Below are 113528 nucleotides of genomic sequence, written 5' to 3'. Positions count from 1 at the left end.
AGGGCAGGGGCGGGACCGGAGGGCGCCGGACGGAGCGGCGTCAGGGGATGGGGGTGTCGGGGGGTGGGGGTGTCAGGGGGTGGGGGCGCGGAGCGCTTCCCGGGCGGCGCGGAAGCCGGGCGGTGCCACGTCGACGGCGCGCTCGTCGGGTTCGGTGAGGCGTTCGGCCGAGGCATAGGCGGCCCGTTCCTCGGCCGTCGGGGAGAGCGCCACGAAGGCGGAGGTGATGAAGAGGTAGGAGCCGAGGCCGACGGCGAGCGGGAAGATGAACTGCATGACCGTGGCGCCGGGGAGCTCCGCCGAGGAGGGAGTGACCTCGACGCCCACCGCGAGCATCCCCGTGTAGTGCATGCTGCTGACGGCCGCGCCCATGACGAGGGAGGCGAGCGCGACCGCGACCGGGGCGTGGATGTGGAGGGCCGCCCAGAGGGCCGCGGTGGCGGCGACGACGGCGATGAGGACGGAGAGGGCGACGAGCAGCGGGTCGTAGTGCACGGTGCCGTGGAGGCGGAGGGCCGCCATCCCCATGTAGTGCATGCTGGCGACGCCGACCCCGGTGGTCAGTCCGCCGATCAGAAGTGATCGCATGCGGTCGCGTCCGTAGCCGACGGCGAAGACGCCGACGCCGACGACGCCCATCGCGATGACGAGGCTGAGGAGGGTGAGCGGCACGTCGTAGCGGATGTCGGTGCCGGTGACGCCGAAGCCGAGCATGGCCACGAAGTGCATGGTCCAGATGCCGGTGCCGATCGCGGAGGCGGCGGTGAGCAGCCAGTTCCGCCGCGAACGGCCGGTCGCGTCGAGCGCGCGTACGGTGCAGCGCAGCCCGAGGGCGGCGCCGATGCAGGCCATCGCGTACGACAGCACAGGTATCAGCCAGCCGAAGGTGGCGTGGTCCAGGTGTCCCATGACTCGGGGACGGTAGGCGCACGTGGGGGCGCACCGGGGGCGCATTTCGAAAGCTGCTGGAATATGACGGAGAGAAGTACCGGATCGATCGGACGACGCTCGAACGTGCCCACAGAACGCTCACCCCCACGAGTGGGCGATCATGAGCGCATGAGCGATGACCCCACAGATGTCCGAGCGTTCTTCGCCACCCGCGCGGCCGACTGGGACAGCCGTTTCCCCGACGACGGGCCCGCCTACGCCGCCGCCGTCGCCGAGCTGGGCCTGCGCCCCGGCGACGCCGTGCTCGACGCCGGCTGCGGCACCGGCCGGGCACTGCCCCCGCTGCGTACCGCCGTCGGACCCGAGGGGACCGTGATCGGCGCCGACCTCACCCCCGAGATGCTGGCCGAGGCGGTGCGGGCCGGACGCAGCGGCCCCCGGGGCGCCGGGGTCCTGCTCCTCGCCGACGTCGGCCGGCTGCCGCTGCGGGACGGCGGACTCGACGCGGTCTTCGGCGCGGGACTCGTCTCCCACCTCGCCGATCCCGTCGCCGGCCTGCGCGAACTGGCCCGGGTGGTCCGTCCGGGCGGCCGGCTCGCGCTCTTCCACCCCCTCGGACGCGCCGCGCTCGCCGCCCGGCACGGCCGGCGGATCACCCCGGACGACCTGCGGGCCGAGCCCCGGCTGCGTCCGGTCCTCGCCGAGGCGGGCTGGCGGCTCGACGCGTACGTGGACGAGGACGCCCGCTTCCTCGCCCTGGCCGTACGGGAGGGCTGACGGGCGCGCCGGCGTCCCGGGAGGCGGAGGCGGAGAGCGCGTCGGCGGCACCGGCGGCCGGCCCCGGCGAACGGCCTCCGCCCCTGCTCCGTCCCGGCCCCCAACGCCCTCTTCTGTCACGGCACTTCGCCTTCTACCGTGGAAGTGCCGGGCCGTCGCGCCCGGGGAAAGGCGGCCTGCTGTGACACGGATAGCGGAACGCATGCGCAAACTCCTCCCCTCCGCCCGACGCGCGTCCGGAAGCGGGTCCGCCCCGCCCCCGGCCCCTGTCGGCCGGCAGGGCCACAACCTCTTCGAGGCGGCCGCGGTCTACGTGGCCGCCTGCGCGGAGGACGACCAGGAGCGGATGGAGGAGGCCTCCACCTGGGTCTCCCCCGGCCAGCTCAGCTTCGGCGTCAACGAACTCGCCTCCCGCGCCCTGCTCACCCTCGCCCGGGAACGGAACCAGACACCCGAGACCGTCGCCCGCTCCCTGCTCGGGGTGCGAGCCCGCTGAGACCCGCACCGGCGGCCGCTGACGTCCCTCCCGGCGGTCGCCGGGATTCCGGCCCCGGCGGCCCGCGTCCGGGCCGCCCCGCGGGTCTCGGGGCGGCCGCCGCGCTCCGGACCGTGCCCGGCCCGCGGCGGGCCCGGCACGGTCCGGCACGGGCCGGAGGGCACGGCCTACAGGGCGGCGTCCGCGCGCGGCTCCCCGTCGCGGGGGCTCGCGCCCGCCCCGGCCCTCCCCCGCTCGGGGCCGCCCGCGGGGAGGCGTACCGTCGCGACGACCAGCAGGGAGGCCACCGCTCCCAGCGCGGCCGCCACCAGCAGCACGGCGTTCAGGCCGGAGGCGAACGCCTCGCGCACCAGGTCCGTCATGCCGGCGCGGTCGCCCTCCGGCAGGCCGGCGACGATCGACCGGGCCTGTCCGCCGCTCAGGGCGGCGGCCGTGCCGTGCGGGTCCGGGACGCCGCCGTCGGCCGTGAGCGCCCGCTCGACGCGCGACTGGAAGATCAGGCCGAAGACCGCGACCCCCAGGGCGAAGCCCAGCTGGCGGAAGGTGTTGACCGCGCCGCCCACCATGCCTGCGCGCTCCGGCGGCACCGTGGCCAGGGCCGCCGCCGCGAGGCTCGGCGTCACGAGCCCCACCCCCACCCCGGAGACGACGAGTCCCGCCACGAGGCTCCCGCCCGTGGAGCCCGCGTCGAGGCCGGCCTGCATGACGGAGCCCAGGGCGACGAGCGCCAGCCCGCCCCCGACGGACACCCGGGGAGGCCAGGGGCCGAAGCGGCCCGCGAGCGCCGAGGCGGCGAACGCGGAGGCGCACAGGGGCAGGAGGTACAGGCCCGCCTCGACGGGTTCGTACCCCAGCACGGACTGCATCCAGAGCGACTCGTACAGCAGGTGGGCGAAGGCGGCGCCCTGCAGGCACAGGGCGCCGGTCATGATGCCGGTGAACGAGGGGCTGCGGAACAGCGACAGGTCGAGCACGGGCTCCCGGTGCCGCGTCTCGGCCAGGACGAAGAGGACGAGGGCGATGCCCGCCACCGCGAAGAGGCCGAGGGTGAGCGGGGTCGCCCACCCGTCCGAGTGGGCCCGGACCAGTCCGAAGGTGAGGGATCCGCTCGCCACCGTGAAGGCCACGACGCCGAGGACGTCCGCCCGCCGCCCGTCCCGGCGCGGGACCTCGGTCTCGCGGACCGAGCGCAGGGTCGTCACGACGGCGGCCAGGCAGACCGGCAGGTTGACGAAGAAGATCCAGCGCCAGTCCAGGTACTGGGTGAGGAGTCCGCCGGCCATCGGTCCGGCCGCCGCGGCGACCGAGTTGGTGGCGCCCCACACGGCGAAGGCGATCCCCCGCTCCCGGCCCCGGTAGTGCGTGCCGAGCAGCGCGATCGTCGTGCCGAACATGCCGGCGGCGCCCGCCCCCTGCACCGCCCTGGCGCCGATCAGCACGCCCGCGTCCGGCGCCAGCCCGCAGACCGCCGACGCCGCGGTGAAGACCGCCAGTCCGGCGAGGTACACCTTCCTGCGGCCGATCCGGTCGGCGCGGGATCCGACCCCGAGCAGCAGGGACGCCAGGGCCAGCGCGTAGACGTCGACGACCCACTCCACGTCGGAGAGGTCGGTGCCGAGGTCCGCGGCCACGGCGGGCAGCGCCACGGTCACGATCGTGACGTCGAGCAGGAGCATGAAGGTGCCGAGGCAGATCGCCGTCAGAGGCCACCACCGACGCATCCGAACCCCTTCGCCGACCACCGCGCCGGGTGACGCCCCCGGCGGCCCCATGATCCACGCAGGAGCGGCGTCCTCCCCCGGCATCCGCGCGCCACGCCGGGCGCGTGGGTCGCAGGGGCGTATGCCTAGGTCCGCCTGGAGGATCAGCGGTGGCGGGCCCGATGACCCGCTCATAGCTTCGCCGTATGACGAAACGGCAGATCGCCTACCTGGCATGCACCGTGACCCTCGTGGTCTCGGGAATGGGGGCCGCCGCCCCGACGGCCGACCATCGGACGGTGCACCGGGTGAAGCCAGGCGAATCGATCCAGAAAGCGGTGGACGCCGCGAGACCCGGGGACACGGTCGTCCTCGCCCCGGGCACCTACCGCGAGAGCGTCCGCATCACCACGTCGAACCTGACCCTGCGCGGCTCGACCGTCCTCCCCACCGTCCTCGTCCCCGGCACGGCCGCAGCCGGGGACACCTGCGCCCTGGCCGGTCACGGCCTCTGCGTGACCGGCACGGCCGACCGTCCCGTGGAGGGCGTCACGGTGCGCTCCCTGAAGCTCCGGGGCTTCGCCAAGAACGGCCTGTGGGCCTCCCGGACCGACCGGCTGAGGATCCACCGCGTCACCGCCGAGGAGAACGGCAACTGGGGCATCGCCCTGGAGCGGTCCGTCCGCAGCGTCCTGACGCACAACGTCGCCCGGGACAACGCCGACGCCGGGCTGTTCGTCTCCAACACCACCGACACCGAGTCGGGTGCCGTCGACGCCGAGGGGACGGTCATCAGCCACAACCACGTGTCCGGCAACCGCATCGGCCTGACCGTGCGACGCCTGCGCAACCTGACCGTCGAGCGCAACGAGGCCACCGGGAACTGCGCCGCGGTCTTCGTGGTGGGCGACGAGTCCACCCCGCGCGCCGGGGCGATGACCCTGCGCGCGAACCACGTCCACGCCAACAACAAGCACTGCCCCAAGACGCCCCGACTGCCCTTCCTCCAGGGCTCGGGCATCGTCCTGACCGGCGCCGAGGAGACGCTGGTCGCGGAGAACAGGATCGTGGACAACGTCGGCGCCTCGCCGCTGTCGGGCGGCATCGTGCTCTTCAAGAGCTTCGTGGGCGCCCTCAACGAGCGCAACGAGATCCGCGACAACGTCGTCCTCCGCAACGGCTCGGCCGACCTCGCCAACCGGGACACCGGCAAGGGCAACACCTTCCGCGGCAACACCTGCGAGGTCTCGGAGCCCGCGGGCATGTGCTGACGCCCCGCTCCTGGCCCGTGTCCCCCCCACCCTCCCCCGGCCCCTCCCCTCCCCGCACTCTCCCCCCTCGCGCCTCGGCGAAGAGGACCTCAGCGAAGAGAAGGCGACAGATGACGACTGTTGATCCGGTTCCCCCCACCGTCGACCCCGCCCCTCCGCCGTCCATGCGGCTGCGGGAGCTCGTGTTCGGGGCGGCCTGCGCCGCCGCCGTCCGCGCCGCCGTCCGCCTCGGCGTGGCGGACGCCCTGGGCGACACGCCCGCGACCGCGGAGGACCTGGCCGCCGCGGCACGGACCGAGCCGCGGACGCTGCGCCGGCTGCTCCGCGCGCTGTCCTGCCAGGGCGTCTTCACGGAGAACCCCGACGGCACGTTCTCCCACACGGAGATGTCCCGGCTGCTGCGCGAGGACGACCCGCACAGCCTGCGGTACATCGCCCTGTGGTGCACGGAGCCCTGGACCTGGAACGTGTGGCCGAAGCTCGACGAGGCGGTGCGCTCCGGGCGCAACGTCTTCGAGGACGTGTACGAGGAGGAGTTCTTCACGTACCTCAACGAGCAGGCGCCCGAGTCCGCGTACGTGTTCAACCGCGCCATGACCACGTCGAGCCGGCAGTCCGCCCAGGACGTCGCCGCGCTGCTCGACCTGACGGGCGCCTCCTCGGTCGCCGACATCGGGGGCGGTCAGGGGCACGTCCTGGCGAGCCTGCTGGAGCGGCACCCCGCCCTGCACGGCACGCTGCTCGACCTGCCCGGCGTGGTGGAGAACGCCGACCCGCGCCTGCGGGACGGCGGCGCGCTCGCCTCCCGGGTCCGCGTCGTCGCCGGCGACTGCCGCGAGTCCCTCCCGGTCCGGGCCGACGTGTACGTCATCAAGAACATCCTGGAGTGGGACGACGACAGCACCCGCAGGACGCTCGCCAACGTCCGCGCGGCGGCGCGTCCCGGCGCCCGGGTCGTCGTGATCGAGAACCTCGTCGACGACACGCCGTCGATGAAGTTCACGACCGCGATGGACCTCCTGCTGCTCCTCAACGTCGGCGGCGCCAAGCACACCCGGCGGAGCATGGTCGACCGGCTGACGGACGCCGGCCTCGTCATCGGCGAGATCCGCCCCGTCAACGCGTACCTCCACGCCTTCGAGTGCACCGTTCCCGCCTGACGGGACAACCGGCGGAAACCCGAGGCCGCCCGCCCCGCATCGTGCGGGGCGGGCGGCCTCGGGTTTCCGCCGGCGTGCGGCGCCTCGGGGGTCAGGACCCCCCGTCGCGCTCCCAGCGGTAGAAGCACTGCGCCATGGCGTCCTTCGGGCTCCGCCACGTCTCCGGGTCGTACGCGCTGACGTACGCCGACAGCTTCTCGCTGGCGCTCCGGAACTCCGGGTGGCCGGTCAGGCGCGCGATGGCCGGCCCCGGGTCCTGTTCCGACTCGATGAGGTGCAGGTACACGTCGCCGAACTGGAACAGGCGACGCCGGGCGACGCCGACCAGATGAGGCAGTTCGCCGCGGTCGGAGGCGGCGAACACGTCGGCGATCGCGGGAGCCGAGTCCGGCGCCATGCGGGCGACGATCAGAGCGTGGTGCATCGAGCGTCCTTCCTGGGGTGCGGGATGCTGCCGGGCCCGGTCAGGCGGGCAGGACCGGGGCGCTGCGGCGGTCGCGGGCGACCTGCTCGATGCGGTCCCGGATGAGGGCCATCTGCGTGCGGGAGTTGCGGTTGATGTTGTCGGTCATCCAGGCGTCGTCGACCGGGGCCTCGGGCTTCATCGCGAAGTCCTGCACCCACCGCATGCGGACGCCGGCCGGGGTGTCCTCGTACTCCCACCGGATGTCCATGTGGTCGAAGGGACCGGTCTCGACGCGGTGGGCGCGGACGGTCAGCCCGGCGCGGTCGACGGTGCGCTCGGACACCCAGCTCCAGACCTTCCCGTTGTCGTCCGGGTGCATGGTCAGGCGGAAGGTGGTCGAGTCGCCCTCCCTGGAGAGCACCTCGAGGGAGGCGTACTCGCTGAAGAGGGCGGGCCAGTTCTCGATGTCGTTGGTGATGTCCCAGACGAGGTCGAGCGGCGCCTCGATGGTGATGCTGTTGTCGGTGTGACCGGACACGTCACGCCCCCTTCTGGAGAACGCCGTTGACGAGACCGAGGAATTCGGCCGGCGACTTGCTGCGCTCGGCGTCGGTGGGCAGCGCCACGCCGTACCGGTTCTCCAGCTCGCCGACGATGCCCAGCAGGCCGAGGGAGTCGACGCCGAGGGTGCCGAACGGCGCGTCCGGGGCCTTCTCCAGCTCCCGGGGGTCGACGGTGACTCCGGCCGCCTGCTTCATCAGCGCGGCGAGTTCGTCGAAGGTCAGTGCCGTGGTGATCATCTGTGCTCTCCTTCCCGCCCGGTCCTACCGGGCGGAGTCGTCGCCGCGGCGCACTACCAGCGCCGCGTTGGATCCCATGAGCCCCCGGCTGAGGACCAGGGCCGTGCGCAGCTCGGCGGGGCGAGCGCGGGACACCACCAGATCGAGGTCGTGGCGGATGTCGAACACGTAGGGGGTGGGGGGCACCACGCCGTGCTCCATCGCGAGCACCGCCGCGGCGGTGTCCAGGACGGGCGCGCCGCAGTAGGCGCGGCCGATGCCCGTCTTGGGCGCCGTGACGGGCACGCGGGCGGCGTGCGCCCCGAGGGCGTCGGCGATCGCCAGCGCCTCGGCGCGGTCCGCCTCCGGCACGCCCAGGGCGTCGGCGAAGACGACGTCGATCTCCTCGGGGGCGCACCCGGCGTCGTCCAGGGCGACGCGGACGGCGCGGGCGAGTCCCTCCCGGGACTCCCGCCACCGGGACGCGCCGGTGAACGTGGCGCCGTGGCCGGCGACGAAGGCCCGGACGGCCGCTCCCCGGTCCCGGGCGCGCTGCTCGTCCTCCACGACGAGCATGGCGCCGCCCTCGGCGGGGACGAAGCCGCAGGCCGCGTCGGTGAAGGGACGGTAGGCGCGGTCGGGGTCCTCGACGGTGCTGAGCTCCGGGTATCCGAGCTGGCACACCACCGAGTAGGGGGCGAGGGGGGCCTCCGCCGCCCCGACGACCACGGCGCCGGTCCCGCGCCGGACGGCGCGGGCGGCGTGGGCGATGCCGTCGAGGCCGCCCGCCTCGTCGCTCGCGACCACCCCGCAGGGTCCCTTGAAGCCGCTGCGGATGGAGATCTGGCCGGTGCTCGCGGCGTAGAACCAGGCGATGGACTGGTAGGGGCCCACGAACCTGGACCCCTGGCCCCACAGCTTCTGGAGCTCGCGCTGGCCGAACTCGCCGCCGCCGGATCCGGCCGCCGTGACGACCCCGATCGAGAACGGGTCCTCCGGGACGTCGCGGGCGATGCCCGCGTCGTCGAGGGCGTGCTGGGCGGCGGCCATCGCGTAGTGGCTGAACCGGTCCGTCTGGACGAGGAAGCGCTCCTCGATCAGGTCGGAGGCCTCGAAGCCGCGCACCTCGCCCGCGACCTTGAGCGGCAGCTCCTCGCACCCCTCGCGGGTGACGCGGTCCAGGACGCCGAGTCCTTCCCGCACGGACTTCCAGTACGCGTCGGCGGACAGTCCGTTGGGGGCGACCACCCCGATGCCGGTGACGGCCACCCGTCCCGGGCGCTCAGTGCTCATCGTGTCCTCCCGGTCGGCCCCGTCAGGAGGACCGCGGACTGGAAGCCGCCGAATCCGCTGCCCACGGAGAGCACGTTCCCGAGCTTCCGGGAGCGGGCGGTGCGCGGCACGTAGTCCAGGTCGCACTCGGGGTCGGGGGTCTCGTAGTTCGCCGTCGGCGGCACGACCTGGTGCTTCAGCGCGAGCACGCAGGCCGCCACCTCGATGGCGCCGATGGCGCCCAGGGAGTGCCCCACCATGGACTTGATGGAGCTCATGGGCGTGTCGTAGGCGTGGGCGCCCAGCGACCGCTTCACCGCGGCGGTCTCGTGCCGGTCGTTCTGCCGGGTGCCGGATCCGTGCGCGTTGACGTAGTCGACGTCCGTGGGGTCGATCCGGGCCTGGTCGAGCGTGGAGTCGATCGCCCGGGACATCTCGATGCCCTCACCGGTCAGACCGGTCATGTGGTAGGCGTTGCCGAAGGTGGCGTAGCCGCCGATCTCGCAGTACACGTGCGCGCCGCGGGCCTTCGCGTGCTCGTACTCCTCCAGCACGAGGACGGCCGCGCCCTCGCCCATGACGAAGCCCTTGCGGTCGTTGTCGAAGGGCCTGGAGGCGTGCTCCGGGTCGTCGTTGTCGGGCGACGTGGCCTTGATGGCGTCGAAGCAGGCCATGGTGATCGGGGAGATCGGCGAGTCCGACGCGCCGGCGATGCAGACGTCCGCCCGGCCTTCCTGGATGGTGTGGAAGGCGTAGCCGACCGCGTCGAGGCCGGAGGTGCAGCCGGTGGAGACCGTCTGCACCGGGCCGCGGGCGCCGAAGCGCTCGGCCACGAGGGAGGCGAGGGTGCTGGGCGAGAACGCCAGGTGCAGCCGCGGCTCGGCCGCCCTGTGGTCCACGTCCCAGCGCTGTCCGCCCGCGCTGACCAGCACGTAGTCGTGTTCGAGCCGGGTGGTGCCGCCGACGGCGCTGCCGAGGGAGACGGCGATGCGCCAGGGGTCCTCCGCGGCGGTGTCGAGCCCGGCGTCCTGGACGGCCTCGTCCGCGGCGACGGCGGCGAACTGGATGTACCGGTCGGCGTGGCGGCTCAGCTCCGGCTCCAGCCCGTGGGCCGCCGGGTCGAAGTCGCACTCGGCGGCGATGCGGGAGCGCAGCCCGGCCGGGTCGAAGAGGGTGATGCCGCGGGTCGCGGTACGGCCGGCGGTGAGGAGGTCCCAGAACGCCTTCGCCCCGGTCCCGCCCGGAGCGACCACACCGATACCGGTGACGGCCACTCGCCGGGTCACTCGATTGCCCCGCTTCGCTCGGCCGCCGGTCCCGGCTCGTGGACGGTCAGGTGGGGTCCCACGGCTGCCGGTTCACCGTCCTCGGTGACTTCCGTGTCCACGTGGCCGAGGCTCGGCCGGGGCGCGAGCGGGCCGAGGTGGAAGACCATGCGGGCCTCCACGTCGCCGACGTTGCGGAAGCGGTGGCGCACGTCGATCGGGATCAGGAGCCCCTGGTCGGACCGGAGGGCGTACGTGTCGCCGTCCAGGTCCACCTCCAGCGCGCCGGAGACCACGTACACGAACTCCTCGGAGTACGGGTGGTAGTGCTCGCCGATGCGCTCGCCCGGCTGCACGATGGCCAGGCCCATGAAGCCGCTGGTGGACCCGACCGTGGCCGGGGTGAGCATGGCCCGGAGGTCGCCTCCCCGCCTGCGGTTGGGCTCGGTCTCGCTCAGGTTCACGATGTGCGGACGCTGCTTGAGCATGGTTGATACCTCCAGATGTGGCTGTGACGTGCGGGGAAGCGACCGTGGGGGGAGGCCGCGACCGGCGGTCAGGAAGTCGCCGAGCGGTCGGTGACCGGCAGCATGTCGGCGTGCGACAGGAGGCGGTTGACGTTGCGCTCCGTGTCCAGGGAGCCCTCGACGCCGATCGCGGCGCCGTCGAGCAGGTGCTCCAGCTCCGCGGGCTTGCCCTCGCCCTTCAGCCCGAGGGAGGCGAGGGCGTCGAGGTCCGGTTCGCCGACGAGGTCGATCAGGCGCACCACGATGTCGTCGCGCTGGAAGACGGTGCTGCCGTACACGGGGTTGTCCGGGTCGCTCGCCGCGTCCCTGTCCTGGTGCGCGAGCAGCCGGGCGAGCTCCGTGCCGCGGCCTTCCCTGGCCGGGTAGTAGAGCGCGTGCCGCCGCAGTCCGGCCGGGGCCGGCCGGTCCGCCACCACGTGCTGGACGGCCGGGAGCGCGGCCCGGGTGAAGAAGACGCGCGCGGAGTCCGGGTCCGTGAGGTCGCGGTCCTGCTCCAGGTAGGGGTTGATGGCCTCCTCGACCGCCCGCACCTCGGGCTGGCGGGCGACGTGCCGCAGCGCCGCGAGCAGGTCGCCCTCGACCTCCACGGCCCGCACGACGCGGTTGCCGTGCATGAAGAGCGAGGTGCGGCGGAGCCGGGTGTTCTCGTCGACCTGCGCCGAGGGGGACTCGTACCCGGAGAGGATCTCGGCGACCTTCGACTCCGAGCCCGGCTTGACGGTGAAGGTCAGGGCGTGGCGTGCCACGCCGTCGCCGACGCGGGCCTCCACCTGCGTGTCCGCGGGCGCCGTCCGCTGCGACTGGGCGGGGCTCGTCTCGCGGAGGACGCTGTAGCGCATCGACCGGGTGTCCCGGACACAGCTGTGCATGGGCTTGACGGTCTCGACGTGCTCCTCGCTGTTGACCCACGCGAGGAACGGCGGCGCGCTCTCCCACTCGCTGGTGATGAGCCACTGCGAGGGGTTCTCGATGGACTGGCACAGCTGGTCGCTGATGTGGCCGGGCACCGAGGCGACCTGCCGGCGCATGAGCTCGTACGCGTCGAGGAACTGCTGCTGCGCGCCCTCGTACAGGTCGAGCAGGAGGATCACCCGCAGCCGTGAGCCGTCGAACACCGACTGGGAGATGCGTCCCGAGGGGGCCATCCGGCACACCTCTTTCTCTTCAGTGGGAGGGGGGTGGGAACGACCCGCGTGTCCGACACGCCGTGATCGTCACGTGTCGATGGTTGACAGGAGCGCCGAGAGCGCGCGAGTCCCGTGGAGCAGGCGAGTGAACCGCGTGTCATCCGGGTGCCCCGGCACGCGGGTTCGCTCCCGAAGGACTTGAATCTGCATTCCATCCACGACTCGCGTCGCAGGTGACGCAGGAGGCGCACCATGAACGGATTCGAAGTGGCCGGCGAGGCGATCGGTCACCACACGCCCGTGCTCATCGTCGGCGGCTCGCTGGTGGGCCTCTCCACCTCGCTGTTCCTGGGGCGGCTCGGCGTGCCGCACACCCTGGTGGAGCGCCACTCGGGCACGTCGATCCACCCGCGCGGCAGGGGCAACAACGTCCGGACCATGGAGCTCTTCCGCGGTGCCGGGATCGCGGAGCCCATCCAGCGGGCCGCATCGGTCCTCGCGCACAACAACGGCATCCTGCAGGCGCCGGCCCTGGTGGGCGAGGAGGGCGAGTGGCTGTTCAAGGAGATCGACCCCGGCGGCGGGCTCGCCCGCTTCAGTCCCACCGGGTGGTGCCTGTGCAGTCAGAACGACCTCGAACCGGTGCTGCGCGCACGCGCCGGGGAGCTCGGCGGCGACCTGCGGTACTCGACGGAGCTGATGTCCTTCGAGCAGGACGCCGACGGGGTGACCGCCCGGGTCAAGAGCCGTGAGACCGGCGAGCACACCGCCATCCGGGCGCGGTACCTCGTCGCGGCGGACGGGCCGCGCAGCCCGGTCCGCGAGCTGCTCGGCATCGGCCAGAGCGGGCAGGGCGACCTGTTCCACAACGTGAGCGTCACCTTCACCTCCCGCGGGCTCGCGGGCATCGTCGGCGACCGGCGCTTCATCGTCGGCTACCTCACCAACCCGGAGGCCGAGGGCGCCCTCCTGCCGATCGACAACCAGGAGCGCTGGGTCTTCCACGCCCCCTGGCACCCCGAACGCGGCGAGACGCTGGAGGAGTTCACCGACGAGCGGTGCCGGGACCACATCCGGCGCGCCGTGGGCGCCCCCGACCTCGACGTGGAGGTCACCGGCCGGGCGCCGTGGCACGCCGCGGAGCGGATCGCCGAGCGGTACGCGGACGGCCGGGTGTTCCTCGCCGGTGACTCCGCCCACGAGATGCCGCCCACCGGGGCCTTCGGCTCCAACACCGGCATCCAGGACGCGCACAACCTCGCCTGGAAGCTCGCCGCCGTCCTGGGCGGCTGGGCGGGACCGGAGCTGCTCGCCTCCTACGACGCGGAGCGGCGGCCGGTGGCCGTGACGACGAGCGCCCGGGCCGCGGCGCGGTCCGTGGAGCACAGCCACCCCGGGTACGCCCCCGCGCCCGGCTTCGGCGCGCCCAAGGGGGGCAAGGGCGGCATCCTCAACGAGGTGCTCGGCTACCGCTATCCGCGGGGCGCCGTCCTGGGCGTCGACCCGGCGCTGCCGGTCGTGTCCGAGGGACTGCGCCTCACGGGCGAACCCGGGAGCCGGGCGCCCCACCTGTGGCTGGACCGGGCCGGCGTCCGGATCTCCACCCTCGACCTGTACGAGCGGTCCCTGGTCCTGCTGAGCTCCGAGGACGGCGCCGGCGGCTGGCACGCGGCGGCGGAGCGCGTCGCCCGGCAGCTCGCGGTGCCGCTCGACGCCCACCGGATCGGCGGCGGCCCCGACGCCGAGCTCGCGCCCGCGAGCGACGCGGACTGGGCGGAGGCCCACGGCGTCACCGCGGACGGCGCGGTGCTGGTCCGGCCGGACGGTTTCGTCGCCTGGCGGTCCGAAGGGGCGTCGGCGGATCCCGAGGCGACGCTGCGGGAGGTCCTCACGGCGCTCCTGGGCCGGGACTGACCTCCTCGGGCACACCCCACGAGGGGCGGGAACCCGGACGGTTCCCGCCCCTCGCCCGTTCGCGCGCAGCCAAGCCGCCGTTCTCCGGACCCGAAGGCACGGCTATGACCTGCGGCGATGTCAGCGGGCGCGGACGATCAAGCGCCCGAACGCGGGACATCGCGGGCGCATCTCCCGTTGCGGTGCCCACCGGGCGGGGGTCTTCTCGTGCACGGAGCACAGCACAGGTGCCGCGCGGTCCAGCCGGCCGAGAAGGCTCCGCCGAACGAGAGAAGGAAGCATGCGTCTCGCCCGTACGGGTTCCCAGCTCGCCCTGGTCCTGTCCGCCCTCGTCCTGTCCGCCCCCTCCGCCGCGGCGGCGCCCTCCGGTGACGTCCGCGTCAACCCGGGCCTCGCGGCCCCCGGCACCACCGTCACGGTCACCACCACCGCCTGCGGCACGGAGACCTACGGCAAGGGCGAATCGGTGGCGGCCGGGAAGTTCCACCTCTTCGCCGGGGACCGGCCCGGCGTCCTGGTGGGCACCTTCACGCTCCCCCTGGACGCGGCCTCCGGCACGGACACCCTGACCCTCAAGTGCCCGCCCCGCATCCAGCAGACCGTCACCTACCGGATCTCCGGGGCGCCGAACGGCGCCGTGGAGGCGGGCCTCGGCTGGGCGGCCGGCGCGGACGGAGGCGCGGACGGGGGCGGCGGCCTCCCGTACGGCCTCGGCGCGCTGCTCCTCGGCGGCGCCGCCGCGGGCGTCCTGATCGGCCGGCGCCGTCGCGCCGTCGCCGCCCGCGGCACCGCCTGAGCCGCACCCCCGCACGCCCGGCCCCGGCCCTCTCCCCCGAGGAGGTCCGGGGCCGGGGCACGTCGCCGGGCGGGGCGGGTATCGCGGTGCCGGAGACCCGCTACCGCGCTGCTCCCAGGACCGGGGCCAGGGCGGCCAGCAGACGGGCCGTGAGGTCGCGCCGCGCGGTCCCGGTGTCCGGGTGGGCGTCGTCGAAGCCCTCCCAGTCGGCCGCGAGGGCGGCCTCCTCGAACACGGCGGGGCTCAGCGGCTCGTCCGGAGGGCCCGGCCACTCGTCGGCCTCGCGCAGCACGGTCTCCAGGAGGGCGCGCGGCAGGGTGCAGCTCTCGGCGAGGAGGACCGCGTCGTACAGGTCCTTGGCCTGCGGGTACATGTCGCAGCCCAGCCACAGGAGTTTCCAGGCCAGGGACAGTTCGCGGTCCGCCGCCCGCAGGCGGACGCCCGCGACCTCGACCGGGCGGGGCGGCGTCGGGAGGCGTTCGTGGAAGACGAAGTCGAGCTGGACCTGGCCGCCGGGGAGTCCGGGGGCGGTCCACGGCAGGACCAGCCGGTGGCCGGGCACCCGCTCGTAGGTCCAGATGTACTCGGACACCGCTCCGGCCGCCGGGATCGACAGGCCCGTGCCGCGCTCCACCGCGAGGTCCTCGGCCGCGGCGGCGATGCCGTCGAGCATCGCGCGGGTCCGGGGCTCCTCGATGCGCCAGGTCTCGGGGACGACGACGAAGTCGATGTCCTTCGGGGCGCGGGCCGCCTCGCCGAACCAGGCCCCCATCAGCATGCTGCCGCGCAGCACGAGGGAACCGGCCCACGGCGACCCGGCGACGGCGGCGAGGACGAGCTCCAGCGCCGCGCGCCGGGCCGTCTGCCAGCGGGCGCGCAGCTCCGGGTCCTCGACGACCCCGTCACCGGGCCGGAAGGCCTCGTCGAAGTGCTTGAGCGCGGGGTCGAAGACCCGGTGCCGTGCCGCCACCCCGCCGACCCCCGCGGTGAGGGTGTACGGCAGCTCGTGCTTGCGGTGCACCCACGCGGCGGCGGGTTCGGTGGTGCTGTCCGGCCCGTCCGGGATGGACGGCTTGCCCTGCCTCTCGCTCATGCGGCCTCCTCCAGCCAGCCCTCGTCCCACGACAGGTCGCTGTCGGAGACCACGAACTCCCGCTCCTGCGCCACCGGTTCGTGCCCGGCGGCGACCAGGGCGGCGACGAGCGCGTCGCAGGCGCGCCCCGCCGCGTCCGCGGGTCCCGGGTGCCGCTGGGTGACGAAACGCTCGTGCCGCCCGTCCGGCCCCGGCAGCACCCGGCGCGCGTTCCAGGACACGTGCGCCCCGTGCGGCACGACGAGGTCCTCCAGCGCCGCCCGGTCGTAGCCGGCGGGCAGCGCCAGCTTCACGTGGTGCTCGTGGTAGCCCCCGCCGGGCCCCGGGGGTTCGGCGCTCCACGGCACCGTCTCCACCTTGACCCGCGCCGGCTCGAAACCGGCCTCCAGCAGCCCGGTCACCACGGCCGGGTGGGCCGCCCGGCCGCGCAGCGTCAGCATCGGCTGGACCGGTGTGCGGCCGCGCGCGAGGACGATGGTGGTGACCTTCAGCTCCCGGCCCGCCGCCCACGCGCCGAGGCGGGCCAGCTCCCCCTCGGTCCGGCACCGCACCGTCACGTGCGTCTCGAAGACGTCGTCGACCTCGTTCATCCCCGCCCCTGGAACCCCTCGTGCCTCGCCGCGAGTCTGGCAGACGAGGGGCCGGGGGCACCTCCGGGTTTCCGCCGCGGGAGCCGTAGGCTCGCAGCCGACGACGACGGGAGACCGGCATGTGGAAGCGGGCACTCGACCGGGCCGCCGCCGACCTCGCGGCGGCCGCGCCCCTCCCGGCCCTCGTGGTCCCGCCGTACCGCCCCTTCGTCCGCGCCCTCGTCGGCGTCCAGCGCCTCCGCCTCGACGCCGTGCGCCGCGCGGGCGCCTCCCTGGCGACCCGCCCCTCGGGCCCTTCGGCACCGGCGGCCGCCCTCCTGCTGCTGAGGGAGGCCGCGCGGCGGCCCCGGCGGTAGGCACGTCACGGCCGGAAGGTCCTGCCGGACCGTCCTCGAAGGCGGTCGGTCAGGGGGAGGGCCAGGCGTATTCGCTGTAGGGCGTGCCGTCGGCGATGTGCCGGAGGGCTTCGCGGAGGTAGGGGGCGGTCGGCTCGGGGACGTCCGCACGCCACGACCAGCCCTCGCACTTGTCGGGCTCGGTGTTCGTGACCCCGGTGCCCGGGTCGTCCGCCTCGAAGAAGAAGGCGACGCGGCGGCTGCCGGAGTGGGTGGAGACGTGGTGCATGAGGTGCACGAAGCGCAGCCGCTCCGGCGGGACGTCGAGTCCGGTCTCCTCGCGGAGTTCGCGGGCCGCGGCCGCGCTGGCGGGCTCGTGGTCCTCCATGAGACCGGCGGGGACCTGGTGGAGACCGGGGAACACGCGTACGGTCCCGGCGCGTCGTCCGACGAGGAGCTCGTCGCCGCGGCGGACGAGGACGTGGACGTCGGCGTAGTGGGCGGCGTCGGTGCGACCGGACTCGGCGGCCTTCTCGGGCATGGGGGTCCTCTCGGTGGCCACGGGTGGGTGGCGGACGGTGCCTGCGGGAACGTGCCGGGTGGCCCGGCGGGCGCGCGGACAGCGGGCGCCCGCCGGAGGATCCCGCGGGCCGGGCGCGGAGCGCACCTGTTTTCTTCCGGCCACACGGCCGGGTCCGTACGCCGCCGGCGCCGCGCGCGGACGGGCTCCCCGGGTGCGGCCGGCCGCGCCCGGGCGCGGGTCGCCCCCGCCCACCGGGGTCCCGCGGACCGCGAACCCGGTCGTTTCCTCAAGCCTCCCTGCTGGGCGTCATCAGGCCGGTCCACGGGCCGCTTCCGGCTCCTGGGCTCGCGGTCGGTCAGGACGTTCACTCCGGCCCCGCTCGGGCCCCGCCGCCTCCAGGCCCCGGAGAGCCCACCGGCACAAGGGGTTGATCCGCCACGGCCGCACACCGGCGCAGACGGCGCGCCGCAGGCATCCAAGGCCTCTTCCGTCTCTCCGCCGTCCCCCTCGCGGTCGCGGCCGCCGCCGTCGCCACGGCGCACGGCGGCCCGGGGGACGAGGCGGTGGACCTGTCCTCCACGACCGCGGTCCCGGACTCGCCCCCGGACCGGGGCACCGCCGCCGCACCGGCCGCGACCGGCTCCCCCGCCTCCGCCGCGAGGCCGCCCCCGCCGGGCGCCGGCGCGGCCTCGTCCACGGCGGTCCGGCGACGCCCGCCCCTCTCCCCGCCCCCGACGCCCCGGACGGCACCCCGCCCCCCGGCACCGGAAGGACGCCGGACGACGACATGAACCCGCACCTCGCGTCCCCGTACCCGGCCGCCTCCCTCTTCCCCCGCGCCGCCCGCACGCGCCTCCCCGCGCCACGGCCGCGCTCCTGGCGGCCGTGACCCTGCGCACCGACGAGGACGGCCTGGCCTTCGACGACCCCGGGAAGCCCGTCCTGACGGCGCACGCGGCCGGTCCCCGGCACGGGTGGCCGGACCGGTCGCGGGCCCGGTGCCGGTCCGCCCCGTCGCACGGGCGGACCGGCACCGGGCCCGTCCGCGCGCGAACCGTCGCACGAACCGACGTGCGACAGAACACCACTCCGGCCCGCGCATTCATCCGAACGTTCGAAATCGGACCCGCGCGAATTCGGCGGGGCCGTTCGCGCCGGCGCGAATGCGCCCCGTCGTATGTGACGGATCCGCAACAGAGCCTCCGAACGGGGGCGTCGGCCGGATCCCTCGCGGGTACCTTGACCCGGCAGGAAGAACGACACGCCTTTCCTCGGGGAGATGTGATGGACAGACGGGTCGCGGGAGGGTTAGTCGCGCTGTGCGCGCCGCTCTTCGCTTTGGCCGGTAATGTGGTGACGGCAAAAATAGACCCGCCACCTGTCGTGTGGTATTCACTCATCGGCGTGTGCGTCCTGGCTGCCGCTCCGATCGCCTTCCAGGTCTACCGGGACATGGTCCCGGGCGGCACGCCCGCCCCGCCGGTCCCGGGCGGGGCGGTGTCGCCGACAGGCGTCCGGCCGGGAGACTTCGTGGTCTTCGACGGCGGCCGCACCGGGGATTCGGGATCCGCCGTCGGATGGCTCGTGGGCTGCGGATTCGTCGGGCTGCTCTTCGGCGGGATGTTGTTCGTCAAGCGCTCCGAGAAGATCTTCGGTCCGGCGGACCAACCGAGCGTGTTCGACGAGAATCCCGCGCCCGTACTGATCGGAATCGCGCTTTACGCCATCGGGTCCCTGATCGCCGCGCTGGCCATCTGGCGCGGAAAATGGCGGGGCTCCCTCTCCGTATCCCCCTCGCAGATCGTCCTGACGTCACCCCGGAACCAGACCGTTCTGAATCGGAGCGATTTCCTCTCCGTGGAGGTCCAGAAATTCTTCATGAAGGGCTACTTCCTGGTCGCGAAGGTGCAGCCCGACTCGCCTCTCCTGACGGTCCCTCCGACCCGGTCCATGTACGACCCGAAGCGCCAGGTCATGGTCATCTGCCGGCTCACCCCCATGAACGCCGCGCCCCACGCGGTGCGCGCCGCCCTGGCGCAATGAGGAGGCACCCGCGACCGGTCGGACGACGACCGGCGTGACGCGGGAGACGGAGCCGCCTCCGCCGACGAGCACGGCGGCTCCGGCGGAGGGCGGGGCGCGGCGGACTCCGGGCGGCCCCGGGTCCCCGCCGGCGCCCACCACCGCGCACGGAGAGGGGCGACGCGAGGCGGCCGGGCCTCGCGGACGCCGGAGACGACGCCCGGAGGGGGTGCCGCGCACCTCGCCGCACGGGTCCCCCACCCGGTGCGCCCCCGCGGCCCGCACCGTGCGCGAGCGGCCCGCGTGCGCGGTCCGGACCACCGTGATCAGGCGCTTCCCGGGGCCGCGCAGGTCACTCCCCCTCCCTCTCGACGGCGAAGCTACTCACTGGTTAAGGTGCGCCGACGATCCGATGGGCAGCGATTCGAGGAGGATGCCGTGGCGGCGGAGGAACCGATGTCCGACGACGCGCGGGCGGCGTCCCCGGCCGACGCCGACGCGCTGTTCGTGCTGACCGCGTGCCTGCTGACGCCCGCGCGCTTCCCGAGCGTGCTGGGCGACGACTACCCGGCGGCCTGCGCCGCCCTCGGCCTCGAACCGTACGAGGAGGGGTACGGGCTCGTCTTCGGCCAGGACGGCCTCGGCGCCCGCTGGACGGTCGTCATCGACGACGTGTCGCTGGTCGCGGTGGCCATCGCCTCCTGGGACTGCGGGATGGCCTACGACCTCTCGCCCGACGAGGAGTCGGTGGTCGCCGGGCTGCCCGGCTGGCCGCTCGCCGTCGCCACCCGGGCCCCCGGGGTGCCCGAACCGCACGACCCCGAGCCCGAGGAGGGCGATCCCGCCCCGCTGGCGCCTCCCGCCGAGGACGCGTGGGGCGCCGCCCACCGCCGGCTCGGCGCCGACGAGGTGGCCCTGCACTGGGCCGAATGGCGGGCGCAGGTCGCGGCGGACACCGCTCCGGAACCGGCCTCCGCAGCGCCCGCTGCGGAGCAGGCCGGGGCGGGTGCGGCCGGGTCGCCGGAGCCGGCCGCGGGTGGGACGTCCGCCCTGGACGCCGTCGTGCGGCGGGCCCTGGAGGAGCTGCGCGGCTATCTGGAGACGCCGCCGCCGGTGGGCCGGATCCGGTCCGACTTCGCCGGTGAGGACGCGCGGATGATCCGCGCGGACGGTCCCGGCTGGTCGGTCGTGGCCCGCACCGACGACATGGCCTTCCTCCTGCTCGACGACCTCCCCCACGAGGTGCTGCCGGTGAACCGGAGCCCCCGGCTGCCCGCCCTCCTCGAAGGGCTCGACGCGCTGGCGGTCCGCCCCTCCTGAGACCCGGACGGCCCGGGGAACGGGCGGGGGGTCCGGGGAGCGGGCGGGGGAACCGGGGTCAGACCCGCTCCAGCGGGCGGTGCGGGCCGGCCGGCAGCTCGACGCGGATCGGGTCCCCGGGGCGCACCTCGCCGCCGGTGAGGACGACGCCCATGATCCCCGCCTTGCGGACGACCCCGCCGTCGGCGTCCCGGCCGACGACCTGCTTGAGCAGTCCGTGGCGGAAGCCGTCGATCTGGGCGCAGGGGTTGCGCAGTCCGGTGATCTCGACGACGGCCTCCGCGCCGAGGTGGAGGCGGGCACCGGTGGGCAGCGCGAGCAGGTCGACGCCGCGGGTGGTGACGTTCTCGCCGAGGTCGCCGGGGGCCACCTCGAAGCCGGCCCCGGCCACCTCGTCGAAGAGCTCGCCGTGGATGAGGTGCACCTGCCGGAGGTTGGGCTGGGTCGGGTCCTGGGCGACGCGGGACCGGTGCTTGACCGTGACGCCCGCGTGGACGTCGCCCTCCACGCCGAGGCCGGCGAGGAGCGTGATGGAGTCGCGATTGGGCTTGGTGAAGGAGTAGACGCCGTTGCTGCTGACGGTGGTGACGGTTCCGTCGCTCATGCGGGAGGCCCCCTGGCCGCTCTGTCGTGATCGGATGCGCGTGCGACCCTACTCCGGCCGTCCGGCGCGCTCCTCACGGAGGGGGGCGCCCACCTCGTGGAGGTGGCCGAGCGCCTGCCGGTAGGAGTCGACGAAGCCGGTCTCGGTGTACGGGATGCCCAGGGCGCGGCAGTGGGCGCGGACGGCGGGCTGGGCGAGCCGCAGGTGGGGACGGGGCATGGAGGGGAAGAGGTGGTGCTCGACCTGGTAGTTGAGGCCGCCGAGGAACCAGTCGGTGAGGACGCCGCCCCGGATGTTGCGGGAGGTGAGGACCTGGCGGCGCAGATGCCCCCAGCTGTCGCCGTCCTCGTGCTGGTCGGGCCGCTCCATCCCCTTGTGGTTGGGGGCGAAGGCCAGGCCGAGGTGGACGCCGAACAGCATCTGGTGGACGAGCGCGAAGACGAGGGCCTGGGCGGGCGCGAGGGCGGTGAGGAGCAGCGCCGCGTACCCGGCGAAGTGGAGCAGGAGCAGGGCGCCCTCGGTGAGGCGTTCGCGGCGGGTGCGGTAGGGGCCGTCCTTCGCCAGCAGGGCCTGGACGCCGTACAGCTTGAGCGCGAGGCCCTCCAGGGTGGTCAGCGGGAAGAAGAGCAGGGCCTGGTGGCGGGTGAGGAAGCCGCGCAGGCCGGTGCGGCCGGCGGTCTGGTGCTCGGCGAAGACGAGGACGTCGGCGGCGACGTCCGGGTCCTTGTCGAGGTGGTTGGGGTGGGCGTGGTGGCGGTTGTGCTTGTCGTTCCACCACTCACGGCTCATGCCGAGGAGGAGGTTGGCGTGGACGAGCTGGATCGCGCGTCCGGCACGGCGGTCGGCGGTGACCTGGGCGTGGCCCGCGTCGTGGGCGACGAAGGCGGCGCGGGCGGAGAGCAGCGCGAGGGGGACGGCGAGCGGCAGTGCCCACCAGGTCGGGCCCGCGAGGAGGAGGCCGGCGGCGACGGCGGCGAAGCCGAGGAGGGTGAGGGCGATGTCCCTGGCGTACCAGCCGGGACGGTGGTCGAGGAGGCCCTGGCCCTTCACCGTGCGCAGGAGCGGGGAGAACTCGCTGCCGCCGCCCCGCGTCCGGGCGGCGGGCGCCGGGGCGGGGGCGAGGGCGGTGGCCTGGGGCATGGGAGGGCTCCGGCTTCTGTGAGGCGGGCGGTGGCGGTCCGCGGGAAGGCGCGGCGGCGGTACCCACCGTAGGAATGCGCGACCCCCCGGAACCATGGCGTCACCACCCGGCCGGGGGCGGGGGCCGTCCGGGGCCGGGGGGTGGGGCCTTCCCCACCCCGAGGCACCCGGGCGGCGCACATGTGTCGGGGGTCACGCCCGGATGTGCGGGTTCCGCGGCGGAGTTGGGGTAGGGTCGGCCACTCCTTCGCAGTAGTCAAATTTGAGGAATGCGTTGACGCCGTCGCTCGGATCCTCTCGCCCCGCCCCCGAACCCTCCTCCGCGGCCGCTCCCGCGGCGGTCTTCCTGCCCGCCGATCCGCCGCGCGCCGGCCGGATCCTCCTCTGGTCGCCCGAGGACGAGCCCCTCCCCGAGCCGGAGCCGGCCGGCGCGGTGCCGGACGAACTCACGGTGGTGGACGGGACCGACCTGCGGGCCGTGTCCGTCCCCGCGCTCTCCCTGTCCGTACGGGACGCCCTGCCCTTCCTCGCCCGCGCCCGGCTCTCCGGGGACGCCGACCCCGCCGCCGCGTTCTGGGGCGGCGCCGCCCTCCTCGCGCTGGACTTCACGGCGCGCGGGCTGCTGCTGCCCGGCGTGACCGCCGAGGGCCACGACGCCTGGCGGGCCGGGCCGCTGGGACCCGAGGAGCTGGACCGGCTGCGGACCCTGGCCGCCTCGATGCCGCCCACCGCCCACGCGGCCCCCCTGGACGCGGGCACGGGCACGGACGGGAACGGGGACGCGGAGGGCGACCCGCTGCTGCCGGAGCCGGAGGCGCTGCTGCGGGCGTTCCTGGACGCCGTCGCCGACTCCCTCCCGCGCACCCCGGCCGCGGTGCTCGCCGCCGGCGGGCCCGCCTTCGCCGCCGAGGAGCCGCAGACCGTCCCCGAACAGCGCCCGTGGGCCGCCGATCTGGCGGCCGGTCACGACGCCGGGGTGCGGCTCTCCCTCCGCCTCGAACTGACGGGACCCGGCTCCGCCGACGCCGGGGCCGGGACCGGGGCGCCGGGTTTTCGCGCGGTGCTCCAGCTGCACTCCGCCGCCGACCCGGCGCTCGTCGTGGACGCGGCCGAGGCCTGGTCGGGCACCGGGCAGGCGGCGGCGTCGCTCGGACCGCGCGCCCGGATGGACGCCCTGCTCGCGCTGCGACGGGCCGCGCGGGCCTGGCCGCCCCTCGCCCCGCTGCTGACGGCCGCCGTGCCGGACACGGTGGAGCTCGCCGACGAGGAGGTCGTCGAGCTGCTGGGACCGGCGGCCCGCGCGCTCGCCGCGACCGGGATGCGGGTGCACTGGCCGCGCGAGCTGGCGGACCGGCTGACCGCCCGCGCGGTGATCGGGCCGGTGGAGGCGCCGGCCGGGAGCGGAGCCCTCGGGACCGGCGCGTCCGAGGCCGGTCCCGTCGGGGGCGGGACCGCCGACGACGGCGGGTCCGGCGCCGAGGGGAGCGGGGGCGGCCTGCCGTCGTTCCTCTCCGCCGACGCGCTGCTCGCCTTCAACTGGCGCTTCTCGCTGGGCGACCAGGAGCTGACGCGGGCCGAGCTGGACCGGCTCGCCGAGGCCGGGCGCCCCCTCGTCCGGCTGCGCGACCGGTGGGTCCTGGTCGATCCGGCGGAGTTGCTGCGCGCCCGGGAGCGCCAGGACCGCAAGGTGACGCCGGTCGACGCGCTCGCGGCCGTCCTCACCGGCACGACCGAGGTCGACGGACGCCCGGTGGAGGTGGTCGCGACCGGCGCGCTGGAACGGCTGCGCGCGCGGCTCGCCGATCCCGAGGGCGGCGTCCGCGAGGTCCCGCAGCCCGCCGCGCTCGCCGCCACCCTGCGCGACTACCAGCTGCGCGGGCTGAACTGGCTGCACCGGATGACCTCGCTCGGCCTCGGCGGCTGCCTCGCCGACGACATGGGCCTCGGCAAGACCATCACCGTCATCGCGCTCCATCTGCACCGGCAGACCGAACCGGTCACGGCGGGCCCCACCCTCGTGGTCTGCCCGACCTCCCTGATGGGCAACTGGCAGCGGGAGTTCGAGCGGTTCGCGCCCGGCACCCGGGTGCGCCGCTTCCACGGCCCCGCGCGCGACCTGGACGGCCTGGGCGACGGGGACGTCGTCCTCACCACGTACGGCACGATGCGGCTCGACGCCGGGCGGCTGGCCGCCGCGGGGTGGGGACTGCTCGTGGCGGACGAGGCCCAGCACGTGAAGAACCCGTACTCGGAGACCGCCCGGCGGCTGCGGACGGTGGGGGCACGCGCGCGCGTGGCACTGTCCGGCACCCCGGTGGAGAACAACCTCTCCGAGCTGTGGGCGATCCTCGACTGGACGACCCCCGGGCTGCTCGGCGGGCTCGGCGCCTTCCGGCGGCGGTACGCGACGGCCGTCGAGGGCGGCACCGACGCGGCCGCCGCGGAGCGGCTCGGCGCGCTGGTGCGCCCGTTCCTGCTGCGCCGCCGCAAGTCCGACCCGGGGATCGCGCCGGAGCTCCCGCCGAAGACCGAGACCGACCGGGCCGTCTCCCTGACGCCCGAACAGGCCGGTCTGTACGAGGCGGTGGTGCGCGAGAACCTGCTGGCCATCTCCGAGGCCGAGGGCATGGCGCGGCGCGGCCTGGTGGTGAAGCTGCTGACCTCGCTCAAGCAGGTCTGCAACCACCCCGCGCAGTACCTGAAGGAGGAGCGGCCCCGGATCGCCGGCCGCTCGGGGAAGCTCGAACTCCTCGACGAGCTGCTCGACACGATCCTCGCCGAGGGGGCGAGCACCCTGGTCTTCACCCAGTACGTGGGAATGGCCAGGCTGCTCGAGGCGCACCTGGCGGAACGCGGGGTGCGGACGCAGTTCCTGCACGGCGGCACGCCGGTCGCCGAGCGGGAGGCGATGGTCGCCCGCTTCCAGGACGGCGAGGTGCCGGTCTTCCTGCTGTCGCTGAAGGCGGCCGGGACGGGCCTCAACCTGACCCGGGCCGAGCACGTGGTGCACTACGACCGCTGGTGGAACCCGGCCGTGGAGGCGCAGGCCACCGACCGGGCCTACCGGATCGGGCAGACCCGGCCGGTGCAGGTGCACCGGTTCGTCGCCGAGGGGACCGTGGAGGACCGGATCTCCGCCATGCTCGACCGCAAGCGCGAGCTGGCCGACGCGGTGCTCGGCACCTCGGGCGACGCACCGGCGGAACTGACCGAACTGACCGACGCGGAGCTGGCGGAGCTGGTCTCCCTGCGCGGGGACGGGGACGGACGATGAGCGACTACGGGACGGGCCGGGAGCCCGAGGAGCTGACCTTCGCGGCGGCGCCGCCGGTACGGGGCGGGGCGTTCACCCGCACCTGGTGGGGCCGGGCGTGGCTGCAGGCGCTGGAGGACACGGCGCTCGACGGCCAGCAGGTCAAGGCGGGCCGGCGGCACGCGCGGGCCGGCGCGGTCGGCGCGGTGTCGGTGCGGCCCGGCCGGATCACCGCCGTCGTCCAGGACCCCGACGGCACCGCCTACCGCGCCGACGTGCTGGTGCGCACCCTGACCGAGGAGGAGTGGGACCGGCTGCTCGACCTCGCCGTCGACAGCGCGGGGCACATCGCCGCGCTGCTCGACCACGAGATGCCGCCGCACCTGGTGGAGGACGCGACGGCGGTCGGCATCGACCTGATGCCGGGCATCGGCGACCTGGAGCCGGAGTGCGGCTGCGAGGCGTGGGACCACTGTCCGCACACGGCGGCGCTCTGCCACCAGATGGCGCGGATCCTGGACGAGGACCCGTTCGCCCTGCTGCTCATGCGCGGGCGCGGTCAGCGGCCGGTCGTGGACGCGCTCCAGGTCCGCAGCGCCGCCCGGGCGGGCGGCGGGACCGCGGCCGGCGCCCCGGCCGGTGCCGGGGACGCGCCGGCCGGGGTGTCGGCCGCGGAGGCGTACGCGCTGCGGGACATCCTGCCGCCGCTGCCGGAGGTGCCGGTCGTGGCGCAGGGCCCCGGGGAGCCGCCGTCCCTGGACACCGAGACGGACCCGGAGCCGGGCGTGGAGCCGGCCGCCCTGGAGTTCCTGGCGGCGGACACGGCGGCCCGCGCCCACCGGCTGCTCGCCGAGCTGCTCGCCGGCCGGGAGGTCGCGCCGGCGGGTCTCACGGTGGCCCAGGACGCGGTGCGGCTCGCGGCCGGGCGTCCGCCCGGGTGGGTCGCGGGGCGCCTCGCGTCCGGCACCGGGCGGTCGCGGGCGGAGCTGGACGCCGCCACGCGCGCGTGGCGGTGGGGCGGGGCCGCGGCCCTCGCCGTGCTGGAGGGGTCCTGGACGCCCGACGAGGAGGCGCTGGCGCGGGCGGCGGCGCGGCTCGCCGAGGCCTGGGAGGAGGGCGAGGCGCCGGAGCTGAGCCGTTCGGGGGCGCACTGGACGGCGGCGGGTGCGCGGGCGCAGCTGCGGCTCGGCGAGGACGGGCGGTGGTGGCCGTACCGCCGCGCCGCGGACGGCTGGGCGCCGGTGGGTCCGGCGGATCGGGACCCGGCGGCGGCGCTGACGGCGGCGACCGCCGAGGGCGAGCGGGACGAGGAGTCGCCCGGCTCGCACCGGCTTTCGGAATGACCGCCGAAAGGCGCTCCGCCTGATCGCTTGCTGTCATTTTCGATATGCATTAATGCCTCTTTTTGAGGCCAGTTTGATTGATAGAACCCTTCCTTCCATCGAGGTCACACGCCAATCCCGAACTGACTATGCTCCGCAGATGTGTTGCGCCGCGCTCACAGCGAGTCATGAACGCTGGGAGCGGGGGCGTCGACGGAGCACGGCCACAGGGAGACACGGGCATCGACGCGTGGGCGGAGGCACCCGAAAGCGGTCCCGTTCGAGCACGCGTGCGTGATCGTTCGCGTGCCCGCGCTTTCCTGTCGGTACGTCGCGCCACTTCAGTCCTCTCCTATTCCAGACGTTGAGGGAAACCGTTGATGGTTCGCGCAGGTTCAACTTCCAGAGCCGGGGCCGGTGCGGCGGCTCCGGCGTGGCTCGTCCCGCCGGGGGTGCTCGCCCTCCTGTTCGCCATAGGGCTGCTCTTCGCGCCTGCGCAGATACGGACACCGGTGGCCTGGTACGGCTTCGCCGCCGTCTCCCTCACGGTCGGCAGCACGATCCTGACCGTGCGTCTGGCACGGGCGGCCGGCGAGGCCCGGCACGTCCGGGTCGTGCAGGCCGCGCAGCAGGCCCACGCGGAGCGCGAGGCGGCGATGCTCGCGCGCCTGGCCGACCAGCGGACCACCACCGTCTGGCTGGCCGAGGAGCTGCTCCCGGCCGCCGTCGCCCGGCTCCAGAAGGGCGACCCGGCCTCGGAGATCGTGAACTCCGTCCGCTTCGGCGACCACCTCGACCCGGGGTTCACCGAGGCGCTCAGGGGCGCGCTGCGCACGCTCCTGGAGGCGGTCGAGGCCGAGGAGAACACCCGGGACTCCTCCCAGCGGGCGCTCGTGGCCGTCGCGCGCCGCGTCCAGGCGATCGTGCACCAGCTCGCCAAGGACCTGCGGGAGATGCAGATCGTCCACGGCACGGACCTCGTCCTCGCTCGCGGCCTGCAGGACGTCGACCACCGCAACGCGCTGATCGGCCGTCTCGCGGCCAGCATCGCGGTCCTCGGCGACGCCCGCCCCGGCCGCCAGTGGTCCAAGCCCATCCCGCTCTACGACGTGCTGCGCGGCGCCATGTCGCGCATCGTGGACTACCCGCGGGTGAAGCTCCAGTCGGTCACCGAGGCGGCCGTCATCGGCCCCGGCGCCGAGCCGCTGATCCACCTCCTGGCCGAACTCCTCGACAACGCCACGTCGTTCTCCCCCCCGCACACCCCGGTGGAGGTGAGCGCCGTCGAGGTGCCCTCGGGCATCGCGATCGAGATCGAGGACCGCGGCGTCGGCCTCACCGAGGAGGTCCGGCACCGCATCAACCGCGTGATGACGGAGTCGGCGTCGGGCCTGTTCCTCGCCGGTCTGGGCGAGGTCACGCAGCTCGGCCTCCCGGTCGTCAGCCGACTGGCCCGCGAGCACGGCTGCGACGTCGACCTGCGTCCCTCCGCCTACGGAGGCGTACGGGCCGTGATCCTCGTACCCCGGCGCCTGATCACCACGGTGGAGAGGCCCGTCGTGAGAACCCCTGAGCCCGCCCGGAGGCGCGCGGCCGGACCGGTCCGGCCGCTGCCCTCGCGCGGCAACCCGCCGGTGCCGCCCCCGGCCCCCGCGCCGCTGCCCGTGCCCCCGCCGGCGCCCGCCCCGCTCCTCGCGTCCACCGACGACGGCGCGGACCCGTTCGTCGACGGGAAGACCCTCAACGGTCTGCCGCGCCGCCGCCGCGAGTCGCCCGTGCCGACGCCGGTCCTCCGCACCGGCCCCGAGCCCGCCCCGGCCCCCCGGAGGTCCACCCGCGCGCCCGGGCTGATGTGGGAGGCCTTCAACGGCGACAAGCGCTCGGGCACCGAATCCTCCACTCCGCACAGCCAGCCGTCTGATGAGGTCGAATAACATGCAGCCACTGCCCAACATCGACTGGATGCTCACCGAGCTCGTGGGCGGCGTTCCGCACGTACGGCACGTGGTCGTCCTCTCCGCGGACGGCCTGTGCATCGGCCAGGCCAACACGGCGCCCGACACCGCCGACGCGATCGCCGCCGCCTGTTCCGGCATCCAGAGCCTCGCCCGGGCGATCGCGCAGATGTTCCCGCACGGGAACGGCACCACCCACATGGTCGGGATCGAGGCCGACGGCGGCTACTTCTCCCTCATGGCGGCCGGTCCCGGCGCCTACCTCGCCGTCCTCGCCGACGAGGAGGTGGACGCGGGGCTGCTCGGTGCGCGCATGCGGGCGCTCGTGGTCAGGATCGGCCGGCACATGACCAGTCCGCCCCGTGAAGACGTCGTCCGGCAGGCGATGTGACCTCGGACAACCCCCATCCCCCGGACAACCCCCGCCCCTGGGACGAGGGAACCCCCGTCCCGCTGTACGTCATCACCGGCGGCGAGGGCTCCTCGGCCAAGACCTTCGACCTCGTCACGCTCATCGCGACGCGGTCCGCGCCGGAGCCCTCGATGCAGCCCGAACAGGCGGCCATCCTCTCCATGTGCGAGTACCCGCTCTCGGTGGCCGAGGTCTCGGCCTATCTCAGCCTTCCGTTCAGCGTCGTCACCGTGCTGCTGTCCCAGCTCGTCGACGACGAACGCGTGGAGGCGATTGCACCCGTGCCCGTCGCGGCCTTCCCCGACCGCGGCCTATTGGAGGCGGTGATCCATGGACTACGGAGACTCTGACACGCTCAGGGCGGGCCCCCGCGACACCGACCTGCTGCTGCCGCACGGCGCCAGGGGCGTCAAGGTCGTCGTCGTCGGCGGCTTCGGCGTCGGCAAGACGACGATGGTCGGAGCGGTGAGCGAGATCCCCCCGCTCACGACCGAGGAACGCATGACCCAGGCCGGCGTCGGGATCGACCACAATCCCGGCGCGTCGGGCAAGAACACCACGACCGTCGCGATGGACTTCGGCCGGATCAGCATCAACGAGGAGCTGATCCTCTACCTGTTCGGGACACCGGGCCAGGAGCGCTTCTGGTTCCTCTGGAACGGGATCTTCCAGGGCGCGCTCGGCGCCGTGGTCCTCGTGGACACCCGGAGGATCGAAGTCTGCTTCGAGGTCATCACCCGGCTGGAGGACCGCCGCGTCCCCTTCGTGGTGGCCGTCAACACCTTCCCCGAGGCCCCGCAGTACCCGCTACCAGAACTGCGCACGGCGCTGGCCCTCAGCGATTCCGTCCCGCTCGTCACCTGCGACGCCCGTGACCGGGCGTCCTGCCGGGACGCCCTGCTCTCGCTGATGGTCTACCTGTGCTCCCTCGCCGCCCAGGAGACCGCATGACCCTCCCCGCCCACGAGCACGCCACGCACGAGGGCGGGCTCGTCCCGCCCCCCGGCTGCCCGGCCCACGCGGCCACCGGCCCCGGCGGCGCGGCACGGCTCTACGGACCCGCCGCCGAGACCGATCCCATGGGCCTCTACGAGGAGCTGCGGGCCACCCACGGTCCGGTCGCGCCCGTCCTCCTCGACGGCGACGTCCGCGCCTGGCTGGTCCTCGGCTACAACGAGAACCGGGACGTGGCCACCCGCTCCACCCAGTTCTCCCGCGACCCGCGGGTCTGGCACGGCTGGAGCACCGGGGAGATCGACCCCGCCACCTCCCCGCTGATGCCGATGATCGGCTGGCGGCCGGACTGCGTGTGCGCGGACGGCGAGGAGCACCAGCGGCTGCGCAGCGCGGTCACCGCCTCGCTCGACCAGTTCGACCACCGGGGCATCCGGCGCCGCATCAACCGCTTCGCGCACGAGCTGATCGACACCTTCTGCGAGGCCGGCGAGGCCGAGCTGGTCGACCGGTTCACCGAGCACCTGCCGATGCTCACCCTCATCCACCTGCTCGGCATGTCCGACGAGGCGGCGCCGAAGCTGGTCCAGGCCGCGCGGGACCTCTTCAAGGCCACCGAGACCTCGCTGGCGAGCAACGCCTTCGTGGTGGCGAGCCTGGAACAGCTCGTCCTGGACAAGCGCGAGCACCCGGGCCAGGACATCGCCTCCGCGCTGATGGCCCACCCGGCGGGACTCACCGACGAGGAGGTCGTGCACCACCTGCGCCTCATCCTGCTCGCCGGCTACGAGACCACCGCCAACCTGATGTCGAACGTGCTGCGGATGGTGGTCACCGACCCGCGGTTCCGCGGCTCGCTGGCCGGCGGCCAGATGACGCTGCCGGAGGCGGTCGAGCAGGTGCTGTGGGACGAGCCGCCGCTGATGGTGTGCCCGTCCCGGTACGCCAACGGGGACACCACGCTCGGCGGGCAGCAGATCAGGGCCGGCGACATGCTGCTGCTCGGTCTGGCCGCCGGGAACATGGACCGGGCCGTCCGCCCGGACCCGGCGGCGCCCGTCCACCACAACCGGGCGCACCTGTCCTTCAGCGCCGGCAGCCACGAGTGCCCCGGTCAGGACGTCGGCCGCATCATCGCCGACACCGGCATCGACATCCTGCTCACCCGGCTGCCCGACATCGTCCTGGCCGTCCCGGAGGAGAGTCTCAGCTGGCGCTCCTCCACCTGGGCGAAGCACCTGACGGCGCTGCCCGTCACGTTCGCCCCGCGGGCGCCGCGGACCCAGCAGTTCGAGGCGCCCCTGCCGGCGGCCCCGCCGCCGCAGACCGCCGGGATCCCCTCACCGGCCGCGGCACCGGAGGCGGCCCCGGCGGCCGTGCCCGGACCGGCGGCCGGCCCCGGGGCGCGACCGTCGTGGTGGGAGCGGCTGCTGCGGATGCTGCGGCTGGGGTAGGCCGGTCACGGCTCGGCGTCGAGACCGAGCCCGACGGCGGAGGGGGGCGTCGGCGCGTGGCCGCCGGCCCCCCTTCCGTACCACTGCTCCGCCGGGGCGGGCGCGGGGAGGCGCTGCTCCGGGAAGGGCGGCTCGGAGGGGACGTACCGGGGTGCGCCGGTGTACCAGGCGTGGAGCCCGGAGAGGAAGCTGCACGCCCCGCCCAGCCAGGTGTCCAGTTCGGCCCGCTCCTCGGGGTCGAGGCCGGCCCGGCGGGCCAGCAGGGGGACGTCCTCCTCGCGGAGCTGCTCGAAGTCCCGCATGCGGGAGTTGACGAGGTGCACGGAGGCGGGCACGGCCTCGCGGAGGGGGATGCCGAGGGAGGTGCCGAGCACGACGACGAGGTTGTTCACGTCGTGTTCCTCGTGGACCTCCCGCTCGTAGGAGGCGATGTCGTTCGCCAGGCCCATGACGTCCATGAACGCGGCGGTGAGGCCGCGGACGGTCCGGCTGTGCCGGATCCGCTCGGGTATTCGGGCTCCGGTGGAGAGCTCGACCGAGTAGGGGGCGGTGTGGGCGGCGAAGCTCTCCCGCCGGAAGGGCGCGTAGTCGATGAGGTGGGGGACGCGGCCGGTGCGGCTGTTGGCCAGCTCCTCGACGCCGGCGTCGACGTAACGGGTCAGCGCCCTGCTGAACTCCGGCCTCCAGTGCGCCAGTCGGGGCGGGAAGAGGTGGCGCTGGAGGTCGGCGATGCCCCGCTCCACGGCGTTGACCGGCTCGGGCAGGCGGGCGCCCGCGTCGGTGCGCAGGAAGGCGTGGAGACGGGCGGTGAACTCGTGGGCGCCCTGGAGGTCGCTGGTCCGCTTGAAGGCGTGGGCGAAGTAGTCGTCCCAGGCGAGGGCCCAGATGTTGAAGCGGTGGTTGAGCCGGAGCGCGTCCGGGTCGGCGTCGGGCAGGGTCCAGGCGGTGAGCAGGTCCACCGTCATCGCCCGGAACTGGCTCGGGGTCCAGATGGGGCGGCGGTCGGGCCGTCCGGCTCCGTCGTCCAGCATGCCCATCTCGCGTGCCCACGTCTCGCTCTCCGCCCGCAGCCCCGGCAGGTGCGGATTGACCTTGAGTGGATGAGGCATCCACAGCTCGGGGATTTCGACGGCATGCAGGGGCATGGTCGCTCCACCTCCTTCAGTCCTCGGAATCCGTCGTTTGGTGCCGCTGTCACTGACGGCCGACAATTCCCGCCACGCGACGCTCCAAACCTGCCCGCCTCGCCCGAACCACAACCCCCGGACCGAACGCGTCCGGAATCCGGGAACCCCGGCGTCTTGCTGGGCAATTGTGCCCCTCTGGCGTCCTGAGGCCACTGCCGGCCAGTCGCGCCAACGTCTTCGGGCTCTCCGACGACCATGGCCTGTTCCGGCTGGCAACGGAAGCCTCCACCCGGCGCGTTCGGGTACGCGCGCTCCGGTTCGGCGCACTCCGCGCGGGCGGGAACGGGCACCGGTGCGCGGGCCGGCGGCCCGGCCCGCCCCGGGGACGGCGTGGTCACGGGCGCGCCGACGGGAACCGCCCCTCACGGTCGGGGCGTCGGGGCCGGGCGGGGCCGGAGGGCGACGGGGCCGCCGCCGCGCGGGCGGAGCACGAGGCCGCGGGGGCCCGCGGGAGAGGCGGCGACCGGGGTGCCGGCGGTGCGGGTGCCCGAAGGGGGTGTGGGCGCCGCCGAACCGGCCGGGAGGGCGGGCGGTCCTCCCGGCCGTCCCCCGGCCGGCGGGGTCCGCCGGAGGCGGGGACCCCGGGCGGGAACGTCGGAAGGGGGCGTCGGCCCGGTCGGGCAGGGAGCCCGGGGGCCGGGGAGGTCCGGTGCCGCCGCGCCCACGGGGCGGGGGCGCCCACGGAACCGAGCGCCTGCCCGCAGGTGGGGACGGTCAGCCCGCCCCTCCCCCGGCCCGCTCCGCGGAGAGCTCGCCGAGGAGTTTCCAGGTCCGCCTGCGGTCGTCCTCGCCGCCGAGATCGGTCGCCGTGAACACCACCTCGGTGGCGCCCGCGTCGAAGTGGCGGCGGACCTCGGCGGCGACGGCCTCCTCGTCGCCGAGGACGGCCAGCTCCGCGGCGCGCGCGGCACCGGAGAGCCCGATGACGCGCCGGTAGGAGGGGATCCGCTCGTACAGCGCGAGGTTCTCGGCGGCCCGTCGGCGCACTCCGTCGGGGTCGGCGGTGACCAGGCCGGGCACGAGGGCCACGATCCGCGGCGCGGGCCGGCCCGCCGCCCGCGCGGCGGCGGTGACGGCGGGGACGATGTGCTCGGCGAGGGCGCGCGGGCCCGCGAGGAAGGGGAGGATGCCGTCCGCGAGTTCCCCGCTCGCCTTCAGGGCCTGCGGCCCCATGGCGGCGACCAGGACCGGCACCGTCGGACGGGCGCCGGGCACGGCCGCCGGGTACGGGGTCGTCGCCGTCAGCAGCTCGCCGTGGAAGTCGGCCTCGCCGGTCTCCAGGAGGGGCCGCAGCGCGGTGAGGAACTCCCTCAGCAGGCCGACGGGCCGCTCGTACGGCAGGCCGAAGGCGGCCTCGGTGAGGTGCCGGGTGCCGAGGGCGAGACCCAGGTGGTAGCGGCCGCCGGTGGCGGCCTGGGCCGTCTGGGCCTGACTGGAGACGAGCAGGGGGTGGCGGCCGAACACCGGGAGGGCGGCGGTCCCCACGTGCAGTCCCGGCACCTCGCGGCCGACGACGGCGGCCAGCATGGGCGAGTCGTGCGCGAAGGTCTGGCCGAACCACGCGGAGTGCAGCCCCGCGTCCCGGGCCTCGCGCGCGAGGCGGACGGTCTCGTCGACGGAGTGCGGGCTGCGGGTGGAGGCGAGTGTCACACCGAGAGTCATGCAGGCGGCAACGGGCCCCTCCGGCACGGGAATTCCCCCGTCGTGTGAACACCGTGTGGCGGCCCGCGCGGACCCGGCGGTCCGCACGCGCGCGCGTGCCGGGATGATGGGGGCATGCTGACCCTCGCCGAAGTGGACGCCCTCGCCGACCGTGCGCACGCCGGTCAGGTCGACAAGATCGGAGTCCCGTACGTGCAGCACGTCCGGGCCGTGGCCGCCGGACTGGCGCCGCTCGGGACCGAGCTGGCGATGGCGGGCCTGCTCCACGACGTCGTCGAGGACACCGCGTGGACGGGCGACGGGCTGCGGGCCGCCGGGATCCCCGAACGGGTCGTGCGGATCGTGGAGGCCGTCACCAACGACCCGGACGGCTCGTACGAGGAGAAGATCCGGCGCGTGGCCGGGGATCCCGACGCCGCCCTGGTGAAGATCGCCGACAACGCGCACAACAGCCGCGCGGACCGGGCGGCGGGGCTGCCGCCGGAACAGCGGGAGCGGCTCGCCGCCAAGTACCGGGCGGCGCGGCGGGTGCTGTGGGCGGCGGCCGATCCGGCACAGGTGGCGACGATCCTGCGGGTGGTCAACCCGGACCTGCTGCCCGAGCTGCACGGCGTGTGACACCCGTCCGGTCCGGGCGTGCGCACGCGGGCCGGGACCCGGCCGCGCGACGCGGCAGCGCCGTGGGGCCCGGGCCCGGCAACGGGCGCGCGGCGCGGCAGTGCGGTGCCCCCGGCCCCGGCGCGGCCCCGGCCGCACGACGCGGTGGGTCCCGGTCGCAGCCGCACGACGCGGCACGTCCCGGCCGCGCGGCGCGATGCGTCCCGGCCGCGCGGCGGATCCGGTCGCGCTCCCACGACGGCGCCCCGGTCCCGCCGCCGCCCCGGCGTGCGGGACCAGGGCCCGTGGCCGTCCGGGGCGAGGTCCGTGCCCGAGCGGTCCTCCGCCCCGGTGGAGAGATCGCCACCGCACGGTAATGTGCCAGATATGTCCGAAATCTCCGATGTGATGGGGGAGGCCGGCCGCCGCGGCGCCGACGCCCTCCCGCTCGCCGGGACCCACATCCTCCTCGGCGAGGGCGACGCGGACACCGCAGCGCGCATCGCCCGGGCGCTGCGCGACCGCGGGGCGGCCTCGGTCCACCCCGTCGCCTCCACGGAGGCCTTCCTGCTGGCCGGGGGCGCCCCGCCCGCGCCCGTGCGGTTCTGGGACGCGGCCGTGTGGCACACCGGGCTCGGCCCGGACGACGCGGCGCTCGGCGGGCTCCTGGAGCGGTGGCGGGCCCAGCACCCGGGGATCCCCGTGGTCGTGAGCGACGACGCGCCGAGCGCCCGGCTGGCCGTCACCGCCCTGCGCGGCCGGGCCGCCGACCTGGTCGAGCGCTCCGACCCCGACGGGCTGGCCACGGCCGTCGCCCGCGCCGTCGCCGAACGGGCGGACCCGCTGGGCGTCGAGGGCTCCGGACAGAACTCCCTGCGCATGCTGGTGGTCGGCGCCCACCCCGACGACGTCGAGATCGGCCTGGGCGGGACCATCCACCGGCGCGCGCACAGCGGCTGGGACGTCACCGTCCTCACCATGTCCCGGGGCGGGAACGGCGGCGACCCCGCCCGGCGCCGGAAGGAGGCCCACCTCGCCGCCGAGGTGCTGGGCGCCCGGCTCCTCATGGAGGACCTGCCGGACGGCTCCATGGCGGACGACCGGGTCACCGTGGAGGCCGTCGAACGGGCGGTCGCCGAGGCCGCGCCGGACGTCGTCGTCGTCCACTCGGAGAGCGACACCCACCAGGACCACCGGGCCGTGCACCGGGCGACGCTCGTGGCCTGCCGCAAGGTGGCGCGGCTCGCCTGCTACCAGTCGCCGTCCGCCACCGTCTCCTACCGGCCGAACCGGTTCATCGAGCTGAGCGAGGTCGACGTGGAGGCCAAGCTCGCCGCCATCGCGGCCCACCACTCGCAGGCGGCGAGCCGCTGGTACCTCGACGAGGACCTGCTGCGCTCCACCGCCCGCTACTGGGGCCGCTTCTCCCAGACCCGCTACGCCGAACCCCTGGAGCTCGTCCATGAGCGCAACCCCGTCCTCCTCTGACCGCGCCCGCACCCCCGTGCCGGACCTCTCCCTGCCCCTCGGCAGGCCGCCGCGGGTGCTGGTCACGGGTGCCGGCGGACCGTCCGGCGTGTGCTTCCTGCGCGCCCTCGACGGGGTGGCCGAGCGGTACGCGGCGGACCTCGACCCCCACGGCGCGGGGCTGTACCTGGTGCCGCGCGCCTACCGGATGCTGCTGCCGCCCGGTGACGCCCCCGGCTACGCCGAGGCCGTGCTGCGGCTGTGCCGGCGGCACGCGGTCGACGTCCTGGTGCCGACCGTCGACGTCGAGCTGGTCGCGCTCGCCCGTGCCGCCGGGAGTTTCGCCGCCGAGGGGGTCCGGGTGCTGGTCTCCCCCGCGGAGGCGCTGGAGACCTGTCTGGACAAGTGGCGGCTCGCCGAGGCGTGCCAGGGCGCGGTACGGCTCCCGGACACCCGGCTCGTCGGCTCCCCCGGCCCGGTGGAGCCCGAGGGCGGCTTCCCCGCGATCGCCAAGCCGCGCAGCGGATCCGGCTCCCGCGGGGTCATCCTCGTGGGCTCGGCGGCCGACGTCGCCGGGCTCCCGCAGGACGGCTCGTACCTGATCCAGGAGTACCTGCCCGGCACCGAGTACTCCGTCGACGTGCTCACCGACGGGAACGGCCGGGTGGTGGCCGCGGTGCCGCGCGCCCGGGACAAGACGGACTCCGGCATCGTCGTGGCCGGCCGCATCCTCGACCTGCCGGAGCTGTCCGGGCTCGCCGAGGACACCGTCCGCACCCTGGGGCTGCGCGGAGTCCTCAACGTCCAGGTCCGGGAGGACCGGTCGGGGAAGGCCGCCCTGCTGGAGGTCAACCCCCGCCCGCCGGGCGGCATGTCGCTGACGGTCGCCGCCGGGGTGGACATGCCGAAGTGGGCGGTGGCCGCGCTGCTCGGCGCCCCGCTCCCGGAGCGGATCGTCCACCGCGAGACCGCCGTCGTCCGCCACTGGCAGGACGTCGTCCTCTCCCCGCGCGAGCTCGGCGACATGGGCGACGCCACCGAGGCCGTCCGCCCGGCCGGCGAAGGGGACCGCGAGGCGGCGGCGTGACCGGCGCGGAGGCGGCCGGGGAGGCTCCGGCGCGGCGCGGTCCGCCGCGCACCGACCTCCACACCCACACCGACTTCTCCGACGGCCACGACACCCTGGAGGCCGTCGTCCGGGCCGGGGCCGAGGCCGGGCTCGACACGCTCGTCGTCACCGACCACGTCCGCGCGGACACCACCTACCTGCCCGCGTACGCCGCGGCCGTCCGCGCGGCCCGCGCCGACGCGCCGCTCGCCCTCGTCTGCGGCGTGGAGGCGAAGATCCTCGACACCGAGGGCCGGATCGACCTGCCCGCGGACCTGACCGGGATCGAGCACATCGCGCTCGCCGACCACCGGTTCCCGCTGCCCGACGGGCCCGCCCACCCCGACACCGTACGGGCCCTGCTCGGCGAAGGGCGGCTGGCGCCGGACGAGGCGCTGCGGCTGCTGGTCCTGGCGACCGCGCGGGCGGTGGAGCGGGTGCCGGCCGGCCGGACCGCGCACGTGGCGCACCTGTTCAGCGTGGTGCCCAAGGCCGGGCTCGACGAGGCGGCGGTGGACGGAGCCCTGCTCGAACCCCTGGTCCGGGCCTGCCGCGCGCGCGGCGTCGCGGTGGAGCTGAACGAGAAGTGGCGGTGCCCGTCGGTCCGCACGGCCCGGCTGCTGCACCGCGCCGGGGTCCGGCTCGGGGCGGGCAGCGACGCCCACCGGGCCGGGGACGTGGGCCGCTTCCCCTGGGTGGCGGACGCGCTCGCGCAGGCCACGACGGAGGAACGGTGCACACCCTGAACCAGATCCTGCACGTCGTGGCGACCGCGCTGGTCTTCCTGGGCGCGGTGCCGCTGGTGGTCGCCATCGTCCAGTTCCTGCTCGTCGGGGTCCAGCGCTTCCGCCGCCTGTACGAGGACCGGCCGTTCCACGTGCCCCGCACCGCCGTGCTCATCCCGGCCTGGAACGAGGCGCCGGTGCTCGCCTCCTCCGTGGAGGGGCTGCTCGCCATGCGCTACCCCCGGGACCGCATCCGGGTCGTGGTCGTCGACGACGCCAGCACCGACGGGACGCCGGAGGTGATGCGGCGGCTGACGGCCCGCCACCCGGGCCGGGTGGTGCACCTGCGCCGGGAGGACGGCGGGCAGGGCAAGGCGCACACCCTCAACCACGGCCTCGCCCACGTCCTCGGCGACGACTGGGCCGAGGCCGTGCTCGTCATGGACGCCGACGTCGTCTTCGACCGGGACGCCCTGCTGCGGATGACCCGTCACCTCGCCGACCCGGAGGTCGGCGCCGTCACCGCGTACATCAAGGAGGGCAGCGGGAAGCAGGGCAACTACCTGACCCGCTACATCGCCTTCGAGTACATCACCGCGCAGGCCGCCGCCCGTCGCGCGCAGAACGTCCTGGGCGTCGTCGCCTGCCTGGCCGGCGGGGCGCAGCTGCACAGCAGGACGAGCCTGGAGGCGATCGGCGGCCGGATCGACACCTCGACGCTGGCCGAGGACACCGTCACCACCTTCGAGACCCAGCTGGCCGGCCGCAGGGTCGTCTTCGACGGGTACGCGACGGTGCTCGCCGAGGAGCCGGGCGACCTGACCGGCCTGTGGAAGCAGCGGCTGCGCTGGGCGCGGGGGAACCTCCAGGTGACCCACCGCTACCGGCACCTGTGGTTCCGGCCCTGGAAGCGGCGGGAGGGGCACCGGCTCGGTTCGGTCCTCTTCGGCCTGATCTGGTTCTCGCTGCTGGCGACGCCGGCGCTGCTCACGGTCTGCTCGGCCTCGCTGCTGTACCTCTACTCCACCGACTCGGACCGCTCGTGGCAGCTCTTCCACTGGCTGTGGGTCGTCAACCTCGTCTGCTACCTGCTCATCCTGCTGATGGCCGCGGTCGTGGACCCCGGCACCTTCCGGCGGTGCTGGCGCGAGGCGCTGTTCTACCCCGGGATCGTCTCCACCTGCATCCTGGTGGTCACCGCGCTCCCCTCGGTCTTCCTGCCGCTGCTGGAGCGGGCCGGGCTGCTCGCGCAGGACGGCACGCCCCAGCCCCTGATGATCGTGGTCTACGCCTGGATGGGCCTCGCCCTGCCCCTGGCGTGGTGCGCGAAGCTGCTCACCGGCACCCGGCTGCGGTTCCTCGCCCCGGTGCTGCTCCACCTGGTGGGGTACGGCTCGCTGCTCGCGGCCTGTCTGGTGGCGGCCTGGGTCCAGGAGCGGCGGAGGGCGGAGCTGACGTGGGACAAGACCGAGAAGACCGGGAAGGTGGCGGCGGGACGATGACGGCGCGGGAGCCCGGGAGGCCGGAGACGGACGAGGAGCTCGCCCGGCACGTGGCGGAGCTGACCGGCGACGACCGGCGGCACGACCGGCGGCTGCTGTGGTGGGAGCTGCTGGCGGTGCTGCTCGTCGCCGCCGTGCTGGCGGCCCGGGCCCTCTGGGCGGCCTGAGCCGCCGCGCCCCGGCCGGTCAGTCGAGGAGGAAGGGGTCGGCGCCCCGCGCGGCGAGCGCGAACCAGGCCGTCGTCCCGGTGTGCAGGCTGGCGTAGAGGGTGTCGCCCTCGCCGGTGCGCAGCCCGTCGGAGGAGGCGGCCACGATCCCGTACCCGTCGGCGTTCGGGGCGTGGGCCTGGGCCTCGCGGAGGGTGGCGAGGAGCCGGTCCGCCTCCTCGCGGTCGCCGTCGCCGTCGCGGCGGCGGAGGGCGGCCGCCATGTGGGCGGTGCCCTCGAACCAGACCTTGGAGGTGTCGGCGTCGCTGACCGACACCCCGGCGAACCCGCCGTCCCGCGCCGCCAGGTGGCCGAGGGCCCAGTCCAGCGACCCGGCGTGCCGGGCGTCGCCGGTCGCCAGGAAGGACCAGCTCTGCGGGTCCTCGGGGACCGGCGAGCGGTTGACGGTGGCGCCGTCGGTGCCGGTGCCGGTCCAGAAGGCGGGGCCGTCCGCGTCCCACAGGGCGTCGAGGAAGCCGGTCGCGACCGCCGAGCGGTCGGCCCAGGCCCGGTCCCCGGTGACGTCCGCGAGGCGGCCGAAGAAGGCGGCGACGTCGATGTTGTGCTCGGTGGACTTCCAGGTGAGGGCGGGGCCGGAGGCGGGCAGGCCGCCGGTGTAGCCGGGTGTGCCGGTGGCCGAGGCGGTGTGGTCCTGGATCCAGTCGGCGAGCCGCAGCGCGCCGGTCCGGTGGGCGGCGCGGCCGGTCGCCCGGTGGGCGTGGAGGAGGGCCAGGCCGGTCCAGGCCTGGGCGCCGGTGAAGGAGTCCGCGGCGGCGACGGCCGGCAGCCCGTCCGCCGCGGTGACCCTGCCCGAGGCGTACGACTGGCGGATCCGGCCGTCGCCCGCGGGGTCGCCGTCCTGGAGGGCGAGCAGGGTTCCGGCGAGGGCGTCGGCCCTCCGCAGGTCGGCGTCGGCGCCGCGCGCGCAGTAGGCGATGACGGTGAGCGCCACGTCGTAGGTGAAGGCGACGGTGGAGTGGTGGGTCTCCATCCAGCCGCCGGTGTAGCTGCGCGGCAGTCCCTGCCGGGTGCCGCCCGCCGCCTCGTCGACCCTCCGGTCGAGGAAGGTGTAGGCCCGGGCGACCGCCTCGTCCTCGTCCACGCCGTCGTCTCCCGTCCCCGGCGCGCCCGGCGAGCAGCCGCCGAGCATCGCCGTCGCCGTGCCGGCCGCCAGCGCGGCCGCGAACGCGCGCCGGCTCACCGCTCCGTGCCGGTCCTCCGCAGTACCCATGGACCCTGGCTTAGACGATCCCGTACGGACCCGGCGGGGGACACACCGGAGCGGACCGGAACATTCGGTGGAGAGCCGGCGGAGGTGGCCCGGGGGCCCGCGCTCCGGCGGCGGGCCGGTGCGCGGGCCCCCGGGGGCTTCGGCGCGGTCAGGCGCGGCAGCGCAGCAGCACCAGCGGCGGGTGGGCCAGGAGGTCGGCCCAGTACTCCTCGCCGTGGGTGCGCAGGCCCTCCTCGGAGACGTGCAGCGGGATCCACTCGATGTCGCTGAAACCGGCCGCCGTCAGGGCCTCCTCGTAGACCTCGCGGCGCAGGGCGGTGCCGAGGATGCTGATGGGCTCCGGGTCGAGGAGCGCGGTGACCCGGACCAGGGGGCCCAGCTCGTTCTGCTCGCCGGTCGGTTCGCAGCGGAAGCCGTATGTCTCCAGGGAGGCGCAGTCGAAGGCGTAGTCGGGGTTCTGGGCGAAGACGTGGAACGTGCCGCCGGGCACGAGGCTGCGGTGGATGCGGGCGCACATCCGGTCCAGCTCCTCCCTGGATCCGGCGTAGTTGAGACACTGCACGCCCAGCGCGAGGTCGAACGGCGTGTCGAACGGCTTCAGTTCGGCGACGTCGCCGACCTCGTAGCGCAGGCCCAGCGGGTCGCGGGCCTCGATGGAGCGGGCGGCGGCGATCATCTCGGAGGAGATGTCGACGCCGAAGACGTCGGCGGCCCCGCGCCGCTTGAGCTCGCGGCTGTAGAAGCCGGTGCCGCAGGCGAGGTCGAGGACCGACCTGCCGGTGACGTCGCCGACCAGCTCCAGGACGCTGGGCACCTCTCCGTAGCGGATGACCGGAAGGGCCTTGAACCCCTCGAACGCCTCGCCGATCCCGTCGTACTGCTGCACCGTCATGTGCTGCCCCCTCGTGTCGTCGGGTGAAGTGTGCGGGCGCGCCGGTCCCGCGGACAGGGGTGTCCGCCGGGCTCGCGGGGCGCGGCCGTGGCACCGAGTCTGCGCCGGGTCCGGTCGGCCTCCGTACTGTCGGATGACACGAGAAAGCGGACGGGTCGCGCTCGTATCGCCCAAGGAAAGGCGCTGATCAGGGGCACGGTCCCGAGGGGCCGTCCGGAGTGGCCGATCATGCGCGGGGGCTCGGGCGGCCGGCGGGGGCGCGGGGCCGCCGGGGGCGGACGCCGAGTCCGGCGCGGGCGGTGGGGGCGACGGTGCCGTCGGTGCCGCCGATGCCGGTCCAGGGGTCGTCGGCGAGGAGGAGGTGCCCGTCGAGGTCGACCCAGCGGGCCCGGTCGACGAGGTGGACGGCGGGGGCGATCCCCAGCGAACTGGCGGTGAGGCAGCCGAGCATGAGGTCGGTGCCGCTGCCGCGCAGGGCGGCGTGGATGCGGAGCGCGGCGCGGACTCCCCCGCACTTGGCGAGCTTGACGTTGACGCCGTGGACGCGGCCGGCGAGGGCGAGGACGTCCTCGTGGGTGACGGCGTCCTCGTCGGCGACGACCGGGACGGGGGACGCGGCGGCGACCCGGGCCAGGCTGTCGGGGCGGCCGGGCGGGACGGGCTGTTCGACGGCGGTGACGCCGAGCGCGGCGAAGCGGGGCAGCAGGGCGTGCGCCTGCGGCTCGGTCCAGGCGCCGTTGGGGTCGAGGAGGAGTTCCGCGGCGGGGGCCGCGGCGCGGACGGCGGCGACCCGGGCGAGGTCGTCGGCGGGGTCGGGGGACCCGGCCTTGACCTTCAGGACGGTGAACCCGGCGGCGGCGAGCCGTGCGGCCCCGGCGGCGGCCCGGGCCGCCGGGGCGATGCCGAGGGTGCGGGCGGTGCGGGCCGAGGGCGGGCGGGGGCTGCCGAGGAGGCGGTGGGCGGGGAGTCGCGCGCGCCGGCCGGCGAGGTCGAGGACGGCGGACTCGACGGCGGCGAGGACCCCGGCGGGGAGCCCGGCGCCGACGGGCCCGGCCGGGGCGAGTTCGGCCCAGGCGGTCTCGGGGTCCGGCAGCCGCTCGACCGCGGGCCGGACGTCGGCGAGGCCGCGCACGATCGCGTCGGCGGGCAGTCCGAGGTAGGTGCTGCCGACGGCCTCGCCCCGGCCGTCGAGGCCGTCGTGCTCCAGGCGGACGTGGACGGCGTCGCGGCGGACGGTGACGGAGCGGGAGATGCGGAGCGGTTCGGCGAGTTCGAGGGTGGCGGTGGTCCAGGTGAGTCTCATGCGGCCCCTCCGGCGGCGGGGCGGGTGCGCGGGGTGCGGCAGCGGGTCCAGCCGACGGCCTCGGCGGCGCCGGGGTGCGCGATCTCCAGCGGGCGGGCCGCCGGGGTGGCTCCGGTGAGTCCGTGGGCGGCGCAGAACTCGTCGTCGTAGACGGTCCCGAGGTAGCGGTGGGGGCCGTCGGGGAAGACGGTGGCGACGACGGCGCCGGGCTCGGTGCGGGCGGCCCACGCGGCGACCAGGGCGACGGCTCCGGTGCTCCAGCCGCCGGAGACGAAGCTGCCCCGGGCGAGCCTGCGGCAGGCGTCGGTTGCTTCGGCGGGGCCCACCCAGTGCACCTCGTCGAAGAGTTCGGGGCGGACGTTGCGGGGGCGGATGCTGCTGCCGAGGCCCCTCATCAGCCGGGGCCGGGCGGGCTGGCCGAAGAGGGCGGAGCCGACCGAGTCGACGCCCACGACCCTGAGCCGGGGCCAGCGGCGGCGCAGTGCTCCGGCCAGTCCGGCGCTGTGGCCGCCGGTGCCGACGCTGCACACCAGGACGTCGAGGTGGTCGAGCCGGTCGACGAGTTCGGCGGCCATGGAGCGGTAACCGGCCGGATTGTCCGGGTTGTTGTACTGGTCGGGCCAGTAGGCGTCCTCGGTGCGGGCGAGCACCTCGCGGAGCCGGACGAGGCGGGCGGCCTGCCAGCCGCCGCGCGGGGCGGGCCGGTCGACCAGTTCGAGGCGGGCTCCGTGGCTGCGGAGCAGGCGGCGCATGGACGGTTCGAGTTCGGTGTCGCCGACGAGGACGACGGGGTGGCCGAGGGCCTGTCCGGCGAAGGCCAGCCCGAGGCCGAGGGTGCCGGAGGTGGACTCCACCACGGGGGCGCCCGGGCGCAGTTCGCCGCGCCGCCGGGCGCCGGTGAGCATGGAGACGGCGGCACGGGCCTTCATGCCCCCGGCGCCGAGCCCTTCGAGCTTGGCCCAGAAGCCGGGGTGGGGGTGGGGCAGCGGGGTGTGGATGCGGGCGAGCGGGGTGCGCCCGACGAGGGAGAGCAGTCCCGGCTCCGCGGGGGCCGCATCCGGGCGGGGCGAGGGCAGGGGGAGGGTGGGGACGGGCGTCATGCGCGGTCTCCGTGACGGGTGGGGCGGCCGGGGCCGCCGTAGCGGTGCAGGGTGCCGGGCCCGCCGTCGAGCCAGAAGAAGGGGTACGGCTCCGCCGACACGGCGGTCACTCCGGAGCCGAGGAAGCGGGGCAGGACGGCGCTGCCGGTCTGGGCGAACATCACCAGGGGCTTCCCGGTGCGGGCGGCGTGGTCGAGGAGGCCCTGGAAGGTGCCGTTGCCGAGGGTCATGCCGGAGGCGAGGACGGCGCCGCAGCGGTCGAGCAGGCCGGCCGCGTCGGTGGACACGGGTTCGTCCCACTCGGTGGTGCCGCCCTTGAGGTCGCAGGGCAGGTAGGCGAGGCCGCGGGCGCGGAGCCGTTCCAGGAGGGAGTTGACGACGCCGACGACGAGGACCGGGCGGCGGCCCGCGGGGCCGGCGGGCGGGTCGGGCAGCAGGTCGACGACGGCCCGGGCGCGGGCCCGGGAGCGGGTGAGGCTGTCGCCGGCCGGCAGGGGGTGGGGGCGGGCGCCGCAGGCGGGCGCGTGGGGGCGGACGTGGGCGAGGTAGGCGTCGAGGGCGGCGATCCGCACCGGGGCCAGCGGGTGGCCGAGGAGTTCGGCGACGGTGGCGCCGACGCAGTCGTCGAGGGCGCTCGGGGGCAGCGTCCCGGGCTCGGCGGCGCAGGACCCGACGGCGGCGTCGAGCCGCAGGCTGAGCACCTCGTTGCGGTAGCCGTGGACGCGGCCCCGGTGCCGGACGGCCTGGGCGGTCGTGAAGGCGAGGGCGATCCGGGTGGCGGCCGGGTCGGGTCCGTACGCCCCGGCGCGCACGAGTCGGACGAGGCCGTCGACGGTCCGGACCACCGGGTCGCCGGGGACGGGGCGCGGGACCCGGTCGGTCGGGTGCGGGGCGGGGCGCACGCCGGTCGGGTGCGGGGCGGTCGCGGTCGGTCCCGCGGCCACGGCCGGCCCAGCGGTCGCGGTCGGTCCCGCGGTCGTGCGCGGGGCGGTGGTCACGTGCGGGGCGGTCGCGGTCGGTCCCGCGGCCACGGCCGGCCCAGCGGTCGCGGTCGGTCCCGCGGTCGTGCGCGGGGCGGGCGGGGCCGGGGCCGCCGGGTGCGGCACGGGGGCGGGCGCTCCCGTCACCGGGTGCGGGGCGGGGACGGTCACGCGGGTACCGCCGTCGTGTAGCGGGGGGTCAGGCCGGCGAGGAGGCGTTCGGCGGCGGCGCGGGCGCCGGGGCCGTGGGTGTCGGCGGTCATGACGTGTCCGAGGTAGGCGTTGTTGCTGGTGGCGGGGGTGACGGCGCGGCCGGGCGCGGTGAGGGCGAGTTCCAGGACCTCGGGCCGGTCGCGTACGGTGTCGGCCCCGTCGATGGCGGCGAGGACGCCGTCGGCGCCGGGCAGCAGGAAGGCGATGGCGGCGCTGCGCACGCCGGCCGGGCGGGGCGCGAGGTCGGGGGCGCGGCCGAGGGCGACGTCGACGCAGGCGGCGGCGAGGTCGACGCCGGTGACGTGGCGGACGAGTTCGGTGATGCGGTTGCCGGCCGGCCGGGGGTTGACCTCGACGACGCGCGGGCCGTCGGGCGTCAGCTTGAGTTCGGTGTGGCAGACCACCTGGTCGAGTCCGAGGGCCTCGACCGCGCGCCGCGCGGTGGCGGCGGCCCGGCCGGCGGCCGCCCGCTCGATCCCGGCCGGGAACATGTGGCCGGTCTCGACGAAGGCGGGGGCTCCGCCGACGCTCTTGTCGGTGACGCCGACGACGTGGGTGGTGCCGCCGGCGGTGACGGTCTCGACGCTGACCTCGGGGCCGGTGAGGAGCTCTTCGAGGAGGATCGCCGGATGGCGGTGCTGGCCGCGGGCGTTGACGGGGAAGGCGGCCAGGTCCCGGCAGGCGCGCTCCAGTTCGCGCGCGTCGCGCACCGCGCGGACGAGCATCCCGGCGCAGAGGTCGACCGGCTTCACGACGAGCGGGTAGCCGAGCCCGCGGGCGGCGGTCCGCGCCCCGGTCGTGTCGGCGCAGAGCGCGTACCGGGGTCCGGGGACGCCGGCGGCGGCGAGGGCACGGCGGGTCAGGTCCTTGCGGCAGGCGGCCTCGACGGCCTCCGGCGCGGGCCCGGGAAGGCCGAGCGCGCGGGCGGCGCGGGCGACGGCCGGGAGGTAGTAGTCGCAGGAGGAGAGGACCCCGTCGAAGCGGAGCGTCTGGTGCAGGGCTGCGAGGTCCGGGACCAGGGCGTCGAGGTCGTTGGTGTCCGCCGTGACGACGGCGCGGGCGGAGAGGAGGGGGTGCGGTCCCTCGTCCGCGGGGAGGCCGCGCAGGTAGTGGTGCGGGTCGCGGGTGACGAAGGTGAACTCGTGCCCGCCCTGGTGAAGGGCGGCGGGCAGGAGCCTGCTCATCGATCCCACCCAGCTTTCGATCACCAGCAGATGTCCCACCGGAGTTCCTCTCGGGCTGCCGTCGGCGTCGTGCGCCACAGACACTATCGGAAATCGTTTTCATTTCCAACAAGGCTTTCCGGGAGGTGGGTGAGGAACGGCTCAGGACGGGTCGACGACGACGAGGAGGTCGCCCGGGGACCAGCGCCTGACCCCGCCGCCGGGCGGATTGAGCCGGGGGCGGGGGGAGTTCCGGAGCCGGTAGCCGAGGGCGGCGGCGCCGTTGCGGGCGGCGGCCTCGGCCAGGGTGGCGAAGGAGGCCTCGGTGCCGGGCGGGACGAAGTCGGTGACGGGGCGGAGGCGGACGCGGGGACCGGCGGGGGCGAAGAGCTCGTCGAAGGCCGCCGCGAGGCGCCCGTCCTGCGCGACCTGGGCCATGAGGAGGGCGGCGAGCCGGCCGGTGAGCAGAAGGTCGGTGCGGGGGCCCGCGGGGGCCAGGGGGCGGTTGCGGGCGTCGGTGAGCTCGGCGGCGACGGGCACGCTCCGGCCCGACTCCCGCGCGCGCTCCCGGAGGTGGAGCAGGGCGACCAGCGCCGCGCCGTCGGGGTCGTGGTGCTCCTCCCCGTCCGGGCCCGCGAGGACGACGACGTGGTCGTACCCCTCCGTGCGCACCGCCCGCCCAGCGGCCTCGTCCCGCACCGCGGCGATCCCGCACCGCGCGAGGCCCTCCGTCACCCGCTCGCCCCGGCGGTTCCAGCCCAGGACCAGCGCCCGGCGCGGACCGGCGACGGGCGGCACGTCGCCCCGCGCGGCGCACCCCGCCGCCGCAGGAACCGCCCCGGGAACCGCCACCGGGCGCTCCGGGGCCACGGGGGCGGCCGGCTCGGCCCCCGGCCCCGGCCCCGGCCCCGGCCCCGGCCCCGCGGGCAGGATCGTGGCGCGGTGGTCCTCGGCCAGCACGAGGAGGGCGTCGCCCGGGGCCATGAGGGTCTCCGGGGGCGGGGCGAGGTGCGGGGTGCCGTCGCCCCGGACGATCCCGACCGCGCAGGAGTCCGGGCAGGCGGCGGCGAGTTCGCCGAAGCGCCGGCCGGCGAGGCCGGGCGGGCGGAGGGCGTGGAGTTCGGCCCCGGCGAAGTCGAGCAGGTCCTCCAGGACGAGCGCGAGGCCCGGTTCCAGGACGCACTGGACGAGCAGCCGGGCCGCGAGGTCGTCGACGTCCAGGACCACCGCGCCGGGTCCGGCGGCCAGTCGCGCGGTCGGCAGGTGGGCGCCGTCCCGGACCGCCGCCACCACCTGGACCGGACAGCCCTCCCCCACCGCCGCCCGGAGCGCCAGGAGCGTCCTGATCACCTGCCCGTCGGCGCCGGGCGCGTCCGGCGGCAGGACGACGACCGCCCCGGCGGCGGCGGGGGTGACCCGGGCCAGCGCGGCCGGGTCGGCGGGGCGGCCCCGGCGGCAGAGGAGCCGGACCCGCGCCCGGGGCGGCAGCGCGTCGCGCAGCTCCCGCTCCATCTCGGCCTTGTCGCGGTCCGCGAGGACCACCACGGCGCCCCGCCCGCGCTGGGCGTGGGCGGCGAGGAGCTCGGCGACGACCGTGGGGGCCTGCTCGGACCAGCCGAGCACCAGGGTGTGGCCGCGCTCGACCACCGTGGTCTGGCCGCGCTCCAGCTCCGCGAGGCGGTCGGTGAGGGCGGTGGTGACGATCCCGACGAGGAAGGAGACGTACAGCAGGGACACCAGGGCCAGGAAGACCGAGAGGACCATGCGCAGCGGCGGGCCGACCTCGCCGCCGAGCCGGAGGGTCTGGCCGACCGTCCGCCAGATCGTGGCGGCCTTGCCCTGGAGGGTGTCGGGGGCCTTGCTGTCGGTCCACACCAGCAGGGCGCTCGCCGGGGCCACCAGCCCCAGGCAGGCCAGGGCCAGCCAGGCGGAGAGGGCCGGCACCCCGCGCACCACGGTCCGGTCGATCCAGTACCGCAGCCGGTCCCGCGGGCCCGGCCGCGCGGGGGGTCCCGCCGCCCGGGCGGCCGGTCCGGGGGCGGAGCGGGTCCGCCCGGGCGCCCGCTGGGCGGGGACCGTGTACGCGCGTTCCTTGGGCACGGCAGCAGGGTGACGGGGGTCCCGGCGCGAAACGCCGCCGACGCCCGCCGTTCATCCTTTCGGGCAAGCGCGCGGGAGGCACGCGTTCGAGTCGTTCGCCCGGCGCGCGCCGGGGCGGCCCGCCCGCGCTCCGCTCAACTCCTCAGGTGGGAAGCTCCGTTGAGGTCCAGGATGGTGCCGGACGCCCATTCGGCGGCGGGCGAGGCGAGCCAGAGGACGGCCGCGGCGATCTCGTCGGCGTCCGCGACCCGGCCGAAGGGGCTCTGCGCGCGGATCGCCTCGCCCTCGGGTCCTTCCAGGCGGGGCGCGACCCGTTCCGTGGCGAAGAAGCCGGGGGCGACGGAGGCGACGCCGATGCCGTGCGGGGCGAGGGAGACGGCGAGCGACTGGCCGAGCGCGTGGACGGCGGCCTTGGTGGCGCCGTAGGCGGGGTGGTCCGGCTCGCCCCGGAAGGCGCCCCGGGAGCCGATGTTGACGATCCGTCCGGGCGCTCCCCGGTCGATCATCCGGCGGGCGACGAGGTGGCTCAGGTGGGCGGTGGCGAGCAGGTTGACGGAGACGTGCCGCTGCCAGAGCTCCGCCCACTCCTCGTACGGGGTCGTGGCGAGCGGGTGCGGGAGGTTCACCGCCGCGTTGTTGACCAGGACGTCGATGCCGCCGAGCCCCCCGGCCGCCGCGTCGACGACCGCCGCCGCCCCCGCGGGGTCGGCGAGGTCGCCGCCCACCAGGACGTGGCCGGTCCCGTCGAGGGAGTCGAGGGTGGCGCGGGCCTCCTCGGCGCGGGTGCCGTAGTGGACGGCGACGCGGTCGCCGTGGGCGGCGAAGGCGCGGGCGACCGCCCGGCCGAGCCCACGCGAGGCGCCGCTGACGAGGACGCGCCGGCCTGTGTCGGGCAGCTGCACCGGGGGGCCTTCCGATCGGGGACGTACCGTACGGTCCGTCATTCTGCCCTCCGGGGGCGGAGGGTGGGCGCGGCGGGGCCCGTGGCGGCGCCGGAGCGGAATGAGTGCCACCTTTTGGAAGGTTTTGAGCCTGTCCGGATATCGATACGGTCAGGGTGAGTTCCGAACCGATCAAGAACGCCTCTATAGTGCGGTCGTTCCGATCCTCCCCTGTGCCTGCCTCTCGAGAGTCCGGTTGATGTCGGCGTCGCCCACCCCGTTCCGTCCTGCCCTGATCGCCTCCGTGCTGACCGTCGCCGCGGGCGGTGCGCTCACCGCCGCCGCGACGAGCGCCGCACCGGCCGAAGTCCGTCCCTCCCTGGCCTGGTTCGCGGTCTGCGGCGTGCTGCTCCTGGGAGCCGCCGCCTTCGCCGTCACCTGGTACGCCCGCACCGCCCGCGGCCTCACCCGGCGCGCCGAGCGGCTCGCCGCCCAGGTCGCCTCCCAGGACGCCTACGCCGCCCAGCGGCTGGCCGCCGCCGAGCGCGAGGCCGCAGCCCTGAAGGAGCGTCACGAGTCCCAGGCGGCCGCCGAGGCCGCCGCGCACGCGGCGCGCACCGACGAACTGGTCCGCCTCCAGCGCGCCGAGGCCGAGCGGCTCGCCGCCGGCCACGCGGCCGCCGTCGCCGGACTGGAGCAGCGGCTGCGCCGCGCCGAGTCCGCCCGGTCCGCCGCCCTCGCGGCCGCCGCCAACGCGGCCGGCCGCATGCAGGCGCTGGCCACGAGCATGATGGCCGACCTCCGCGAGATGGAGCACCGGCACGCCGCCGAGGACGTCCTCGCCGACCTCCTCCACCTCGACCACCGCACCGCCCAGGCGGGCCGGCTCGCCGACTCGGTCGCCGTCCTCACCGGCGCCCGCTCGGGCCGCCGCTGGGCCCGGCCCATCGTCATGGAGTCGATCCTGCGCGGTGCCATGGGCCGCATCGCCGGCTACCAGCGGGTCCGGCTGCACTCCAAGTGCGAGGCGGCCGTGGCCGGTCACGCCGCCGAGGGCGTCATGCACGCGCTGGCCGAACTCCTCGACAACGCCGCCAACTTCTCCCCGCCCAGCGCGGAGGTCCACGTCTACGTGGAGGAGGTCCCGGCCGGCGTCGTCATCACCGTCGAGGACAGCGGTCTGACCATGAGCGACGTCCAGCTCCGGCGCGCCGAGGCCGCCGTCGACGCGACGGCCCAGGACCTGGCCGGCCTCTCCGGCACCCGCCTCGGCCTCCACGTCGTCGGCCGGCTGGCCCGCAAGCACAACCTGTCGGTCTCCTTCCGGCCCTCCGCCCGCGGCGGCACCGGCGTCGTCCTGATGATCCCCCAGGAGATCGTCTCCCGCGGCAGCGAGGCGACCGCCGCCCCCGCGGCCACCACCGCCCCCGCCGTCGCGCAGATCCCCGCCCCCCGCTCCGAGACCGTCCCGGCCGCCGCCCCCGGCGCCGCTCCGGCCCCCGAGCCCGAGACCGCCCGCACCACCGCGGCCGAGGAGACCGACGGGGCCCTGCTGCCGCGCCGGCGCCGCGGCCGCACCCTGGCCGCCCACCAGGAGGCCGGGAAGAACCCGGCCGAGCCGGTCCGCCCGCCCGCGCCCCGCACCGGCGAGGCGGCCCGCGCCCGCTTCGGCGGCTTCCAGAGCGGCACGCGCGGCACCGAGGGCAAGCCCGGCGCGACCCCCGCCGCCGGCCCCGAGGCGCCCGCCGCACCCGCGGCGGAACCGACCACGCCGTCCTCGAACCACCCCCATTCGGAAGGCAATCCGCGATGACCGGCACGACCACCGACGACAAGCTCAGCTGGCTCCTGGAGGGCCTGCTGGAACGCACCCCGGGCACCCGGCACGCCCTGGTGCTCTCCCGGGACGGCCTCAAGCTCTGCCGCACCTCCGGCCTCTCCGTCGACCAGGCCGACCAGCTCTCCGCCATCGCCGCGGGCATCCAGAGCCTGTCGCACGGCGCGTCCATGGAGTTCGGCGACGGCACCGGCGGGGTCCGCTCCGCGATGGCCGAGTTCTACGGCGGCATCCTCTTCATCGTCGAGGCCGGGGAGGGCGCCCACCTCGCGCTCGTCGCCGACGAGGACGCCGACGCCGGGCTGGTCGGGCACAACATGACCGAACTGGTCGAGCAGCTGGGCGAGCACCTCGTCGCGAGGCCGCGGGGATGAGCCGCGTCAGGCCGGGTCGCGACGACTCCCCCGACCGGCTCTACACCCTGACCGGCGGCCGCAGCGGCACCGGATCCACCGCCTTCGACGTGGTCACGCTCGTCGTGTCGGAGTGCGAGCCGGTCCCCGGCATGCAGTCCGAGCACGCCGCCATCCTGCGGATGTGCCGCTTCCCCACCGCCGTGGTGGAGGTCGCCGCCGGACTCGGACTGCCCGTGTCGATCACGCGCATCCTCCTGGCCGACCTGCACGACACCGGCCGGATCAGCGCGCGGCACCCGCGCCCCACCTCGTACCGCCTTCCCGATCACGACATCCTGGAGCAGGTGCTCGTTGGACTCCGCAATCTCTGAGCAGCGCCCGGCCCTGAGCAGCACCGCCGACAACGGACTGAAGATCGTGGTCGTCGGCGGCTTCGGGGTCGGCAAGACCACCCTGGTCCGCTCGGTCAGCGAGATCCGTCCGCTGAACACCGAGGAGACCATGTCGCAGGCCGGCGAGGGCATCGACGACACCGGTGGTGTCGCCGCCAAGACGGCCACCACCGTCGCCTTCGACTTCGGCCGCATCTCGCTCGACGCGCGCAACGTGCTGTACCTCTTCGGCGCGCCCGGCCAGGAGCGGTTCTGGTTCCTGTGGGACCGGCTCTTCTCCGGGACGCTCGGCGCGGTCGTCCTCGTCGACACCCGGCGGATCGCGGACTCCTGGTACGCGGTCGACCGCCTGGAGCACCACGGCACCCCGTTCGTCGTCGCCTGCAACGACTTCGGCGGTCCCGCGCACACCGCGGCCGAGATCCGCGACGCCCTCGACCTCGCCGACGAGGTCCCGCTGGTCTTCTGCGACGCCCGGTCCCGGGAGTCCAGCAAGCAGGTCCTCATCTCGCTCGTCGAGCACCTGAAGAACGTCGTCGCCGCCGACCCGGAACACGGTCGGCGCCCCGTACCGGAGCCCGCCCCGTGAACCCTGCCGAGCCCGCGCCCGTCCCGCTGAGCGGCCCCCGCTTCCACACCGACCCCGTCGAGCTCTACCGGCGGATCCGGCGGGACCACGGGGCCGTCGCCCCGGTCGTCCTCGACGGCGACGTGCCCGCCTGGCTGGTCGTCGGCTACCGCGAGCTGCACCAGGTCACCAGCGACCCGGTGCTCTTCTCCCGCGACTCCGAGCTGTGGAACCAGTGGGACGCGATCCCCGCCGACTGGCCGCTGCTGCCGATGATCGGCCGCAAGCAGCCGTCGATCCTCTACACGGTCGGCGAGCGCCACCGCGAGCGGGCCGGGGTGATCTCCGCCGCCCTGGAGTCCGTCGACCCCTTCGAACTGCGGAGCCGCGCCGAGCGGTTCGCCGACGAGCTCATCGACGGACTCTGCGGCAAGGGCTCCTGCGACATCATCGCCGAGTACGCCATGCTGCTGCCGGTGCGGGTCCTCGCCAGCATCTACGGCTTCGCCGACGAGGAGGGCCCGGCCCTCGTCACCGCCATGAACGACATGATCAACGGCGGTCCCGGCGCGCTGGCCGGCCAGCAGCACCTGGCCGGGGCGATGGGGGCGCTGCTCACCGCCAAGGCGCAGGACCCCGGTGACGACGTCGCCTCGCGGATGCTCGGCAACACCGCCGGGTTCACCGTCGAGGAGGTCGCCCAGGACCTCATGGTGATGATGGCCGCCGGCCACCAGCCGACCGCCGACTGGATCGGCAACTCGCTGCGCCTGATGCTCACCGACGACCGCTTCGCGGCCTCCCTCTCCGGCGGCCGCCACAGCGTCGGCGAGGCGATGAACGAGGTCCTCTGGGAGGACACCCCGACCCAGAACGTCGCCGGCCGCTGGGCCTCCCGCGACACCCGTCTCGGCGGGCGGGCCATCGGCCGCGGCGACCTGGTGCTGCTCGGCCTCGCCGCCGCCAACGCCGACCCCCACGTCCGGGCCGACGCGGGCGCCCTGACCGGCGGCAACAACGCCCACCTCTCCTTCGGCCACGGCGAGCACCGCTGCCCGTTCCCCGCGCAGGAGGTCGCCGAGACCATCGCCCGCACCGGCATCGAGGTCCTGCTCGACCGGCTGCCGGACGTCGACCTCGCCGTCGCCGAGCCCGCCCTCACCCGTCGCCCCTCCCCCTGGCTGCGCGGCCTCACCGCGCTCCCGGTGACGTACACCCCGACCCCCGCCCTTGGAGGGACCGCATGACCTGCCCCATCGACCACGGCGCGGGCGCCGAGCCCGTCGTCCTCGACCCGTTCGTCACCGACCTCGACGGCGAGGGCGCCCGGCTGCGCGCGGCCGGCCCGCTCGCCCGCGTCGTGCTCCCGGGCGGCGTGCCCTGCTTCGCCGTCACCCGCCACGCCGAGGCCCGGGCGCTCCTCACGGACTCCCGGCTCGTCAAGGACATCGGGCAGTGGGGCGCCTGGCAGCGCGGCGAGATACCCCTCGACTGGCCGCTGATCGGCCTCGCCAACCCGGGCCGGTCGATGCTGACGGTGGACGGCGAGGAGCACCGCCGGCTGCGCACGCTGGTCGCCCAGGCGCTCACCGCGCGCCGGGTGGAGCGGCTGCGGGCCGGCATCGAGGAGCTGACGGGCGGTCTGCTCGACCGGCTGGCGGAGCGCCCGGCGGGCGAGACGGTGGACCTGAAGGCCGAGTTCGCCTACCCGCTGCCGATGAGCGTGGTCAGCGAGCTGATGGGCGTGGACGCGGCGGACCACCCGCGGATGAAGGCGCTGTTCGAGAAGTTCTTCTCGACGCAGACGCCTCCGGAGGAGGTGCCGCAGATGATGGCGGACCTCGGCACGCTCTTCGCCGGGATCGTGGCGGGCAAGAAGGAGTCGCCCGGCGACGACCTGACCAGTGCGCTGATCGAGGCCTCGGAGGACGGCGACCGGCTCACCACGGAGGAGATCACCAACACGCTCCAGCTGATGGTGGCGGCCGGCCACGAGACGACGATCAGCCTCATCGTGAACGCCGTGGTCGCCCTGGAGACCCACCCGGAGCAGCGCGCCCTGGTCCTCAAGGGCGAGGTGCCGTGGGAGAACGTGATCGAGGAGACCCTGCGCTGGTCGACGCCGACCTCGCACGTCCTGATCCGTTTCGCGAGCGAGGACATCCAGGTCGGCGACCGGGTCCTGCCGAAGGGCGAGGCGCTGATCGTGTCGCACGGCGCGATCGGCCGCGACGAGGAGCAGCACGGCGGGACGGCGGGCGACTTCGACGTCACCCGCAGCCCGATCCGGCACATCTCCTTCGGCCACGGCCCGCACGTCTGCCCCGGCGCGGCGCTCTCCCGCCTGGAGGCGGGGGTGGCCCTGCCGGCGCTGTACGCGCGCTTCCCCGGGCTGCGGCTCGCGGTGCCGCGCGAGGAGCTGCGGAACAAGCCGGTCGTGACCCAGAACGACCTCTTCGACCTCCCGGTCGTGCTCGGCTGACGTCCGGACCGGCCCGTCGCGGTGGCCCGTTCCCCTCGGGGAGCGGGCCACCGCCGTCTCCGCGCACACTCCTTCCGCAAGATCGTGCAAGATCTTGCGGAGCCGGTGCGGGGGCTGGTTGACTCGCCGGGGTTCCGCGAGAGGAGAAGCGATGGGCAGCAGTGCGTACGACGTCCTCGTCCTGGGAGGGGCGGGCGTCGACACGATCGTGTACGTCCCCGAACTCCCGCTGCCGTACGCCGACAGCTACATGATCCGTCCGGGCATCGAGGCCCGCGCGGGGCAGACCGGCGACTTCGTGGCGCTGGGGGTGAGCGCGCTGGGGCTGCGGACCCATCACCTGGACATGATCGGCGACGATCAGGCCGGCGACCTGGTCCGCGCCTTCCACCGCGACCGCGGCATCGGCCTCACCGAGGTGCCGCTCCCCGGCGGCACCAAGCGGGCCGTCAACCTCGTGGGTCCGGACGGCCGCCGGCTCTCGCTCTACGACGACAGCCGCTCCCGGGAGTCGGACCGCCTGCCGGAGGACCTGGTCCGCGGGCTCGCGGCGGACTCCCGGCACGTGCACGTCTCGATCACGTACCCGTGCTCCTTCGCCCTGCCGCTGCTCCACGAGGCGGGGCCGACGGTCTCGACGGACCTGCACGACTGGGACGGGGAGAATCCTTACCACGAGCCGTTCGCGTACGGCTCCGACGTCGTCTTCGTCTCGACGACGGCGCTGTCCGACCCGGTGGCGACCATGCGCCGGGTGCTGGAGCACGGCCGCGCGGAGGTGGTCGTGGCCACGGCCGGCGCGGAGGGCTCGTACCTGCTGACGCGGGCGGGCGGGGAGCCGCTGCACGTGCCGGCGGTCGCACCGCGCCGTCCGGTCGTGGACTCCAACGGGGCGGGGGACGCCTACGCCTCCGGCTTCCTCTTCGGCCGGCTCTCCGGCGAGCCCCCGGAGCGGTGCGCCCTGTACGGGGCGGTGGCGGGCGCCTTCGCCTGCACGGTGCCCGCGACCGCGAGCGACGCCGTGGACCGGGAGACGCTGCTCGCCGAGGTGGCCGCGCTCAGCTGACGCCGGGGGCGGGCAGCGCCGAGCCGACCGCCGCGTGGACGGCGCGGGCCAGGCGGGCCCCCCAGAGCGAGCGGGGCCCCGCGAAGGGTTCCGCCGGTCCGCCGGCCGGGGGCTGCCGGGCGAGGACGCAGACCGCGTCCGTCGGGGTGCCGGAGCAGTCGTGCCCGGCGTCGAGCAGCGCCTGCACCTTGGCCTCGGTGGCGGTCGCCACGGCGTTGACGAGGGCCGCGTCGGTGAGCGGCGCGGGCACCGTGACGACGATGTTGATGGTCCCCGGGGCCTGGGGCGCAGGCACGGCCGGTCCCGGTGCCGCCGCCCATCCGCGGACCTCGATCCCGGCGGTGGCCACCGCCTCGACGCCGCCGTCGGAACCGGTCCCGCGCCGGGCGACCTCGGCGGCGGTCATCAGTCCCACCCCCGGGCCGCGGAGCCCGGCCCTGCGGGCCAGCTCCGCGAGGTGCGCCTCGGGGTCGGTCCGGGTGTAGCCGTGGGCGACCTGCACGTTCATCACCCAGGCCCGCTCGCCGATCCCGCCGCCGAGGACGGCGCTGCTGACGGCCCGCCAGCCGGACCCGGGCCGCCAGAGCAGGGCGCCGAGGCGCTGCCCGTCCTCGTCCCGCTCCAGGAGTTCCGGGGGCGCGGACAGGGCCGGCGGGGCCGGTTCCACCACGGCGGTCACGGTCACGCGCTCCTCGCTCTCACCCGTACGTCCCGGTGATCCTACGGGCCGGTCAGCGACGGCTGCGGACCAGGAGGTACAGGAAGTACGGGGTGCCGATGATGGCCGTCATCGTGCCGGCGCCGAGCTGGGCGGGGGCGATGACGGTGCGGCCCACGGTGTCGGCGGCGCCGACGAGGACGGCGCCGAGGAGGACCGCCACCGGGATCACCCGGTGGTGGCGGCGTCCGACGAGGGCGCGGGCGGCGTGCGGGGCGACCAGGCCGACGAAGCCGATGGTGCCGGCGGCGGCGACGGCGGTGGCGCTGAGGACCACGCTCAGGACGAGGAAGCCGAGCCGGCCGGGGCCGAGCGGGAGGCCGAGGAGGCGGGGGGTGTCCTCGTCGAGGGAGACCAGGTCGAGTTCGGTGCGGCGGGCGAGGGCGAGGGCGAGGCCCACGGCGACGGCGACGGCGAGGGGCAGGACGTCGGGCAGGGTCCGGCCGTAGGTGGAGCCGGAGAGCCAGGTGAGGGCCTTGGTCGCGTTGAAGGGGTCGGTGAGGATGATGAGCAGGGCGACGACGGCGGCGGTGGCGGTGTGCACGGCGAAGCCGACGAGGACGAGCCGGGTCTGCTTGAACCCGCCGCGGGCGGCGAAGCCGAAGACGACGAGGGCGGCGCCCGCGGCGCCGGTGAACGCGGCGCCGGCCACGCTCCAGGAGCCGGCCATCGGCACGGTGGTGACGAGCAGGACGGCGCCGAGGGCGGCGCCGCCGGAGACGCCCATGATGCCGGGCTCGGCGAGCGGGTTGCGGGTGACGGCCTGGACGAGGGTGCCGGCGAGGGCGAGGGCGGCGCCCGCGAGGAGCGCGGCGAGGACCCGGGGCACCCGGGTGTCGAGGACGAAGGAGACGGTCTGGCCGGCCTGTCCGGCCGCCCAGTTGGTCACGTCGCCGAGGAGGAGCTTGGCGTCGCCGAGGAGGACGCCGCCGATCGTGACGCCGGCCAGGGCGGCGACGAGGACGGCGGTGGTGGCGAGGAAGGCGGTGCGGCTGCGGATGCGGAGCCGGTCGACGGCGACGTCGCCGGTGTCCCGGAGCCGGGTGGCCATGACGATGACGAAGACCGCGCCGACGAGGCTGGTGACCACGCCGGTCGGGACGGAGACGGCCGTGTCGGCGGGGACGATCGAGCGCAGCAGGACGTCGGCGCCGAGGACGAGGGCGGCGCCCGCGAGTCCGGCGGCGGGGACGAAGACCCGGCTGCGGGCGTAGCCGCGGAAGCGGCGGGCGAGCGGCCGCATGAGCGCCGGGGCGCAGAGGCCGACGAAGCCGACGGGCCCGGCGAGGGTGACGGCGGCGGTGGCGAGGAGCGCGGCGAGCACGACGGCGATGACGCGGGTGGAGCGGACCGGCACGCCGAGCCCGCGGGCCGCCTCGTCGCCGAGGGCGAGGGCGTCGACGCGGCGCGCGAGGAGGAGCAGTCCGACGAGGCCGGCGACGGCGATCGGCAGCATCTGGAGGACGCCGTCGAAGCCGTTCTGGGCGATGCTGCCCTGGTTCCAGTGGTAGACGCCCTCGGTCTGCTGCGGGAAGAGCAGCAGCAGGCCCTCGGTGAGGGCGGTGAGGCCCAGGGTGAGGGCGCTGCCGGCGAGGACGAGCCGGACCGTGCCGGAGCCGAGGCCCGAGAGGCCGAGGACGACGGCGGCGGCGATGAGTCCGCCGACGAAGGCGATGCCGGAGGAGGCGAGGAAGGGCAGGGAGACGCCGGTGGCGGCGGCGAGGCCGAGCGAGAAGTAGGAGCCGGCGTTGACGGCGAGGGTGTCGGGCGCGGCGAGGGCGTTGCGGCTGACGGCCTGGAGGGCGGAGCCGGCCATGCCGAGGGCGGCGCCGACGAGGAGTCCGGCGACCATGCGGGGCAGCCGGGAGGCGACGACGACGGAGGCGTCGCCGGGGTCGGCGTGGCCGGTGATCGCCTTGACGATCTCGGCCGCGCCGACGGAGGCGGTGCCCTGGGTGATGTCGACGAGCGCGAGGCAGACGACGAGGAGGACCAGTGAGGCCGTCACCGCGGCCGCGCCCGTGCGGGTGGCTGCGGCCTGGGTGGGAGCGGCGGGGGTGGTCGCGGTGACGGCCATGGTGCTGTGGTTCCTCGTGTCCTACTTCTTGGTGAGCGCGGTGACGACGGAGTCGACGTACTGGTTCATCGACCCGGTGCCGCCGAACATCCAGATGCCGTCGGGGAGGCGGTGGACGTTGCCCTTCTCGACGAAGGACAGGGAGGTCCACACCTTGTCCTTGGCGAGGACGCCGGAGAAGGGGGTGGCGCTCGGGTCGCCGTCGTTGCCGATGTAGGCGAAGTGGACGCCGTCGCCGAGCTTGGTGAGGCCCTCGACGTCGGTGGCGCCGAGGCCGTAGGCCGGGTCGCCCTTGACGGTCCAGGCGTTCTTCAGGCCGAGCTTCTCGTTGACGCCGCCGATGAGCGAACCGCTGGTGAAGGGGCGGATGGAGACCTGGTTGGAGACGAGGTAGCCGTCGGCGAAGGCGTACTCGGCGCCCGCGAGACCGGCGTCGGCGAGGGCCTTCCTGCCCTCCTCCAGCTTCGCCTCGAAGCCCTTCTTGAGCTCGTCGGCCTTGGCGGTGGTGCCGGTGGCCTTGGCGATGAGGTCGAGGTTCTTCGTCATCTGGCCGATGGGGTTCGCACCGTCGGCGGCCTTGACCTCCAGGACCGGGGCGACGGCGCGGAGCTGCTTGACGGCGGCCGGCGGCAGGTCGGAGGTGGCGAGGATGAGGTCGGGCTTGAGCGCGGCGATGGTGTCCATGCTGGGCTCGCCGCGGGTGCCGACGTCCTTGGGGTCGTTCTTGAGCGGGACGGCGGTGTTCCAGGTCTTGTAGCCCTTGACGTCGGAGACGCCGACGGGGTCGACGCCGAGCGAGATCAGCTGCTCGACGACGTTCCACTCGGTGCCGACGACCTTCGTGGCCGGGCCGTCGAGCTTGACCTCGGTGCCGGTGTCGTCGGTGAGGGTGATCGGCTCGGCCTTCTTGTCCGCCTTGGCGTCGGCGGCGGGCTCGGTGGTGCCGCACGCGGTGAGCGTGGACAGGGCGAGGGCCGCCGTGGTGAGGGCCGCGGCGGTGAGGAGGTTCTTTCTCATGAGGTGGGGCTGAGCCTTTCGGATCGCGCGGGGGTTCGCGTGTGGTGCCGGCCCAGCGCGCGGGTGCGCAGCCGTCCGGTGAGGGGGTCGGTGTCGACCTCGATGCGGATGCCGTACGTCTCGGTGAGGCGGGGTCCGGTGAGGACCTCCTCGGGGAGGCCGTCGGCGACGACGCGGCCCGCGTGGAGCAGGACGATCCGGTCGCCGACGGCGGCGGCCTGGTCGAGGTCGTGGAGGACGGCGCCGACGGCGATGCCGTGGTGGTCCGCCAGGTCGCGCATGAGGTCGAGGAGTTCGACCTGGTAGCGCAGGTCGAGGTAGGTGGTGGGCTCGTCGAGGAGGAGGACGCCCGTCTCCTGGGCGAGGCAGCCGGCGAGCCAGACCCGCTGGAGCTGCCCGCCGGAGAGGTGTTCGGCCCCCCGGTCGGCGAGTTCGTCCACGCCGGTGAGGGCGAGCGCCCGCTCCACGGCGGCGGGACCGTCCGGGTCGGACTTCCCCCAGCGGCCGCGGTAGGGATAGCGGCCGAACTCGACGAGGTCGCGGACGGTGAGTCCGCCCGGTGTGGGCCGGCCCTGGGTCAGGAGCGCGACCTTGCGGGCGAACTCACGGGGGCTCAGGGCGAGCCCGTCGGTGTCGCCGTCGAGGACGAGTTCGGCGCGGCGGGGCCGCTGGAGCCGTGCGACCGTACGGAGCAGCGTGGACTTGCCGCTGCCGTTCGGTCCCACGAGGACGGTCACCTGGCCGGGCCGCAGGGTCAGCGAGGCGTCGTGGACGACGTCGACTCCGTCGTAGGCGACGGTGACGGCGGTGGCCGACAGCTCGTGACCGCGCGGGCGGGGGACCGTGGAGGTCTCTTCACCTGCTTGCACGAGGATTAGGTTAGCCTAACCTCATCCTCAGGGAACAGGGGGGTGCGCTTCCGCCCTCCGCTCCGGCACGACGGTGGCGCCGAGCACCAGTCCGACCGCGATGGCCGTGACGACCAGGACGAGTTCGAGCAGGTCCGAGAAGCCGTCCACGACGTGCCCGCCGGCCAGCGTGGTCAGCCCGCGCATGCCGAGCGACCCCACGGTGAGCGTGAAGAAGCCGGGCAGCACGAGCAGCAGGCGGGGCGGCCGCCCCGGCCCCCGGGAGAGGAGCGTCGCCACCGCCGCGAGCACCGCCGCCGCCACGAAGGTGCCGCCGGTCTCCCCGATCAGCACGGTGGCGGCGGACTGCACCCCGACGGTCAGGTAGACGAGGGCGAGCAGCGTCCGGAAGAAGCGGCGCGGGATCGCGAAGGCCAGCACGGTCCCGACCGTGAAGACGGTCCAGGAGGCGAAGAGCACCCAGCGGGGCAGGTCGGACGCGGCGGCCGTGTCGAAGAGCGCCCGGGTGGAGGTGCCGGTGACGTACACCCCCAACAGGACCCCGACGCAGAGCTGGACCAGCAGGAAGACCGCGTACACCAGCCGGATCGCGCCCGTCGTGATCAGTCCGGCGCCGAGCTCGGCGGCGGCCGCGCTCAGGTAGTCGCCGGGGACGAAGAAGAACAGCGCGGGCAGCATCAGCAGCACCGGCCCGCCGTGCGCCGGGTCGCCGGCGAACAGGCCGATCGTCACGACGGACACCGCCGTCGACGCGACCAGCGGCAGCACCCGGGCCAGCCGCGGGACGCGGTCCGACGCCACCGCGAGGAGCGCGGCGAGCGCCGCCAGGACGGCGGTGGTGCCCAGCTCGTACCAGGTGGGCTGCATCAGCGGTGCGAAGCCCAGCGAGAAGAGCACGATCCCGACCAGCTTCAGCCACCACGGGTACGGCGCGGGCGCCGCCTCGATCCGGTCCAGCCGTGCGGTCGCCTCCGCCGGCCCGGCGCGCCCCGCGCACACGTCGGCGACGAGCGGCTTCAGCGCGGCGATCCGGTCCAGCCGCGCCACCTCCGGGACGGCGTGCACGACGACGGTCGCGGCCGGCCGGCCCGGGACGGCGACGGTCAGCGTGGCGGTGTCCATCACGAGCAGCACCGACACCTCGGCGCCCAGCGCCCGCCCAACCGCCGTGACCTCCCGCTCGATCGGTTCGGCCCCCTCGCCGGAGGTCCGCAGCAGCAGCCCGGTGAGCCGGGCCAGGAAGCCGGCGACCGGATCGGGTCCGGCGTCGCCCGCCGGGCGCTCCTGCTCCCCCTCGGGTCGCACCACGTCCGCCTCCTCGGGTAGCAGGGTGACGAACGATCAGCATCCCCCGGCGGGCGGCACCCGGCATCCGGCGCCGGGCGCCCGCCCCTCCCCCCGACCCCCCGTCACCCGAACGGACGCCCCGCCCTGCGGTCCCGCCCGCGACGGCCGAACCTGGTGCGGATCACGCCGAAACCCCAGGGAGGGCCCATGGCATCGATGGACGTCCCGGCCGATCTGCCGCAATCCCGTGCCGTGGCACGGCCGACCGCTCCCCCCACGATCACCTGGGTGACGCTGGCCCTCATGACCACCGCCTCGGTGGCGAGCCTGCGGGCCGCCCCGACGATGGCCGTGTACGGACTCGCCTGCGTCTTCCTCTACCTGGTGCCCGCCGTGGTCTTCCTGCTGCCGACGGCCCTGGTCTCGGCCGAGCTGGCCTCGGGCTGGTCGGGCGGCGTCTACCGGTGGGTGGCCGAGGGACTGTCGAAGCCGCTCGGCTTCCTCGCCGTGTGGTGCCAGTTCGCGATGACGATCTTCTACTATCCGAGCCTGCTGGCCTTCGTGGCCTCGACGATCGCCTTCGTGATCGACCCCTCGCTCGCCTCGAACGGCGTCTACACGGCGATCGTCATCATGGTCCTGTACTGGACCGGCGTCTGGGTCTCCTCGCGCGGCACCAAGGCGCTCGCCGGGCTCTCCAGCTGGGGCCTGATCATCGGCACCCTGGTGCCCGGCACGATCCTCGTCGTGCTCGGCATGGTCTTCCTCGGCCAGGGCAACCCCTCGGCCGCGCCGATGGACGGCAGCCACCTGCTGCCGCAGTGGACCGGCCTGGCCAGCCTCGTGCTGATCGTCAACAACTTCCTGTCGTACTCGGGCATGGAGATGAACGCGGTGCACGTCTCCTCGCTGAAGGACCCGGCGAAGGAGTACCCCAAGTCGATGTTCCTGGCGATGGGCCTGGTGCTGCTGATCTTCATCCTGCCCGCGCTCGCCATCAGCTGGGTCGTCCCGGCCGACCAGCTCAGCCTCACCGCCGGCGTCATGCAGGCCTTCGACGCCTTCTTCTCGTACTTCGGCGTCGGCTGGATGACGCCGATCGCGGCCATCATGCTGATCTCCGCCTCCCTCGGCGGCATGCTCACCTGGCTGGCCGGCCCGTCGAAGGGCCTCCTGGAGATCTCCCGCAGCGAGGGCTACCTGCCGCCGTTCCTCCAGAAGCTCAACAAGTTCGGCATCCAGCAGAACATCCTCGTCACCCAGGGCATCGTGACCTCGGTCATCGCCCTCGGGTACGCGCTCATCCCGAACGTCTCCAGCGTCTACTGGATCTTCTCGACCATCACCACCCAGGTCTACCTCATCGTCTACCTGCTGATGTTCGTCGCGGCGATGCGGCTGCGGAAGCTCAAGCCCGACCACCCGCGCGGCTACCGGGCGCCCGCCCTCGGCCTGATCTGCTCGGTCGGCCTGCTCTCCTCGCTCGCGGCCATGCTCATCGGCTTCGTCCCGCCCTCGCAGTTCGGCAGCAACAGCGTCTGGTCGTACATCCTCATCGTCGGCGGCGGCCTGGTGATCCTCGGACTGCTCATCCCCTGGGCCTTCCTGAAGCTGCGCAAGCCCAGCTGGCGGACGGCCGACGCCACCACCCACGAGGGGGACGCCGCATGAGCCCGACCCGCTTCGCCTCCGAGCACAAATGGATCTACTGGGGCGCGATCGTGATCCTGGTCGGCCTGCTGATCACCGGCCTGATCCGCTACAGCAGCTTCAAACGGACCAACGAGACCTCGCGGAAGGCCGAGCAGCTCAGCGAGGAGCTGGTGAAGGCGGGCTACCCCGCCCCCGACCAGGAGACGGCCGAGCGGCTGCTCGGCACCGACGGCGGCCAGGTCTGCGAGAACCCGGGCAACGCCCTCAAGAAGGCGCTGTACCAGCTCCAGCAGCTCTCCAACGGTGCCACCGGACCCGGCAGCCGCCCGGTCATCGCCGACTCCAAGGCGGTCGACGCCGAGCGGATCGTCCTCCAGGTCTACTGCCCCGACCAGGTGGACGAGTTCGACGAGGCGGTCGAGGACCTCAAGACCGACGACACCGTGAAGCGCTGACGGGCCGTGCGGCTCCGGGCATCACGGGGTGTCCGGGGCCGTGCGCACCGGGAAGCTGAAGGTGCGGCCCTGCTCCTTCAGCCACGGCAGCACCTCCCGCAGCGCCGTCACGCTCTGCGAGCGGTCGCCGCCGCCGTCGTGGAAGAGGATGGTCGGCCCGTTCGGCAGCTCGTTCTTCACGGTCCGCACGATCGCCGCGGCACCGGGCCGCTCGAAGTCCTTGGTGTCCACGTTCCACCCGAGCGGCCGCATCCCGGCGGCCGCTGCTATCTTCCGGCTGTCCGGCGTGAACGCCCCGCCCGGCGCGCGGTAGTACTGCACCTCCACCCCGCCGGCCGCCTCCTCGATCATCCTCCGCGCGTCGAGGATCTGGCGCTCCTGGTACGCCACGGGCTTGCGGTCCATCGCCGTGTCGTGGGTCATGGTGTGGTCGCACAGCCTGTGCCCCTCGGCCACCACCCGCTTCACCAGGTCCGGGTGCCGCTTCGCCTGCGGGCCGATCATGCAGAAGACGGCCTTGACGCCGTTCTCCTTGAGGATGTCCAGCATCTGCGGCGTCCAGCGCGGATCCGGCCCGTCGTCGATCGTGATGTTGACGGCCCGTCCGCCCGCCTCCGCCGCGTGCGCGATCCCCACCGGCACCCGCGCCGTCGGCTGCTCGGGGCGGCCCGCGCCGTCGGCCCGCTGGGCCGGCGCCTTCGGTGCCGCCGCGCCCCCGGCCCCCGCGGCCAGGGCGTCGTCGCCCCCTCCCACCAGGGCCGTCGCCCCCCATGCGGCCAGGCTGATGCCGACCGCCGACGCCAACACGGCCACGTGCGCGGTGTACTTGCCCATCCGGCGCATGCGCCCTCCGATCCTCGCTCCCGATCCGACCCCGCGCCCTGCGGCGCGTTCCCGGGGGTGAGGACGGAACAGACCCCGAACAGGTTTCACTCTTTCGGCGGATGTGACAGAGCTACCGTTCGGCTGCGATTCCGCTGCCGTTCGAATGGTGCGCCGGACGGGGTTCCGGTGCAGACTGTGCACCACACCTGGTCGAGTTCCCGTATGGAGGCCGGAAGAGTGAGCGGCGGCAGCGGCGGACGGCGCCTGACCGGCAGGGTCTCGTCCGTGCGGACCTCGACCGTGTACCGGTCCGCGGCCCTCCGCGCCCGGCGGCGCCGGGCCGCCGGCGGGATTCCGCTCGAAGGGGCCGGCACCGAGACCCGGCTCGCCTGGCTGAACGCCGCGAGCACCCGCATCGGGACCACCCTGGACCTGGAGCGCACCGCCCGGGAACTGGCCGACTTCACCGTGCCGGCCTTCGCCGACGGCGCCGCCGTCGACATCATGGAGAGCGTCCTGCACGGCGAGGAGGGCTCCCGCTGGACCGGCAGCGGCGTCCCGCCCATGCGGGCGGTCGCGCTCTCCGCCGTCGACACCATGGCCGCCCTGGAGGCCACCCCGGTGGGCGAGACCTTCGTCCGCGACCAGAAGCGGCACGAGACGCTGCTCCACCAGTACTGTCTGCGGCAGGGCAAGCCGGTCCTGGTGGGCCGGATGCGCGACGAGGACTTCGACCGCGTCGCCCCCACCGCGAGCGGCGCCGCGGCGATGCGCGCCCTCGGCGTGCACAGCTACCTGGCGGTGCCGCTGATCGCCCGCGGGCTGCTGCTCGGCAGCGCCGACTTCGTCCGCGGCCCGGGCAGCCCGCCCTTCTCCGCCACCGATCTGGCCCTCGCCGAACAGCTGGCGTCCCGCGCCGCCGTCTTCATCGACAACGCCCGCCTCTACGGCCGGGAGCGCGAGCACGTCGTCTCGCTCCAGCGCAGCCTGCTGCCCCGCGCCACCCCGGTCACGCCGGGCCTGCGCGTGCACGCCGAGTACGCGCCCTCGGCCGCCCGGCACACGGTGGGCGGCGACTGGTACGACGTCATGTCCCTGCCCGGCGGCCGTACGGCCCTGATGGCGGGCGACGTGATGGGCCAGGGACTGCCCGCCGCCGCCACCATGGGACGGCTCCGGGCCGTCGCCCGGACCCTGATGACCCTCGACATGGCACCCGAGCGGGTCCTCGCCCGGCTCGACCTCGCCACCCGCGACCTGGAGGACGACCAGGTCGCCACCTTCCTCTGCGCGGTCTACGACCCGGCGGACTCCCGGTGCACCCTGGCCGGCGCGGGGCTCCTGCCGCCGCTCCTGCTGGACGGACGGGGCGGGGCCGAGTTCGTCGCGCTGCCGGCCGGGGCCCCGCTGGGCGCCGGGGTGATCCCGTACGACCCGGTCACCGTGACCGTGCCGGAGGGCGGCGCGCTCGTGCTGTACACGGACGGCCTGGTGAAGGCGCGCGGCGCCGACCTGGAGAAGCAGCTCTGCCGGCTGCGGGCGGCCGCGCTCGCGATGCCGCCCTCGGTCCTGGAGGGCGGCGGGCTGATCGCCGCGGCCCCGGCGGGCCCGGGCCGCTTCGACGAGGCGGTGCTGCTCACGGCGCGGGCCGTGCCGCTCGGCCCGGAGACCGGGCTGCGGGTGTGGCCGCTCTCCGGCGACGGCAGGGCCGCCTCCGAGGCCCGCCGGCTCGTCACCCGCCAGCTCGCCGACTGGGGCCTGGACGACCTCGCCGACGTCTGCGAACTGGTCGTCTCCGAACTGGTCGGCAACGCCCTGCGGTACGGCAACGGACCGGGCGAGCTGCGGCTGCTGCGCGGCGAGCGGCTGGTCGTCGAGGTCTCGGACACCGGCCCCGACCTGCCGCAGATCCAGCACGCCGACCTCAGCGACGAGGGCGGACGCGGCCTCCAGCTCGTCAACATGCTGTGCCGTCGCTGGGGCACCTGCCGCACCTCCGGCGGCAAGGTCGTCTGGGCGGAGCAGGACCTGCCCGTGTAGTCCCTCTCCGGCGGCCGTCCGGCCCGTTCCGGGATCCGCGGGAGAGGCCCGGCCCGCGAGACGGGCCGGACGTCCCGGGTGCCGGGTGACCTCCGGCCCTGCCCGCCGCGCACGGCTTCCGGGCATCCTGGCGGACGAGAGCCGTCGCGTCCCGCCGCCGGGCGGGAGTCCGACCGAGGAGGGCCATGGCCGCGGATCCGACCGCCACCGCACGGCGGGCCGACGTCACGGCCGCCGCGCACGGTGCCCCTGCCGCGGGCCGGGCGGAGCTCCGCTACCTGATCGGGCGGGTGCTGCCCTTCCTGGTGATCGTGCTCGCCACCCTGGCGGACGCGCTGACCTCGCCGCAGGAACGGTTCGACCGCTTCCTGATCGCCGCCCCGGCGCTCGCCGCGGCCACCTGGTCCGCACGGGGCACGGCCGCGATCGGCGGGCTCACCATGGGCGTGACCGCCGCCCTCACCGTCGTGCGCGGCGACGACCTCTTCCCCGCGCTCCTCGCGGGCCAGGTGGTGCTCGGTGTCGTCGTGCTCGCCGCGGCCGTCTCCAGCCACGCCCGGCAGCGCCGCGAGGCCGAGCTGCGCCAGATCAGCGCCGTCGCCGAGGCCGCCCAGTCGGCCGTCATGCGCCCGCTGCCGCCCCGCCTCGGCACCGTCGACCTGCGGCTGCTGTACGAGGCCTCCGCCGCCTGCGCGCACGTCGGCGGCGACTTCTGCAAGGCCCTCCAGGTCCGCGACGGCGTCCGGATCATGCTCGGCGACGTCCAGGGCAAGGGGCTGCCCGCGGTGGAGGCCGCCTCGCTGCTCCTCGGGTCCTTCCGCGAGGCCGCGTACACGGCCCCCGACCTGCCGGCGATCGCCCGGCGCCTGGAGGAGAGCATGGCCCGCTACGCGGAGCGGGCGCCGCGCTCGGAGGCGGCCGACCGCTTCTCGACGGTGCTGCTCGCGGAGATCCCCGACGACCGGCCGGTGATCCGGCTGCTCAGCTGCGGCCACCCGGCGCCGGTGGTGCAGCGGGACGGGACCGTGGAGACGGTCGAGTTCTCCTCGCCCTCGGTCCCGGTCCACCTGCCGGTACCGGTCGACCTGCCGTTCACGGTGGAGGAGGTGCCGTTCGGCCCCGGGGACCGGCTGCTGATGTTCACCGACGGCGTCTCCGAGACCCGTGACCGGGACGGGGCCTTCTACCCGCTGGAGCAGCGGCTCCGGGCCTGGGCGGACGAGCCCGCCGACCGGATCCCCGGCCTGCTCGGGGACGATCTGGCCCGGTTCGGCGCCCGCGGCCTGGTCGACGACACGACCGCCCTGCTGGTGGTCCGCGACGGCCCCGCCGGCGGGCGGCTCCCCCCGCAGCCCCTGGCCGCCGCCCGCTCCTGAGCGGAGGCGGACGGCGGCGGGGGCCCCGCTCAGCCGGCCGCGGGGGTCCAGCCGTCCACGGTGCCGCCGTCCGCGAGCCTCCCGTCGAGGACGACCGCGCCGGGCCCGCCCGTCCGGACGGCGAGGACCCGGCCCTCGGCCCGGGCCCGGACCGCGCCGCCCGCCGTGATCCCGGTGACGTGCCGGCTGCCCGCCGCGAGGAGGTAGCGGGCCCCGGACGGCGCCGTCCAGGGGCTCCCGGCGAGGACGTGCTGCCCGAACCGGCCGCAGGCGGCGGTGTCGGGCACCGAGGCGACGGCGCGCGCGGGCCCCGGGACCCGGGACGGCGTCTCCAGGGTGACGTCGGCCCGCCCGGTGCCCTCCCAGGTCTCGGCGCGGGCGCACACCCACAGCGCCCGCCCGGCCCCCTCGGGGAGCCGCTGGTCGGCGAACTCCCAGCGGTTGACCGAGCGGACCCCGGAATCCCTGAGGGGCCCCAGGAGGCAGCCGGAGCGCGCCCAGGCCGCGAGCCCGAGCGGTCCGGTGGCCTCGCGGGGCTGGCGCGAGGGCACGCCGGCGGCGGGCAGCGGGGTCCAGGTGAGGTGGGCGGGGCTCAGCCCGCCGAGGTCGGCGAGGAGGAAGGCGTGGTCCTCGACGATCCGCGCCGAGGAGCGCAGCCGGAGCACGGTGGTCCCGGCGCACCCCGCGGTGCCGCCGGTGCCGCTGTGCGCGGAGGAGGCCGCCGGCACCGGCGCGGTCACGCCGTCGGGCCCCACCGGCAGGTCGCGGGAGGGGGCGGCGGGCGCCGCCAGGTCGCGTACCTCCGCGTCCGCGATCCACGGGGCGAGCAGGTAGCGGGTGCCGGCGGCGGTGCGGGCGAGGACGACCGCGGCGGCGGTGGTGACGTCGGCGTCGTCCGCGCGGGCGAGGGTCAGCGCGGGCGTCCCGGCGGGCGGCTCGGTGTAGCGGGCGAGCCGGAGGCCGTCGTGGAGGAGGACCACGGCCGTGCCGCCGGTCTCCCCCGCGTAGAGCAGCGCGGGCGGCGCGGACGGGGCCGTCCCGGCGGTGCCGGGGGTGGTCCTCGTGGCGGCTCCCCCGGTCCAGGCGGCGAGCGCGCGCCCGAGGAGCGCCGTGTCTCCGGTGCGGGCGCCCCGGGCGGGCCAGGCGGTGAAGTCGACCCGTGAGGTGTCGGCCCAGCGCCCGGGGTCGGTCCGGTGGAGCGCGGCCGGATCGGCGGCGGGTGCGGGCGGCGCGGGCGGGGGCGGGGCCGGCTCCGGTCGGAGCGCGGCGGCGGCGGGGACGGCGGCGAGGAGGAGGGCCGCCGCGAGGACCGCGATCCGGCCGCGGCGGCGGCGGCGCAGCAGGTCGGTGGGGCGCAGGTGGACGGTGCAGGGGTCGAACTCGGGGCCGCGCAGGAGGGCGGCGAGGTCGCCGGGGACGGTCGAGCGCAGTCGCTCCGCGGCGGCGAGGGCGGCCGCCGGGTCGGAGACCCCCGCACCGGCCAGCAGGGCGGCCGTCGTCTCGGGGCCGAGTCCTTCGAGGGCGGTGAGGGCGAGCGCGGCACGGGTCGGCGGGTCGAGCGCGGCGAGCGCCCGGTCGAGGGCCAGCTCGTCGCCCCCGCCGGCGCGGGGGAAGATCCGCAGCCCGGTGACGCGGGGCAGGGCGAGCGCGGCGGGGCGGACGGCCCGGGTGGCGAGGGCACGGGCGACGACCCGGGCCCTGAGCCAGGCGTGCGCCTCCTCCCGGGGCGCCCGGGGCGCGGGCACGGCGCGGGCTGCGGGGCGCTCGGGCCGGCCGCGGGGCAGCGCCCGCTGGACCACCGCGTGGGCGGTGAGGACGCGCCGCTGGCGGCCGAGGGCGGGCGGCAGGACGAGGTGGGCGAGGCGCACGAGGGCGGCGTAGTGCTCGACGAGCGCGGCCTCGGCGGCGTCCCGGGCGGGACGCGGGGCGGATATGCCCGTGGCCGGGCCGGTGGAGGAGATACGAAGCTGCTGCACGCATCGACAACGAGCGGGCCCGGTGGGGCGTCACTCTCCGGGACGCGGCGGGCCGGGGCCCCGGCCCGGGACGATCTTCGGCGTGCTAAGAAGGCCGGATGACGCTCACACGGGGCCGGCGGGTACGCCTTGCGGTCGATCTGAGGGTGGCCGGGACGGTCACGGTGGCCGGCGACCCGGTCGGGGAGGCGGCGGAGGTCGCCGGGGCGCTGCTGCTCGGGGAGGGTGCGGAGGGGGTCGTCGAGCGGGTCGACGAGCCGGACGGCCTGCCGGACCCGGAGGCGGCGGAGTACGAGCGCCTCGTCTCGCTCCTGGAGTCGTTCGGCGCCCAGATGCCGCCGGCGAGCCGGGAGCGGCTGGAGGAGGAGGTGCGCGGCCTGGAACCGGCGTGGCGGGCGTACCGGGACCGGCGGCCGGTCGTCACGGCCCGGGTCCGGCTCGACGGCGGGCTGGTCCTGGAGCGGGTGCGCGGGGACGTGCTGACCGAGCTGTAGGACGGGCTGCCGGGAGCGCGGGACGGGGCGGCGGCGGAAAGACCGGGGCGGGGCGGGGCACCATATCAGGACGGACCGTCCTTCCCGGTGAAGTTCGAGCACTCTCCACACTCGGGCGATTCCGTACGGTAGTCATGGGGTCAGGGAGGAAACACCTTGGTCTTCAGTCTGATCCGTCGCCGCGCGTCCGCCCCCGCCGGCGCCGCATGCCCCTACGCGGCCGCTTCCGCCGTCCCCGCCCCCGCCTCGGCTCCGGCCGCCGGGCGCGAGCCGGAGCGGGTGGACCGGCGGCAGGCGGAGGAGTTCGTCCGGCAGTTCCACGAGGAGACCCCGGGCTCCGGGGACGCGGACGCCCGGGTCCGCCGGGTGCGGGCCGAGATCGCCCGTACCGGGACCTACGAGCACACGCCCGAGGAGCTGGCCTTCGGCGCGAAGGTCGCCTGGCGCAACGCGGCGCGGTGCATCGGGCGCCTCTACTGGAGCAGCCTCGTCGTGCGGGACCTGCGCGGGGTGTCGTCCGCCGACGGGATCGCGGCCGCCTGCGCCGAGCACCTGCGGGCGGCGGGCAACGACGGGCGGATCCGCCCGGTCCTCACCGTCTTCGCCCCCGACCGGCCCGGCCGTCCGGCGCCCCGGATCGTCAACGACCAGCTGGTGCGCTACGCGGGCCACCGCACCGACGCGGGGCGCTGGGTGGGAGATCCGCGCGCGGCGGCGACCACGGCGCTCGCGCGCGAGCTGGGCTGGAAGCGGGAGGAGGAGCCGTTCCAGGTGCTGCCGCTGATGGTGCGGGAGCGGCCGGACGCCCGCCCGGAGTGGTACGAACTGCCCGACGGCGCCGTGCGGGAGGTGCCGCTGCGCCATCCCGAGCACGCCTGGTTCGCCGGACTCGGGCTGCGCTGGTACGCGGTGCCGGCGATCAGCGACATGGTGCTGGAGATCGGCGGGGTGCGGTATCCGGCGGCGCCGTTCAACGGCTGGTACATGGGGACGGAGATCGGCGCCCGGAACCTCGCCGACGCGGACCGGTACGACCTGCTGCCGCTGGTGGCGGAGAGGCTGGGCCTGGACCGGTCCTCGGAGCGGACGCTGTGGCGGGACCGGGCCCTGGTGGAGCTGAACGTGGCGGTGCTGCACTCCTTCCAGGAGGACGGCGTGACGATGGCCGACCACCACACCGAGTCGGAGCGCTTCCTGAAGCACATCGCGCGGGAGCGGCGGCACGGCCGGCCGACTCCGGCCGACTGGAGCTGGATCGTCCCTCCGCTCTCGGGCGCGGCCACCCCGGTCTTCCACCGCTACTACGATCCGGTCGACCCGGACCTCCGCCCGGCGTTCGTCCCCCGGCAGGCGTAGGACGGGACCGGTCGGACCGGACGGGGAGGGGCCCGCTCCCCGCCGGGTCGTCAGTACCTCCCGCCGCCGCCCGCGCGGTTGCCCCGCCCGCCCCGGCGCGGGCGGCGCGCCTGGCGGGGACCGGCGGAGTCGGTGGCGCCGCCGGCGGCCTCCGGCGAGGAGAACAGCACCGGCACTCCGGGGCCCGGAGCGGCGGGGGCGGTCCGGGCCGCGGTCCGCGGCTCGGGCACCCGCTCCGGTCCGCGGGTCTCGGCGGGGCTCGGGGCGCGGGCCACGACGCGGGCGTGGGTGATCAGCGGGGCGCAGGCCTCGCAGATCTCGGCGAGCGTCCAGACCTCGCCGACGGCGGGGTTGTGGATGAGGACGAGGAGGGTCCGGCCCGAGCAGAGCGCGCGGGCCTGGTGGTGGCGGCAGCCGGCTCCCCCGCAGGCGCACGAGGCGTGGGGCCGCGGGGTCGCCAGGCGGGCGTGCGCCCGCACGTGCTCGGCGGCGAAGGCGCGCAGGGCGCGCACGTCCTTGGAGCGGTCCGGCATGCGGCAGCCCGCGGTGGTGCAGCTGACCCGCGCCGAGTGGTCGTGGTGGCCGGTGAGGCGAATCGTCCAGGTCCTGCCTGGCACACGGGATCCGAGTGGCATGCTCAACGCGCACAAGTCCGTTCGGGAGAGGAGGCGTTCGATCTCTGTTTACCCCGAAGTCGGGGCCCCGACGCGTCCCCCGTCGGCGTGTCCGGACGGGGTCGACCGGAACGGCGTCCCGCCGCCCCGACGCCCCGTCACCACGGGCCGGCGAGCGCGACGGCGGCCGGAGCCCGCCGCTGCGGCTCCTCGCCGGCCGGGGCACCGCCGGGACCACCGCGACCGGGGACCGGGGCCGCCGGACCGGCCGCCCTGCGTGCTCGGCACGCCCCGGCGGGACTTCCCGGTCGCCACCCCGTGAGCGGGACCGGTACCGCCCCGGGAGCCGGCCGCGTGCCGCCTTCTCCTCCCGCTCCCGCTCAGAGGAAGGCGAGCAGGCCGGCGAGCGGAGCCGGTACGCGGGCGGGGTCCAGGCCCTCGGCGAGGACCCGGCCGTAGCGGATCTTCCGCCCCGAGGTCGTGCCGAGGAAGCGGCGCAGCCGCGGCAGCGGGCCGCGGTCGCGCTGGGCGGGCTGGTTCAGGAAGGTGCGCAGGGCGCGCCCCTCGCCCTCGGCCTCGACCAGCTCCCCCACCCGGTCGATCCCGAGGGCGCGGATCAGCTCGTCCTCCAGGTCGGCGACGCAGACGAAGAAGGCGTCCGGGTCGGCCCCCGCCGCGGCCAGGCCGCGCGCGTAGTGGACGCGCTCGGCGTCGTCGCAGAGGCCGGTGAGGCGCAGGCCCAGACCGGACGGGCCGAGGAGGCGGGCGTACCGGGCGGCGTTGGTCGCGCCGTCCATGGAGAGCACGCAGACGCCCTCGGCGGCGAGGTCCCGCCCGGCGCGGCCGGCCAGCGCCTCCACGGCCGCCACGTCGCTGCGCCCTTCGAGCAGCACGGCGGTGCGCGGGTGCAGGCGCGCGGCGAGCTCCCGCGCGGTGTCGCCGGGTCCGCCGGCCGCCCAGGCGGCGACCTCGGCCCGGAAGGCGTCCATGTCGGTCATGCCAGGAGTCTGTGCGCCGGACGGCCCGGACGGTACCGGTTTTCCGGGCCCCCTCCCGCCGGTCGGGCGGGAAGGGGCCCGGAGCACCGAGGGGGTCAGTAGCGCAGGGCGGTGGCGACCGAGGCGGTCACGGAGCCGGAGAGCTTGTGGGTGCTGCGGGCGGTGCCGTCGCCGGACCCGTTCGCGGGGACGTCCGAGACGGTGACGACGACCGTGTCGACCAGCTTCCCGTCGCCGTCCTTGAACTCGACCTGCACGGCGAAGGACCGGGTCTTGTCGTCGGTGTTGTCGACGGTGACCGGGACGGTGGTGCGCCCGTCGGCGTCGGTGGCGGTGTCGCCGAGCTCCACCTCGTCCTTGGCGTCGACGCCGTCCTTGACCTCGGCCATCTGCTGCTCGGCCTTCTCGGCGGCCTGGGAGGCCGCGTCCGCGACGCCCTCGGCGGCGGAGGCGACCGCCGAGGCGGCCTCGCTGACGCCCCCCGAGACGGGGTTGTCGCCGTCGTCGGAACAGCCCGCCGTGCCCATCAGGACGGCTCCCGCGAGCAGGCCGCCGGCGGCGCCGCGTACCCAGCGTCCGGTCATGTCGTGGTCTCCCTGGTTCGGACGTGATCGTCCGGACCAGTCAACGGCAGGGCCCGGCGGCCCGCATCCCGGGCGCCGCCGGTCAGCGGGGGCCGAGGGCGATGACGGCGATGTCGTCGGCGAGGTGGTGGGTCCAGTCGCCGACGTCGTCGGCGAGGTGGCGCACGAGCGCGTCGGGGGTGCGCCGGTCCGCCACGGCCAGCCGCTCGGCCAGCGGGTAGAACTCGCCGGTGGAGTTCCGGGCCTCGCTGAGGCCGTCGGTGTGGGTGAGCAGGGTGGCGTCCGGGGCGAGGGCGAGCCGGTGGGGCCGTACGGCTCCGGCCGCGTCGAGCGCCCCGAAGCCGAGCGGCAGCTCGGCGGGCACGTGCAGCTCGCGGGCCCGCTCCGGGCCGACCTCCAGCGGGGCGAGGTGGCCGCAGTTCACCGCCCTCAGCTCCTGCGAGGCGCCCGCGTGCTGGAGGAGGAGGGCGGTGGCGAAGAGCTCCCCGTCGCCGCGGGCGGCGGCGACCCGCCTCACCTGCCGGTCCAGGCAGGCCGCGAGCTCGCCCAGCTCCGCGGTCTCGTGGGCCTGGCTGCGGAAGCAGCCCAGGAGGTCGGTGACGGTCTGGACGGCCTGGAGGCCCTTGCCCCGCACGTCGCCGATGAGGATGCGGGTGCCGTAGGGGGTGTCGAGGGCCTCCAGGAAGTCGCCGCCGATCCCGGTGCCCGCGGTCGCCGGGCGGTACAGGCCGGCGAGACGGAGGCCGCCCAGGCGGTCGGGGATGGGGTGGAGCACGGCGCACTGGAGGGCGGCGGCGGTCTCCCGGGTCCGGGAGAGCCGCTCGGTCTGCTCGCGGCGCGACCAGGCGACCGCGCCGGCGGCGGCGCCGACGGCGAGGGCGACGATCACGCTCATGGGCTGGCTGGTCTCGGCGTCGACCATCACGTACTGGAGGACGGAGGCGCCGGCGACGGCGACGGCGACGACGGGCCGGCCGAGGGCGAGCGCGGCGACCGCGACGACGACGGTGCCGATCCACAGCAGCTCGCGGGCCTCGGCGGGCAGCGGCACGGGGCCCAGGGCGGAGGTGTAGGGCAGGGCCTGCGCGGCGGCGGTGCCGACGAGGATCGCGGACGGCAGGAGGGCGGCGTGCGCCCCGAGGTGCGGACGGGGCACGGCGGCGAGGTAGCGGGCCATCTGCGGGGCGGTGGCCAGCATCGTGCCGAAGCCGACGAGGGCGACGACGGCGAAGCCGCCGGCCAGCGCGTGTCCGGCGTGGTCCACCAGGGCGTGCAGCAGGGCGAGGCCCAGCGCGGCCAGCGGCAGCCCGAGGGAGGCCCCGGCCAGCGGGGAGACGGGGCGGTACCGGATCAGCAGGCAGGCCGCCGCGCCGCCGACGCCGAAGGCGGACAGCATCAGGGCCGCGGTGCCGGTGGAGAGGCCGACGGCGGAGACGAGCGGCGGCACGGTCATCGTGAGGACGACCTGGGTGAAGCCGAGGACGAGACCCGCGACCAGCGCACCGGTCCACACGGTGGGCGGGACCGGCTTCGGGCGGCTGCGCGGGGTGCGCCGCAGGGCGCGGGCCCGGGCGGCGGCGCAGCTGAGCACGGCGGCGGTGAGCAGGGCGCCGACGCGGAGGTCCTGCCAGCCCCAGAGCGGGGCGAGCTGGAGGGCCGCGGCCAGCGTGACGGCGCACAGCACCTGGCCGACCGTGCGCGGGCGGTCGGGCAGCGGCTCCGCGGCGACCGGCGTCGTCTCCGGGAGGAGGCGCCGGACGGAGAGCAGCGCGGCGCCGGCCGCGGCGGCCATGAGGGCGGCGGTGACGCGCCAGCCGGTGAGGGCGGCCGCGTGAGGGGCGAGGTTGACCGCGAGGACGAATCCCACGGACATGGCGGCGAGCCAGCCGCCCATGATCCGGCGGATCCGGCCGGGCATGGAGACGGTCGTCATGAAGGCGAGGCAGGAGACGAAGACGGCGGCGAGGGCCGCGGAGACGAGGATCCGGCCGAGGACGTAGGTGGCGGGGCCGAAGGAGAGGGTGAGGGCGAGGGAGCCCAGGCCGAGCGCGGCGAGCGAGGCGGTGAGCGTGGCCCGCCGGCCCTTGAGGTCGCCGGCCCGCCCGGTCGCCGCGAGGACGCCGATGGCGAGGCAGACGCCGGCGACCTGGGCGACGGCGTTGTCCTCCGCCGAGACGCCCAGGTCGGTGTGGACGAGGGGCGCGACGGCCGCGTTCATGGCGGGTGCGACGACGTACAGTGCGGCGACCAGGGCCAGGAGCAGCCCGATCACCCGGGGGGAGACGGCGGTGCCGCTCCCCGGCGCCGGTGCGGCACCCGCCCCGTACGGCGTGGTGGTGCCGGTCATCGACAGGACCTCCTCGTGGTTCCCCCGTGGATTTCCCCACGTCCAGGGTCACAAGGAGCAGGTAAGCCCCTATAGGGGCAAAAGGCCCTTAAGTCACATCAATGACCTCCGGTGTCGCCGTGCTCACGACCGGACCGACGACGGTCAGGGGTATCCGGACGTTCTCGCAGAAGCGGCGGACGCGGGAGAGCACGCTCAGCGAGGCGGGGGTGGGGTCGGCGGTGGAGAGCTGGACCCGGACGAGCCGGGGCCGGTGGGCGAGGGCCAGGGCCTGGGCCTCCAGATCGGCGGCGGATCGGCTGGTGAGAGCGAGGTCGCCCGGGAGCGACAGGTGCAGGACGCCCTCCTCGAAGGCGTGGCCGATGAGCATGGCCGCCTCCTTCCGTCGTACGCCGTCCCACCGCCCGGAGGCGGTGGGACGGACGGTTTCCGTCAAGGCGTTGTGCCGGGCACGCTGGCACCAGGCTGGCAGACGCGGACCGTGTCCGCACCCCCACGGCCCGCAGCCCCCGTACGCCGCGGAAGGGGCGAACCCGCTGGTCGGGGCGGGCGCGCCGGGTCAGCGGGACAGGGTGGCCTCCGGGCCGGTCCGCCCCGCCGGCTCGTCGTCGAGGAAGCCGCCCGACTGGTGCTGCCACAGCTTGGCGTAGGCGCCTCCCGCGGCGAGCAGCCCGTGGTGGTCCCCCTGCTCGACGATCCGCCCCCGGTCGAGGACGACGAGCCGGTCCATGCCGGCGACGGTGGAGAGCCGGTGGGCCACGACGAGCGCCGTCCTGCCCTCCATCAGCCGCCACAGCGCGTCCTGGACGAGGAGTTCGCTCTCGGAGTCGAGCGCGCTGGTCGCCTCGTCGAGGAGGAGGATCGGCGCGTCGCGCAGGATCGCCCGGGCGAGGGCGACCCGCTGCCGCTGTCCGCCGGAGAGCTTCACCCCCCGCTCGCCGACCAGGGTGTCGAAACCGTCGGGCAGCGCGTCGGCGAACTCCGTGACGTGGGCGGCCTCGGCGGCCCGGCGGATCTCGGCCTCGGTGGCCCCGGGCCGGGCGAAGGCGATGTTCTCCCGGAGCGTGCGGTGGAACATCGCCGGATCCTGCGGTACGGAGGCGATGAGGCCGCGCAGGTCGGACTGGCGCATCCGGCTGATGTCCTGACCGCCGATCAGGATCCGTCCGCCGTCGACGTCGGTCATCCGCAGCAGCAGCCGGGTGAGGCTGGTCTTGCCGCCGCCGGAGCGTCCGACGAAACCGACCTTGGTGCCGCCGGGCACGTCCAGGTCGAGCCCCTCGAAGAGGGGCTTCGCGCCCCGGTGGGCGAAGTGCACCCCCTCGAAGCGGACGTGGCCGGACGGTCCGGCTAGCGGCTCGGGGTCCGGCGGGTCCACGACGGTCGGCGGGTCGAGGAGGAGCTCGGTGAACTGGGCGGCCTCCGTCATGGAGCTCTCCAGGCGCCGGTAGATCTGGTTGAACTCGAACATGATCCGGGTGGCGTTGGCGTAGTACGTGAAGACCACGATGATCGCCTCCACGCCCCGCTCCCCCGCGCCGAGCATCAGGGCGAGCAGCAGCCCGAGCACGTTGGTGAGGACGGAGAGCGGCGCGACGAGGGTGTCGATGCGGAGGTTGCCGTAGTCCCAGGAGCGCAGGGTGATCCGGCGCGACTCGGCGACCCGGGCGCGGTGTTCGGCCGCCTCGCGCTCGCCGGCGGCGAAGGAGCGGACGCTGTCCATGTTGGTGAGCACGTCGGCGACGTGCCCCGACACGCGGGCGATGGCCCGCTCGCGCTCGGCGACGATCCGCTGGCGGCGGCGGACCAGCGGGAAGACGCAGGAGCCGGTGAGGGCGATCATCACGAGGAGGCCGACGACGAGCAGCGGGTCGTACTGCCAGAGGACGACCGAGGCGAACAGCAGCGGGACGAGACTGCCCATGACCTGGAAGGTCAGGGTGTCGACGAAGTCCTCGAAGCGGGAGGCGAAGCTGATGACCCGCTTGGTGAGGGAGCCGGCGAAGTTGTCGTGGAAGAACGCCGCGTCCTTGGCGAGGAGTTCGTCCATGCCGACGACGTAGAGGTGCTCGATGCCGCGGGCGTCGAGCCGGTTGAGGCAGTGGAAGCCGACCCGCCACAGCGCCTCGCCGAGCAGCAGGACGGCGGCGAAGACGAGGGCGTAGGGCAGGACCGAGGCGAGGGTGGTGGGGCCGCCGTCGGCGACCCGGCCGACGAGCTTGGCGACCACCAGGGGGGCGAGGTAGTGGATTCCGATGTTTCCGAGCGCGGGCAGCAGCAGCGCGGGCACGGCCACCCGCCGGAGCCGCACCAGCTCTCCTCCGTAGTGGCGGAGCGCGAGGCGGACCGAGCCCCTGCCCGGACCGCCGCCGCGTTGTTCAGACGTTCCCATCACGACCTTCCGTCGTCGAGTCGACACGTGGAGTGACGGAGTGTGGCGGAGGCGGGCGTGGACGGTCCACGGGTTTTCCGGGCGGGCGGGGAGGCGGGGCGGTACGGCGCGGGCACGCGGCCCGGGGAGGGGCGGGCAGTGCGGCGGGGGCACGCAGGGCGGGCGGGGAGGCGGGGCGGTACGGCGCGGGGAGGGGGCGGCGGTGCGGTTCAGCCGCGCAGGGTGGCGGTGAACGCGACGACGTCGCGGGCGACCCGGTCCGGGTCCTCCCAGTACACGACGTGGCCCGCGCCCTCGTGGACGAGGAGCCGGGAGTCGGGGATCGCGTCGAGGATCAGCTGCTGGTCCGAACGGGTGAGGAGCGGATCCCGGTCGCCCCAGACCACGAGGGTGGGCACGAGGATCCCGGTGAGGGTGGCCGCGAGGTCGGTCTCCAGGAGTCCGCGCAGGGTCTCGCGCCAGACCCGGGCCGGAGCCTTCAGCCCTTCGTCGACGACGGTCTCCAGGAAGCCCGGCGCCACCTTCCCCACCACGAGCCCGCGGCTGAAGCCGGCGGCGAACGCCCGGTCCACGGGGTCCTCCAGCGCCCGCACCGCCTCCCAGACGCCGGTGACGCCGGGCTTGTCGGCGAGCAGCGCGGGAACCCCGAGGAGGACGAGCCCGGCGACCCGGTCGGGCCGCCGGCCGGCGACGATCCGGGCCTGGACGCCGCCGCTCGAACCGCCGACGAGGACGGCCCGCTCGATGCCGAGGTGGTCGAGGAAGGCGACGAGGTCGTCGGCGAAGTCCTCGGGGAGGTAACCCTCCTCCGGTTTGCCGGCGTCGCCGTGGCCGCGCTGGGTCGGCGCGTAGGCGTGCACCGCGGACGGCAGGGCCCGCAGCACCGGCTCGAAGGTCCACCACGAGTCGGCGTAGCCGTGGACGAGGACGAGGGGCGGCCCGCTCCCCGGCCGGCCGGCCTCCGCGTACGGCAGCGCGGGGCGACCGTCCCCGAGGACGGCGCGGTGGACGGCGACGGCGGCCATCGGCACCCTCCTCGTCGCCCCCCTTTTCCCGAAACGCGGACTTTCCCAGCGTAGGGACGTGATTCCGGCGGCTCAACAGGAACGCCGCGGCGGGCGGGCGCTCGGCCGTTCCGGGGAATTCCGCACGGTCCGGCCCTGCGTGTTCGCATGGCTGCGGGGACCCCGGTGCGCGACCATACGGACGCGCCGTCGTGAGCATCCCGGCCGGCGGCGGGAAAGTGCACGCACACAGGAAGAAGGCCGTACGTGACCGGCAGTGAGAGCGAGAACCCGGCGATTTCCGCCCCCAGTCCCCAGGACACCCGGCCCCGGACCAATCGGGACTGGTGGCCGAACCAGCTGGACCTCTCCGTACTCCATCGGAACGACCCGCAGGCCGACCCCCTCGACCAGGACTTCGACTACGCGAAGGAGTTCGCCGGCCTCGACGTCGAGGAACTGAAGCGGGACGTCATCGCCCTGATGACGGATTCGCAGGAATGGTGGCCGGCGGACTACGGCCATTACGGGCCGCTTTTCATCCGGATGAGCTGGCACGCGGCGGGCACGTACCGCATCGCCGACGGCAGGGGCGGCGGCGGAAGCGGCGCCCAGCGATTCGCGCCGCTGAACAGCTGGCCCGACAACGCGAGTCTGGACAAGGCCCGCCGGCTTCTCTGGCCGGTCAAACAGAAGTACGGCCAGAAGATCTCCTGGGCCGATCTTCTGGTTTTCGCCGGCAACTGCGCGATGGAATCCATGGGATTCAAGACCTTCGGATTCGGATTCGGCCGGGAGGACATCTGGGAGCCGGAGGAGATCTACTGGGGCCCCGAGGACACCTGGCTGGGCGACGAGCGCTACAGCGGCGACCGGGAGCTCGGCGGACCGCTCGGCGCCGTCCAGATGGGCCTCATCTACGTCAACCCCGAGGGCCCCAACGGCAACCCGGACCCCATGGCCGCCGCCCGCGACATCCGCGAGACCTTCGCCCGGATGGCGATGAACGACGAGGAGACCGTCGCCCTCATCGTCGGCGGCCACACCTTCGGCAAGTGCCACGGGGCCGTGAACCCCGAGTACATCGGCCCGGAGCCGGAGGCCGCGCCGATCGAGCAGCTGGGCCTCGGCTGGAAGAACGCGTCCGGCACCGGCGCCGGCGCCGACTCCCTCACCAGCGGCCTGGAGGGAGCCTGGACCAACAACCCGACCACCTGGGACAACGGCTTCCTCGACAACCTCTTCCGGTACGAGTGGGAGCTGACCACCAGCCCCGCCGGCGCCCAGCAGTGGAAGCCCACCGACCCGGCTGCCCAGGGCACCGTGCCCGACGCGCACGACCCGTCGAAGCGGCACGCCCCGATGATGCTGACGACGGACCTGGCGCTGCGCACGGACCCGGTCTACGCCCCGATCGCCCGCCGCTACCACGAGGACCCGGAGCTGCTGGCGGAGGCGTACGCCAAGGCCTGGTACAAGCTGCTCCACCGCGACATGGGGCCGCTGTCGCGCTACCTCGGCCCGTGGGTCCCGGAGCCGCAGCCGTGGCAGGACCCGGTGCCGCCGGTCGACCACGACCTGGTCGCGGACGAGGACATCGCCGCCCTCAAGGAGCGGATCCTCTCCTCGGGGCTGACGGTGCCCCAGCTGGTCACCACCGCGTGGGCGTCGGCGGCGAGCTTCCGCGGCACCGACAAGCGCGGCGGTGCCAACGGGGCGCGGATCCGCCTCGCCCCCCAGAAGGACTGGGCCGTCAACGACCTGCCCGAGGTCGCCGAGACGCTCCGCACCCTGGAGGACATCCGGGAGGAGTTCGCGGCCGGACGGAGCGACGGCACCCGCATCTCGCTGGCCGACCTGATCGTGCTGGGCGGCTGCGCGGCGGTCGAGCGGGCCGCGAAGGACGCCGGCCACCCGGTGACGGTGCCGTTCGCCCCCGGGCGGACGGACGCCACGCAGGAGCAGACGGACGTGGAGTCGTTCGCGGTCCTGGAGCCGCGCGCCGACGGCTTCCGCAACTACCTGCGGCCGGGCGAGAAGCTCTCCCCGGAGACGCTGCTGCTCGACCGGGCCAGCATGCTCACGCTGACGGCGCCGGAGACGACGGCGCTGATCGGCGGGATGCGCGCGCTCGACACCGGCCACGGCGGGGCGCGCCACGGCGTCCTCACCGACCGCCCGGGCAGCCTCACCACCGACTTCTTCGTCAACCTGCTCGACATGGGGACGGAGTGGAAGGTCTCGGCGTCGGACGAGAACGTCTACGAGGGCCGGGACCGGTCCACGGGAGAGCTGAAGTGGACGGGCACCGCCGTCGACCTGGTCTTCGGCTCCCACTCCCAGCTGCGCGCCCTGGCCGAGGTGTACGCCGCGAAGGACGCGGGCGCGAAGTTCGTCCGTGACTTCGTCGCCGCCTGGTCGAAGGTGATGAAGCTGGACCGCTTCGACCTGCGCTGACCCGCGGGCCGGAGAGCGGGGAGAACCGGGTACGGGCCGGCGCCCGGACGGTCGTGCTGCGACCGTCCGGGCGCCGGAGTCGTCCGTGCTGTTCGGGGTTTCCTGCCGCGGCTCGCCTGCCGCGGCTCAGGCGTCAGGTCGAGATCTCCGGGAGGAGTCCGGTCACCGGCGCCGCCTGGTCGGTGAGCTGGTGGAGCTGGTGGAGTTCGTTGACCCGGCTGAGTCCGCCGAGCTGCTCGCCGATGCCGGGGTACGCCGCCCGGGCCTCCTCCGTCATGCCGGTGGTGGCGAGGGAGTCCAGCTCGGCGATCGGGCTGATCGGCGGGCCGAGCGGGCCCGCGGGGGCGGCGACGGCCTGCGTGGCGGCGCCACCCAGGCAGGAGAACGCCGCGGCGACGGCGAGGACCGAGGAGATGCGTCGAGGTGAGGTCACACCCTCACAACGGAACGTTCCGCCGGGGGACACGCGACGGGACCCGGCGTCCTCCGAACGGGCCACCGGTCCGGCCTCCGGCCGGACCGCCGCACCCCCTCCATGGGCCCGGAGACGCGCTGTAGGCTGGGCGTTCGAATCGTGGCCGACCCGTGTGCGGAGGGCAGTTGACCGAGCTCGTCCGCGGCACACCCGGACTCGTGCGCGCGGTCAACGACCGCGCCGCCCTCCACCTGCTGCTCCGTCAGGGCCCCCTCACCCGACCCGAGATCAGCCGTCTCACCGGCCTCTCCAAGCCCACCGCCTCCCAGGTCCTCGCCCGCCTGGAGGACGCGGGCCTGGTCGTCGGCAACGGCCTGCGCACCGGGCTCCCCGGGCGCGTCCCGGAGACGTACCGGCTCAATCCGGCGGCCGCCTACGCGGTGGCCGTCGACGTGACGCCGGAGTGGATCGCGGTGCGGGCCGCGGACGTCAGCGGCACCGTGCTCGGCGAGGCGGAGGCGGCCGCGCCGGCCGGGCCCGGCCGGGACGCCCTGCTCGTGGCGCTGCGCGCCGCCCTCGGCCGGGTTCCGACGCCGGAGCCGCCGAAGCGGGTGGTGGTCGGCGTCCAGGGCGCGGTGGACCCGACGACCGGCCGGCTCGGGTACGCGAGCGAGGAGGACATGGCGGCCTGGCTCTTCCCCGACGTGGAGCGCGTGCTCGGCGAGGAGCTCGGGCTCCCGGTCCGGATCGAGAACGACGTCAACCTCGCGGCGGTCGCCGAGCGGGCGCACGCGGCGGCCGACTGCCCGGACTTCGTCCTGCTCTGGGCGGACGAGGGCCTGGGCGCGGCCCTCGTCCTCGACGGACGCCTGCACCGGGGCCACTTCGGCGGTGCGGGCGAGGTCGGCTACCTGCCCCTGCCCGGAGCCGCCACCGCCCGCGAGGCCGGCGACCGCTACGGACGCCACGGGTACCAGGAGCTGGCGGGCGGGGACGCCGTGCGCGACCTGTTGCGCGCCCACGGCGTCCCGGGTGCCGACTTCGCGGAGACGGTCGCGGAGGCGGTCCGCCGGGCGGGGTGGACGGCGGGGACGGGACGGGCTGCGGGGACGGGGTCGGGGCCGCTGCCGGAGGCCGGGGCGGAGGCCGAGGCGGGGTCGGGTCCGGAGGCCGGGGCGGGATCCGAGGCGGAGGCCGCCCGGGCCGGGCTGGGGCGGGTGGCGGCGCGGCTCGCCGCCGGTCTCGCGTCCATCGTGACCGTGGTCGACCCGGGGCTCGTCGTCCTCGCCGGCCGGCTCTGCGCGGCGGGCGGCGAGCCGCTGCGCGCGCTGGTCGAGCGCGAGCTGCGGATCCTCGCCCACTCGCGGGCCCGGATCCGCCTCTCGGCGGTGACCGGGAACCCGGTGCTCACCGGTGCGCTCGACCTCGCGCTGACGGCGGCCCGCGAAGAGGTCTTCGGCGGGCCGCCCCCGGTGGGCCGGGTCCTGCTCTGAGCCCCGCGGCCCGCACCCTCGACGCACGCGGTCCCGGGGCGCGGGGTTCGGGCGCACGGGGTCCCGGCGCATGCGGTCCCGGCGCATGCGGTCTCAGCGGCCCCGGGAGAACCAGCCCTTGCGGTCGGTCCGGTCCGGTCCGGTCCCGCGGCCTGCCACGGGTTGGCGGGGGTGCCGTCGCCGAAGAGGGGGCCGGTCCGCGGCTGGACCCGCTTGAGGTGGGCCCGCCACGGGCCGTCGGCCATCTCGAACTGCACGATCAGGGGCCCCTCGGTGAGCGGGACGGTCTCGCGCCGCTTGCCGATCTCGTTGACCACGTTGTCGTCGTCGGGGAGCGCGGCGTGGTCGTCGTGCCCGGCCAGTTCGAAGACGTTGACGATGAGGTTGTCGTCGCCCTTGTAGTGGATCGCCATGTCGGCGACGCCGCCGGTGTGCAGGAGCACGTCCGGGCCCCGGAACTCCCCCTCCTGCTCGGTCAGCCGCCGCGCCGAGGCGAGCGGCGAGACCTCCACCCGCCACGGCCCCTCGGCCTCCAGGCGGAGCCGCAGGGTGCCGTGGGAGGGGACGGTGGCCAGGACCCGGCCGACGTAGTGGTCCTCGGTGCTGTTGACCAGGTTGTCGCCCTCCTTGTTGCGCCGGGTGAGGACCGTCAGTCCGGTGTACCCCGCGTCCGGGACCTCCAGCTGGACGACGACGGGCCCGGGCGGCAGCCCGTCCACGGTGATCACGTCGTTGTCGCGCCCGGTCTGGACGTACGGCGCGAACACCGGCCCGTACGTCCAGGCCTCGTCCTGCCCGGACGCGGCGGGCGCGGGGGGCGCAGCCGGTACGGGCTGCGCGGGCGCGGGCACGGGAGTCCCGTACGGAGCGGTGACGGGGGTCCCGTACGAGGCGGGCGCCCCGTACGGGGCGGGGGCGGAAGTCCCGTACGGGGCGGTGACGGCCGGCGGGTACTGCTGGGGCACGGGGGCGGCGGGCGTCGCCCCGGGCGGCCCGTACGCGGCGGGCGGGGGGCCGAAGCCGGGGGCGGGCGCGGGCGGCGGCGCGAAGGCGGGCGCCGGGGCACCACCCGCCCGGGGCGCGGCGAAGGCCGGCGGCGGGGTCGCGGCGAAGGGCTGCGGCGGGGTCGGCTCCGCTCCGGCGACGTGGACGCCGTGATCGGTGGCCAGGCCCTCCAGTCCGTTGGCCCAGCCCTGCCCCACGGCCCGGAACTTCCAGCCGCCGGCCCGCCGGTAGAGCTCCGCGAGGACCATCGCGGTCTCCCCCGCCGCGTCCGTCACCTCGTAGTGGGCGACCGGGGTGCCGTCGGGGGCGCAGGCCTCGACGGCGAGCCCGGGGACGTCCCTCAGGGCGCCCCGGTCCGTGGAGCCGACGACCAGGACGCGGGCCACGTCCGGTTCGAGCGCCGGCAGCCCGACCTCCAGCCATTCGGTGCCGTCCTCGGCCCGGCCGTGCAGCACGGCGCCGTTCGGGTGCGCGGACTGCCCGTGGAAGACCACGTCGGCGTCGCCCCGCACGAGCCCGTCCTCGGTGAGCAGCAGCGCCATCACGTCCGTCCCCCGTCCGCGCACGGCGATCCGCAACGGCACCGAGGGCACGAAGCCGTTGCCCCCCTTGTTCAGCGTCGTCATCCGCTCCGACCCTTCCCCTCGTGTCCCCACCCGGTCGTTCGTCGATCAAGGAAGATCCTCCGTGACGGCCGCGCCGACGACAAGGGCCACGGATGGCGACCGTGCCGCGGTGCGCGCCGCGTACGCGTATGCGTACGCGTCAGACCACCCGGGGATGGGTATGACCTGGATGCGCGTTTTCTTCCTTTTCTGTCTGCATGAGGACTTCTCCACGGGAGCGGTGACCGCGGCCGATCGGCCGAGGAGGTGGCGACGGTGGTGCAGGGGACGATCCGGGTCGACGCGCCGGTGCGCCGGGTGTACGACCAGTGGACGCAGTTCGAGGAGTTCCCCCGGTTCATGCACGGCGTCGCGGCGGTGGAGCAGCGCGACGACCGGCACCTGCACTGGCGGACCGGGATCGCCGGGTTCCGGCGGGAGTTCGACGCCGAGATCGTCGACCAGGTGCCGGACGAACGGATCGCCTGGCGGAGCGTGGGCGACGGGGTGCGGCAGCGGGGCGTGGTCACGTTCACGCCGCTCGACGCCACGCACACGCGCGTGCGCGTGGTGCTGGAGCTGGAGCCGGAGGGCCTGGCGGAGCGGGCCGCCTCGGCGCTGGGCGTGGTGCGGAGCCGGGTCTCCGGCGACCTCAGGAGGTTCAAGGACTTCGTGGAGGACCGTCACGCGGCGACCGGCGCCTGGCGCGGCCGGCTCCGGCCCGCAGGTGCGGGGGCGCCGGCCGGGGCGGCACCGGGGCCCGCACCGCCCCCTCCGCCCGGACCGCCGCCCAGTTAGTTTGATTTTCAACCATCCTTCGGGGGATGATGTGCTCACGGCCACGCGGTACGCGCGGGGCGACCGTGAAGGAGCGGACAGTGAGCGACGCCGTGGCGGCACCGGCAGGGCAGCGGATCTTCCTCGACAAGCAGACCCCCGAGGCGTACAAGGCGCTCGTCCGCACGGCCCAGGCGGTCCGGACCGCCGCCGACGAGGCCGGACTCGACCGGATCCTCGTCGAGCTGGTGAACCTCCGCGTCTCCCAGCTCAACGGCTGTGCCTACTGCCTCGACGTGCACACGCGCGCCGCGCTCGCCGCCGGTGAGACCCCCCGCCGGCTCGGCGTCCTCGCCGCCTGGCGGGACACCGAGGTCTTCACCCCGCGCGAACGGGCGGCGCTCGCCCTCGCCGAGGCCACCACCCACCCCTCCGACGCCGAGGCGCAGGACCGGGCCTACGCCGAGGGGCGCCGGGTCCTCGACGACGCCGCGCTCTCCGCCGTCGTCTGGGCCGCGATCACCATCAACGCCTTCAACCGGGTGTCGATCCTCAGCAAGCACCCCGTGCGGAAGGACTGACCGGCCCCGGGCCCTGACGGGAACCCGCCCCGGACAGGGGACGGGCCCGGGACACCGGCGCCCGGGCGAGGGCCGGTACGGGGGCCGTGGCCGGGCCCGGAAGCCGGACACGGGAACGGGGCCGGGCTCGAACGCGCGCGCAGCCCGGCAGGTAGGGTCTCCGGGTCTCCCCGCCCGCCGGGCTCCCGCCCGCCCTCGTACGACAGGTCCCCTCCGTGTCCTCCGCCCTCGCCCCCGCGCCCGCGCCCGTGCCCGCCCCTACCCCGGCCGTCTCCCGGCTCCGCCCCCGGAAGCCGGACTGGTGGGGCGATCCACGGGTGTGGCGGACCGAGGTCCTCGCGGGGCTCGTCGTCGCCCTGGCGCTGATCCCCGAGGCCATCGCCTTCTCGGTGATCGCCGGGGTGGATCCGGCACGGGGCCTCTTCGCCTCCTTCACGATGGCCGTCACCACGGCGATCGTCGGCGGACGCAGGGCGATGATCTCGGCCGCCACCGGGGCCGTGGCCCTCGTCATCGCGCCGGTCAACCGGGAGCACGGCGTCGAGTTCCTCGTCGCCACCGTGATCCTCGCCGGTGTCTTCCAGATGGTGCTGGGCGGCCTGGGGGTGGCGAAGCTGATGCGGTTCGTGCCGCGCCCGGTCCTGGTCGGCTCCGTGAACTCGCTCGCCGCCCTCGTCTTCCTCGCCCAGCTGCCCGAGACCCGGAACGTGCCGGTGGCCGTGTACGGGCTGATCGCGGCCGGGATCGTCCTGCTCGTGCTCTTCCCCAAGGTGACGACCCTGGTGCCCGCGCCGCTGGTCACCATCGCCGTCCTGACGCTGGTCACGGTGGCCGCCGGGATCGCGGTGCCGACCGTCGGCGACCGGGGCGCGCTGCCGTCGGCGCTGCCCGTCCCGGGCCTGCCCGACGTGCCGTTCACGCTCGGCACGCTGGCCACGATCGCTCCGTACGCCCTCGCCGTCGCCCTCGTCGGCCTGGTGGAGTCGCTTCTCACGGCGAAGCTTGTCGACGACCTCACCGACACCCCGTCCGGCAAGACCCGGGAATCGGTCGGGCAGGGCGTCGCGAACGTCGTCACCGGACTGTTCGGCGGCATGGGCGGCTGCGCCGTGATCGGCCAGACGATGATGAACGTGAAGGTGGCGGGCGCCAGGACCCGCCTCTCCACCTTCCTCGCCGGGGCCTTCCTGATGGCGCTGTGCGTGGTCCTCGGGCCGGTGGTCTCGGTGATCCCGATGGCCGCGCTGGTGGCGGTGATGGTCATCGTGTCCGTCGCCGCCTTCGACTGGGAGTCCGTCGCCCCGCGCACCCTGCGGCGGACGCCCGTCGGGGAGACCGTCGTCATGCTGGTCACGCTGGGCTGCGTCCTCGTCTCCCACAACCTCGCCCTCGGCGTCGTCGTCGGCTCGGTCACCGCCTGCGTCGTCTTCGCCCGGCGGATGGCCCGGCGCACCACCGTCACCTCGGTCACCGGGCCGGACGGGGCGAGCGTCGTCCACCGGGTCTCCGGCGAGCTCTTCTTCGCCTCCGCGGAGACCTTCGCCGACCGCTTCGACCACGCCGGCGACCCGGCCCGGGTGGTGATCGACCTGTCCGCCGCGCGCGTGTCGGACGCGTCCGCCATCGCCGCCCTGGACGCCGTCGAGGCGGCGTACGCCCGCCACGGCAAGACCGTCGAACTCACCGGCCTCACCCCCGCCGACGCCGCGCTCCGCACCCGCCTCCGGGGCGCCACCGCCACCGGCGACTAGGGCCGCGGGGGAACCCTCCGCCGGTGGCCCGGACCGTGACCGGGGAGGCAGAAGCGGGGGTCGTCCGGGCGGCCCCGCCGCCACGATCCGGGCATGACCACGTGGTTCCCGATGGTCGGCCTGCCGGGCGCCGGCACGACCGCGAGGGCCCGGCGGCTCGCCGCGGAACACGGCGCCCCGCGCCGGACCCCCGACGAGTGGACGATCCCCCTGTTCGGGGAGGCCGGGGCGGACGGGAGGCGCGACGTGCTGGAGGGGCGCATGCTTCCGGCTCGCCCCGGAGGCGGTCCGGCTCGGCACCGGCGTCGTCCTCGACCACGGCTGCCGGTCACGGGCCGGAGGGGCACGCGACCGCCGGACCGCCGGCCGGCTGGGCGGACCGGCGGGAGCGGGTCGCCCCTCGGTGGCCGTCGTTCGCGTGACCGCCGGCCGGACGCCGCCGCTGTCCGCGAGGCGGGGCCGCGTCCGCGCCCCGCGCCCGTGGCGGTCCGTCGCGGACCCGCGGGGCCGGCCACGGCCGTCTCCGCGCCGGCCGGGCTCAGTTCACCGGCATGCCGATGCCCGGCAGCCACAGCCGGCCGCGGTCGTTGACCGTCAGCTCCCAGGCCACCAGCTCGTCCGGGCACACCGAACCCCGGCCCCGGACGTCGGCCACCAGCAGCCGGGCCGCCGAACCCGCCGCCGCGGGGTCCTCGTCCGCGAACACCGCCCGCCACCATCCGCGCTCCCGCACCTGCCAGCCGCGCTCCCGCATGGCCTCCTCCACACCGGGCTCCTCGGGCGTGGTCCGGTGGTCCACCATCAGCGACAGCTCCCCCCGGTCCTGGCTGTACCCCACCAGCAGGCGCCGCGGCCAGTCCCGCGCGCATCCCACGACGAAGGACGCCCAGTCGCCCGGGATCTGCACCGGCAACTGCTCCATCCACGAGTCCAGGAGCAGTCCGAGCGAGGACTCCAGGTGCTCCCAGGAGGCGGCCGTGTGGTGACCGTCCCAGCGGAAGGCCGGCCAGTCGCGCTCCGGGCCCCGGTGCAGCAGCCAGAGGTAGGGCAGCGCGTCGAAGCCGTGCGGCTCCTCCGGCCGCCGGCCGGCCGAACCCGACTCCACGACGGCGTACTCGCGCCCGTGCAGATCCGACGCCGTGTGCACCGAGAGCGTGGCGCCCCGCGGGCCGCCCGCCAGCAGCACGACGTGCGTACCGGTGTGCCAGCGCACGCTGGGGCCCGCGGCCGAACCGCCGTACAGGGTGGGCTCGCCGAGCTCGGCCACCAGCGCCGCGTACACGGGCCGCAGCGCCTCCCGCCGGGCCGCGCGGCCCGCCCCGGGCGGACAGGGTGCGACGAGCACGGCGGGCGCGCCCAGGTGCGCGTCGGGACGCTCGCGCAGGGCGCGTGCGTGGACGGCGGCGTCGAGGGGACCGGGAGCGGAGGGGGACGTACCGATGACCATGGCGCCCATCGTGCCAGGCGGGTCGCGGCCGGCCCGGGCGGCCCTGGCGGGTTCGTGGGGGCCGTGACCGGCCCGGGCGGCCCTGACGGGTCCGTGGGGGCCGTGTGACCTGCTCCGGCGGTCCGTGCCCTTCCCCCCGTGGGCCGTGACCTGCCCCCCGTGGGCCGCGCGTTGACAGTCGGCGGTCCGGTGCGTGTAATGGGGGCGGTGCCGCGTGGCGTCGACCGAAGAGCAGTGGGCAGGTCGGCGATCGGGCGAGCGCCTCGCATCCGAGGGGTCCGCCTTGAGTCCATACTCCGCGCCCTGTACGTGACGTAGCCCAGCCGCGCGCCACCTGTGCGCCCCGAGCGGCGCAGCCACCGCGACGCCCGGTTCGGCCTTCCCCTTCCTTCGAGCGGTGCCCTCCGCGCCGACGTGCGCCGGCCTGTCCCCCGACGCGCTCCGCGCGGCGGTCGCCCCGCCCCACCCCAGCCATGCCACGTCACGCCGCGCCGTGTCGCGCCGTGGCACCCCCTGCCGTGACCGCACCCCAGCGCCGGCACCACCGACTTCCGGAGACCCGAGAACCCCATGCCCACGCCTTTCCACCAGTCCGTGATCGACGAGTTCCGCGCCAACGGCGGCAAGGTCGGCGGCCCCTTCGAGGGCGGCGACCTGCTCCTGCTGACGACCACCGGCGCGAGGTCGGGCGCCGAGCGGACCACACCGCTCGGATACGTCCGCCACGGCGAGGAACTGCTCCTCGTCGGCTCCAACAGGGGAGCGCCCCGCCACCCCGACTGGTACCACAACCTGCTCGCCCACCCGGTGGTGCGGGTCGAGCTCGGGACGGAGACCTTCGAGGCCCTCGCCGTGCCCGCCGAAGGGGACCGGCGCGAGGAGCTGTTCGGCCACGTCGTACGGGCGGACCCCGGGTACGGCGAGTACCAGGAGCGGACCGGGCGGGTCCTCCCCGTCGTCGTGCTGGAACGCGCCGAACCGGAGGACCGGCAGCCTCCCCGCAAGATCCGGACCCTCGCCGACAAGCTGATGGAGGTCCACACCTGGCTGCGGGGCCAGTTGCGGCAGGTGGCGGCCGAGACCGACGCCCACTTCGCCGCACGCGCGGCCCACGAGGGCCCCGGCGAGCCGCCCGGCCCGGGGCTCGGGCTGCAGATCCGGCAGCGCTGCCTGGCGTTCTGCCAGGCCCTGGAGTTCCACCACACCAGCGAGGACGCGCATCTGTTCCCGGGGATCGCCCGGCACCACCCCCACCTCGCCGACACCTTCGCGCGGCTGCGCGAGGAGCACCGGTCCGTCGCCCGCGTCCAGGGCGAGCTGGTGGCGCTGCTGGACGGCATCGGCATCGCCGATCCCCGGCGGTTCCGCGCCCGACTGGAGGCGATGTCCTCGGAGCTGAACGCGCACCTCGACCACGAGGAGAAGTCGCTCCTCCCTCTCCTGGCGGACGTGCCGTGGCCCCCGGCACCGCGCGAGCGGACGAACGGATGAAGCAGATGAGGCGATGAAGCGATGAAGCGGGCGAACGGATCGGCAGGGCTGCCGACCCGGCGCCCTGACGTCCGATCAGGGTCCGGTCGGGGCGGGGGCGATCCCCGTCCCTGCTCCCGATCGCAGCCCCGGCCCCGACCGCAGCCCTGGCCCTGACCGCAGCCCTGGTCCTGACCCCGGCCGCCGCGCCCGCGCGTGCCGCCGCCCCCGCACCCGCCCCGGCGGCGGCACGCGTCCGCTGCCCGGTAGGGGCCGGGGTCGGGTCGGAGGACCCGACCGTGCCGCCCGCGCAACGGGAGGCGTTCACCGCGGAGATGCGGGCCGCAGGCGTCGACTGGCGCCTCGTGGTCCGCGGAGGGGCCCTTCACGCCTGCCACCACCCCCGGTCGACCACGCCACGCCTCCCGGCGTCGGGCACCCCCCGCGGCACGCGCGGCGCGCCCGGCGTGACGTCGTCGCCCTCCTCGCCGAGTGCGTGCCCCTCACGGAACGAGCCGACGGGCCCCTGCCGCCCGCCCCTGCCCGCCGCCGCCGTCCCCGTCCGGTTCCGGGTCGCGCGCGGTGCCGCCCGCGGCGACCCGGTGCGGGGCCCGTACGCACTCGTCGGGGCGGGCGACCCGTTCCTCCAGCAGGTACCCGGCGTCCGCCGGCAGCCGGGCGGCCCGGACGGTCCCGGCGTGCGGGGAGAGGACCAGGACGCCGGCCCCGGGACGGCGGGCCCGGATCCGGACGGCGGCGCGGATCCCCTCGTCGGTACCGGTCACGGCGTCGTCGTCGGCCCGACCGCTTCCGGGGGGAGCGAGCGGTCCGCCACCCGCCGCAGGTGGGCGTCGAAGACCGCGGCCGCGTCCGGGGTGAGGGTGCGCAGGGCGACCATGGCGGTGATGACGACGTCGCAGAGCTCGGCCCGGACGTCGTCCCAGCCGTGACTGGTGCCCTTGCGGGGGTTCTGCCCGGTGGCCCCGATCACCGCCTGCGCCGCCTCCCCCACCTCCTCGGAGAGTTTGAGGACGCGGAAGAGGATCTCCTCCTCCGGCGGCAGGTCCTGATGGGCCGTGAGCCAGGCGTGGAGGCGGGCGATGGTGGTCCAGGTGTCGTCGGTCACGGCCGCAGCCTGCCAGGCCGGCCGGTGCGGCACCCGGTCGTCGGGGGCTACTTCCCCCCGGCGGGCGCGTCCTGGGGGTACCAGCGGAGCTCGACCGTGTTGCCGTCGGGGTCCTTGACGTAGACGGACTGGGCGGAGCCGCGGGCGCCCCAGCGCGGGACGGGGCCCTCCAGGACGTCGAAGGCGCCGGAGTCTATGACGTCCTGCCAGTCGAGCGGGTCGACGACGAGGCAGATGTGGTCGACGTTGGACTCGCCCCGGGGGCGGGAGAAGAGGTCGATGACGGTGCCCTCGTCGATCCGGACGGACGGGAAGGGCACCTTGCCGTCCCGCCATTCCTCGACCCGCTCCGGCGCCAGGCCCAGCGGTCCGGTGTAGAAGGCGAGGGCCCGCTCGACGTCGGTGACGTTGAGGACGAGGTGGTCGAAGGCTTTCACGCGCATGCGGTGTCTCCGTGCTTCCGTTCGGTGGTACTGGCCGGACGGGGGCGACGACGCCGCGGCGCGCGGCCACGCCCACCGGCCGGGCACCCCGCGCGCGAGCGCTTCGCGACCGGCCCGCACCTCCCCCGTGCAGGTAGTGCCTATCACGGCGGTCGGACCGCGCCCCACCTCGTTTCCCACCTGTCGTCAGGTTCCGCAGGCCGTAACCCGGTCACCGCGCCGAGGCGCCGGTCATGCCCCTGCCGGGAGGCGGCGCCGCGAGCCGGGTGCGCCCGGGGGCCGGTCGGCACGACCCGCCGGCAGGGGCCGCGCACGGTCCGCCGGGAGCCCGGGGCGTCGCGCCGGGCGGTCCGCTCCTGGGTGCGGGCGGATGCCGCGCCGGTCCGCCGGCCCCCCGGCCCCGAGGCCGCTCCACGGCCGCTCCGCCCCGTCCGTCCCGCGCGAAGCGGGGCCAGTCCTGTCCGAAGTCTTGTCAGGCACACGCCGCCGCCCCTATCGTCACGCGCCGAAAGCGCTTTCTAGAGAGCGCTTTCCATGTTGCGTTTCTCCAGGGACGGGGCTGACGACGACATACACGTCCGCGACCGCGCGGGCGTCTACGAAAGGGCAGGCGAGCATGGGACGACGTTCCCCCTCCACGCGACTCCGGGCGGCTCTGGCCACCATGGCGGTCGCGGCCGCCACCGGTGCGGTCCTGACCATCCCGGAAGCCTCGGCCGCCGTGACCGCCGGCGCCACCGGCTACGCGAGCCAGAACGGCGGGACCACCGGCGGCGCGGGCGGACAGACCGTCCGGGCCACCACCGGCACCGAGATCCACGCGGCCCTCTGCGGGCGCGCGAGCAGCAGCACCCCGATCACCATCCAGGTGGAGGGCACGATCAACCACGCCAACACGGCCAAGGTGTCCGGCGACAGCTGCAACACCGCCGCCGGGGTCATCGAGCTGAAGCAGATCAGCAACGTGACGATCGTCGGCGTCGGCGCGGGCGCCGTCTTCGACCAGGTCGGCATCCACATCCGCGAGTCGAGCAACATCATCCTCCAGAACGTCACCGTCCGGAACGTGAAGAAGTCCGGCTCCCCCACCTCCAACGGCGGCGACGCCATCGGCATGGAGAGCGACGTCCGCAACGTCTGGGTGGACCACGTCACCCTGGAGGCGTCCGGCGGCGAGTCCGAGGGCTTCGACGGGCTGTTCGACATGAAGGACAACACGCAGTACGTGACGCTCTCCTACAGCGTGCTGCGCAACTCCGGCCGCGGCGGCCTGGTCGGCTCCAGCGAGACCGAGCTCAGCAACGGCTTCATCACCTACCACCACAACCTGTACGAGAACATCGACTCGCGCGCCCCGCTGCTGCGCGGCGGCACCGCCCACATGTACAACAACCACTACCGGCAGCTGAACGAGTCGGGCATCAACTCCCGCGCCGGGGCCCGCGCCAAGGTGGAGAACAACTACTTCGAGGACTCGAAGGACGTCCTCGGCACCTTCTACACCGACGCGGCCGGCTACTGGCAGGTCGCCGGGAACGTCTTCGACGACGTCACCTGGTCCCCCGCCGGCACCGACTACCGTCCGGCCGGCCCGAACCCGGTCTCCAACACGACCGTGTCGATCCCCTACGGCTACTCCCCCGACAGCGCCTCCTGCGTCCCGGACGTGGTGGCGCGGACGGCCGGCGCGGGCAAGGGCCTGCTCGTCTCCGACGGCTCCTGCACCCCGCAGACGCCGAGCCCGACGCCCACCCCGACCGCCACCGCGACGCCCACGCCCACCCCGACGCCGACGCCGACGGCCACCGCGACGACCGCCCCGCCGTCCGGCACCAACCTCAGCATCGGTGCCGGTGCGGACGGCTCCAGCAAGGCCGACGGCACCAGCTACGGCAACGTCCGGGACGGCGATGCCGCCACCTACTGGTCGCCCGTCGGCACCACCGGTTCCGTCTCGGTCAAGTGGGGCTCCCCGAAGACGATCTCGTCGGTCCGCGTCCGCGAGGCCGCCGGGGCCGGCACCGTCACCGGCTGGCGCCTGCTGAACGCCGACACCGGGGCCGTGCTCGCCACCGGCGGCGCGGCCGGCGCGGTCTCCTTCCCGGCGACCTCGCTGAGCAAGGTCACCTTCGAGATCACGGGGGCCACCGGCACTCCGCGCGTCGCCGAGTTCGAGACGTACGCGTAGCGGTCCGGCCTCAGAAGTCGACGGGGTCGCGGACGAGGGGGCAGGTCATGCAGTGGCCGCCGCCGCGTCCGCGGCCCAGCTCCGCGCCGACGATGGTGATGACCTCGACGCCCGCCTTCCGCAGCAGCGTGTTGGTCTGGGTGTTGCGGTCGTAGGTGAAGACCACGCCCGGCTCCAGGGCGACGGCGTTGTTGCCGCTGTCCCACTGCTGGCGCTCGGAGGCGTAGACGTCGCCGCCGGTCTCGATGACCCGCAGGCCGGGCAGGCCGAGGGCCTTGGCGACGACGTCCGTGAAGGGGGCGTCGCCCTCGTCGGTGATCTCGACGCCGGGGGCGCGGTCGGAGGGCCGCAGCGAGAAGCTGTGCACGGCGTCCACGATCCTCGGGTAGAGCGTGACGACGTCGCGGTCGGCGAAGGTGAAGACGGTGTCGAGGTGCATGGCCGAGCGGAGCTTGGGCATGCCCGCCACGACGACGTGCTCGGCGGCGCCGTTCTCGAAGAGGGCGCGGGCGACCTGGGTGATGGCCTGGCGCGAGGTGCGTTCGCTCATGCCCATGAGGACGACGCCGTTGCCGACCGGCATGATGTCGCCGCCCTCGAAGGTGGCCTGGCCCCAGTCCCGCTCGGGGTCCCCCCACCAGACGGTGGCGTCCTTGTAGTCGGGGTGGTGGGTGTAGACCGCCTTCATGAGCAGGGTCTCGCCGTGCCGGGCGGGCCAGTAGAGCGGGTTGAGGGTCACCCCGCCGTACAGCCAGCAGGTGGTGTCCCGGGTGTAGAGGGTGTTGGGCAGCGGCGGCATCAGGTACTCGCGGGCGCCGACGCCCTCGCGGGCCAGGGCGGCGTATCCGGAGCGGACGTCCCGGGGCAGGTCGGCGGTGGACAGGCCGCCGATCAGGTAGCCGGTCAGTTCGCGCGGGGCGAGGGAGTCGAGGAAGGCCCGGGTGTCCTCGATGAGGCCGAGGCCCACCTCGTTGGCGACGATCTTGCGGTCGAGCAGCCAGGCCCTCGCCTCGGGGAGGGCCATGGTCTCGGTGAGCAGGTTGTGCAGTTCGACGACCTCGACCCCGCGCTGGACCAGCTTGTTGACGAAGTCGGCGTGGTCGCGCTGGGCGTTCTCCACCCACATGACGTCGTCGAAGAGGAGGTCGTCGGAGTTGGTCGGGGTCAGCCGGCGGTGTGCCAGGCCCGGCGAGCAGACGAGGACCTTGTGGAGCCGGCCGACCTCGGAGTGGACGCCGAGGGGGCGGGCGGCAGCGGGGGTTTCGGGGTTCATCGCCGGCCTTTCCGGGAGGGCGGTGCGGGGGTGGACGGGGTGCGGACGGGGTCAGAGCTCGATCCAGCCGGCGGCGAGGGCGACGACGCCGACGACGGCACCGGCCACGGAGACGGCGCAGACGACCGCCTCGCGCGGGGAGAAGAGGCGCCGGCCCTGCTCGCGGCGGGCCTTGGCGAAGAGCAGGGTGGCGGGGGCGTAGAGGATCAGGGAGACGAGGACGAACTTGAGCCCGGCCGCGAAGAGCAGGAAGGCGGTGTACAGGGTGGCGACGGCGGCGACGACGAGCTCGCGCCGGGTGCTCGTCCCGGTCACCGCGTTCTCCCGGGGGCGCAGGGCGATCTTGAGGGCGAAGGCCGCGGCCAGGAGGAAGGGGATGAGGCTGAGGGCGCTGGTCAGGTCGAGGGCGAAGTTGAAGGCGTCGTCGGAGAAGGCCGTGACGACGAGCACGACCTGGCTCAGCGCGGTGGTCATGAGGAGCGCGGGCGCGGGCACGTCGTCCTTCGTGGCGCGGCCGAGGAAGCGGGGCATGTCGTCGTCCTTGGCGGCGACGAAGAGGACCTCGGCGGCCATCAGGGTCCACGCCAGGTAGGCGCCGAGGACGGAGACGATGAGGCCGACGCTGACGAAGACCTTGCCCCAGGTGCCGACGGCGGCCTCCAGGACGCCCGCCATGGAGGGCTGGCGCAGCTCGGCGATCTCGCTCATGGGCAGGATGCCGTACGACACGATGGTGACCGAGGCGAAGACGGCGAAGACGCTGAGGAAGCCCAGGACCGTGGCGCGGCCGACGTCCTCGCGCCGCCGGGCGTGCCGGGAGTAGACGCTGGCGCCCTCGACGCCGAGGAAGACGAAGACGGTGGCGAGCATGGTGCCGCGGACCTGGTCGAAGAGGGAGCCGGCGTAGTCGGCTCCGCCGAAGTTGTCGGCGAAGACGGCGGGCTCGAAGCAGAAGACGGCCAGGAGGACGAAGACGAGGATGGGCACGATCTTGGCGACCGTGACGATCCGGTTGATCGCCGCCGCCTCCTTGACCCCGCGCCGGATGAGCAGGAAGAAGCCCCAGAGGCCGACCGAGGAGAGGACGATCGCGAGGGCGGTGTCCCCGTCGCCGAGGGAGGGCGCCACGGCGCCGATCGTCGACATGATGAGGACCCAGTAGGTGACGTTGCCGACGCAGGCGCTGGCCCAGTAGCCGAAGGCGGAGAAGAATCCCAGGTACTCGCCGAAGCCGGCCTTGGCATACGCGTAGACGCCCGCGTCCAGGTCGGGGCGGCGCACGGCGAGCGTCTGGAAGACGAAGGCCAGCATCAGCATGCCGGTGCCGGCCACCGCCCAGGCGATGAGGGCGCCCGCGACGCCGGTCTCCTGGGCGAAGCGCCGGGGCAGCGAGAAGACGCCGGCGCCGACCATGGAGCCGACGACCATCGCGGTGAGGGTGAGGAGGCTGAGCTTGACCGCCGGTGCGGCACCGCCGGAGGCCGCCTCGGCGCCGGGTTCCGCTGTGGTCATGGGCGTACCTCGCCGGTGCGCGCGCCGGGGGCGCGGGATGAAGGGTGTCGGGCCGATCAGACTCTAATCCGCCATCAGCCCCTATGTCGCTTTTGTTCCCTCCGGAGGGTCGGCGGGTCGCGCATGCCGCCCGGCGGACGGGGCAGCCGCCGCGCGTACGGGCCCCTGAGCTCACGAGCCCGTGAACTCATGGGCCCGCGAACGGGGAAGGGGGATCGCCATGGCCACGGCACGCGACATCATGACCCCGGACGTGACCTGCGTCCGGAGTGAGGAGAGCGCGGTGGACGCCGCCCGGAAGACGGTCGAGCTCGACGTCGGCGCGCTGCCGGTCCGCGGGCCCGACGAGCGCCTGAAGGGCATGCTCACCGACCGCGACATCGTGGTCCGGGTGGTCGGCCGGGGGGCGGGATCCGGCCGCGTGCACCGCCGGTGAGCCGGCCCGGGGCGAACGCGTGACGGTCGGCGCCGACGACTCGCAGGAGCGGGTCCTGGGGCTGATGGCCGACCGGCGGATCCGCCGCGTCCCGGTGATCGACGGGCACGTCCTCGTCGGGATCACCTCCCAGGCGGACGTGGCCCGCAGGCTGCCGGACAGCACCGTCGGCGATCCGGTCTCCGGCGTCTCCCGGCCGGCCGCCTGCCGCCCGCCCGGCTCCCGCGGGCCCGGCCCCGGGGGGTCAGAGGCGGCGGAGGGCCCCCTCCGCGCGCAGGTCCGCGAGGGCCGGATAGCCGTCGACGGCCATGAGGAGGTCCGCCTCGGCGAGGAGGGCGCGCAGGACGTGCACGACGCCGTCCTCGCCGCCGGCCGCCAGGCCGTACGCGTAGGGGCGTCCGACGCCGACGGCGGTGGCGCCGAGGGCGAGCGCCTTGACGGCGTCCGCGCCGGTGCGGACGCCGGAGTCGAAGAGCACCGGCAGTCCGTCGGCGGCCTCGACGACGCCGGGGAGGGCGTCGAGGGCGGGCAGTCCGCCGTCGGCCTGCCGTCCGCCGTGGTTGGAGCAGTAGACGGCGTCCACCCCGCCGTCGCGGGCGCGGCGCACGTCCTCGGGGTGGCAGAGCCCCTTGAGGATCAGGGGCAGGTCGGTGAGCGAGCGCAGCCAGGGCAGGTCGGCCCAGGTGAGGGGGTTGCCGAAGAGGCCGACCCATTCGAGGATCGCGGCGCCGGGGTCCTCCTCGGGCGCCTTGGCGAGGCGGGCGCGGAAGACCGGGTCGGAGGTGTAGTTGGCCAGGCAGTGGCCGCGCAGCTGCGGGAAGTTGCTCGCCGCGAGGTCGCGGGGGCGCCAGCCGGTGACCCAGGTGTCGAGGGTGACGACGATCCCCTTGAAGCCCGCCGCCCCGGCCCGCCGGACGAGGCTCTCGGCGAGGTCCCGGTCGGTGGGCGTGTAGAGCTGGAAGAAGCCGGGGGTGTCGCCGAACTCGGCGGCGACCTCCTCCATCGGGTCCACGCTCAGCGTGGAGGCGACCATGGGCACCCCGGTGCGGCGGGCCGCGCGCGCGGTGGCCAGGTCCCCGTGCCCGTCCTGCGCGCAGAGCCCGATGACGCCGACCGGCGCCATGAACAGCGGGGACGGGAGCCGGAGCCCGAAGAGGTCGACGCCGAGGTCGCGCGTGGTGGCGCCGACCATCATCCGGGGCACCAGGCCCCACCGTTCGAAGGCGGCCACGTTCGCCCGCTGGGTGAACTCGCCACCGGCCCCGCCCGCCACGTACGACAGCACCGAGGGCGGCAGCGCCGCGCCCGCGCGGGCCTCCAGTTCGGCGTAGGTCATGGGCAGGGCGGGGAGGACCCCGCCGAGTCCGGCGAGGTAGATCTCGTTCTGGTAGTCGCCGTACCGCCCGCCGAACGCGCCGCTCATCGGGGCACCGTCCTTCCGTCGCCGTCCCGGGCCGGGCCCGCCCCGGCCGCCGGTGGCGCCCACGGTGCCAGTCCGCGGGCCGGAGCGCCATGGCCCGGCGTCAGGCGGTGCCGACGGAGGGAGGGCGCCGCTCCGCGGGCCCGTCCGCGGGCCCGCCGGGACCGTGGCCGGGCAGGTGGAGGCACATGCGGAGTTCGTCGACGGGCACCGCCGCGACCGGCTGCCCCCAGAGCTCGCCGAGGCGGCGGGCGACGTCGAGGAGCCGCCGGCGGTCCTCGGGGGTGTGGGCGGGGAAGCTCGCCCGGCCGCGCGCGGAGACCTCGTGGCCCAGTTCTGCGAGGAGGACGGCCCGGAAGCGGCGTTCCTCCTCGTCGGTCAGCGGGGAGGGCACCGGCGCCTCGGGCACCGTCCGGACATTGCGGAGCTCACGGGGCTCCGGGGCTTCCATGAGGGGGCCTCCTCCTCGGGTGACTGGGGGCTGACGGGGTCGCCGGGTCGCCGGGTCGCCGGGTCGCCGGGTCGCCGGGTCGCCGGGTCGCCGGGTCGCCGGGTCGCCGGGTCGCCGGGTCGCCGGGTCGCCGGGGGAGTCTAGGCCTCGGTTCCCGGAGCGCGCCGGGTGGGCGGTGCCCGCATATTCCGGTGCGTCCGGGGCCGGGCCGGTGGTGGAATCGGCGGATGCGCACGTGCGAGTGGACGACGGTGGTGGACCGGGGACGGTTCCCGGACGCGGTGACCCCCTGGGACGACGAGGAGTGGCGGCGGGAGGTGCTCGGCTGGGCCGAGCGGGTCCTGGCCCGGCACGGGGCGGCCGAGTGCGGGGCGCGCGAGGTCCGGGTGCGGCCGTGGTCGGTCCTCGTCCGCTTCCGCACCGGCCGGGGCGAGCGGGACGCGGTGTGGCTGAAGGCGGGCGCCCCGTCGAACGCCTTCGAGGCCGGGCTCGCCGGGGCGCTCGCCGCGTGGGCGCCGGAGCACGTGATGACCCCGCTCGCGGTGGACGCGGAGCGCGGCTGGTCGCTGCTGCCCGACGGCGGGCCGCTGTTCCGCGGGGTGCTGGACGCGGGCGCGGCCGGCCCGGAGGCGTGGGCGACGGCGCTGGGGCGGTACGGGGAGTTCCAGCGGCGGATCGTCCCGTACGCGGACCGGCTCGACGGCCTCGGGGTGCCCGGGGCCCGGACCCGGGACCTGCCGGCCGCCTTCGACGCGCTGGTCGCCGCCAACCCCCTCTTCGACGCCGCCGAGCGGGCCGCGCTGCTGCGCCGCCGCCCCCGGCTCGTCGGGCTGTGCGACGAGCTCGACGCGTACGGCCTGCCCGACTCGCTCGACCACTGCGACCTGCACGACGGGCAGGTCCTCGCCCCGGCCCCCGGCCGCTTCACCTTCTTCGACTGGGGCGACGCCTGCGTCGCGCACCCCTTCGGCAGCCTCCTGGTGCCGGTCCGCGAGGTGCGGGAGCGGTACGGCCCCGGGCACGTCGCCCCGATGGTGGACGCGTACCTGGAGCACTGGACCGGCCTCGGCCCGTCGGCGGCGGAGCTGCGGCGGGCGGCGGCGCTCGCGGTCCGGCTGGCGGCGCTGGGACGGGCGGGCTCCTGGTTCCGGCTCTTCCCCGGCACGCCGACCGGCGACAGCGAGGAGGCGAGCGCCTACTGGGTGCGCGAGCTCTTCGCCGCCGCCGACGCGTGGTGACCCCGCCGGGACCGTCGGCCCCTACAGGCCGACGTCCCGGGCCCGCAGGTCCTCCAGGGTCTCCCTCCTGACGAGCAGCCGGGCGGCGCCGTCGCGGACCGCGACGACCGGCGGCCGCCCGACGAGGTTGTACGGGGAGGCCATCGACAGGTGGTAGGCGCCGGCCACGGGGACCGCGAGCAGGTCGCCGGGGCGGAGGTCGGCGGGGAGGCCGACGTCCTCCGCGAGGAGGTCGCCCGCCTCGCAGTGGCGGCCGGCGACCGTCGTACGGACGACCGGCGCGGTGGAACGGCGGCCGATCAGGCGGGGTGCGTACCGCGCCCCGTAGAGCGCGGGGCGCGGGTTGTCGCCCATGCCGCCGTCGACGGCGGCGAAGCTGCGCCCTGCGGTCGTCTTCACGGCGAGGACCCGGTAGACGGCGACCCCGGCCGGTCCGACGACGGCGCGCCCGGGTTCGACCAGCAGCCGGGGCACCGGGAGTCCGGCGGCGGCGCAGCCCTCCCCGAGGGCGGTGCGGAGGCGGCGGGCGAGGGCGGTCGGGTCGAGGACCGGGTCGCCGGGCCGGTAGGCGATGCCGTGGCCGCCGCCGAGGTCGAGCTCCGGCAGCACGACGCCGTGGACGTCGCGGATCCGCGCCATCAGTCCGACGAGCCGGCGCAGGGCGGTGAGGTAGGGCTTGGCGTCGGTGATCTGGGAGCCGATGTGGCAGTGCAGGCCGGTGAGTTCGAGCTGCGGCCGGCCGAGGACGCGGGCGACGGCGTGCTGGGCGTGCCCGTCGCGCAGGGAGAGGCCGAACTTCTGCCCGTCCGTGCCGGTGCGGATCTTGGCGTGGCCTCCGGCGGCGATGCCGGGGGTGACGCGGAGCATGACCCTCTGGTGGCCGTGGGGTCCGACGGCGGCGGCGATCCGGGCGATCTCGGCCGGGCTGTCGATGACGATCCGGCCGACGCCGAGGCGCAGCGCGGTGTCGAGGTCGGCCGGGGACTTGGCGTTGCCGTGCAGCAGGATCCGCTCGGGCGGGAAGCCCGCGGTGACGGCGAGCTCGAGCTCACCGGCGGAGCAGACGTCGAGTCCGAGGCCCTCTTCTTCGACCAGCCGGACCAGCCCGCGGCAGAGGAACGCCTTGGCCGCGTAGTGCACGTCGGCCCCGGCCTCGGGGAAGGCGGCGCGGTAGGTGCGGCAGCGGTCGCGGATCTCGGCCTCGTCGAGGACGTAGACGGGCGTGCCGTGGGCGTCGGCGATGTCGGCCAGCGGCACCCCGGCGAGGAGGACGCGTCCGCCCGGTTCCTCGGTGGCGGTGGCGGGCCAGACGGAGAACTCGCGCAGCCGTGCGGCGGCTTCGGCCCCGGGGCTGGGACTGGGGCCGGGACTGGGACTGGGCAGCTCGGTGACGGTCATGCGGCCTTCCCCCTCGCGGTGGCGTCGAACCGGCGGGCGCACCGCGCGCCGGGGGACGGTGGTACGGGGGCCGCCGGGGACGGGGCTGAGGCCGGGGGCGAGGGCGGTGTGGGGGCGGGCGCGAGGGCCGGGGTGGGCGCGAGGGCCGGGAGGGTGCCGTCGGCTCGGGCGAACGGGGCCGTGAGGACGGGGTCGACGGTGAGGGCGCGAACGCCGAGGGGCCGGGCGAGGGCGCGCAGCGCGGGCTCGGAGAGCGGGATCCAGGGGTGGGCCGCGCCGAGGGTGGCGCGGAGCCGTTCGGGGGTGGTGAAGGCGACGGCCGTACGGGAGCCGACGGGCGTGCGGAAGAGGCGCGCGGTGACGCCGTGGGCTCCCGGCCGGACGGGCACGCAGAGGCGTCCGGCCGGGGCGGGTTCGGAGGGTTCGGCGGGTTCGGCGGGTTCGGCGGACTCCCGCTCGGCCGGGGTTCGGTCGGCGGGTTCTCGGTCGGCCGGGGTTCGGTCGGCGGAGTGCGGGGTGCGGGGCATGGGCTCCTCCTGGGACGGGTCGCGGCTCCGGCGGCGGTCCGGCGGGGCGCTTCCCCGCAGCCTTGCCCGCCGGAGCGGGGTTCGTCCGCGTCCCTGACGCGGTCCTGACGCCGACGGGGCCGACTCTTGACGCGATCGGCACGCCCGGACGCCCCGAGCCTGCCGACGCACCCGACCCGCTCCGGCCGTCCGCCCCTGTCACCCGCCTCGCCCGCCCCACCCCTCCCGTCCCGATCACTCAATGCTTCCATTCACCCAAGCCGCTCAGCATTCACGGACGTGCGCACCGCCGGCCGAGCCGGGCCGTCCGGGACGGGCCGGCGTCCGAGAAGAGGGAGCTCCACCGTGCCGTCGCACCGTCGCCCGAAGCAGCCGCACCCCCGCTACGCCGGTGTCGTGACCGCGGCGGCGGCCGCCGCCGTCGCCCTCTCCGCCCAGCAGGCGACGGCCGGTCCGCTGCCCGGCCCCACCGGGAAGGGCGGCCGGGCGCGGATCGACGGGCTCCACGAGGAGGCGACCCGGGCGACGGAGCGGTACAACGGCGCCGAGGAGCGCGCCGAAGCGCTCCGGCGGCGGGCCGGCACCCTCCGGAACGGCGTGGCGCGCAAGCAGGCCGGGCCCGACGAACTCCGGTACCGCATCGGCCTCCTGGCGGCCGGCCGGTACCGCGCGGGCGGACTCGGCCCCGCCCTCCGGCTCCTCCTCTCCCCGGATCCCGACGCCCGCCTCGAACGCGCCACCGGTCCTCCGTCCGGCCGGCGTTCCGGCACCCCACTGGCACGTGGTGTCTCCGTTCCGTCCGACGGCCCCGCGACCGAGCTCGGTCCGCAATACCTGGAGGGGGTATCAACTCTCCCGACAGGAGGGGGTTCTCGCCGCCCGGACCGGCCGGAAGATCCTCATGGCACCGCGTGCCGGGTGGGAGGGGACCGGAACGTCGGCTGGACGGAGGGCCGGGGGAGCTGGAAACCTCGGCGATCGAGGACCCGATCACCGGTCCCGTACGTGCGCCGCCGCGAGGGGAGCGTGGCGCGGGCCCGTGATCGCCGCGTCCTCGCAGGCGCGTCCGCCGCACCCGTGCGCGCCGGTACAGCGAGGAGGAGGACCACCGATGACCGCCGCCCGGGAAGAACGGCTCCGGCTCGACGCCGCCAGCGTCGACAACGCGAGGACGACGCTCCTCCAGCTCCTCGCACGGGCGGGGGTGTACTCCGGGGACGCCGAGGAGCTGATCGGCCTCGTCGAGGCGGGCGCGCTCGCCGTCGCCCACGCGTCGCTGTCCGGCGACGGGCGGCAGGCCCCGCCCGGGAGCGGCGAGCCGTACGCGGAGGGCTGGCGCGACGGCTCACGAGCCGTCACGGACGGGCTCGCGGGCCTCGCCGACCGGGCCCTGGACGCGGCCGTCGCGGTGGAGCCCGGCACGGACCCCGACGACCGGCCGCCGGTCGGCCGGATGGAGGTCGAGCGCGCCAAGGTCGCCGTCGTCCCCCTGTTCCTCTCCTTCTCCGAGGAGTCCGACCTCGACCCCGAGGTGACGGAGCAGGTCCTCGCCTCGGCGCTCGCCACGATGGGGGTACGCCAGCGGGCGGCCTATCCGGGCCGCCTGACGGCCTTCGCGACGGACCACCGGTCCCATCTGGAGCGGCTCTACGCCACGTACGGGCCGGGCAGCGCGATCGCCATCCACGGGCGCTACACCCTGGTCCACTCCCCCACGAGCCTCGCCGTCCTGGAACGGCTCGCCGTCCGCCCGGCCGAGCTGCGCGAGGAGTGGGACGCGGCGGAGCTTCCCCCCGCCTGGCTGGACGGGCTCACGCGCGCCTGGGACGCGACGGACTGACACCGCCTCACGGACCGGCGGCCGAGGGGGCCGGCGCGGTGCCCGTCCCCGGCGGACGGTCCGGGAGGGGCAGGAGGCGTACGGGGTGGGATCCGGCCGCCGCGTGCCGTTCGGCCCACGCGGTCCTCGCCGCGCGGCAGGCGCGGTCGAGGTGGTGCAGACCCGACGGGTCCACCTCCACCGGCCGGTCGCGCGGGAGCGCTTCGAGGGCGTCGAGCACTTTCGGCAGCCGGAGGAAGGTCGCACCGCCGCTGAGCCGCACGCGCAGCACGCCCGCGACGGGGCGCGCATCGTCCGGGGCGGGACGGCCCGCGCCTCCGGCCCCCGCACCCCCGGCCCCCGCGTCCCCGGCCCGCGCGGTCTCCCCCGTCCGCTCCCCTCTCCCCCGTCCGCTCCCCTCTCCCCCGTGCTCCGTCCGACCCGCCTGCTCCAGGTGGTCCTGCCGGAGGTGGGGGAACCGGGACGGGTGTGGAGGGAGCCGGCGGGGCGGCGCGGAGGACGGCATGCGGAGGAACCCCTCGCGGAAGGGAGGCGAAGCGGTCTGCCCGGAGGCGGGAGACCACGGATCCATCGGCCCGGGGCGACCGGACGGCCGCCGTCGGACGGCCCGCGGCCGGGGGCGGGGGCGGGGGCGCGCCGAACGGCGGCGGGGCGCCGGACGCGGCCGGACGCGGCCGGCCGCGGCGGGGTCCGGGCCGGGGCGGAACGGGCCCGGTAGGGCGGCGCGGAGAGGGGGCGGAGGGTGGGGCCGCAGGATAGTCGGGGCACGGGCGGGGCGGTGGCCGCCGGCGGTTTCCGGCCGGAAGCGAGCGGTACGTGACGGGAACCGCCGGGGGTCCGGCGCGGGGGCGCACCCGCGCCGGGGGCGCGTCGGCCGTGGGCGCCGCTCACGCGCACGCCGGGGGGCGCGTGAGGGGCGGGTGCGATCCGTCACAAGGAGGCCCGGCGAGGGCCTACCCGGTAGCGCGGGAGGCGGGGGGCGCGCATAGGGTGGCGGCATGCCCAGAACCTCTCCGGCCCTTGCCCTGGACGCCCTTCTCGAAGGCAACCGTCGCTTCGTCTCGGGCACGCCCGAGCACCCGAACCAGGACGCCGCCCGCCGCACGGAGCTCGCGCCCGGCCAGGACCCGTTCGCCGTGATCCTCGGCTGTTCCGACTCGCGGCTCGCCGCCGAGATCATCTTCGACCGGGGCCTCGGCGACCTGTTCGTCGTCCGCACCGCCGGTCACGTCGTCGGCCCGGAGGTCCTGGGCAGCGTGGAGTACGCGACGAGCGTCCTCGGCGCCCGCCTGGTGGTCGTCCTCGGCCACGACTCCTGCGGCGCGGTCGCCGCGGCCCGCGCGGCCGTGGAGGACGGCTTCGCGGCGAGCGGCTTCGTGCGGGACGTCGTGGAGCGTGTGACGCCGAGCATACTGGCGGCCCGTACCGCCGGCCTGACGGCGGACAGCGACATCATCGACGAGCACATCCGGCACACCGCGAACCTGCTCCTGGACCGCTCCCGGCTGCTCTCCGACCAGGTGGCGGCGGGCGAGATCGGCATCGTCGGCCTCGGTTACGCGCTGGCCGAGGGCAACGCCCGCCTGGTCTCCACGCACGGCGTCCTGGCCGAGGAGGGAACCCCGGCGTGACGGCCCGCTTCGACTGCTCCGACCCGGCGGCCCGCGCGGCGGGCCTCGCGGAGGCCACGGCAGCGGTGCGCCGCGGCGAGCTCGTGGTCCTGCCGACGGACACCGTGTACGGGGTCGGGGCGGACGCCTTCGACCCGAAGGCGGTCGCCTCGCTCCTGGCGGCGAAGGGCCGCGGCCGTCACAAGCCCTCCCCCGTCCTCGTCCCCTCGGCCGCCGCCCTCGGCGAACTGACGGACGACCTCCCGGACGCGGCCCGGGCGCTGATCGACGCCTTCTGGCCGGGCGGCCTGACCCTGGTCGTCCGTCACCGGGCGTCGCTCGACTGGGACCTCGGCGAGACCGGCGGCACGGTGGCCGTCCGGATGCCCGACCACCCGCTCACCCTGGAGCTGCTCGCGGCGACGGGCCCCCTGGCGGTCTCCAGCGCCAACCTCACGGACCACCCGTCCCCGCAGGACTGCGACGCCGCCCGGCGAATGCTCGGCGACGCGGTGGCGGTGTACCTCGACGGGGGCGGGACCCCCGGAGCGGTCTCGTCGTCGATCGTCGACCTCAGCGGCGGCACCCCGGTGCTCGTCCGCGACGGCGTGCTGCCCGTGGCGGAACTCCGCGCGCTCGTCCCGGACCTGATCGTCCCCTGACCCCTCCGTCCGCCCCCTCTCCCGCCGCCCCGGCCCGGGCCCACCGGAATCTCCGTTGCCCGGGCCCGGGGCGGTGGCTACCGTCTGACGGCATCGACGTGTAGCTCAGCAGGAGAGCGCCGGGCTCGGGACCCGGAGGGCGCGGGGGCGGCACCCGCCACGTCGGCTCATGAACACGCACGCTGATCAGCAGCCTCCGATGCCCGCGCCGTCCGCGCAGCCGGCTCCCTCCGGCGCCTCCCCCTGCCACGTCCGGCGACAGCTGGCCAGGGCCTTCACCACGGCCCTCACCCATCCCGACCCCGCCACCCGGGAACGCGCCGGGGAGCGGGCCCGCGGCTGGCAGGACGTGCCGGCGGGGATGGCGTCCGGCACCCTGCGGATCGGTTCGCGCACACCGGTGACGGAGCTGCCCGCCTGGGTGACGCCCGAGGTCCTGCACGGTGGTTTCGCGACCGGTTCGGCGCGGGCCGGAGGGCCGCTCCGGGAGTTCGAGAGGGAGGCCGCCCACCGCGCCGGGGTGCCCGCCGAACGGGCGGCGGTCTTCGCCCACCACCTGACCGAGCCGGGTCTCGCCGCCCTGTGGGAGCTGCTCGACTCGGGCCGCTACGAAGTGGGGCTGCCGGAGGAGGCCGCCCTCCTGACGGTGGCGTGGCTGGTCCGGGCGGGCGAGACCGACGCCGCGGTCGGACTGGTCGGTTCCCTGAGGCCGTTCGCGGACCGGCTGTGCTTCCTGCCGCGGCCGACGGGGCGCCCCTCGGCGACGGGCGGGGCGGAGCGTCCCGCGGACCTTCCGGTGCCGGAGCCGGGCGCGGTGCACCGCTCCACGGTCGGGCAGGCGCGGGAGACCCTGACCGCCAGGGGTCCGAAGCGGGCCGTGGAGGCGCAGCGCGAGGCGCTCGGCGTATGGCGCCCGTTCGCCGACGAACTCCTCCGGCACTGGCTGGAGCTGACGGGCCCCGAGGGGGTGGTGCGGCCGGGCGTCGCGCCGGAGGGGGCCTGGACGGCCCGGGGACGGGCGCTGCTCGACCGGTACGAGCGGCTGCTCGCCGCCCATCCGCTCACCGGCCGGCACCGGAGGCCGGGGAGCAACGAGGGGATCCTGCGCGGCGCGCTGGCGGAGCTGGTCTCCGGGCGGGAGCTGGACGCGCGACGGGCCGGGCTGGTGCGGGTGGCGGTCACGGGGATGGTGCGGAAGCGGGGCCTTCCCGGCTCGGAGCGGCACGCGGCGCTGCGGGGAGGGCAGGCCGCCCGGGCGGCGCTCCCCGCGCATCACACGCTGGCGCACCTGGTCGCGGAACGGCTGGCGGGGCTGCCCCAGGAGGCGGGGGTCGTCGACGCGGCCCCGTTCGTGGCGCCCGTGACGGCGGCCGAGGAGCGGCGCACCGGCGTGCCCGAGGGCGCCGAAGTGCCGCCGTCGGTGCGGCGGGTGGTCGACGGGGCGCGCAGTGCGCCGCTCGGCGTGCTGGTCGCGTCCGGGATCGTCCCCTCGGCTGAGGCGATGGCCGAGCTGGTGCCCCGGCTGGTCGCCGCCGAGCGGACCGCGGTCTACCGGGACCCGGAGCTGCGCGTGCTGATGGCGGCGAACTACCGCGCCTTCCGCAACCGCCGCTCCCTGCTGCTGCTCCACCTCGCGCGCCAGGTGGCTCCGGAGGAGCTGCCGTGGGTGCGGGCGGTGAGCGGGCACGCGCGGGGCGACGCCACCACCCGGGGCTCGGCGGCCGCGGCCGCGCGGACCCTGGCGGAGACGGCGGTGGAGCACTTCCCCGGCACCCTGCTGCCGAACCCGCTGGTGCGCGAACTCGGCGCGCTGCTCGACGCGTCGGGGCTGGACGCGCCGCTGACGGAGGAGCTGGCCGCGGACATCTTCATGGGCCGGTTCAGCGGGAAGTTCCTCGCCTCGGCGGGGATCGCGGCCGAACTCCTGGGCGGGGGCTCGCTGTACGAGCGGTACTACGGCATCGACTACGCGGAGCTCGGCGCCCTGGCCGCGCGGCGGGCCGGACCGTTCCCGGGCGGCGACGGGCGCGGGCGGGGAACCGGGCGCCGGGAGGCCCGGCGCCAGGAGGCCGACGCGCTCGCGGAGTTCGCCCGGCTGTGCCGCACCCGGGCGGGCCGGCCGGGGGGCCACGACTCCGTCGCGGGGAACGGCATGGTGATCGAGCAGGCGCAGATCCTCACCACGCACAACCTGGCGACGCTGGTGCGGCGGGTCGGGATCGCGCCGGAGCCGGGCTGGGCGGAGGCCGCGCGCCGCTGCTTCGGCACGGTCTGCCGGCTGACGGAGCGGGCGCGCCGGGCCCCCTACCCGCTGAGGGGCCTGAAGGACGCCGCGTACGCCTGGCGGCAGATGGTCTTCCACCTGTCGCTGTGCGGGGAGGCCGAGCGGGACCGGGTCCTGGAGTGGCTGCCGGCGCGGGCGGCACGCCGTGCGCCGGTGGCGTCCCGGCTGGCGCCCGCGCTGCTGGGCCTGCGGCACGTGGCCGAGGGCGGGCTGTTCGACGCGGCGGGGACGGCCCGGGCGGGGAGGGCCCGGCGGCTGACCGGATGGACGGTGTCGGAGCACTGGCTGCGGCCCGACCCCTGGAAGTGAGGCGGCCGTGCCCCGGCGTCCGCGGGGGGACGCCGGGGCACGGTCCTTCTCCGTCCGCGCGGGGTTACGGGACGAGGCGCAGGAGGCGGTTCGGGGAGCCGCTGCCCGGGCTGGTGACCTTGTTGGGGGTGGCGCCGTTCACGAGGGCGGTGGCGACCTGGGCGGGGGTGGCCGAGGTGTGGCCGGCGAGGTAGACGGCGGCGGCGCCGGCGACGTGCGGGGCGGCCATCGAGGTGCCGGAGATGGTGTTGGTCGCGGTGTCCCCGGTGTGCCAGCCGGCGGTGATGGAGACGCCGGGGGCGAACAGGTCCAGGACGGCGCCGTAGTTGGACCAGCCGGCCTTCGCGTCGGTGTTGCTCGTGGCGCCGACGGTGATGGCCTCGGTGACGCGGGCGGGCGAGGAGTTCTGGGCGTTCACGCCGGAGTTGCCGGCGGCGACCGCGTAGGTGACCCCGTCCGCGATGGAGCGCTTGACCGCGTTGTCGAGCGTGGTGGAGGCCCCGCCGCCGAGGGAGAGGTTGGCGACGGCCGGGGCTCCGGCGGCGTGGTGGGAGGTGACCCAGTCGATGCCGGCGACGACACCGGCGGTGGTGCCGGAGCCGTTGGCGTCGAGGACGCGGACGGCGACGACCTTGGCGGCCTTGGCCACGCCGTAGGTGGAGCCGGCGATGGTGGTGGCGACGTGGGTGCCGTGCCCGTTGCCGTCCTGCGCGACCGTGTCGCCCTCGACGGCGTCGTAGCCGTTGACGGCCCGGCCGGCGAGCTCCCTGTGGCTGATGCGCACGCCGGTGTCGATGACGTAGGCGGTGACGCCGGCGCCCGCGCCGTCCGGGTACGTGTAGGTGCCCGAGAGCGGGAGGGAGGCCTGGTCGATGCGGTCGAGGCCCCAGGGCGCGTTGGTCTGGGTGGCGTCGGCGCGGACGACCTGGTTCTGCTCGACGGTCGCCACCGCGGGGTCGGCGGCGAGGCGGCGGGCGGCCGCGGCGCCGAGGGTGACGGTGTAGCCGTTGAGGGCCGCGCCGAAGGTCTTGCCCACCTTGCCGCCGTACCCGGCTATCAGGCCCCGGCCCTCGGCCGACCCGGCGGCGAAGCCGGCGCCCGGCTTGAGCGTGACGAGGTAGCTGCCGGCGACGGCGTCGGGCGAGCCGGCCGCGAGGACGACGCCCTCGACGGGGGCCGGGGCGGCCTGCGCGGGCGCCACGGTGAGGCCGGTCGCGAGGGCGGCGACGGTGGCGGCGGAGGCGATCAGCGCCCGGCGGGCGGTGCGGTTCGTGGGGAGTGCCATGGTGAGGGGTTCCTCCTCTTGGCGGCGCGCCCTGGGGTCGGGCGGCGCGGTTCGTGGGGGTCGCGTGCGGTCGCACACGCCGCCGGGGAGGGGGTCCTCCGCTCGGCGTGGGCAGAAGCCTGTGCCCCATCGCCCGGGCGGATCAAGGAAGTTGACCTCTTGTCATGCATCCGACACGCTGCGGACACGGAGACCCCTCCGATCCCCGGCCGAAACCCCACGAACCACCCCTCCCCCACCACCGTCACGATCCGGCCGCCACCCACCAGGACCGGCCACCGGACGCGACCGCACGAAAGCCGGACGGAGCGTGCGGCGGAACCGCGTGCGGGTGGGCGCCCGCGCGGCGGTCCCGGGAGCGGGGCGGAGCGGTACGGGAGCGGGGCGGTCCCTGGAGCGCCGCGTGGGGGGGCGGCGGCGGCCGGGTACCGCGCACCGGCGTCGTCGAGTCCGGCGACGACCCTGACGTCCGCCTCGGACAGGCCCAGGACGCGGGCGACCTCCCGGACGAGAAGCGCATCCGGGTGGTGCCTGCCGCTGCGCGGCATGCGGACGGTGGACGTCGACAGCCCGGTTCCCCTCGCCATCGTCCCGACCGGGATCCCCCGCAGGTCCGTCAACCCGCCGAAAGCCCTCCCGAACGGATGCGGCTCCAGCTGCCCGGCGGGCGTGACGGCGGGACCGGGGAGCACGTCGCCGATCTTGGCCCGGAAGCGGATCAGCCGCTCGCCCGCGAACCCGACCTTCGCCACGAAGGGCAGGCTCTCGCCACCGCCGGAACCGACCGTGCCGGGCACGGACACCTCGGTGAACCCCGGCGGCAGACCGTGGTGATCGCCCTCGATCTCCAGGGGAAGCGCCGGCTCGACGTGACCGACCCTCCAGTCGCGGTTCCACCAGGGCAGTTCCCGCAGCACCCCGTCGAGGAAGGGCGGCAGCACGGTGAGGTCCACCGGCTCCAGAGGGTCCTTCCGCCCCGCCCGGAGGACACCGGGCCAGTACCTCAGCGCCGCCGCCACGTCCGCCGTCAGCGTGCGGTCGGTGATCTCCAGGGCCGCGCTCCCCCC

At 75.6% G+C, this 113528-nt stretch carries 98 protein-coding genes, 1 tRNA gene and 4 pseudogenes; 51 read left to right on the top strand and 52 right to left on the bottom strand.

Features of this window, described 5'->3' with window-relative positions:
- Positions 1–72 precede the first annotated feature (72 nt).
- The gene (locus IE287_RS29650; RefSeq protein ID WP_189852301.1) at positions 73–909 is read right to left on the bottom strand and encodes an MHYT domain-containing protein; all 837 of its coding nucleotides are present in this window, start codon (positions 907–909) and stop codon (positions 73–75) included.
- A gap of 150 nt (positions 910–1059) precedes the next feature.
- Here IE287_RS29650 and IE287_RS29645 point away from each other — a divergent pair, with 150 nt between their 5' ends.
- Together IE287_RS29645 and IE287_RS29640 are read left to right on the top strand one after the other, a co-directional pair.
- Positions 1060–1668, top strand: a complete 609-nt coding sequence (locus IE287_RS29645) for a class I SAM-dependent methyltransferase (protein ID WP_189852300.1) — start codon at positions 1060–1062, stop codon at positions 1666–1668.
- A 202-nt stretch (positions 1669–1870) separates the two neighbouring features.
- Positions 1871–2164, top strand: coding sequence for a hypothetical protein (locus IE287_RS29640; protein WP_229883812.1), 294 nt, complete (start codon positions 1871–1873; stop codon positions 2162–2164).
- Positions 2165–2331: 167 nt separating this feature from the next.
- On the opposite strand, the gene IE287_RS29635 is transcribed toward IE287_RS29640, so the two are convergent.
- On the bottom strand, positions 2332–3885 hold the full coding sequence (locus IE287_RS29635) for an MFS transporter (protein ID WP_189852298.1): 1554 nt from the start codon (positions 3883–3885) through the stop codon (positions 2332–2334).
- Between the two features lie 185 nt (positions 3886–4070).
- Between IE287_RS29635 and IE287_RS29630 the strand changes: the two genes are divergently transcribed.
- Both IE287_RS29630 and IE287_RS29625 read left to right on the top strand, forming a co-directional pair.
- Positions 4071–5135 (top strand): right-handed parallel beta-helix repeat-containing protein, encoded by a 1065-nt coding sequence (locus IE287_RS29630; RefSeq protein WP_189852297.1) that lies wholly within the window; start codon positions 4071–4073, stop codon positions 5133–5135.
- 110 nt (positions 5136–5245) lie between these two features.
- A complete protein-coding gene (locus IE287_RS29625; RefSeq protein ID WP_189852296.1) occupies positions 5246–6295 on the top strand; it encodes a methyltransferase in 1050 nt (349 codons plus the stop codon).
- A 91-nt stretch (positions 6296–6386) separates the two neighbouring features.
- On the opposite strand, the gene IE287_RS29620 is transcribed toward IE287_RS29625, so the two are convergent.
- The 7 genes from IE287_RS29620 to IE287_RS29590 all read right to left on the bottom strand — a co-directional run bounded on the left by IE287_RS29620 (position 6387) and on the right by IE287_RS29590 (position 11689).
- Positions 6387–6719: a TcmI family type II polyketide cyclase gene (locus IE287_RS29620; protein WP_189852295.1), complete on the bottom strand. Its 333-nt coding sequence runs from the start codon at positions 6717–6719 to the stop codon at positions 6387–6389.
- A 40-nt stretch (positions 6720–6759) separates the two neighbouring features.
- Positions 6760–7239 carry an SRPBCC family protein gene (locus IE287_RS29615; RefSeq protein WP_189852294.1) on the bottom strand — a complete coding sequence of 160 codons (480 nt, stop codon included), beginning with the start codon at positions 7237–7239 and terminating at the stop codon, positions 6760–6762.
- Between the two features lies 1 nt (position 7240).
- A complete protein-coding gene (locus IE287_RS29610) occupies positions 7241–7501 on the bottom strand; it encodes an acyl carrier protein (RefSeq protein ID WP_189852293.1) in 261 nt (86 codons plus the stop codon).
- 24 nt (positions 7502–7525) lie between these two features.
- Complete coding sequence (locus IE287_RS29605) at positions 7526–8773, bottom strand: ketosynthase chain-length factor (protein WP_189852292.1); 1248 nt, start codon at positions 8771–8773, stop codon at positions 7526–7528.
- On the bottom strand, positions 8770–10038 hold the full coding sequence (locus IE287_RS29600; RefSeq protein WP_189852291.1) for a beta-ketoacyl-[acyl-carrier-protein] synthase family protein: 1269 nt from the start codon (positions 10036–10038) through the stop codon (positions 8770–8772). The genes IE287_RS29605 and IE287_RS29600 overlap by 4 nt, the downstream gene beginning before the upstream one ends.
- On the bottom strand, positions 10035–10505 hold the full coding sequence (locus IE287_RS29595) for a cupin domain-containing protein (RefSeq protein WP_189852290.1): 471 nt from the start codon (positions 10503–10505) through the stop codon (positions 10035–10037). The genes IE287_RS29600 and IE287_RS29595 overlap by 4 nt, the downstream gene beginning before the upstream one ends.
- A gap of 68 nt (positions 10506–10573) precedes the next feature.
- Positions 10574–11689, bottom strand: coding sequence for a SchA/CurD-like domain-containing protein (locus IE287_RS29590; protein ID WP_189852289.1), 1116 nt, complete (start codon positions 11687–11689; stop codon positions 10574–10576).
- Positions 11690–11923: 234 nt separating this feature from the next.
- On the opposite strand from IE287_RS29590, the gene IE287_RS29585 reads away from it, so the two are divergent.
- Both IE287_RS29585 and IE287_RS29580 read left to right on the top strand, forming a co-directional pair.
- Complete coding sequence (locus IE287_RS29585; protein ID WP_189852288.1) at positions 11924–13585, top strand: FAD-dependent oxidoreductase; 1662 nt, start codon at positions 11924–11926, stop codon at positions 13583–13585.
- 280 nt (positions 13586–13865) lie between these two features.
- A complete protein-coding gene (locus IE287_RS29580; protein ID WP_189852287.1) occupies positions 13866–14381 on the top strand; it encodes a sortase in 516 nt (171 codons plus the stop codon).
- 100 nt (positions 14382–14481) lie between these two features.
- On the opposite strand, the gene IE287_RS29575 is transcribed toward IE287_RS29580, so the two are convergent.
- Entirely contained in the window at positions 14482–15474 is a 993-nt protein-coding gene (locus IE287_RS29575; RefSeq protein ID WP_189852286.1) for a nucleotidyl transferase AbiEii/AbiGii toxin family protein, read from the bottom strand.
- Positions 15471–16064, bottom strand: coding sequence for a hypothetical protein (locus IE287_RS29570; protein ID WP_189852285.1), 594 nt, complete (start codon positions 16062–16064; stop codon positions 15471–15473). The genes IE287_RS29575 and IE287_RS29570 overlap by 4 nt, the downstream gene beginning before the upstream one ends.
- 119 nt (positions 16065–16183) lie before the next feature.
- Between IE287_RS29570 and IE287_RS29565 the strand changes: the two genes are divergently transcribed.
- Positions 16184–16420, top strand: coding sequence for a hypothetical protein (locus tag IE287_RS29565; RefSeq protein WP_189852284.1), 237 nt, complete (start codon positions 16184–16186; stop codon positions 16418–16420).
- A 49-nt stretch (positions 16421–16469) separates the two neighbouring features.
- On the opposite strand, the gene IE287_RS29560 is transcribed toward IE287_RS29565, so the two are convergent.
- Positions 16470–16961 carry an NUDIX domain-containing protein gene (locus IE287_RS29560; protein WP_189852283.1) on the bottom strand — a complete coding sequence of 164 codons (492 nt, stop codon included), beginning with the start codon at positions 16959–16961 and terminating at the stop codon, positions 16470–16472.
- A 1245-nt stretch (positions 16962–18206) separates the two neighbouring features.
- On the opposite strand from IE287_RS29560, the gene IE287_RS29555 reads away from it, so the two are divergent.
- Both IE287_RS29555 and IE287_RS29550 read left to right on the top strand, forming a co-directional pair.
- Complete coding sequence (locus tag IE287_RS29555) at positions 18207–18965, top strand: hypothetical protein (RefSeq protein ID WP_189852282.1); 759 nt, start codon at positions 18207–18209, stop codon at positions 18963–18965.
- Positions 18966–19400: 435 nt separating this feature from the next.
- Complete coding sequence (locus IE287_RS29550) at positions 19401–20264, top strand: hypothetical protein (protein WP_189852281.1); 864 nt, start codon at positions 19401–19403, stop codon at positions 20262–20264.
- A gap of 58 nt (positions 20265–20322) precedes the next feature.
- Here IE287_RS29550 and IE287_RS29545 read toward each other — a convergent pair whose 3' ends face one another.
- Both IE287_RS29545 and IE287_RS29540 read right to left on the bottom strand, forming a co-directional pair.
- Positions 20323–20868: an MOSC domain-containing protein gene (locus IE287_RS29545; protein ID WP_189852280.1), complete on the bottom strand. Its 546-nt coding sequence runs from the start codon at positions 20866–20868 to the stop codon at positions 20323–20325.
- Between the two features lie 48 nt (positions 20869–20916).
- Positions 20917–22008, bottom strand: a complete 1092-nt coding sequence (locus tag IE287_RS29540; protein ID WP_189852279.1) for an acyl-CoA desaturase — start codon at positions 22006–22008, stop codon at positions 20917–20919.
- A gap of 274 nt (positions 22009–22282) precedes the next feature.
- Here IE287_RS29540 and IE287_RS29535 point away from each other — a divergent pair, with 274 nt between their 5' ends.
- The 7 genes from IE287_RS29535 (at position 22283) to IE287_RS29505 (ending at position 31358) form a co-directional block, all read left to right on the top strand.
- On the top strand, positions 22283–25282 hold the full coding sequence (locus tag IE287_RS29535) for an SCO1167/SCO6262 family helicase (RefSeq protein ID WP_189852278.1): 3000 nt from the start codon (positions 22283–22285) through the stop codon (positions 25280–25282).
- Positions 25279–26604, top strand: a complete 1326-nt coding sequence (locus tag IE287_RS29530) for an SWIM zinc finger family protein (RefSeq protein WP_189852277.1) — start codon at positions 25279–25281, stop codon at positions 26602–26604. Before IE287_RS29535 ends, IE287_RS29530 begins: the two co-directional genes overlap by 4 nt.
- 359 nt (positions 26605–26963) lie before the next feature.
- A complete protein-coding gene (locus tag IE287_RS29525) occupies positions 26964–28517 on the top strand; it encodes an ATP-binding protein (protein ID WP_189852276.1) in 1554 nt (517 codons plus the stop codon).
- A gap of 1 nt (position 28518) precedes the next feature.
- Complete coding sequence (locus IE287_RS29520; RefSeq protein WP_030493298.1) at positions 28519–28929, top strand: roadblock/LC7 domain-containing protein; 411 nt, start codon at positions 28519–28521, stop codon at positions 28927–28929.
- Positions 28926–29300 (top strand): DUF742 domain-containing protein, encoded by a 375-nt coding sequence (locus IE287_RS29515; protein WP_189852275.1) that lies wholly within the window; start codon positions 28926–28928, stop codon positions 29298–29300. The genes IE287_RS29520 and IE287_RS29515 overlap by 4 nt, the downstream gene beginning before the upstream one ends.
- Complete coding sequence (locus tag IE287_RS29510; protein WP_189852274.1) at positions 29281–29901, top strand: GTP-binding protein; 621 nt, start codon at positions 29281–29283, stop codon at positions 29899–29901. Before IE287_RS29515 ends, IE287_RS29510 begins: the two co-directional genes overlap by 20 nt.
- Complete coding sequence (locus tag IE287_RS29505; protein WP_189852273.1) at positions 29898–31358, top strand: cytochrome P450; 1461 nt, start codon at positions 29898–29900, stop codon at positions 31356–31358. Before IE287_RS29510 ends, IE287_RS29505 begins: the two co-directional genes overlap by 4 nt.
- 5 nt (positions 31359–31363) lie before the next feature.
- Here the strand turns inward: IE287_RS29505 and IE287_RS29500 are convergent, their stop codons facing one another.
- Positions 31364–32503, bottom strand: a complete 1140-nt coding sequence (locus tag IE287_RS29500; protein ID WP_189852272.1) for a terpene synthase family protein — start codon at positions 32501–32503, stop codon at positions 31364–31366.
- A gap of 756 nt (positions 32504–33259) precedes the next feature.
- A complete protein-coding gene (locus IE287_RS29495; protein WP_189852271.1) occupies positions 33260–34207 on the bottom strand; it encodes a TIGR03564 family F420-dependent LLM class oxidoreductase in 948 nt (315 codons plus the stop codon).
- A gap of 114 nt (positions 34208–34321) precedes the next feature.
- On the opposite strand from IE287_RS29495, the gene IE287_RS29490 reads away from it, so the two are divergent.
- From IE287_RS29490 to IE287_RS29465, 6 genes are all read left to right on the top strand, one after another.
- Positions 34322–34825 carry an HD domain-containing protein gene (locus IE287_RS29490; RefSeq protein ID WP_189852270.1) on the top strand — a complete coding sequence of 168 codons (504 nt, stop codon included), beginning with the start codon at positions 34322–34324 and terminating at the stop codon, positions 34823–34825.
- Positions 34826–35191: 366 nt separating this feature from the next.
- Positions 35192–36292: a PIG-L deacetylase family protein gene (locus IE287_RS29485; RefSeq protein ID WP_189852269.1), complete on the top strand. Its 1101-nt coding sequence runs from the start codon at positions 35192–35194 to the stop codon at positions 36290–36292.
- Complete coding sequence (locus IE287_RS29480; RefSeq protein ID WP_189852268.1) at positions 36267–37358, top strand: ATP-grasp domain-containing protein; 1092 nt, start codon at positions 36267–36269, stop codon at positions 37356–37358. The genes IE287_RS29485 and IE287_RS29480 overlap by 26 nt, the downstream gene beginning before the upstream one ends.
- Positions 37355–38125, top strand: coding sequence for a PHP domain-containing protein (locus IE287_RS29475; protein WP_189852267.1), 771 nt, complete (start codon positions 37355–37357; stop codon positions 38123–38125). Before IE287_RS29480 ends, IE287_RS29475 begins: the two co-directional genes overlap by 4 nt.
- Positions 38113–39606 carry a glycosyltransferase family 2 protein gene (locus tag IE287_RS29470; protein WP_189852266.1) on the top strand — a complete coding sequence of 498 codons (1494 nt, stop codon included), beginning with the start codon at positions 38113–38115 and terminating at the stop codon, positions 39604–39606. Before IE287_RS29475 ends, IE287_RS29470 begins: the two co-directional genes overlap by 13 nt.
- On the top strand, positions 39603–39773 hold the full coding sequence (locus IE287_RS29465; RefSeq protein WP_189852265.1) for a hypothetical protein: 171 nt from the start codon (positions 39603–39605) through the stop codon (positions 39771–39773). The genes IE287_RS29470 and IE287_RS29465 overlap by 4 nt, the downstream gene beginning before the upstream one ends.
- A gap of 19 nt (positions 39774–39792) precedes the next feature.
- Here the strand turns inward: IE287_RS29465 and IE287_RS29460 are convergent, their stop codons facing one another.
- The 8 genes from IE287_RS29460 to IE287_RS29425 all read right to left on the bottom strand — a co-directional run bounded on the left by IE287_RS29460 (position 39793) and on the right by IE287_RS29425 (position 49738).
- Positions 39793–41043, bottom strand: a complete 1251-nt coding sequence (locus tag IE287_RS29460; RefSeq protein WP_189852264.1) for a hypothetical protein — start codon at positions 41041–41043, stop codon at positions 39793–39795.
- Between the two features lie 148 nt (positions 41044–41191).
- Positions 41192–41935, bottom strand: a complete 744-nt coding sequence (locus IE287_RS29455; protein ID WP_189852263.1) for a class I SAM-dependent methyltransferase — start codon at positions 41933–41935, stop codon at positions 41192–41194.
- Positions 41936–42161: 226 nt separating this feature from the next.
- The gene (locus IE287_RS29450; protein WP_189852262.1) at positions 42162–43238 is read right to left on the bottom strand and encodes an enolase C-terminal domain-like protein; all 1077 of its coding nucleotides are present in this window, start codon (positions 43236–43238) and stop codon (positions 42162–42164) included.
- Positions 43235–44338: a PLP-dependent cysteine synthase family protein gene (locus tag IE287_RS29445; protein ID WP_189852261.1), complete on the bottom strand. Its 1104-nt coding sequence runs from the start codon at positions 44336–44338 to the stop codon at positions 43235–43237. The genes IE287_RS29450 and IE287_RS29445 overlap by 4 nt, the downstream gene beginning before the upstream one ends.
- Positions 44335–45183, bottom strand: coding sequence for a Rossmann-like domain-containing protein (locus IE287_RS29440; protein WP_189852332.1), 849 nt, complete (start codon positions 45181–45183; stop codon positions 44335–44337). Before IE287_RS29440 ends, IE287_RS29445 begins: the two co-directional genes overlap by 4 nt.
- Positions 45184–45485: 302 nt before the next feature.
- On the bottom strand, positions 45486–46754 hold the full coding sequence (locus tag IE287_RS29435) for an ATP-grasp domain-containing protein (protein WP_189852260.1): 1269 nt from the start codon (positions 46752–46754) through the stop codon (positions 45486–45488).
- Between the two features lie 102 nt (positions 46755–46856).
- Positions 46857–48794: a CASTOR/POLLUX-related putative ion channel gene (locus IE287_RS29430; protein ID WP_189852259.1), complete on the bottom strand. Its 1938-nt coding sequence runs from the start codon at positions 48792–48794 to the stop codon at positions 46857–46859.
- Between the two features lie 134 nt (positions 48795–48928).
- Positions 48929–49738, bottom strand: coding sequence for an SDR family NAD(P)-dependent oxidoreductase (locus IE287_RS29425; RefSeq protein WP_189852258.1), 810 nt, complete (start codon positions 49736–49738; stop codon positions 48929–48931).
- 196 nt (positions 49739–49934) lie between these two features.
- On the opposite strand from IE287_RS29425, the gene IE287_RS29420 reads away from it, so the two are divergent.
- The 7 genes from IE287_RS29420 to IE287_RS29390 all read left to right on the top strand — a co-directional run bounded on the left by IE287_RS29420 (position 49935) and on the right by IE287_RS29390 (position 56376).
- Positions 49935–51488, top strand: coding sequence for an ATP-binding protein (locus IE287_RS29420; protein ID WP_189852257.1), 1554 nt, complete (start codon positions 49935–49937; stop codon positions 51486–51488).
- Positions 51485–51886 (top strand): roadblock/LC7 domain-containing protein, encoded by a 402-nt coding sequence (locus tag IE287_RS29415; protein WP_189852256.1) that lies wholly within the window; start codon positions 51485–51487, stop codon positions 51884–51886. Before IE287_RS29420 ends, IE287_RS29415 begins: the two co-directional genes overlap by 4 nt.
- A complete protein-coding gene (locus IE287_RS29410) occupies positions 51883–52239 on the top strand; it encodes a DUF742 domain-containing protein (protein WP_189852255.1) in 357 nt (118 codons plus the stop codon). Before IE287_RS29415 ends, IE287_RS29410 begins: the two co-directional genes overlap by 4 nt.
- Entirely contained in the window at positions 52220–52849 is a 630-nt protein-coding gene (locus tag IE287_RS29405; protein ID WP_189852254.1) for a GTP-binding protein, read from the top strand. Before IE287_RS29410 ends, IE287_RS29405 begins: the two co-directional genes overlap by 20 nt.
- Entirely contained in the window at positions 52846–54075 is a 1230-nt protein-coding gene (locus tag IE287_RS29400) for a cytochrome P450 (RefSeq protein ID WP_189852253.1), read from the top strand. The genes IE287_RS29405 and IE287_RS29400 overlap by 4 nt, the downstream gene beginning before the upstream one ends.
- Complete coding sequence (locus tag IE287_RS29395; protein ID WP_189852252.1) at positions 54072–55310, top strand: cytochrome P450 family protein; 1239 nt, start codon at positions 54072–54074, stop codon at positions 55308–55310. The genes IE287_RS29400 and IE287_RS29395 overlap by 4 nt, the downstream gene beginning before the upstream one ends.
- A gap of 151 nt (positions 55311–55461) precedes the next feature.
- Positions 55462–56376 (top strand): adenosine kinase, encoded by a 915-nt coding sequence (locus IE287_RS29390; RefSeq protein WP_189852251.1) that lies wholly within the window; start codon positions 55462–55464, stop codon positions 56374–56376.
- On the opposite strand, the gene IE287_RS29385 is transcribed toward IE287_RS29390, so the two are convergent.
- The 5 genes from IE287_RS29385 to IE287_RS29365 are packed head-to-tail and all read right to left on the bottom strand — an operon-like array spanning position 56369 to position 62365.
- Entirely contained in the window at positions 56369–57055 is a 687-nt protein-coding gene (locus tag IE287_RS29385; protein WP_189852331.1) for an adenosylcobinamide amidohydrolase, read from the bottom strand. The genes IE287_RS29390 and IE287_RS29385 overlap by 8 nt on opposite strands.
- 52 nt (positions 57056–57107) lie before the next feature.
- Positions 57108–59171, bottom strand: a complete 2064-nt coding sequence (locus IE287_RS29380; protein ID WP_189852250.1) for an iron ABC transporter permease — start codon at positions 59169–59171, stop codon at positions 57108–57110.
- Positions 59172–59192: 21 nt separating this feature from the next.
- Positions 59193–60188 carry an iron-siderophore ABC transporter substrate-binding protein gene (locus tag IE287_RS29375; protein WP_189852249.1) on the bottom strand — a complete coding sequence of 332 codons (996 nt, stop codon included), beginning with the start codon at positions 60186–60188 and terminating at the stop codon, positions 59193–59195.
- The gene (locus IE287_RS29370; RefSeq protein ID WP_189852248.1) at positions 60185–61057 is read right to left on the bottom strand and encodes an ABC transporter ATP-binding protein; all 873 of its coding nucleotides are present in this window, start codon (positions 61055–61057) and stop codon (positions 60185–60187) included. Before IE287_RS29370 ends, IE287_RS29375 begins: the two co-directional genes overlap by 4 nt.
- Before the next feature lie 27 nt (positions 61058–61084).
- Entirely contained in the window at positions 61085–62365 is a 1281-nt protein-coding gene (locus tag IE287_RS29365; RefSeq protein ID WP_229883811.1) for a threonine/serine exporter family protein, read from the bottom strand.
- Between the two features lie 186 nt (positions 62366–62551).
- On the opposite strand from IE287_RS29365, the gene gadC reads away from it, so the two are divergent.
- Positions 62552–64015: a glutamate/gamma-aminobutyrate antiporter GadC gene (gene gadC, locus IE287_RS29360; RefSeq protein WP_189852247.1), complete on the top strand. Its 1464-nt coding sequence runs from the start codon at positions 62552–62554 to the stop codon at positions 64013–64015.
- Positions 64012–64452, top strand: coding sequence for a hypothetical protein (locus IE287_RS29355; protein ID WP_189852246.1), 441 nt, complete (start codon positions 64012–64014; stop codon positions 64450–64452). The genes gadC and IE287_RS29355 overlap by 4 nt, the downstream gene beginning before the upstream one ends.
- A 21-nt stretch (positions 64453–64473) precedes the next feature.
- On the opposite strand, the gene IE287_RS29350 is transcribed toward IE287_RS29355, so the two are convergent.
- On the bottom strand, positions 64474–65295 hold the full coding sequence (locus IE287_RS29350) for a polysaccharide deacetylase family protein (protein WP_189852245.1): 822 nt from the start codon (positions 65293–65295) through the stop codon (positions 64474–64476).
- Between the two features lie 219 nt (positions 65296–65514).
- Here IE287_RS29350 and IE287_RS29345 point away from each other — a divergent pair, with 219 nt between their 5' ends.
- Both IE287_RS29345 and IE287_RS29340 read left to right on the top strand, forming a co-directional pair.
- On the top strand, positions 65515–67317 hold the full coding sequence (locus IE287_RS29345) for an ATP-binding SpoIIE family protein phosphatase (RefSeq protein WP_229883810.1): 1803 nt from the start codon (positions 65515–65517) through the stop codon (positions 67315–67317).
- Positions 67318–67502: 185 nt separating this feature from the next.
- The gene (locus IE287_RS29340) at positions 67503–68693 is read left to right on the top strand and encodes a PP2C family protein-serine/threonine phosphatase (RefSeq protein WP_189852243.1); all 1191 of its coding nucleotides are present in this window, start codon (positions 67503–67505) and stop codon (positions 68691–68693) included.
- A 29-nt stretch (positions 68694–68722) separates the two neighbouring features.
- Here the strand turns inward: IE287_RS29340 and IE287_RS29335 are convergent, their stop codons facing one another.
- Positions 68723–70669, bottom strand: a complete 1947-nt coding sequence (locus tag IE287_RS29335) for a hypothetical protein (protein WP_229883809.1) — start codon at positions 70667–70669, stop codon at positions 68723–68725.
- Between the two features lie 98 nt (positions 70670–70767).
- Between IE287_RS29335 and IE287_RS29330 the strand changes: the two genes are divergently transcribed.
- Complete coding sequence (locus IE287_RS29330; RefSeq protein WP_189852242.1) at positions 70768–71163, top strand: hypothetical protein; 396 nt, start codon at positions 70768–70770, stop codon at positions 71161–71163.
- Between the two features lie 156 nt (positions 71164–71319).
- A complete protein-coding gene (locus tag IE287_RS29325; RefSeq protein WP_373307922.1) occupies positions 71320–72519 on the top strand; it encodes a nitric oxide synthase oxygenase in 1200 nt (399 codons plus the stop codon).
- Positions 72520–72569: 50 nt separating this feature from the next.
- Here the strand turns inward: IE287_RS29325 and IE287_RS29320 are convergent, their stop codons facing one another.
- The 7 genes from IE287_RS29320 to IE287_RS29290 form a co-directional block, all read right to left on the bottom strand.
- Positions 72570–73136 (bottom strand): hypothetical protein, encoded by a 567-nt coding sequence (locus tag IE287_RS29320; RefSeq protein ID WP_229883808.1) that lies wholly within the window; start codon positions 73134–73136, stop codon positions 72570–72572.
- A gap of 377 nt (positions 73137–73513) precedes the next feature.
- Positions 73514–74131 (bottom strand): TOPRIM nucleotidyl transferase/hydrolase domain-containing protein, encoded by a 618-nt coding sequence (locus IE287_RS29315; protein WP_189852240.1) that lies wholly within the window; start codon positions 74129–74131, stop codon positions 73514–73516.
- Positions 74132–74226: 95 nt separating this feature from the next.
- The gene (locus tag IE287_RS29310) at positions 74227–74715 is read right to left on the bottom strand and encodes a hypothetical protein (RefSeq protein ID WP_229883807.1); all 489 of its coding nucleotides are present in this window, start codon (positions 74713–74715) and stop codon (positions 74227–74229) included.
- 82 nt (positions 74716–74797) lie between these two features.
- On the bottom strand, positions 74798–77062 hold the full coding sequence (locus IE287_RS29305) for an MFS transporter (RefSeq protein WP_189852239.1): 2265 nt from the start codon (positions 77060–77062) through the stop codon (positions 74798–74800).
- Positions 77063–77150: 88 nt separating this feature from the next.
- Positions 77151–77432: a hypothetical protein gene (locus IE287_RS29300; protein WP_189852238.1), complete on the bottom strand. Its 282-nt coding sequence runs from the start codon at positions 77430–77432 to the stop codon at positions 77151–77153.
- 189 nt (positions 77433–77621) lie between these two features.
- Positions 77622–79454, bottom strand: a complete 1833-nt coding sequence (locus IE287_RS29295; RefSeq protein ID WP_189852237.1) for an ABC transporter ATP-binding protein — start codon at positions 79452–79454, stop codon at positions 77622–77624.
- 209 nt (positions 79455–79663) lie between these two features.
- Positions 79664–80479: an alpha/beta fold hydrolase gene (locus tag IE287_RS29290; protein WP_189852236.1), complete on the bottom strand. Its 816-nt coding sequence runs from the start codon at positions 80477–80479 to the stop codon at positions 79664–79666.
- A 246-nt stretch (positions 80480–80725) separates the two neighbouring features.
- Here IE287_RS29290 and katG point away from each other — a divergent pair, with 246 nt between their 5' ends.
- Positions 80726–82915, top strand: coding sequence for a catalase/peroxidase HPI (gene katG / locus IE287_RS29285; RefSeq protein WP_189852235.1), 2190 nt, complete (start codon positions 80726–80728; stop codon positions 82913–82915).
- 133 nt (positions 82916–83048) lie between these two features.
- On the opposite strand, the gene IE287_RS29280 is transcribed toward katG, so the two are convergent.
- Positions 83049–83348, bottom strand: coding sequence for a hypothetical protein (locus IE287_RS29280; protein WP_189852234.1), 300 nt, complete (start codon positions 83346–83348; stop codon positions 83049–83051).
- A gap of 167 nt (positions 83349–83515) precedes the next feature.
- On the opposite strand from IE287_RS29280, the gene IE287_RS29275 reads away from it, so the two are divergent.
- Positions 83516–84823: an ROK family transcriptional regulator gene (locus IE287_RS29275; protein ID WP_189852233.1), complete on the top strand. Its 1308-nt coding sequence runs from the start codon at positions 83516–83518 to the stop codon at positions 84821–84823.
- Positions 84824–85989: 1166 nt separating this feature from the next.
- Here IE287_RS29275 and IE287_RS38820 read toward each other — a convergent pair.
- A pseudogene (locus IE287_RS38820) lies at positions 85990–86370 on the bottom strand (TerD family protein); the annotation flags it as partial.
- A 339-nt stretch (positions 86371–86709) separates the two neighbouring features.
- On the opposite strand from IE287_RS38820, the gene IE287_RS29265 reads away from it, so the two are divergent.
- The 4 genes and pseudogenes from IE287_RS29265 to IE287_RS39520 all read left to right on the top strand — a co-directional run.
- Positions 86710–87231 carry an SRPBCC family protein gene (locus IE287_RS29265; RefSeq protein WP_189852232.1) on the top strand — a complete coding sequence of 174 codons (522 nt, stop codon included), beginning with the start codon at positions 86710–86712 and terminating at the stop codon, positions 87229–87231.
- 29 nt (positions 87232–87260) lie between these two features.
- Positions 87261–87791 carry a carboxymuconolactone decarboxylase family protein gene (locus IE287_RS29260; RefSeq protein WP_189852326.1) on the top strand — a complete coding sequence of 177 codons (531 nt, stop codon included), beginning with the start codon at positions 87261–87263 and terminating at the stop codon, positions 87789–87791.
- Positions 87792–88006: 215 nt separating this feature from the next.
- A complete protein-coding gene (locus IE287_RS29255; protein ID WP_229883805.1) occupies positions 88007–89542 on the top strand; it encodes a SulP family inorganic anion transporter in 1536 nt (511 codons plus the stop codon).
- A 93-nt stretch (positions 89543–89635) separates the two neighbouring features.
- Positions 89636–89912 (top strand): annotated as a pseudogene (locus IE287_RS39520) (P-loop nucleotide/nucleoside kinase family protein); the annotation flags it as partial.
- A gap of 168 nt (positions 89913–90080) precedes the next feature.
- On the opposite strand, the gene IE287_RS29250 reads toward IE287_RS39520, so the two are convergent.
- Positions 90081–90989, bottom strand: coding sequence for a hypothetical protein (locus tag IE287_RS29250; protein ID WP_189852231.1), 909 nt, complete (start codon positions 90987–90989; stop codon positions 90081–90083).
- A 570-nt stretch (positions 90990–91559) separates the two neighbouring features.
- Here IE287_RS29250 and IE287_RS29245 point away from each other — a divergent pair.
- Positions 91560–92480 carry a nitroreductase/quinone reductase family protein gene (locus IE287_RS29245; RefSeq protein ID WP_189852230.1) on the top strand — a complete coding sequence of 307 codons (921 nt, stop codon included), beginning with the start codon at positions 91560–91562 and terminating at the stop codon, positions 92478–92480.
- A gap of 224 nt (positions 92481–92704) precedes the next feature.
- Positions 92705–92970 (top strand): annotated as a pseudogene (locus IE287_RS38815) (dienelactone hydrolase family protein); the annotation flags it as partial.
- Here the strand turns inward: IE287_RS38815 and IE287_RS29235 are convergent.
- The 3 genes from IE287_RS29235 to IE287_RS29225 are packed head-to-tail and all read right to left on the bottom strand — an operon-like array spanning position 92963 to position 94028.
- Positions 92963–93244, bottom strand: a complete 282-nt coding sequence (locus IE287_RS29235; RefSeq protein ID WP_189852229.1) for a hypothetical protein — start codon at positions 93242–93244, stop codon at positions 92963–92965. The pseudogene IE287_RS38815 and the gene IE287_RS29235 overlap by 8 nt on opposite strands.
- Complete coding sequence (locus IE287_RS29230) at positions 93241–93585, bottom strand: MazG-like family protein (RefSeq protein WP_189852228.1); 345 nt, start codon at positions 93583–93585, stop codon at positions 93241–93243. The genes IE287_RS29235 and IE287_RS29230 overlap by 4 nt, the downstream gene beginning before the upstream one ends.
- 47 nt (positions 93586–93632) lie before the next feature.
- Positions 93633–94028: a VOC family protein gene (locus tag IE287_RS29225; RefSeq protein ID WP_189852227.1), complete on the bottom strand. Its 396-nt coding sequence runs from the start codon at positions 94026–94028 to the stop codon at positions 93633–93635.
- 616 nt (positions 94029–94644) lie between these two features.
- On the opposite strand from IE287_RS29225, the gene IE287_RS29220 reads away from it, so the two are divergent.
- Positions 94645–96216 (top strand): pectate lyase family protein, encoded by a 1572-nt coding sequence (locus IE287_RS29220; RefSeq protein WP_189852226.1) that lies wholly within the window; start codon positions 94645–94647, stop codon positions 96214–96216.
- 10 nt (positions 96217–96226) lie between these two features.
- Here the strand turns inward: IE287_RS29220 and IE287_RS29215 are convergent, their stop codons facing one another.
- Both IE287_RS29215 and IE287_RS29210 read right to left on the bottom strand, forming a co-directional pair.
- The gene (locus IE287_RS29215) at positions 96227–97489 is read right to left on the bottom strand and encodes an arginine deiminase (protein WP_189852225.1); all 1263 of its coding nucleotides are present in this window, start codon (positions 97487–97489) and stop codon (positions 96227–96229) included.
- 51 nt (positions 97490–97540) lie between these two features.
- Complete coding sequence (locus IE287_RS29210; protein WP_189852224.1) at positions 97541–99001, bottom strand: basic amino acid/polyamine antiporter; 1461 nt, start codon at positions 98999–99001, stop codon at positions 97541–97543.
- A 220-nt stretch (positions 99002–99221) separates the two neighbouring features.
- Between IE287_RS29210 and IE287_RS39345 the strand changes: the two genes are divergently transcribed.
- Complete coding sequence (locus IE287_RS39345; protein ID WP_308436894.1) at positions 99222–99437, top strand: CBS domain-containing protein; 216 nt, start codon at positions 99222–99224, stop codon at positions 99435–99437.
- A gap of 244 nt (positions 99438–99681) precedes the next feature.
- Here the strand turns inward: IE287_RS39345 and IE287_RS29200 are convergent, their stop codons facing one another.
- Complete coding sequence (locus tag IE287_RS29200; RefSeq protein ID WP_189852223.1) at positions 99682–100860, bottom strand: alpha-hydroxy-acid oxidizing protein; 1179 nt, start codon at positions 100858–100860, stop codon at positions 99682–99684.
- Between the two features lie 100 nt (positions 100861–100960).
- Entirely contained in the window at positions 100961–101308 is a 348-nt protein-coding gene (locus IE287_RS29195) for a hypothetical protein (RefSeq protein WP_229883804.1), read from the bottom strand.
- A gap of 227 nt (positions 101309–101535) precedes the next feature.
- Between IE287_RS29195 and IE287_RS29190 the strand changes: the two genes are divergently transcribed.
- Positions 101536–102546, top strand: a complete 1011-nt coding sequence (locus IE287_RS29190; protein WP_189852222.1) for a phosphotransferase — start codon at positions 101536–101538, stop codon at positions 102544–102546.
- Positions 102547–102567: 21 nt separating this feature from the next.
- On the opposite strand, the gene lysA is transcribed toward IE287_RS29190, so the two are convergent.
- Positions 102568–103944, bottom strand: a complete 1377-nt coding sequence (gene lysA, locus IE287_RS29185; RefSeq protein WP_189852221.1) for a diaminopimelate decarboxylase — start codon at positions 103942–103944, stop codon at positions 102568–102570.
- The gene (locus IE287_RS38810) at positions 103941–104471 is read right to left on the bottom strand and encodes an SAV_915 family protein (protein WP_308436893.1); all 531 of its coding nucleotides are present in this window, start codon (positions 104469–104471) and stop codon (positions 103941–103943) included. Before IE287_RS38810 ends, lysA begins: the two co-directional genes overlap by 4 nt.
- A gap of 1111 nt (positions 104472–105582) precedes the next feature.
- Between IE287_RS38810 and IE287_RS29175 the strand changes: the two genes are divergently transcribed.
- Positions 105583–106311 carry a hypothetical protein gene (locus IE287_RS29175; protein ID WP_189852220.1) on the top strand — a complete coding sequence of 243 codons (729 nt, stop codon included), beginning with the start codon at positions 105583–105585 and terminating at the stop codon, positions 106309–106311.
- 7 nt (positions 106312–106318) lie between these two features.
- On the opposite strand, the pseudogene IE287_RS29170 reads toward IE287_RS29175, so the two are convergent.
- Positions 106319–106588, bottom strand: a pseudogene (locus IE287_RS29170) (hypothetical protein); the annotation flags it as partial.
- A 721-nt stretch (positions 106589–107309) separates the two neighbouring features.
- Between IE287_RS29170 and IE287_RS29165 the strand changes: the two are divergent.
- The 4 genes from IE287_RS29165 (at position 107310) to IE287_RS29150 (ending at position 111176) form a co-directional block, all read left to right on the top strand.
- The gene (locus IE287_RS29165) at positions 107310–107942 is read left to right on the top strand and encodes a carbonic anhydrase (RefSeq protein WP_189852218.1); all 633 of its coding nucleotides are present in this window, start codon (positions 107310–107312) and stop codon (positions 107940–107942) included.
- Complete coding sequence (locus IE287_RS29160) at positions 107939–108583, top strand: L-threonylcarbamoyladenylate synthase (RefSeq protein WP_189852217.1); 645 nt, start codon at positions 107939–107941, stop codon at positions 108581–108583. The genes IE287_RS29165 and IE287_RS29160 overlap by 4 nt, the downstream gene beginning before the upstream one ends.
- Before the next feature lie 94 nt (positions 108584–108677).
- Positions 108678–108749 (top strand) — tRNA-Pro (locus IE287_RS29155).
- Positions 108750–108752: 3 nt separating this feature from the next.
- Positions 108753–111176: a hypothetical protein gene (locus IE287_RS29150; RefSeq protein ID WP_229883803.1), complete on the top strand. Its 2424-nt coding sequence runs from the start codon at positions 108753–108755 to the stop codon at positions 111174–111176.
- Positions 111177–111240: 64 nt separating this feature from the next.
- Here IE287_RS29150 and IE287_RS29145 read toward each other — a convergent pair whose 3' ends face one another.
- Positions 111241–112461 (bottom strand): S8 family peptidase, encoded by a 1221-nt coding sequence (locus IE287_RS29145; RefSeq protein ID WP_189852216.1) that lies wholly within the window; start codon positions 112459–112461, stop codon positions 111241–111243.
- Positions 112462–113528: the final 1067 nt, after the last annotated feature.

This window comes from Streptomyces omiyaensis, assembly GCF_014650895.1.
In the GTDB taxonomy this organism is placed as follows: domain Bacteria; phylum Actinomycetota; class Actinomycetes; order Streptomycetales; family Streptomycetaceae; genus Streptomyces; species Streptomyces omiyaensis.
The sequence above is the reverse complement of the archived record's forward strand: the minus strand, read 5'-3'. Positions and strand labels throughout refer to the sequence as shown.

Coding starts and splice junctions, on each gene's coding strand:
- IE287_RS38810 (WP_308436893.1), bottom strand. CDS start 104,471: ATGCCCCGCACCCCGCACTCCGCCGACCGAACCCCGGCCGACCGAGAA.
- IE287_RS29195 (WP_229883804.1), bottom strand. CDS start 101,308: ATGGAAGCCCCGGAGCCCCGTGAGCTCCGCAATGTCCGGACGGTGCCC.
- IE287_RS29635 (WP_189852298.1), bottom strand. CDS start 3,885: ATGCGTCGGTGGTGGCCTCTGACGGCGATCTGCCTCGGCACCTTCATG.
- IE287_RS29425 (WP_189852258.1), bottom strand. CDS start 49,738: ATGACGGACCGTACGGTACGTCCCCGATCGGAAGGCCCCCCGGTGCAG.
- IE287_RS29620 (WP_189852295.1), bottom strand. CDS start 6,719: ATGCACCACGCTCTGATCGTCGCCCGCATGGCGCCGGACTCGGCTCCC.
- IE287_RS29310 (WP_229883807.1), bottom strand. CDS start 74,715: ATGACCGGACGCTGGGTACGCGGCGCCGCCGGCGGCCTGCTCGCGGGA.
- IE287_RS29630 (WP_189852297.1), top strand. CDS start 4,071: ATGACGAAACGGCAGATCGCCTACCTGGCATGCACCGTGACCCTCGTG.
- IE287_RS29520 (WP_030493298.1), top strand. CDS start 28,519: ATGCAGCCACTGCCCAACATCGACTGGATGCTCACCGAGCTCGTGGGC.
- IE287_RS29480 (WP_189852268.1), top strand. CDS start 36,267: ATGAGCGCAACCCCGTCCTCCTCTGACCGCGCCCGCACCCCCGTGCCG.
- IE287_RS29525 (WP_189852276.1), top strand. CDS start 26,964: ATGGTTCGCGCAGGTTCAACTTCCAGAGCCGGGGCCGGTGCGGCGGCT.
- IE287_RS29225 (WP_189852227.1), bottom strand. CDS start 94,028: ATGCGCGTGAAAGCCTTCGACCACCTCGTCCTCAACGTCACCGACGTC.
- IE287_RS29545 (WP_189852280.1), bottom strand. CDS start 20,868: ATGAGCGACGGAACCGTCACCACCGTCAGCAGCAACGGCGTCTACTCC.
- IE287_RS29445 (WP_189852261.1), bottom strand. CDS start 44,338: ATGACGCCCGTCCCCACCCTCCCCCTGCCCTCGCCCCGCCCGGATGCG.
- IE287_RS29540 (WP_189852279.1), bottom strand. CDS start 22,008: ATGCCCCAGGCCACCGCCCTCGCCCCCGCCCCGGCGCCCGCCGCCCGG.
- IE287_RS29650 (WP_189852301.1), bottom strand. CDS start 909: ATGGGACACCTGGACCACGCCACCTTCGGCTGGCTGATACCTGTGCTG.
- IE287_RS29315 (WP_189852240.1), bottom strand. CDS start 74,131: ATGACCGACATGGACGCCTTCCGGGCCGAGGTCGCCGCCTGGGCGGCC.
- IE287_RS29415 (WP_189852256.1), top strand. CDS start 51,485: ATGACCGGCACGACCACCGACGACAAGCTCAGCTGGCTCCTGGAGGGC.
- IE287_RS29380 (WP_189852250.1), bottom strand. CDS start 59,171: ATGGCCGTCACCGCGACCACCCCCGCCGCTCCCACCCAGGCCGCAGCC.
- IE287_RS29410 (WP_189852255.1), top strand. CDS start 51,883: ATGAGCCGCGTCAGGCCGGGTCGCGACGACTCCCCCGACCGGCTCTAC.
- IE287_RS29300 (WP_189852238.1), bottom strand. CDS start 77,432: ATGCTCATCGGCCACGCCTTCGAGGAGGGCGTCCTGCACCTGTCGCTC.
- IE287_RS29610 (WP_189852293.1), bottom strand. CDS start 7,501: ATGATCACCACGGCACTGACCTTCGACGAACTCGCCGCGCTGATGAAG.
- IE287_RS29305 (WP_189852239.1), bottom strand. CDS start 77,062: ATGACCGGCACCACCACGCCGTACGGGGCGGGTGCCGCACCGGCGCCG.
- IE287_RS29605 (WP_189852292.1), bottom strand. CDS start 8,773: ATGAGCACTGAGCGCCCGGGACGGGTGGCCGTCACCGGCATCGGGGTG.
- IE287_RS29290 (WP_189852236.1), bottom strand. CDS start 80,479: ATGGCCGCCGTCGCCGTCCACCGCGCCGTCCTCGGGGACGGTCGCCCC.
- IE287_RS29530 (WP_189852277.1), top strand. CDS start 25,279: ATGAGCGACTACGGGACGGGCCGGGAGCCCGAGGAGCTGACCTTCGCG.
- IE287_RS29570 (WP_189852285.1), bottom strand. CDS start 16,064: ATGAACGAGGTCGACGACGTCTTCGAGACGCACGTGACGGTGCGGTGC.
- IE287_RS29175 (WP_189852220.1), top strand. CDS start 105,583: ATGACCGCCGCCCGGGAAGAACGGCTCCGGCTCGACGCCGCCAGCGTC.
- IE287_RS29375 (WP_189852249.1), bottom strand. CDS start 60,188: ATGAGAAAGAACCTCCTCACCGCCGCGGCCCTCACCACGGCGGCCCTC.
- IE287_RS29505 (WP_189852273.1), top strand. CDS start 29,898: ATGACCCTCCCCGCCCACGAGCACGCCACGCACGAGGGCGGGCTCGTC.
- IE287_RS29645 (WP_189852300.1), top strand. CDS start 1,060: ATGAGCGATGACCCCACAGATGTCCGAGCGTTCTTCGCCACCCGCGCG.
- gadC (WP_189852247.1), top strand. CDS start 62,552: ATGGCATCGATGGACGTCCCGGCCGATCTGCCGCAATCCCGTGCCGTG.
- IE287_RS29640 (WP_229883812.1), top strand. CDS start 1,871: ATGCGCAAACTCCTCCCCTCCGCCCGACGCGCGTCCGGAAGCGGGTCC.
- IE287_RS29575 (WP_189852286.1), bottom strand. CDS start 15,474: ATGAGCGAGAGGCAGGGCAAGCCGTCCATCCCGGACGGGCCGGACAGC.
- IE287_RS29555 (WP_189852282.1), top strand. CDS start 18,207: ATGGACAGACGGGTCGCGGGAGGGTTAGTCGCGCTGTGCGCGCCGCTC.
- IE287_RS29340 (WP_189852243.1), top strand. CDS start 67,503: ATGGCCGCGGATCCGACCGCCACCGCACGGCGGGCCGACGTCACGGCC.
- IE287_RS29450 (WP_189852262.1), bottom strand. CDS start 43,238: ATGAGACTCACCTGGACCACCGCCACCCTCGAACTCGCCGAACCGCTC.
- IE287_RS29420 (WP_189852257.1), top strand. CDS start 49,935: ATGTCGGCGTCGCCCACCCCGTTCCGTCCTGCCCTGATCGCCTCCGTG.
- IE287_RS29330 (WP_189852242.1), top strand. CDS start 70,768: ATGACGCTCACACGGGGCCGGCGGGTACGCCTTGCGGTCGATCTGAGG.
- IE287_RS29465 (WP_189852265.1), top strand. CDS start 39,603: ATGACGGCGCGGGAGCCCGGGAGGCCGGAGACGGACGAGGAGCTCGCC.
- IE287_RS29455 (WP_189852263.1), bottom strand. CDS start 41,935: ATGACGGTGCAGCAGTACGACGGGATCGGCGAGGCGTTCGAGGGGTTC.
- IE287_RS29490 (WP_189852270.1), top strand. CDS start 34,322: ATGCTGACCCTCGCCGAAGTGGACGCCCTCGCCGACCGTGCGCACGCC.
- IE287_RS29395 (WP_189852252.1), top strand. CDS start 54,072: ATGACCTGCCCCATCGACCACGGCGCGGGCGCCGAGCCCGTCGTCCTC.
- IE287_RS29495 (WP_189852271.1), bottom strand. CDS start 34,207: ATGACTCTCGGTGTGACACTCGCCTCCACCCGCAGCCCGCACTCCGTC.
- IE287_RS29625 (WP_189852296.1), top strand. CDS start 5,246: ATGACGACTGTTGATCCGGTTCCCCCCACCGTCGACCCCGCCCCTCCG.
- IE287_RS29550 (WP_189852281.1), top strand. CDS start 19,401: ATGTCCGACGACGCGCGGGCGGCGTCCCCGGCCGACGCCGACGCGCTG.
- IE287_RS29565 (WP_189852284.1), top strand. CDS start 16,184: ATGTGGAAGCGGGCACTCGACCGGGCCGCCGCCGACCTCGCGGCGGCC.
- IE287_RS29590 (WP_189852289.1), bottom strand. CDS start 11,689: ATGGCCCCCTCGGGACGCATCTCCCAGTCGGTGTTCGACGGCTCACGG.
- IE287_RS29485 (WP_189852269.1), top strand. CDS start 35,192: ATGTCCGAAATCTCCGATGTGATGGGGGAGGCCGGCCGCCGCGGCGCC.
- IE287_RS29250 (WP_189852231.1), bottom strand. CDS start 90,989: ATGGTCATCGGTACGTCCCCCTCCGCTCCCGGTCCCCTCGACGCCGCC.
- IE287_RS29165 (WP_189852218.1), top strand. CDS start 107,310: ATGCCCAGAACCTCTCCGGCCCTTGCCCTGGACGCCCTTCTCGAAGGC.
- IE287_RS29200 (WP_189852223.1), bottom strand. CDS start 100,860: ATGAGCGGCGCGTTCGGCGGGCGGTACGGCGACTACCAGAACGAGATC.
- IE287_RS29585 (WP_189852288.1), top strand. CDS start 11,924: ATGAACGGATTCGAAGTGGCCGGCGAGGCGATCGGTCACCACACGCCC.
- IE287_RS29260 (WP_189852326.1), top strand. CDS start 87,261: ATGTGCTCACGGCCACGCGGTACGCGCGGGGCGACCGTGAAGGAGCGG.
- IE287_RS29510 (WP_189852274.1), top strand. CDS start 29,281: ATGGACTACGGAGACTCTGACACGCTCAGGGCGGGCCCCCGCGACACC.
- IE287_RS29350 (WP_189852245.1), bottom strand. CDS start 65,295: ATGCGCCGGATGGGCAAGTACACCGCGCACGTGGCCGTGTTGGCGTCG.
- IE287_RS29295 (WP_189852237.1), bottom strand. CDS start 79,454: ATGGGAACGTCTGAACAACGCGGCGGCGGTCCGGGCAGGGGCTCGGTC.
- IE287_RS29190 (WP_189852222.1), top strand. CDS start 101,536: ATGCGCACGTGCGAGTGGACGACGGTGGTGGACCGGGGACGGTTCCCG.
- IE287_RS29145 (WP_189852216.1), bottom strand. CDS start 112,461: ATGGCACTCCCCACGAACCGCACCGCCCGCCGGGCGCTGATCGCCTCC.
- IE287_RS29220 (WP_189852226.1), top strand. CDS start 94,645: ATGGGACGACGTTCCCCCTCCACGCGACTCCGGGCGGCTCTGGCCACC.
- IE287_RS39345 (WP_308436894.1), top strand. CDS start 99,222: ATGGCCACGGCACGCGACATCATGACCCCGGACGTGACCTGCGTCCGG.
- IE287_RS29580 (WP_189852287.1), top strand. CDS start 13,866: ATGCGTCTCGCCCGTACGGGTTCCCAGCTCGCCCTGGTCCTGTCCGCC.
- IE287_RS29500 (WP_189852272.1), bottom strand. CDS start 32,503: ATGCCCCTGCATGCCGTCGAAATCCCCGAGCTGTGGATGCCTCATCCA.
- IE287_RS29355 (WP_189852246.1), top strand. CDS start 64,012: ATGAGCCCGACCCGCTTCGCCTCCGAGCACAAATGGATCTACTGGGGC.
- IE287_RS29215 (WP_189852225.1), bottom strand. CDS start 97,489: ATGAACCCCGAAACCCCCGCTGCCGCCCGCCCCCTCGGCGTCCACTCC.
- lysA (WP_189852221.1), bottom strand. CDS start 103,944: ATGACCGTCACCGAGCTGCCCAGTCCCAGTCCCGGCCCCAGTCCCAGC.
- IE287_RS29210 (WP_189852224.1), bottom strand. CDS start 99,001: ATGACCACAGCGGAACCCGGCGCCGAGGCGGCCTCCGGCGGTGCCGCA.
- IE287_RS29390 (WP_189852251.1), top strand. CDS start 55,462: ATGGGCAGCAGTGCGTACGACGTCCTCGTCCTGGGAGGGGCGGGCGTC.
- IE287_RS29595 (WP_189852290.1), bottom strand. CDS start 10,505: ATGCTCAAGCAGCGTCCGCACATCGTGAACCTGAGCGAGACCGAGCCC.
- IE287_RS29150 (WP_229883803.1), top strand. CDS start 108,753: ATGAACACGCACGCTGATCAGCAGCCTCCGATGCCCGCGCCGTCCGCG.
- IE287_RS29460 (WP_189852264.1), bottom strand. CDS start 41,043: ATGGGTACTGCGGAGGACCGGCACGGAGCGGTGAGCCGGCGCGCGTTC.
- IE287_RS29245 (WP_189852230.1), top strand. CDS start 91,560: ATGCCCACGCCTTTCCACCAGTCCGTGATCGACGAGTTCCGCGCCAAC.